This window comes from Mesorhizobium sp. M0664 (assembly GCF_040320565.1).
GTDB lineage: Bacteria > Pseudomonadota > Alphaproteobacteria > Rhizobiales > Rhizobiaceae > Mesorhizobium.
In genome coordinates this window covers 1-103,856 of sequence record NZ_JAMYPW010000019.1, presented here as the reverse complement: position 1 = coordinate 103,856, position 103,856 = coordinate 1, and the positions used below count along the sequence as shown (strand labels likewise).

The 103,856-nt window shown below is 62.8% G+C and carries 105 protein-coding genes and 1 pseudogene; 69 read left to right on the top strand and 37 right to left on the bottom strand.

The genetic code is table 11. From position 1 onward, the window contains the following. The 3 genes from NKI39_RS18665 to NKI39_RS18655 all read left to right on the top strand — a co-directional run. On the top strand, positions 1 to 259 hold a 259-nt coding region (locus NKI39_RS18665), incomplete at its 5' end, for a hypothetical protein (protein ID WP_352833494.1). Between the two features lie 142 nt (positions 260 to 401). Then, positions 402 to 2,018 carry a GMC family oxidoreductase gene (locus NKI39_RS18660; protein WP_352833491.1) on the top strand — a complete coding sequence of 539 codons (1,617 nt, stop codon included), beginning with the start codon at positions 402 to 404 and terminating at the stop codon, positions 2,016 to 2,018. Beyond that, positions 2,015 to 3,226: a mandelate racemase/muconate lactonizing enzyme family protein gene (locus NKI39_RS18655; RefSeq protein WP_352833488.1), complete on the top strand. Its 1,212-nt coding sequence runs from the start codon at positions 2,015 to 2,017 to the stop codon at positions 3,224 to 3,226. Before NKI39_RS18660 ends, NKI39_RS18655 begins: the two co-directional genes overlap by 4 nt. A 99-nt stretch (positions 3,227 to 3,325) precedes the next feature. Here NKI39_RS18655 and NKI39_RS18650 read toward each other — a convergent pair whose 3' ends face one another. Then, a complete protein-coding gene (locus NKI39_RS18650; RefSeq protein ID WP_352833485.1) occupies positions 3,326 to 4,264 on the bottom strand; it encodes a diacylglycerol/lipid kinase family protein in 939 nt (312 codons plus the stop codon). 737 nt (positions 4,265 to 5,001) lie between these two features. On the opposite strand from NKI39_RS18650, the gene NKI39_RS18645 reads away from it, so the two are divergent. The 3 genes from NKI39_RS18645 (at position 5,002) to NKI39_RS18635 (ending at position 7,249) form a co-directional block, all read left to right on the top strand. After that, positions 5,002 to 5,436 carry a hypothetical protein gene (locus NKI39_RS18645; protein WP_352833483.1) on the top strand — a complete coding sequence of 145 codons (435 nt, stop codon included), beginning with the start codon at positions 5,002 to 5,004 and terminating at the stop codon, positions 5,434 to 5,436. A 6-nt stretch (positions 5,437 to 5,442) separates the two neighbouring features. Then, entirely contained in the window at positions 5,443 to 6,573 is a 1,131-nt protein-coding gene (locus NKI39_RS18640) for a hypothetical protein (RefSeq protein WP_352833480.1), read from the top strand. Between the two features lie 160 nt (positions 6,574 to 6,733). Then, entirely contained in the window at positions 6,734 to 7,249 is a 516-nt protein-coding gene (locus tag NKI39_RS18635; protein WP_352833478.1) for a hypothetical protein, read from the top strand. Between the two features lie 8 nt (positions 7,250 to 7,257). On the opposite strand, the gene NKI39_RS18630 is transcribed toward NKI39_RS18635, so the two are convergent. Further along, positions 7,258 to 8,880, bottom strand: a complete 1,623-nt coding sequence (locus tag NKI39_RS18630; protein WP_352833476.1) for an FAD-binding protein — start codon at positions 8,878 to 8,880, stop codon at positions 7,258 to 7,260. A gap of 118 nt (positions 8,881 to 8,998) precedes the next feature. Here NKI39_RS18630 and NKI39_RS18625 point away from each other — a divergent pair, with 118 nt between their 5' ends. Continuing rightward, a complete protein-coding gene (locus NKI39_RS18625; RefSeq protein ID WP_352469768.1) occupies positions 8,999 to 9,493 on the top strand; it encodes a YegJ family protein in 495 nt (164 codons plus the stop codon). Between the two features lie 15 nt (positions 9,494 to 9,508). Here the strand turns inward: NKI39_RS18625 and NKI39_RS18620 are convergent, their stop codons facing one another. Both NKI39_RS18620 and NKI39_RS18615 read right to left on the bottom strand, forming a co-directional pair. Further along, positions 9,509 to 10,480, bottom strand: a complete 972-nt coding sequence (locus NKI39_RS18620) for a DUF3137 domain-containing protein (protein WP_352833474.1) — start codon at positions 10,478 to 10,480, stop codon at positions 9,509 to 9,511. Between the two features lie 72 nt (positions 10,481 to 10,552). Then, positions 10,553 to 11,593, bottom strand: coding sequence for a CapA family protein (locus NKI39_RS18615; RefSeq protein WP_352469766.1), 1,041 nt, complete (start codon positions 11,591 to 11,593; stop codon positions 10,553 to 10,555). 141 nt (positions 11,594 to 11,734) lie between these two features. On the opposite strand from NKI39_RS18615, the gene NKI39_RS18610 reads away from it, so the two are divergent. From NKI39_RS18610 to NKI39_RS18585, 6 genes are all read left to right on the top strand, one after another. Further along, positions 11,735 to 12,988, top strand: coding sequence for a hypothetical protein (locus NKI39_RS18610; protein WP_352469765.1), 1,254 nt, complete (start codon positions 11,735 to 11,737; stop codon positions 12,986 to 12,988). A gap of 114 nt (positions 12,989 to 13,102) precedes the next feature. Then, on the top strand, positions 13,103 to 16,387 hold the full coding sequence (gene uvrB, locus NKI39_RS18605) for an excinuclease ABC subunit UvrB (RefSeq protein WP_352833472.1): 3,285 nt from the start codon (positions 13,103 to 13,105) through the stop codon (positions 16,385 to 16,387). A gap of 432 nt (positions 16,388 to 16,819) precedes the next feature. Then, positions 16,820 to 18,349: an ABC-F family ATP-binding cassette domain-containing protein gene (locus tag NKI39_RS18600; RefSeq protein ID WP_352469763.1), complete on the top strand. Its 1,530-nt coding sequence runs from the start codon at positions 16,820 to 16,822 to the stop codon at positions 18,347 to 18,349. A 102-nt stretch (positions 18,350 to 18,451) separates the two neighbouring features. After that, a complete protein-coding gene (locus NKI39_RS18595) occupies positions 18,452 to 18,625 on the top strand; it encodes a hypothetical protein (protein WP_023719167.1) in 174 nt (57 codons plus the stop codon). A 128-nt stretch (positions 18,626 to 18,753) separates the two neighbouring features. Continuing rightward, positions 18,754 to 19,182: a VOC family protein gene (locus tag NKI39_RS18590; RefSeq protein ID WP_352469762.1), complete on the top strand. Its 429-nt coding sequence runs from the start codon at positions 18,754 to 18,756 to the stop codon at positions 19,180 to 19,182. A 77-nt stretch (positions 19,183 to 19,259) separates the two neighbouring features. Then, on the top strand, positions 19,260 to 19,613 hold the full coding sequence (locus NKI39_RS18585; protein WP_352683481.1) for a DUF1428 domain-containing protein: 354 nt from the start codon (positions 19,260 to 19,262) through the stop codon (positions 19,611 to 19,613). Here the strand turns inward: NKI39_RS18585 and NKI39_RS18580 are convergent. The 3 genes from NKI39_RS18580 to NKI39_RS18570 all read right to left on the bottom strand — a co-directional run bounded on the left by NKI39_RS18580 (position 19,600) and on the right by NKI39_RS18570 (position 21,896). After that, a complete protein-coding gene (locus NKI39_RS18580) occupies positions 19,600 to 21,255 on the bottom strand; it encodes a tetratricopeptide repeat-containing sulfotransferase family protein (protein ID WP_352833469.1) in 1,656 nt (551 codons plus the stop codon). The two genes, NKI39_RS18585 and NKI39_RS18580, sit on opposite strands and share 14 nt — an antisense overlap. Positions 21,256 to 21,436: 181 nt before the next feature. Further along, on the bottom strand, positions 21,437 to 21,703 hold the full coding sequence (locus tag NKI39_RS18575; protein ID WP_023678405.1) for a DUF1488 family protein: 267 nt from the start codon (positions 21,701 to 21,703) through the stop codon (positions 21,437 to 21,439). 10 nt (positions 21,704 to 21,713) lie between these two features. Continuing rightward, positions 21,714 to 21,896, bottom strand: coding sequence for a hypothetical protein (locus NKI39_RS18570; protein WP_023678406.1), 183 nt, complete (start codon positions 21,894 to 21,896; stop codon positions 21,714 to 21,716). 368 nt (positions 21,897 to 22,264) lie between these two features. Between NKI39_RS18570 and NKI39_RS18565 the strand changes: the two genes are divergently transcribed. Further along, complete coding sequence (locus NKI39_RS18565; RefSeq protein WP_352469759.1) at positions 22,265 to 22,531, top strand: hypothetical protein; 267 nt, start codon at positions 22,265 to 22,267, stop codon at positions 22,529 to 22,531. Next, on the top strand, positions 22,528 to 22,773 hold the full coding sequence (locus NKI39_RS18560; RefSeq protein WP_023678408.1) for a hypothetical protein: 246 nt from the start codon (positions 22,528 to 22,530) through the stop codon (positions 22,771 to 22,773). The genes NKI39_RS18565 and NKI39_RS18560 overlap by 4 nt, the downstream gene beginning before the upstream one ends. Positions 22,774 to 22,910: 137 nt before the next feature. Here the strand turns inward: NKI39_RS18560 and NKI39_RS18555 are convergent, their stop codons facing one another. Then, positions 22,911 to 23,303, bottom strand: a complete 393-nt coding sequence (locus NKI39_RS18555) for a Kazal-type serine protease inhibitor family protein (RefSeq protein ID WP_352833466.1) — start codon at positions 23,301 to 23,303, stop codon at positions 22,911 to 22,913. Positions 23,304 to 23,795: 492 nt separating this feature from the next. Between NKI39_RS18555 and NKI39_RS18550 the strand changes: the two genes are divergently transcribed. The 3 genes from NKI39_RS18550 (at position 23,796) to NKI39_RS18540 (ending at position 25,052) form a co-directional block, all read left to right on the top strand. Continuing rightward, positions 23,796 to 24,008, top strand: coding sequence for a cold-shock protein (locus NKI39_RS18550; RefSeq protein ID WP_006202520.1), 213 nt, complete (start codon positions 23,796 to 23,798; stop codon positions 24,006 to 24,008). A 229-nt stretch (positions 24,009 to 24,237) separates the two neighbouring features. Beyond that, complete coding sequence (locus NKI39_RS18545; protein ID WP_006202521.1) at positions 24,238 to 24,450, top strand: cold-shock protein; 213 nt, start codon at positions 24,238 to 24,240, stop codon at positions 24,448 to 24,450. Positions 24,451 to 24,641: 191 nt separating this feature from the next. After that, the gene (locus NKI39_RS18540; protein ID WP_023678410.1) at positions 24,642 to 25,052 is read left to right on the top strand and encodes a BA14K family protein; all 411 of its coding nucleotides are present in this window, start codon (positions 24,642 to 24,644) and stop codon (positions 25,050 to 25,052) included. A gap of 69 nt (positions 25,053 to 25,121) precedes the next feature. On the opposite strand, the gene NKI39_RS18535 is transcribed toward NKI39_RS18540, so the two are convergent. The 3 genes from NKI39_RS18535 to NKI39_RS18525 form a co-directional block, all read right to left on the bottom strand. Next, on the bottom strand, positions 25,122 to 25,763 hold the full coding sequence (locus NKI39_RS18535; RefSeq protein ID WP_352450491.1) for an MBL fold metallo-hydrolase: 642 nt from the start codon (positions 25,761 to 25,763) through the stop codon (positions 25,122 to 25,124). A gap of 176 nt (positions 25,764 to 25,939) precedes the next feature. Next, entirely contained in the window at positions 25,940 to 26,251 is a 312-nt protein-coding gene (locus NKI39_RS18530; protein ID WP_352450492.1) for a hypothetical protein, read from the bottom strand. Positions 26,252 to 26,395: 144 nt separating this feature from the next. Next, on the bottom strand, positions 26,396 to 27,289 hold the full coding sequence (locus NKI39_RS18525) for a branched-chain amino acid aminotransferase (RefSeq protein WP_352450493.1): 894 nt from the start codon (positions 27,287 to 27,289) through the stop codon (positions 26,396 to 26,398). Between the two features lie 249 nt (positions 27,290 to 27,538). Between NKI39_RS18525 and NKI39_RS18520 the strand changes: the two genes are divergently transcribed. From NKI39_RS18520 to NKI39_RS18505, 4 genes are all read left to right on the top strand, one after another. Continuing rightward, entirely contained in the window at positions 27,539 to 28,066 is a 528-nt protein-coding gene (locus NKI39_RS18520; RefSeq protein ID WP_352456926.1) for a MarR family winged helix-turn-helix transcriptional regulator, read from the top strand. Next, complete coding sequence (locus NKI39_RS18515; RefSeq protein WP_023678415.1) at positions 28,053 to 28,772, top strand: response regulator; 720 nt, start codon at positions 28,053 to 28,055, stop codon at positions 28,770 to 28,772. Before NKI39_RS18520 ends, NKI39_RS18515 begins: the two co-directional genes overlap by 14 nt. 50 nt (positions 28,773 to 28,822) lie before the next feature. After that, positions 28,823 to 30,238 carry an ATP-binding protein gene (locus NKI39_RS18510; protein ID WP_352833464.1) on the top strand — a complete coding sequence of 472 codons (1,416 nt, stop codon included), beginning with the start codon at positions 28,823 to 28,825 and terminating at the stop codon, positions 30,236 to 30,238. Positions 30,239 to 30,443: 205 nt separating this feature from the next. Continuing rightward, positions 30,444 to 31,466, top strand: coding sequence for a glycosyltransferase family 4 protein (locus NKI39_RS18505; RefSeq protein ID WP_352833462.1), 1,023 nt, complete (start codon positions 30,444 to 30,446; stop codon positions 31,464 to 31,466). A gap of 12 nt (positions 31,467 to 31,478) precedes the next feature. Here NKI39_RS18505 and NKI39_RS18500 read toward each other — a convergent pair whose 3' ends face one another. The 3 genes from NKI39_RS18500 to NKI39_RS18490 form a co-directional block, all read right to left on the bottom strand. Continuing rightward, on the bottom strand, positions 31,479 to 31,838 hold the full coding sequence (locus tag NKI39_RS18500; RefSeq protein ID WP_352833459.1) for a tRNA-binding protein: 360 nt from the start codon (positions 31,836 to 31,838) through the stop codon (positions 31,479 to 31,481). A 6-nt stretch (positions 31,839 to 31,844) separates the two neighbouring features. After that, the gene (locus NKI39_RS18495) at positions 31,845 to 32,345 is read right to left on the bottom strand and encodes a type III secretion system chaperone family protein (RefSeq protein ID WP_352833456.1); all 501 of its coding nucleotides are present in this window, start codon (positions 32,343 to 32,345) and stop codon (positions 31,845 to 31,847) included. 331 nt (positions 32,346 to 32,676) lie between these two features. Next, positions 32,677 to 32,979 carry an accessory factor UbiK family protein gene (locus NKI39_RS18490; RefSeq protein ID WP_352469829.1) on the bottom strand — a complete coding sequence of 101 codons (303 nt, stop codon included), beginning with the start codon at positions 32,977 to 32,979 and terminating at the stop codon, positions 32,677 to 32,679. 131 nt (positions 32,980 to 33,110) lie between these two features. Here NKI39_RS18490 and lgt point away from each other — a divergent pair, with 131 nt between their 5' ends. The 6 genes from lgt (at position 33,111) to NKI39_RS18460 (ending at position 39,005) form a co-directional block, all read left to right on the top strand. Next, positions 33,111 to 33,962 carry a prolipoprotein diacylglyceryl transferase gene (gene lgt / locus NKI39_RS18485; protein ID WP_352833453.1) on the top strand — a complete coding sequence of 284 codons (852 nt, stop codon included), beginning with the start codon at positions 33,111 to 33,113 and terminating at the stop codon, positions 33,960 to 33,962. Continuing rightward, a complete protein-coding gene (locus NKI39_RS18480; protein WP_352833451.1) occupies positions 33,959 to 35,047 on the top strand; it encodes a class I SAM-dependent methyltransferase in 1,089 nt (362 codons plus the stop codon). Before lgt ends, NKI39_RS18480 begins: the two co-directional genes overlap by 4 nt. 154 nt (positions 35,048 to 35,201) lie before the next feature. Then, a complete protein-coding gene (pgeF, locus tag NKI39_RS18475) occupies positions 35,202 to 35,990 on the top strand; it encodes a peptidoglycan editing factor PgeF (protein WP_352833448.1) in 789 nt (262 codons plus the stop codon). Next, the gene (locus NKI39_RS18470) at positions 35,990 to 37,141 is read left to right on the top strand and encodes a M24 family metallopeptidase (RefSeq protein WP_023678425.1); all 1,152 of its coding nucleotides are present in this window, start codon (positions 35,990 to 35,992) and stop codon (positions 37,139 to 37,141) included. The genes pgeF and NKI39_RS18470 overlap by 1 nt, the downstream gene beginning before the upstream one ends. 54 nt (positions 37,142 to 37,195) lie before the next feature. Then, a complete protein-coding gene (locus NKI39_RS18465) occupies positions 37,196 to 37,816 on the top strand; it encodes a hypothetical protein (RefSeq protein WP_023678426.1) in 621 nt (206 codons plus the stop codon). Between the two features lie 253 nt (positions 37,817 to 38,069). Next, positions 38,070 to 39,005 carry a ribose-phosphate pyrophosphokinase gene (locus NKI39_RS18460; protein WP_254819191.1) on the top strand — a complete coding sequence of 312 codons (936 nt, stop codon included), beginning with the start codon at positions 38,070 to 38,072 and terminating at the stop codon, positions 39,003 to 39,005. Positions 39,006 to 39,104: 99 nt separating this feature from the next. Here the strand turns inward: NKI39_RS18460 and NKI39_RS18455 are convergent, their stop codons facing one another. Further along, positions 39,105 to 39,986, bottom strand: a complete 882-nt coding sequence (locus NKI39_RS18455; RefSeq protein ID WP_352833445.1) for an AraC family transcriptional regulator — start codon at positions 39,984 to 39,986, stop codon at positions 39,105 to 39,107. Between the two features lie 128 nt (positions 39,987 to 40,114). Here NKI39_RS18455 and NKI39_RS18450 point away from each other — a divergent pair, with 128 nt between their 5' ends. Next, positions 40,115 to 41,365, top strand: coding sequence for an MFS transporter (locus NKI39_RS18450; RefSeq protein ID WP_352833442.1), 1,251 nt, complete (start codon positions 40,115 to 40,117; stop codon positions 41,363 to 41,365). Between the two features lie 142 nt (positions 41,366 to 41,507). Here the strand turns inward: NKI39_RS18450 and NKI39_RS18445 are convergent, their stop codons facing one another. Together NKI39_RS18445 and NKI39_RS18440 are read right to left on the bottom strand one after the other, a co-directional pair. Continuing rightward, positions 41,508 to 42,698 carry a glycerate kinase family protein gene (locus NKI39_RS18445; RefSeq protein WP_352772583.1) on the bottom strand — a complete coding sequence of 397 codons (1,191 nt, stop codon included), beginning with the start codon at positions 42,696 to 42,698 and terminating at the stop codon, positions 41,508 to 41,510. A gap of 1 nt (position 42,699) precedes the next feature. Further along, the gene (locus NKI39_RS18440) at positions 42,700 to 44,070 is read right to left on the bottom strand and encodes an SLC13 family permease (RefSeq protein WP_352833439.1); all 1,371 of its coding nucleotides are present in this window, start codon (positions 44,068 to 44,070) and stop codon (positions 42,700 to 42,702) included. A 262-nt stretch (positions 44,071 to 44,332) separates the two neighbouring features. Between NKI39_RS18440 and NKI39_RS18435 the strand changes: the two genes are divergently transcribed. The 10 genes from NKI39_RS18435 to NKI39_RS18390 all read left to right on the top strand — a co-directional run bounded on the left by NKI39_RS18435 (position 44,333) and on the right by NKI39_RS18390 (position 53,143). Beyond that, the gene (locus tag NKI39_RS18435; RefSeq protein WP_352833436.1) at positions 44,333 to 45,937 is read left to right on the top strand and encodes a sensor histidine kinase; all 1,605 of its coding nucleotides are present in this window, start codon (positions 44,333 to 44,335) and stop codon (positions 45,935 to 45,937) included. After that, complete coding sequence (locus tag NKI39_RS18430) at positions 45,915 to 46,595, top strand: response regulator transcription factor (protein ID WP_352450507.1); 681 nt, start codon at positions 45,915 to 45,917, stop codon at positions 46,593 to 46,595. Before NKI39_RS18435 ends, NKI39_RS18430 begins: the two co-directional genes overlap by 23 nt. A 421-nt stretch (positions 46,596 to 47,016) precedes the next feature. Continuing rightward, on the top strand, positions 47,017 to 47,523 hold the full coding sequence (locus NKI39_RS18425; protein ID WP_352833433.1) for a DUF2938 family protein: 507 nt from the start codon (positions 47,017 to 47,019) through the stop codon (positions 47,521 to 47,523). Positions 47,524 to 47,746: 223 nt separating this feature from the next. Next, entirely contained in the window at positions 47,747 to 48,391 is a 645-nt protein-coding gene (locus NKI39_RS18420; RefSeq protein WP_352469743.1) for a 50S ribosomal protein L25/general stress protein Ctc, read from the top strand. A 23-nt stretch (positions 48,392 to 48,414) separates the two neighbouring features. Further along, positions 48,415 to 49,140 carry an aminoacyl-tRNA hydrolase gene (pth, locus tag NKI39_RS18415; RefSeq protein ID WP_352833430.1) on the top strand — a complete coding sequence of 242 codons (726 nt, stop codon included), beginning with the start codon at positions 48,415 to 48,417 and terminating at the stop codon, positions 49,138 to 49,140. Between the two features lie 3 nt (positions 49,141 to 49,143). Further along, positions 49,144 to 49,707 carry a hypothetical protein gene (locus NKI39_RS18410; protein ID WP_352770921.1) on the top strand — a complete coding sequence of 188 codons (564 nt, stop codon included), beginning with the start codon at positions 49,144 to 49,146 and terminating at the stop codon, positions 49,705 to 49,707. 77 nt (positions 49,708 to 49,784) lie between these two features. Next, on the top strand, positions 49,785 to 50,888 hold the full coding sequence (gene ychF, locus NKI39_RS18405) for a redox-regulated ATPase YchF (RefSeq protein WP_352833427.1): 1,104 nt from the start codon (positions 49,785 to 49,787) through the stop codon (positions 50,886 to 50,888). A gap of 217 nt (positions 50,889 to 51,105) precedes the next feature. Further along, complete coding sequence (gene corA / locus NKI39_RS18400; RefSeq protein WP_352833425.1) at positions 51,106 to 52,080, top strand: magnesium/cobalt transporter CorA; 975 nt, start codon at positions 51,106 to 51,108, stop codon at positions 52,078 to 52,080. Positions 52,081 to 52,214: 134 nt separating this feature from the next. Then, positions 52,215 to 52,676 (top strand): MaoC family dehydratase, encoded by a 462-nt coding sequence (locus NKI39_RS18395; protein WP_352770919.1) that lies wholly within the window; start codon positions 52,215 to 52,217, stop codon positions 52,674 to 52,676. Then, positions 52,673 to 53,143 (top strand): MaoC family dehydratase, encoded by a 471-nt coding sequence (locus tag NKI39_RS18390; RefSeq protein ID WP_352772566.1) that lies wholly within the window; start codon positions 52,673 to 52,675, stop codon positions 53,141 to 53,143. The genes NKI39_RS18395 and NKI39_RS18390 overlap by 4 nt, the downstream gene beginning before the upstream one ends. A gap of 46 nt (positions 53,144 to 53,189) precedes the next feature. Here the strand turns inward: NKI39_RS18390 and NKI39_RS18385 are convergent, their stop codons facing one another. The 4 genes from NKI39_RS18385 to petA all read right to left on the bottom strand — a co-directional run bounded on the left by NKI39_RS18385 (position 53,190) and on the right by petA (position 56,789). Then, positions 53,190 to 53,735, bottom strand: coding sequence for an adenine phosphoribosyltransferase (locus NKI39_RS18385; RefSeq protein ID WP_352469734.1), 546 nt, complete (start codon positions 53,733 to 53,735; stop codon positions 53,190 to 53,192). A 213-nt stretch (positions 53,736 to 53,948) separates the two neighbouring features. Next, a complete protein-coding gene (locus tag NKI39_RS18380) occupies positions 53,949 to 54,821 on the bottom strand; it encodes a cytochrome c1 (protein WP_352469733.1) in 873 nt (290 codons plus the stop codon). A gap of 89 nt (positions 54,822 to 54,910) precedes the next feature. Next, complete coding sequence (locus NKI39_RS18375) at positions 54,911 to 56,212, bottom strand: cytochrome b (protein WP_352469732.1); 1,302 nt, start codon at positions 56,210 to 56,212, stop codon at positions 54,911 to 54,913. Between the two features lie 16 nt (positions 56,213 to 56,228). Beyond that, positions 56,229 to 56,789 carry a ubiquinol-cytochrome c reductase iron-sulfur subunit gene (gene petA / locus NKI39_RS18370; RefSeq protein ID WP_352541007.1) on the bottom strand — a complete coding sequence of 187 codons (561 nt, stop codon included), beginning with the start codon at positions 56,787 to 56,789 and terminating at the stop codon, positions 56,229 to 56,231. Positions 56,790 to 57,070: 281 nt separating this feature from the next. Here petA and NKI39_RS18365 point away from each other — a divergent pair. Beyond that, positions 57,071 to 57,426: pseudogene (locus NKI39_RS18365) on the top strand (cupin domain-containing protein). 27 nt (positions 57,427 to 57,453) lie between these two features. Here NKI39_RS18365 and NKI39_RS18360 read toward each other — a convergent pair. From NKI39_RS18360 to NKI39_RS18345, 4 genes are read right to left on the bottom strand one after another with little or no spacing between them, the layout of a single operon-like run. Next, positions 57,454 to 57,768: a DUF6665 family protein gene (locus tag NKI39_RS18360; protein ID WP_352819916.1), complete on the bottom strand. Its 315-nt coding sequence runs from the start codon at positions 57,766 to 57,768 to the stop codon at positions 57,454 to 57,456. 22 nt (positions 57,769 to 57,790) lie between these two features. Next, complete coding sequence (locus NKI39_RS18355) at positions 57,791 to 59,674, bottom strand: ABC transporter ATP-binding protein (RefSeq protein WP_352833420.1); 1,884 nt, start codon at positions 59,672 to 59,674, stop codon at positions 57,791 to 57,793. Further along, positions 59,671 to 61,566, bottom strand: a complete 1,896-nt coding sequence (locus NKI39_RS18350) for an ABC transporter ATP-binding protein (RefSeq protein WP_352833499.1) — start codon at positions 61,564 to 61,566, stop codon at positions 59,671 to 59,673. Before NKI39_RS18350 ends, NKI39_RS18355 begins: the two co-directional genes overlap by 4 nt. Positions 61,567 to 61,587: 21 nt before the next feature. Continuing rightward, entirely contained in the window at positions 61,588 to 62,130 is a 543-nt protein-coding gene (locus NKI39_RS18345) for a hypothetical protein (RefSeq protein WP_352833417.1), read from the bottom strand. Between the two features lie 283 nt (positions 62,131 to 62,413). On the opposite strand from NKI39_RS18345, the gene NKI39_RS18340 reads away from it, so the two are divergent. The 3 genes from NKI39_RS18340 to NKI39_RS18330 all read left to right on the top strand — a co-directional run bounded on the left by NKI39_RS18340 (position 62,414) and on the right by NKI39_RS18330 (position 63,695). After that, the gene (locus NKI39_RS18340) at positions 62,414 to 62,872 is read left to right on the top strand and encodes a tRNA (cytidine(34)-2'-O)-methyltransferase (RefSeq protein WP_352683922.1); all 459 of its coding nucleotides are present in this window, start codon (positions 62,414 to 62,416) and stop codon (positions 62,870 to 62,872) included. 132 nt (positions 62,873 to 63,004) lie between these two features. Beyond that, on the top strand, positions 63,005 to 63,451 hold the full coding sequence (gene soxR / locus NKI39_RS18335; RefSeq protein WP_352683921.1) for a redox-sensitive transcriptional activator SoxR: 447 nt from the start codon (positions 63,005 to 63,007) through the stop codon (positions 63,449 to 63,451). A 43-nt stretch (positions 63,452 to 63,494) separates the two neighbouring features. Then, positions 63,495 to 63,695 carry a hypothetical protein gene (locus NKI39_RS18330; protein WP_352819913.1) on the top strand — a complete coding sequence of 67 codons (201 nt, stop codon included), beginning with the start codon at positions 63,495 to 63,497 and terminating at the stop codon, positions 63,693 to 63,695. A gap of 6 nt (positions 63,696 to 63,701) precedes the next feature. Here NKI39_RS18330 and NKI39_RS18325 read toward each other — a convergent pair whose 3' ends face one another. Next, complete coding sequence (locus tag NKI39_RS18325; protein ID WP_023679487.1) at positions 63,702 to 63,959, bottom strand: hypothetical protein; 258 nt, start codon at positions 63,957 to 63,959, stop codon at positions 63,702 to 63,704. A 103-nt stretch (positions 63,960 to 64,062) separates the two neighbouring features. On the opposite strand from NKI39_RS18325, the gene hemF reads away from it, so the two are divergent. The 3 genes from hemF (at position 64,063) to NKI39_RS18310 (ending at position 65,961) form a co-directional block, all read left to right on the top strand. Further along, entirely contained in the window at positions 64,063 to 64,977 is a 915-nt protein-coding gene (gene hemF / locus NKI39_RS18320) for an oxygen-dependent coproporphyrinogen oxidase (RefSeq protein ID WP_352833414.1), read from the top strand. A 257-nt stretch (positions 64,978 to 65,234) separates the two neighbouring features. Continuing rightward, positions 65,235 to 65,495 (top strand): DUF1344 domain-containing protein, encoded by a 261-nt coding sequence (locus NKI39_RS18315; RefSeq protein WP_352541000.1) that lies wholly within the window; start codon positions 65,235 to 65,237, stop codon positions 65,493 to 65,495. A gap of 280 nt (positions 65,496 to 65,775) precedes the next feature. After that, on the top strand, positions 65,776 to 65,961 hold the full coding sequence (locus NKI39_RS18310; protein WP_023679490.1) for a DUF1059 domain-containing protein: 186 nt from the start codon (positions 65,776 to 65,778) through the stop codon (positions 65,959 to 65,961). 3 nt (positions 65,962 to 65,964) lie between these two features. On the opposite strand, the gene NKI39_RS18305 is transcribed toward NKI39_RS18310, so the two are convergent. Genes NKI39_RS18305 through NKI39_RS18295 form a run of 3 tightly spaced genes read right to left on the bottom strand, consistent with a single transcriptional unit; the run spans position 65,965 to position 68,505 of the window. Beyond that, a complete protein-coding gene (locus NKI39_RS18305) occupies positions 65,965 to 67,233 on the bottom strand; it encodes a CCA tRNA nucleotidyltransferase (RefSeq protein WP_352469725.1) in 1,269 nt (422 codons plus the stop codon). Beyond that, entirely contained in the window at positions 67,230 to 67,862 is a 633-nt protein-coding gene (locus tag NKI39_RS18300; protein ID WP_352469827.1) for a CoA pyrophosphatase, read from the bottom strand. Before NKI39_RS18300 ends, NKI39_RS18305 begins: the two co-directional genes overlap by 4 nt. Positions 67,863 to 67,875: 13 nt before the next feature. Then, entirely contained in the window at positions 67,876 to 68,505 is a 630-nt protein-coding gene (locus NKI39_RS18295) for a DUF1285 domain-containing protein (RefSeq protein ID WP_352469826.1), read from the bottom strand. Positions 68,506 to 68,649: 144 nt separating this feature from the next. Here NKI39_RS18295 and NKI39_RS18290 point away from each other — a divergent pair, with 144 nt between their 5' ends. Genes NKI39_RS18290 through NKI39_RS18275 form a run of 4 tightly spaced genes read left to right on the top strand, consistent with a single transcriptional unit; the run spans position 68,650 to position 75,478 of the window. Next, the gene (locus tag NKI39_RS18290; RefSeq protein ID WP_352450525.1) at positions 68,650 to 69,654 is read left to right on the top strand and encodes an AAA family ATPase; all 1,005 of its coding nucleotides are present in this window, start codon (positions 68,650 to 68,652) and stop codon (positions 69,652 to 69,654) included. Further along, positions 69,654 to 70,568 carry a DUF58 domain-containing protein gene (locus tag NKI39_RS18285; RefSeq protein ID WP_352833412.1) on the top strand — a complete coding sequence of 305 codons (915 nt, stop codon included), beginning with the start codon at positions 69,654 to 69,656 and terminating at the stop codon, positions 70,566 to 70,568. Before NKI39_RS18290 ends, NKI39_RS18285 begins: the two co-directional genes overlap by 1 nt. Then, positions 70,565 to 73,387, top strand: coding sequence for a DUF4159 domain-containing protein (locus NKI39_RS18280; RefSeq protein ID WP_352833409.1), 2,823 nt, complete (start codon positions 70,565 to 70,567; stop codon positions 73,385 to 73,387). Before NKI39_RS18285 ends, NKI39_RS18280 begins: the two co-directional genes overlap by 4 nt. Before the next feature lie 3 nt (positions 73,388 to 73,390). Further along, complete coding sequence (locus NKI39_RS18275) at positions 73,391 to 75,478, top strand: hypothetical protein (protein ID WP_352833406.1); 2,088 nt, start codon at positions 73,391 to 73,393, stop codon at positions 75,476 to 75,478. A gap of 172 nt (positions 75,479 to 75,650) precedes the next feature. Here NKI39_RS18275 and clpS read toward each other — a convergent pair whose 3' ends face one another. From clpS to NKI39_RS18260, 3 genes are all read right to left on the bottom strand, one after another. After that, positions 75,651 to 75,956 (bottom strand): ATP-dependent Clp protease adapter ClpS, encoded by a 306-nt coding sequence (clpS, locus tag NKI39_RS18270; protein ID WP_352540995.1) that lies wholly within the window; start codon positions 75,954 to 75,956, stop codon positions 75,651 to 75,653. Positions 75,957 to 76,212: 256 nt separating this feature from the next. Then, complete coding sequence (locus NKI39_RS18265; RefSeq protein WP_352450529.1) at positions 76,213 to 76,428, bottom strand: hypothetical protein; 216 nt, start codon at positions 76,426 to 76,428, stop codon at positions 76,213 to 76,215. A gap of 36 nt (positions 76,429 to 76,464) precedes the next feature. Next, a complete protein-coding gene (locus NKI39_RS18260; RefSeq protein ID WP_352833496.1) occupies positions 76,465 to 76,809 on the bottom strand; it encodes a hypothetical protein in 345 nt (114 codons plus the stop codon). A 237-nt stretch (positions 76,810 to 77,046) separates the two neighbouring features. Here NKI39_RS18260 and NKI39_RS18255 point away from each other — a divergent pair, with 237 nt between their 5' ends. After that, a complete protein-coding gene (locus tag NKI39_RS18255) occupies positions 77,047 to 77,763 on the top strand; it encodes a response regulator (protein WP_352469721.1) in 717 nt (238 codons plus the stop codon). Continuing rightward, on the top strand, positions 77,760 to 79,169 hold the full coding sequence (locus NKI39_RS18250; RefSeq protein WP_352540994.1) for an ATP-binding protein: 1,410 nt from the start codon (positions 77,760 to 77,762) through the stop codon (positions 79,167 to 79,169). The genes NKI39_RS18255 and NKI39_RS18250 overlap by 4 nt, the downstream gene beginning before the upstream one ends. Positions 79,170 to 79,405: 236 nt before the next feature. Here the strand turns inward: NKI39_RS18250 and choV are convergent, their stop codons facing one another. The 3 genes from choV to NKI39_RS18235 form a co-directional block, all read right to left on the bottom strand. Next, positions 79,406 to 80,587, bottom strand: a complete 1,182-nt coding sequence (gene choV / locus NKI39_RS18245) for a choline ABC transporter ATP-binding protein (RefSeq protein ID WP_352540993.1) — start codon at positions 80,585 to 80,587, stop codon at positions 79,406 to 79,408. Continuing rightward, positions 80,584 to 81,438 (bottom strand): choline ABC transporter permease subunit, encoded by an 855-nt coding sequence (gene choW / locus NKI39_RS18240; protein ID WP_254819158.1) that lies wholly within the window; start codon positions 81,436 to 81,438, stop codon positions 80,584 to 80,586. The genes choV and choW overlap by 4 nt, the downstream gene beginning before the upstream one ends. A 118-nt stretch (positions 81,439 to 81,556) precedes the next feature. After that, positions 81,557 to 82,492, bottom strand: a complete 936-nt coding sequence (locus NKI39_RS18235; RefSeq protein ID WP_292660734.1) for a choline ABC transporter substrate-binding protein — start codon at positions 82,490 to 82,492, stop codon at positions 81,557 to 81,559. 237 nt (positions 82,493 to 82,729) lie between these two features. Between NKI39_RS18235 and NKI39_RS18230 the strand changes: the two genes are divergently transcribed. From NKI39_RS18230 to NKI39_RS18190, 9 genes are all read left to right on the top strand, one after another. Continuing rightward, positions 82,730 to 83,341: a thymidine kinase gene (locus tag NKI39_RS18230; protein ID WP_023679506.1), complete on the top strand. Its 612-nt coding sequence runs from the start codon at positions 82,730 to 82,732 to the stop codon at positions 83,339 to 83,341. Between the two features lie 127 nt (positions 83,342 to 83,468). Further along, a complete protein-coding gene (locus tag NKI39_RS18225) occupies positions 83,469 to 83,858 on the top strand; it encodes a c-type cytochrome (protein ID WP_023679507.1) in 390 nt (129 codons plus the stop codon). Positions 83,859 to 84,074: 216 nt separating this feature from the next. Beyond that, positions 84,075 to 85,163: a hypothetical protein gene (locus NKI39_RS18220; protein ID WP_352450536.1), complete on the top strand. Its 1,089-nt coding sequence runs from the start codon at positions 84,075 to 84,077 to the stop codon at positions 85,161 to 85,163. 35 nt (positions 85,164 to 85,198) lie between these two features. After that, positions 85,199 to 86,344, top strand: coding sequence for a hypothetical protein (locus NKI39_RS18215; RefSeq protein WP_352833403.1), 1,146 nt, complete (start codon positions 85,199 to 85,201; stop codon positions 86,342 to 86,344). A gap of 24 nt (positions 86,345 to 86,368) precedes the next feature. Beyond that, positions 86,369 to 88,279, top strand: a complete 1,911-nt coding sequence (locus NKI39_RS18210; protein ID WP_352743314.1) for an AAA family ATPase — start codon at positions 86,369 to 86,371, stop codon at positions 88,277 to 88,279. Between the two features lie 117 nt (positions 88,280 to 88,396). Continuing rightward, complete coding sequence (locus NKI39_RS18205) at positions 88,397 to 88,813, top strand: endonuclease domain-containing protein (RefSeq protein WP_352743316.1); 417 nt, start codon at positions 88,397 to 88,399, stop codon at positions 88,811 to 88,813. Between the two features lie 109 nt (positions 88,814 to 88,922). Continuing rightward, positions 88,923 to 90,227 (top strand): DUF6638 family protein, encoded by a 1,305-nt coding sequence (locus NKI39_RS18200; protein ID WP_352833399.1) that lies wholly within the window; start codon positions 88,923 to 88,925, stop codon positions 90,225 to 90,227. Between the two features lie 14 nt (positions 90,228 to 90,241). Next, the gene (locus tag NKI39_RS18195) at positions 90,242 to 91,366 is read left to right on the top strand and encodes a DUF2333 family protein (protein WP_352450540.1); all 1,125 of its coding nucleotides are present in this window, start codon (positions 90,242 to 90,244) and stop codon (positions 91,364 to 91,366) included. Between the two features lie 307 nt (positions 91,367 to 91,673). Next, complete coding sequence (locus NKI39_RS18190) at positions 91,674 to 93,353, top strand: formate--tetrahydrofolate ligase (RefSeq protein ID WP_352833396.1); 1,680 nt, start codon at positions 91,674 to 91,676, stop codon at positions 93,351 to 93,353. 78 nt (positions 93,354 to 93,431) lie between these two features. Here the strand turns inward: NKI39_RS18190 and NKI39_RS18185 are convergent, their stop codons facing one another. Then, positions 93,432 to 94,079, bottom strand: a complete 648-nt coding sequence (locus NKI39_RS18185; RefSeq protein ID WP_352833393.1) for a cysteine hydrolase family protein — start codon at positions 94,077 to 94,079, stop codon at positions 93,432 to 93,434. 128 nt (positions 94,080 to 94,207) lie between these two features. On the opposite strand from NKI39_RS18185, the gene NKI39_RS18180 reads away from it, so the two are divergent. The 3 genes from NKI39_RS18180 (at position 94,208) to NKI39_RS18170 (ending at position 96,370) form a co-directional block, all read left to right on the top strand. Continuing rightward, on the top strand, positions 94,208 to 95,197 hold the full coding sequence (locus tag NKI39_RS18180; RefSeq protein WP_254819147.1) for a helix-turn-helix domain-containing protein: 990 nt from the start codon (positions 94,208 to 94,210) through the stop codon (positions 95,195 to 95,197). 187 nt (positions 95,198 to 95,384) lie between these two features. Beyond that, on the top strand, positions 95,385 to 95,864 hold the full coding sequence (gene parS, locus NKI39_RS18175) for a type II RES/Xre toxin-antitoxin system antitoxin (RefSeq protein WP_352849956.1): 480 nt from the start codon (positions 95,385 to 95,387) through the stop codon (positions 95,862 to 95,864). Further along, a complete protein-coding gene (locus NKI39_RS18170; RefSeq protein WP_352833387.1) occupies positions 95,861 to 96,370 on the top strand; it encodes an RES family NAD+ phosphorylase in 510 nt (169 codons plus the stop codon). Before parS ends, NKI39_RS18170 begins: the two co-directional genes overlap by 4 nt. 58 nt (positions 96,371 to 96,428) lie before the next feature. On the opposite strand, the gene NKI39_RS18165 is transcribed toward NKI39_RS18170, so the two are convergent. Continuing rightward, positions 96,429 to 96,986 (bottom strand): sugar O-acetyltransferase, encoded by a 558-nt coding sequence (locus tag NKI39_RS18165; RefSeq protein ID WP_352450544.1) that lies wholly within the window; start codon positions 96,984 to 96,986, stop codon positions 96,429 to 96,431. Between the two features lie 148 nt (positions 96,987 to 97,134). Between NKI39_RS18165 and NKI39_RS18160 the strand changes: the two genes are divergently transcribed. The 5 genes from NKI39_RS18160 to NKI39_RS18140 all read left to right on the top strand — a co-directional run bounded on the left by NKI39_RS18160 (position 97,135) and on the right by NKI39_RS18140 (position 103,708). Further along, the gene (locus NKI39_RS18160) at positions 97,135 to 97,596 is read left to right on the top strand and encodes a DUF4126 domain-containing protein (protein ID WP_352450545.1); all 462 of its coding nucleotides are present in this window, start codon (positions 97,135 to 97,137) and stop codon (positions 97,594 to 97,596) included. After that, a complete protein-coding gene (locus NKI39_RS18155; RefSeq protein ID WP_352833383.1) occupies positions 97,593 to 98,969 on the top strand; it encodes an FAD-containing oxidoreductase in 1,377 nt (458 codons plus the stop codon). The genes NKI39_RS18160 and NKI39_RS18155 overlap by 4 nt, the downstream gene beginning before the upstream one ends. Before the next feature lie 101 nt (positions 98,970 to 99,070). Beyond that, entirely contained in the window at positions 99,071 to 100,120 is a 1,050-nt protein-coding gene (locus NKI39_RS18150; protein ID WP_352744290.1) for a M14 family metallopeptidase, read from the top strand. A 436-nt stretch (positions 100,121 to 100,556) separates the two neighbouring features. After that, on the top strand, positions 100,557 to 102,746 hold the full coding sequence (locus tag NKI39_RS18145; RefSeq protein ID WP_352833380.1) for an anthranilate synthase: 2,190 nt from the start codon (positions 100,557 to 100,559) through the stop codon (positions 102,744 to 102,746). 32 nt (positions 102,747 to 102,778) lie between these two features. Next, entirely contained in the window at positions 102,779 to 103,708 is a 930-nt protein-coding gene (locus NKI39_RS18140; protein ID WP_502895031.1) for a cation diffusion facilitator family transporter, read from the top strand. Positions 103,709 to 103,856: the final 148 nt, after the last annotated feature.

The window sequence follows — 103,856 nt, the reverse complement described above, 5'->3', positions numbered from 1 at the left end:
TCGAGAACACCCATGGCTGCCTCCAAAAGACAGCCTTGAATCTGATTTGCTCAGCCTTGGGAATCCCAAGAGTCCACACGACCTAGGGGACAATGACGATTTAATTGGCATGAATCCGGACGGGGGGATCTTTCGCTGGGAGAGTGATGATCCTCTGTCCGGTTCGACCAAGTCCTACTCAAGCGTGTTCACCTTCCTGCTGGAAGAAGCCAATGAGGCGGCGGCCCTGTTCGACCCGGATGGGCGCGAACGCGACTGAACTCGGGCAGCAGGCGACAGGTTGACATTCAGACTGAATATCCCCGGTCGCTTTTTTCACAACGGATGCCGGAAGACCCGGCGACGCTGCGTCGCGCCCAAGCCTAGGTTAGAGCCGAATTCCGGAGCCAGCCGTATCCACCATGCAGACCTATGATTTCATCATCGTCGGCTCCGGTTCGGCCGGCTCGGTCCTGGCCGAAAGACTGTCGGCTTCCGGCCGCTTCTCGGTGCTGGTGCTCGAGGCCGGCGGCAGCGACCGTCGCTTCTACGTGCAGATGCCGCTCGGCTACGGCAAGACCTTCTTCGACCCGGCGGTCAACTGGAACTACAAGGCCGAGCCGGATCCCGGCCTGGCCGGCAATGCCGACCACTGGCCGCGCGGCAAGCTGCTCGGCGGCTCGAGTTCGATCAACGCCATGGTCTGGATCAGGGGCGCGCGTGAGGATTTCGACGCTTGGGCAGCGGCCGGCAATCCCGGCTGGGGCTTCGATGACCTGCTGCCCGCCTTCAAGGCGCTGGAGGATAATCAGGCCGGCGCCGACCAATGGCGCGGCGTCGGCGGGCCGCTGCATGTCACCGACTGCTCGACCTCCGTCCATCCGCTCACCAAGCGCTATCTCGCCGCCGCCAACCAGGCCGGCCTGCCGCTCAACCCGGATTTCAACGGCGCCTCGCAGGAAGGCCTCGGCGTCTACCAGATCACCACCAGGAACGGCCGCCGCATGTCGGCGGCGCGCGCCTTCCTGCGCCCGGCGATGAAGCGCAAAAATGTCCGCGTCGAGATCAACGCGCTGGCGACAAAGATCCTGTTCGAGGGCAAACGCGCCGTCGGCATCGAATATCTCCAGAATGGCGCGACGAAAACCGCCCGTGCCGGCCGCGAGGTCATCCTGTCGGGCGGCTCGGTCAATTCGCCCCAACTTCTCCAGCTCTCCGGTGTCGGCCCGTCGGCGCTTCTTGGCGCGCTCGGCATTCCCGTCGTTCACGCCAACGAGAATGTCGGGGCAAACCTGCAGGACCATGTCGGCATCAACTACACGTTCAAGGGCAGTCTGCCGACGCTCAACCAGATCCTGCGCCCGTGGTGGGGCAAGCTGCTGGTCGGCATGCAATACGTGTTTTTGCGCTCAGGCCCGCTGTCGCTGTCGATGAACAATGCCGGCGGCTTCTTTCGCACCGATCCGGCCACGGCACGGCCCAACATGCAGCTCTATTTCCAGGCGTTTTCGACCGTCGTTCCGAAGAGCGGCGAACGCCCGATCCTGACGCCCGATCCATGGCCGGGCTTTTCCATCGGACTGTCCAATTGCCGTCCGTCGAGCCGCGGCGAAATCATGATCCGTTCCGCCAATCCGCGCGATTATCCCAAAATCGTCGCCAATGCCTTTTCGACCGAGGCGGACGTCGCTGAAATGCTGGCGGCGGTAAAATTCGTCCGGAAGATCGCCTCGATGCCAGCGATGGCGGAGATCATAGAGGAAGAGGTTTTGCCCGGTCCCTCGATCACCTCCGACGCGGATCTCATTCAGGATTTCAGGAAGCGCTCGGGCACCGTCTATCACCCGGTCTCGACCTGCCGCATGGGGCCGGACCCGGCGCGCGCCGTCGTCGATCCGCGCCTCAAGGTACACGGCATCCAGGCGTTGCGCGTCATCGACGCCTCGATCTTTCCGGACAACATAACCGGCAACACCAACGCCGCCGCGATCATGACCGGATGGAAGGGCGCCGAACTGGTTCTGGAGGATCAAAAATGAAAATCACCGACGTCAAGACCTGGGTGGTCGGCAATCCGCCGCCCGGCATCGGCGGCAAGTATTTCATCTTCGTCAAGCTCACCACCGATGGCGGCGTCGTCGGCTATGGGGAGGCCTACAACGCCACCTTCTCGGCACATGTCACCGCAAAAATGGTCGAGGACATGGCAGAGCGCTATCTCGTCGGCCGCGATCCGCACGACGTCGAAAACTTCTTCCGCCGCGCCTATTCATCCGGCTTCACCCAGCGCCCCGACGTGTCGGGCATGGGCTGTTTCTCGGCGCTCGAAATCGCCTGCTGGGACATTATCGGCAAGGAGGCCGGCAAGCCGGTCTACAAGCTGCTTGGCGGCCAGGTGCACGAAACGCTGCGTTCCTATACCTACCTCTACCCGCACAGCGGCAGCGTCCATTCGGAGGACGCCCGCGGCAAGAACGTCTACAACGACCCCGATCTGGCCGCCGCCTGCGCGCTCGAATATGTCGAGCAGGGTTTCAATGCGGTCAAGCTTGACCCAGCCGGCCCCTACACCGCCTTCGACGGCCACCAGCCGCGCCTCGTCGACATCGACCTCTCCGCCCGCATGGTCAAGGCGATCCGCGAGGCGGTCGGCACAAGAGCCGACATCCTGTTCGGTACGCACGGCCAGTTCACCGCATCGGGCGCGCTGCGCCTCGCCCGCGCCATCGAGCCCTATGATCCGCTGTGGTTCGAGGAGCCGGTGCCGCCCGACATGCCCGAGGTGATGGCGCAGGTCGCCCGCGCGACCCCGATCCCGATTGCCACCGGCGAGCGGCTAACAACCAAATTTGAGTTCGCCCGCGTCATCGAGAACCGTGCGGCGACCATTCTTCAGCCCGACCTTGGCCGCTCCGGCGGCATTCTCGAAACCAAAAAGATCGCCGCCATGGCCGAAGCCTACCACATCCAGGTCGCGCCGCACTGCTATTGCGGGCCGATCGTCGGCGCCGCCAACATCCAGCTCGCGGTAACGCTGCCCAACTTCCTCATTCTGGAATCGCTGAAGCAGTGGAACGGCTTCCACGAAAAGCTGCTGAAGAAGAAAATCGAATGGCAGGACGGCAACGTCATCCCGTCGAAGGAGCCGGGCCTCGGCGTCGAGCTCGACGAAGCCGTCTGCGAGGCGCATCCCTGGACCGGCAAGGACCTGCATTTGCAGATGATGCAGACGCCGCTGATGCCGTGATCTGTCGAGCGGGCGACAATGTCACGCGATTTCAACGTGTTGGACGTAGGGCTGGAATCACCGCCGAAAGAACTTGAATCAATCCCTCAACGCCTTGATTCAATATCTCAGCGTCAATGCGCCGGGCAGGATTTCGAAGGTCGCCGGTATGCGACCCGGCGATTCGCCGTCTATGTCGATCAGCGCGGCGTTCTTTTGCACATCGCCGAGCGGCTCGACAACCACTTTCTTGCCGCGCAAAATGGTGATCGCCGGATGGTTGCGGTGCCGCCCGCCATAGAGCAGGCGGATGTCCCAGATCAGCTTCAGCTTGCCGGCGGCGCGCAGGATGACGATGTCGAACTCGCCGTCGTTAAGCTCGGCGTCGGGCGCGATCATCATGCCGCCGCCGAAGAATTTGCCGTTGGCCACCGCCACCAATGCCATGCGCGCCTCGACCGGGGCACCGTCGTCAATGGTGATCGCCACCTCCTGGAAGCGGTAGCGGAGGAATTCCCAGACCGTGCGCCAGTAGAACAGCGCCTTGGCCGAAACCTTGCCCTTGCGCTTGTCGGCATTGACGGCACGGTCGGTGGCGCCGGAAAGCCCGAGACTGGCGATGTTGATGAAATGGCGGCTGGCCAGCGCGCCATGGTCGTCGACATAGCTGATGCAGCCGGCATCGACCTTGCGCGGCTTGGCCTCGGCAATCCGCTTCAGCGTCAGATCGACATTGTTCGACAGGCCGAGCCCGCGGGCGAAGTCGATGCCGGTGCCGCACGGCAGCAGCCCGAGTTCGGCCGTCCGGCCGCTTTCCCGGAAAGCCTTCAGCAGCCCGTCGGCGACCTCGCTGGCGGTGCCGTCGCCGCCCGCCGCGATCACCAGCTCGAAGCCGATGGCGGCAAGGTCGAGCGCCAGCCGTTCGGCATCGCCCTCGGCCTGCGTTTCACGCAGCTCGAAATCGCCGAAATGTCTTTTCAGCGAAGCCGCAACCTCGGGCCAATGCCGCTTGAGCCTGCCGCCGCCGGCGATCGGATTGAGAACCACCGCGACCTTCAAGCCTGCCTCCCCAAGGCCATCGAACACGCCTTCCAATCATTTGCCGGCATTGAAGCCCGCGCCGGGCCGCGGGGCAAGGGTCGATTACCCGACAATGCGGCTTCGGCATCGAGGCGGCAAATCCCGACCGGCGGCGGCAGAGATCGGAAAGTCGCTATTTTGGCAGGGTCAGTCCCCGATAATCCCGCTATCCACAGGCTCGCGGCAGTTTCGCCAAACGCTTATCCGACGTACGTTAAAACCCATCTCAGGCGGCTACCGATCGCCACGCCGAAAGGCAAAGCGGAACGGCGGATTTCCTGAGGCCCGTACGGCCCTGAACGAGAACAGGCTTGCTTGTTGGAGGGATGGACGCCGAGACCTACGGGGCCGCGGAAAGCGTGCGAACGCCGACGGCGGACCGATGCTGCCATGAAGGACGGCAAAAACCTTCGATGGCGCGCTGGGCAAAGCTCGCAAGAGTGGAGACCGGCGTGGTCCGGAACGGACGCTGCCTTCGGGCGGCGACTGGCAGGACCGTCAAAATCAAGGCCGGCATGGCGCGACATCTTTCGGGAGTTGCTGCCGCGACCGTGTCCTGATCTGACAGGGAGGCGCTGGGAGAAATCCCGGCGCCGACTGTCTTTGTGGCCCCGCCTGACGATTTTGCCGGCGACGCTTCACGCTGCGCCAAAATCAGCTACTATCCATTTGTCGTCGGGGGCCGTTTAAAGGGGCTGACGGCAGGGGGACATTTCATGATGCTCATCCAGAAGCTTGCTGTTGCCTATGCTTTCCTGTTCTTCGGCGTTGTTGCCATCGGCTATGTGCCGGCTTTCAACGACGCCGGCGGCAATCTGTTCGGCCTGTTCTCGCTGCAATGGTACGACGATTTGCTGCACGCCTTCTCCGGCGTCTGGGCGCTGGCCGCCGCCTTCATCTCGCACCGCCAGGCGGTGTTCTATTTCAAGCTGTTCGGCTCGGTCTATCTGTTCGACGGCGTGCTCGGCCTGGTCACCGGTTCCGGCTGCCTCGATGGCGGCATCTTCATCAACGGCTTCCGCTCCCTGAACGATATCGAATTCCCGGCCCGCTTCTTCGCCAACCTGCCGCACATCTTCATCGGCGGCTTCGCCGTCTACGTCGGGTTCTGGCTGTCGAAACGTGTGTACGACCATTTCGCCACGGCCTGACCGGCCATGTTCCTGTTCCGCTGGCTGAAGCGCATCATCAAGGCGATCCTCTGGCTCGTCGTCATTGTCGTGTTGATCCCGATCGCCGGGCTTGCCTACGGCTTTCTCACGACGCCGTCGCTGGACACAACGCCATTGCCGGGCGTCGCCGAGGGTGCCCCGCCAAAGGCGCTGGCCGACAAGATCCGTGCCGAGATCCCCGGCTACCAGCGGCCGGAGGAATCGACCTTTCTTACCTATCCGGAATGGGCCATCGTCTACGCCGCCCGCGAATATGCCGGCTTCGTCGACAAGAAGCAGCCGAGCGGTTTTCCCTATCTCTCCTATATCGGCCGCTTCTGGCAGGACTATGCGATGGTCATCCGCGCCAGCTCCACCTACAAGTTCAACCTCGACAACCACCAGATGCTGGTGGTCATCGGCACCAGCCACACGATCGAGCACGCCATCCAGTGGGCCTATGAAAATACGATCGGCCGCGTCACCGAAGCGATAGCCGGCAAGCGCACCGCCGTCGACATCTACCAGGCCAAGGTGGCGGCCGATTATGCCGGTTTTCTCGACCAGGTGCCGTGGTACCAGTTTCCCTATGCCGAAAAGCGTGCCGGCCTGTTTGCCGTCCAGCCGGCAGCGGACGACAGCGCCGTCCGCACCAGCGAACGCAAGCTCGCTTTCGGCCTCGCCGACACGATCAAGCAGGGCTATGCCGATCTGATCAAGTCGGCGCTCGCCGCCACCACCGATCCCGCCTTGCTCGATATTCATGTCTGGGCCAAGGGTCCGGTCGGCGAGGTGACGCGCAACGAACCCGACACCTTGCTGGAGCGCGATCTCGGCGCCGACGGCGCGATCTTCGTCACCAGACGCTATCAGGTGTTCACCGACATGATCCCGCGCCTGATCGGCAAGGGCGTCTCCTTCGTCGAGATCGGCGGCAATGACGAGATCATGGTCACCATGCTTTCCAATGACGAGATCAATGTTCCCGAAGGTGCACGCACCTTGTTCAGCTACCCGCTTCCGGCGCAACCTTCGACGCGCCGCACCGGCCTGACCGTCGCCGTGCGCAAGCTGCACATCGTGCTGCCGGCGCTGATGACGGCGGGCGCCAGGCTCGAGCATGTCTACGATTACTGAGGCCTTTCGGTCACAGTCGGCCTCGGCAGGACGTTGCGTGATGCTCCGTCACGCTCATTCCACAATCGCGGCCAAATCCCGCCTTGTTCCGCAACGATTGATGATGCCGTAGACACGTTGTCTTGCGCACATGTGCCAGGCAACTCGGAGGGACACGACCGTGATCAAGACCGCCCTTGTCGCCATGACCATCGTCGGCTGCGATTGCGACGCCAGGCTTTGCGAATATATCGGCGAGACGCCCGCCAAATGGTCGACCATCGCCGAATGCGAAGCGGCGATGAAAAGCCAGATGCTGCACGAGCGCAATTTCGACTATCCGCTGGTCTCCGGCATCTGCCGGATACAGAACTCGTCTTCGTCATCGCAGCTCGCTGCGACCGCTTCCGAGCCTGAATTGACGACGGGCAGTACGGCCGCGACAGACCCGCTGCCACCGGAACTGAGCCATCGGCCCAGTGCTGCGGTCGGAACGCAGGCCACGGCGACGGAAACGGAAGCCGTCCGGCCGGTCGCCTATGAAGCGGCGGTCGATGGCGGCCGCGCCGTGCTCTACCGCACGAAGGCCGGCTACGCCGTGGTCAAGACCGATCTCGGCCGCGCCGCATCGGCAACGATCGGCATCGCCAGGCGTTCGGCGAACTGGCTGGCGGCGAAGCTGCCTGACGGTCTGTAGCCGCCGCTTCAGGCCGTGCCGATCAGTGCCTTGACGGCGCGATAAAAAATCGACGAAAACAGCTCGCCCGGATCGTATTGCAGCTTCTTCGCCAGGAAGGACGGCAGTTCCGGATAGGAGGCAAGCAGTTCCTTGCCTGTGTAGTGGAGCTGGTAGGGCAGGAAAAAACGCCCGCCCTGCTTGATCGTCACGTCGATCAGCGCCCTTGTCAGCGTCCGCATCCTGGCATTACCGTCGGTGTCTGTCGGCTGATTGATGTAGAGCACCAGCGAATAGGCCGGCTCCGGCGCATAATTCAGCGCCACATCCTCCTTGTGGACGATGCGTACCGACGCGTTGAGCACCGGCAGGGTCTGGTTGCGCAGGATCTCGCGCGCTTCCGCGATGAACGGGTTATAGGCCGCCCGCGGGATGAAATACTCGTGCAGGATGTCGGTCTCATCGAGCAGATCGTTGAACAGATAGGGCACTGAATCGTGCATCGGATTGTTGCGCGTGACGAGGCAGGCCTCGCCCTCGCCCATTGCCGTCGTCCGCGCCACCGTGCAGCTCTCGAATTGCGGCTCCAGCGTCTTTTCGGTGAACCATTTCAGCTCCTGGAACAGGCTGCCCCATTTCGCCAGGTTAATGATCACCCGCTTGAGCCCGACCGAACCCGGTTCACCGATTGCCGGCTGGTCGGCCGGCGGCTGGTCGGCGACCTTATCATAGCGGTAGACGATCATATCCTCGAGGAAATTGCCCGGCGCAGTCGACAGATGCCCATAAAACAGACCGATCGCCCTGTTTGGCGCCAGAACCTCGGCGAAGAACGTCGGGAAATCGTCCGATTTGATGATCTCGCGCGAGGTCCGGTAGACGGCGTTGTCGACGATGTCGAGTGTCGCCTCCAGCACCACGCCGAACAGGCCGTAGCCGCCGACGACGTGGCGGAACAGCTCGGTATTTTCGGCCGGTGAGCAGGTCGTCACCGAACCGTCCGCCAGCATCACCCGCATCGATCGGATCGAACCGGCGACCGAGCCGGCCTGGTGGTCCATGCCATGCGCGTTGACCGACAGCGATCCGCCGACCGAAAAGATGTCGGTCGACTGCATCGCCTTCACCGCGAAGCGCGGGTGCAAAAGGTTCTGGATGTCGTGCCAGCGCGCGCCCGGCTGCAAGGTCATCGTCTTTGCAGCCGGGTCGATACTGACCTTGTTGAATTTACGCATGTCGAGGACCAGCGCGTTGTCGTCGAAGGCGTGGCCGCCCATCGAATGGCGCACCGCCGCGACCGAGACCTTCAGGCCATTGGCGCGGGCAAAGGCCAGCGCGCTCGCGATGTGGTCTTCCTTGCTGACTTCGATAACGCCGTAGACCGGTGTCATCGACAGGCCGCTGGCATCGTTGATGTTGCCGCCCTTGGTCAGCCATGGCAGCGCCGGATCGTAGGCTGGCGGGCCCTCCAGCGGCTTCTGCGCCAGGTCGATTCCGTCAATGTCGGCGATGCGCCCGGAATTCTTCTGCCCCGACGGACCGCGCGCCAGCCGCGCCACGGTCGTGCCGCCCCAGAGCATCGCGCCGCCGACCACGGTCGTACCCAGCAGCAGCCGCCGCGACAGGCGAAACCCCTTGCGTTCTTCGACCATAGCCCCACCCCACTGCCCCAGGAATAGCGCCTGATGGAGACAAAAACCAGTTGCCAATCAGACGTTCGGCGAACGATGATCCGGTTTGTCTGGCGAAAATGTCGAAAGCAGTCGCATCATGAAGCTTGCAGCCCGTATCGCGCTTGCCCTGTTGCTTGCGTTTGCTCCGGCATCAGCCGACGCGCAGACTCCTGGTCAAGGCGACGACAAGGTCGTCAGCGTAGCTGGCGACGATCCGGAGATGGCGGCCGCTATCGAGCAGGCGCGTGCCAGCCTCGACGACTTCCTGGTATTGGCCGACGCACCGCCATCCGGAACGGCCGACTTCCAATTGAAAGTCGTGGTCAGGGACGGGGACGCCACTGAACATTTCTGGGTCTTTCCCTTCCACCGGACGGCGGCCGGATTTGCAGGAACCTTGGACAACGAGCCGCAGACCGTGCACAACGTCGTGGCAGGCCAGGAGATCGAATTCAGCCGGGACGATATTTCCGACTGGGGCTACATGAAGAACGGCCGCCGGGTGGGAAGTTTCACTGTCTGCGTTCTCTTCAAAAAAATGTCGAAGGAAGACGCCGACTATTATCGCCAGAACTATGGCTTCGATTGCTGACGGCTGAATTCTAGTTCAACCGGCTTCTACATCCTTCACGCCGATCTTGCGGACCAGTGCCGCGGTCGCCAGGATCGTGGCCATGTCGGCGATCATCGGCGCAACATGCTTGGCATAGTCGAGTGGCACAGAGATGTCCGGCAGTTCGAAGAAGTTCTTCGTCTGCGGAAGCAGCAGAAAGCCGTCGCTGCCGTTGAGCGCGACGCGTGCCGGTTCCTTCGGCCATGTTTCGCCAAGCCATTCGAGCGCCTGCGCCAGCCGGCCGGTCACCAGCGGCCGCGCCGCTTCGATGTTGTCGGTGTGGAACTCGTAGGCGGCGTCGAGTTCGGGTACGCCGCATGACAGTTGTTCCGTCTTGCTGCCGAACATGCCTCGGAAGAAACCTACCACCATATTGGCACGGCGCGCCGCCACCAAGATTCCCGGGAACGGCGCAATGGTGTCGAACGCGATAATGACGCCCTTGAACGCCTGAGATGTGGTCTTGCCGTTCCTCTCCAGCAGCGTCACCTCGTAGAGCTCGAACGCAAAGCCTTCATACCGACCGGAGACGACGTCCTCGAAATACGAACGGTTGAACACGCCAATCGTCTCGCGCGGCAGCCGATCGAAGGAGTTCGGCGTTACGCCATGCTGATAGCGCACGTCCTGGATGAAGCCGAAGACGATCGGCAGCAAACTGTTGCGGAACGTCTGCTGCAATTTGCGCGCTGGCCTGATCGCCTGGAGATAGAGCAGGATCGCCGCCAGGAACCCGCCGATATAGAGGAACACATGCGGGGTCGAGAACCACTGCTCGTTGGGGTCGGCAACCGCGTTGAAGAGCCAGGCCACCAGCGCCACGAAGACAACCACCGATCCGATGAAAAGTGGCACCCGCCAGCGCGTCCGGCGATAGGCCGAAGCCCTTTGCGCCTCGTAGGCCTCGATGTCCTTCCTGAGGCCGGCGATCACCGCTTTGCTCGGCATGAAATCCGCAGTTTCCATCACCCACCCGCCCCACAAGCCCGCCCGCGTTGGGCATGATAGCCGGTTTGGTGGACCGCGTCAGCGCAGCTGTCAGCGCCCGGCACCGAAGATCGCATCGAGGCGGGCCAGAACCCTTTGCCTGGATTTTCCCGCCAGCGTTTCAACCGGCATCAGCCGCTCGTGATCGCCGGCGCGCAGCCGCATGAAGGCATGCAGCCGGTAGGCGGCGATGGCCCCGCGCGTGCCGGGATCGTCGCTGATGTCGACGACGAGAATGGCGCCGATGCGGCCGGGCCATGGCTGGCGCGCGAAGGCGGTGCCGATGAAATCGCCGAGCCCATAGGCGACGAGCGTCTTGCCGATCCGCTCGATCGGCTGCACGACATGGGCATGATGCCCGGCGATCAGGCCGACGCCATGTTCGGCCAGAAGTCGCGCCATTGCCCGCGTCTTCGCACGTGGAAAATGCCGGAATTCCCAATCCCAATGCGGCACCGCGCAGAGGAGGTCGACACCCGAAGCGGCAGCGTGCGGCCATTGCGTCGGATCGGCTTGCATCGAGACTCGGCCCGCCAACTGAGCCTCGTCGGTATTGCGCCACAAGGTAAAGGCGGCAAGGCCTATGGTCAGCGAACCAACCGCAAACCGCTCGACCGGAGCCGCACTGCCGATCGTGCGGATGCCTAATTGCTCCAGCGCGGCGACGGTCTCGTCGAAGCCGGCAATACCCTGGTCGAGCACATGGTTGTTGGCCAGCGACAGCACCAGTTTTTCACGCGAAATGCCGGCGGCGGCCAGCGCCTCGGCAAGGAACCGCTCGCTCATCGCGTGGTGCGTGCCGAGCCTGGTGCCCCAAACAGCGCTCGGCCGCTCCACCACCGGGCTTTCGCAATTGCCGACCACCAGATCGGCCGAGGCAAGCAGTGCCGCAATCGCCGGATCGCAGTCTGGCGCGCGGCGATTGGCCACCGCCGAGATATCGCCGACGAAAGCCAACCGCACCGTCCGCGCCGGCAGTGGTTCGAGCAGGGCTGCGGCCGCCGGAGCAAAGCCGCGCGCGTCGCCATTGAGCGAAGGCCGGAGAAAACGCGGCAGCCACGACAGTTTGTAGGAAAGCGGATAGTTCGACACGCGACGCCCAATCGTTTGCCTTGTGTAGACCGTCCGCCGGATTGATTGAAGCGTCGACTGTTGTGGGTGAACCGCAGGCCACAGGCGCAGCGAACCAAATGCGTGTATGATCCACTGCGGAGCGACAAAGGGGCGATCACGATGACGCGTTTTTCCAGGCTGGTGGCGTGCGCCATCATTCTTCTCCTGCCGCTGGCTTCACCCAGCGCCGCGGCTCCCGAAGCGGCGGCCCTGTTCGAGGCAAAAATCGTAGCCGAACGCGACAGCGCTCTTGCCGCTCTGGAAGCCGCCGCGCCAGGCGATCCGGCAGCCGCCTACGCCGCCGGCGCCGGCGAATTCTTCACCGCGCTGGAGATCCTGGCCGGCGGCCTGCACCGCCACGGTTTCGACAGCCCGCAATCCTTCATGCTGCCGCTGATGCGGCTGCCGGTGCCGGACAATGCCAATCCCGAGCCGCTGACCTACGAACAATTCCGCGCCATTCTCGTCGCCTTCCGCGACAGGCTGGAGAAATCCGCGGCCACGCTGGGTTCGGTACCCGCCGACGCGGACATCGGCATGGTCATCGACCTCACCCGCCTCGGCATCGACCTCAACGAGGACGGCACGATCGCGCCGGACGAAAGCGCCGCGGCGATCATGGCGTCTCTGTCACGCGGCGGCGGTGCGCCAGACGCGGCCGCACCCGCCCTCATCTTCCGCTTCGACCGCGCCGACGGCTATTGGCTGCAGGGCTATGCCGAGTTCCTGATGGCGCAGGCCGACTTCTGGCTGGCGCATGATTTCAGAAACACGTTCGACGGCTCCTTCCACATGCTGTTCCCGCGCGCAAAACTGCCGCTGCAGGATACGCTCGTGCCGCTGGACGGTGGCACGAATGGCGGCATCCTGACGTCCGAATGGCGACTAGCCGACTTTATCTCCCTGGTGCATCTCATTAACTGGCAAGTGGTCGAGCCTGAGCGCCGGCAAGCGGCACGCCGCCATCTCATGGAAATGATCCGGCTGTCGCGCGAGGATTGGAAAGGCATCCGCGCCGAAACCGACAATGACCGCGAATGGCTGCCGGGGCCGCAGCAGAAAGGCACCAGCCCGCTGACCGGTCTCGAAGTTGGTGAGCAGCAGGTACAGGCCTGGCTCGCCGCCCTTGATATGGCCGAGGATCTTCTGGAAGGCCGCACCTTGCTGCCGCATTTCCGCATCGCCGACAAAGGCATCAACATGAAGCGCTTCTTTGATGAGCCAAAAACCTTCGACCTGGTGCTGTCGATCACCGGCCCGGCCATCGCGCCCTATCTCGAGCGCGGCAAGACTCTCACCAGCGAGGAGTTCAACCAGATCCAGCGCCAGTTCGGCGGCGCCGGGTTTCTGACGTTCGCGCTTTGGTTTAATTGAGCGGCGCACTTCGACGTTGCTCCTGACAGCCTGCTGTCAGCAGCCAAATTGCGCGCGGCACCCTTCACCACTCCGCTCTTTCCATTTTGGCCGATACCTCCCATATTCGGGGCCATGGCCAGACTCTCCGACAAGAAAACGCCGCCGCCGGCGAATGACGAGCGCGCTTCGCCGCACAAGCGGCGCAGTCCGCTGACCGATTTCCTCGATGCCTCGGAGCCGCTGCATGGCTTTGCCGAAGCGCCGCAGGCCGAATTCACCGGCGCGCCGCTGACCGGCTCGATTGCCGACTGGGCCGAGCAGATCGAGCAGGAAGCCGAGAAGGAAGGGCGTCAAATCTCCCCCCTCGAGGGGGAGATGTCGCCGAAGGCGACAGAGGGGGTCGGCAAAGGAAGCGCTCGGCATCAAGGGTCGCCGAGCACTGCCGCACCGACCCCACCCGGCGGCTCCGCCGCCACCCTCCCCTCGAGGGGGAGGGAAGGCGCCAAGTCTGCCAAGAAAATCCCGGAGCGCTCCTCTTCTCCCGGCCGTACGGCACGCGGCACCTCGATGGGCGGCGCGGCTTCGGCGCGGGAGCGTACCGCGGCCGGTCTCAATCCCGTCGCCGGCCTCGATGTCTCCCTGGAAGAGGCCGAGACCATGGCCTCGGGCGGCGTCACCGCGACCGTCGCGGCGCTGTCGGCGCTGATCGAATCCGGCAATCCGCTGCACAAGGACGGCGTGCTGTGGACGCCGCACCGCCCTGCCCGGCCTGAGAAATCCGAAGGCGGCATCGCCATCAGGATGGTCTCGGATTTCGAGCCGGCCGGCGACCAGCCGACGGCGATCAAGGATCTCGTCGAGGGGGTCACCAGCAACGACCGTACCCAGGTGCTGCTCGGCGTCACCGGCTCGGGCAAGACCTTCACCATGGCCAAGGTGATCGAGGAGACGCAGCGCCCCGCTCTGATCCTGGCGCCCAACAAGACGTTGGCCGCGCAGCTCTACTCCGAGTTCAAGAAATTCTTCCCGGAAAACGCCGTCGAGTATTTCGTCAGCTACTACGACTACTACCAGCCTGAGGCCTATGTGCCCCGGACCGACACCTACATCGAGAAGGAATCCTCGATCAACGAGCAGATCGACCGCATGCGCCATTCGGCGACGCGCTCACTGCTCGAGCGCGACGACGTCATCATCGTCGCCTCGGTGTCCTGCATCTACGGTATCGGCTCGGTCGAGACCTATACGGCGATGACCTTCCAGATGCAGATCGGCGACCGGCTCGACCAGCGCGCGTTGCTCGCCGACCTCGTCGCCCAGCAATACAAGCGCCAGGACATCAACTTCGTCCGCGGCTCGTTCCGGGTGCGCGGCGACACGATCGAGATCTTCCCGGCCCACCTCGAGGACCGCGCCTGGCGCATCTCGCTGTTCGGCGACGAGATCGAGGCGATCACCGAGTTCGATCCGCTGACCGGCCAGAAGACCGGCGAGCTGAAGAGCGTCAAGATCTACGCCAATTCGCACTATGTGACGCCGCGGCCGACCTTGAATCAAGCCATCAAGTCGATCAAGGAAGAACTGAAGTATCGCCTGCAAGAGCTTGAAAAGGCTGGCCGCCTGCTTGAGGCGCAGCGGCTTGAGCAGCGCACCCGCTTCGACCTGGAGATGCTGGAGGCGACCGGGTCCTGCGCCGGCATCGAGAACTATTCGCGCTATCTGACCGGCCGCCAGCCGGGCGATCCGCCTCCAACCTTGTTCGAATACATACCCGACAATGCGCTGGTCTTCGTCGACGAAAGTCACGTCACCATACCGCAGATCGGCGGCATGTATCGCAGCGACTTTCGTCGCAAGGCGACGCTGGCCGAGTATGGTTTCCGCCTGCCGTCCTGCATGGACAACCGGCCGCTGCGCTTCGAGGAATGGGACGCCATGCGCCCGCTCTCCGTCGCGGTTTCGGCGACGCCCGGCGCCTGGGAGATGGAGCAGTCCGGCGGCGTCTTCGCCGAGCAGGTCATCCGCCCGACCGGCCTCATCGACCCGCCGGTCGAAGTACGCCCGGCCAAGACGCAGGTCGACGACGTCGTCGGCGAAATCCGCGAAACCACGAAGGCCGGCTACCGCACGCTGGTGACCGTGCTGACCAAGCGCATGGCCGAGGATTTGACCGAATATCTGCATGAGCAAGGCATACGCGTGCGCTATATGCACTCCGACATCGACACGCTGGAGCGCATCGAGATCCTGCGCGACCTGCGCCTCGGCGCCTTCGACGTGCTCGTCGGCATCAACCTGTTGCGCGAAGGCCTCGACATTCCCGAATGCGGTTTCGTCGCCATTCTCGATGCCGACAAGGAAGGTTTCCTGCGCTCCGAGACATCGCTGATCCAGACGATCGGCCGCGCCGCCAGAAACGTCGACGGCAAGGTCATCCTCTATGCCGACCAGATCACCGGCTCGATGGAGCGGGCAATGGCCGAGACCAACCGCCGTCGCGAAAAGCAGATGGAGTGGAACGCGGCCAACGGCATCACCCCGGAATCGGTCAAGTCGCGCATTTCGGACATCCTGGACTCGGTCTACGAAAAAGATCATGTCCGCGCCGATATCTCGCAGTTCACCGACAGCGCCGGCGCGATGATGGGCAACAATCTGAAAGCGCATCTCGACGCCCTGGACAAGCAGATGCGCGATGCCGCCGCCAATCTCGATTTCGAGAAGGCAGCCCGTATCCGCGACGAGATCAAGCGGCTGCGCGAGATGGAGCTGTCCATCTCCGACGATCCGCTGGCCAAATATGCCGACATGGAAAGCCCGGTCTCGGGCCGCGAAAAGGGCAAGCACAACAAGGGCGTGGCCAAACACCGTACATCGGAGGAACAGGAGCGTTTCCGCAAGCTCGACGAGGCACGTTCGGCCGAAGAGGCGGCCCGGCCCAACCTCTTCCGCAAGCCGGCACTCGACGAGATGGGCGCCGACGGCGCCGTGCCGGTGAAGAAGCCGCTGTTTTCGAAGCCCTCGCTCGACGCCATGGGGCCGGGCACGGATATGCCGACCCCGGCCGGCGCAGTGTCGCGTTCGCTGTTCAAGAAGCAGTCGGCCGAAGAGGCGCACGGCTCCGACTTCGGCATCCCGGGCGAACCGACCAAGCCGCTATTCAAGAAGAACTCGCTCGACGAGATGACCGTGCGGCGGACGGAAAAGCCGGTCGAAGGAAAGGTGCCAGCGAAACCACAGCCGATCTCCCCCCGTGTGGGGGAGATGCGCGGCAGGGCAGAGGGGGGCGCAAAGGAACGCAACGATTCCGCCAAACCCATTGTCCGCCAGCGCAGTGGTATCGGCTCCTACGAAGACCCGGCCGACGCCCGCCGTGAAAAGCGCCGCCCCGGCAAGACGGGGCGCCCGGGACGCTAGCGAGCTTCCCTTCTCCCCTTGGGGGAGAAGGTGGATCGGCGCGCAGCGCCGAGACGGTTGAGGGGTGCTGGACGGATCGCCGTCGGTGCCAAGCTGGAGCACCCCTCATCCGACCGCTTCGCGGCCACCTTCTCCCACAAGTGGAGAAGGGGGAGCCTATCCACTTGCCATCGGCCCTAGCCTTGGTGTAGCCAGTTTCTACAACTCGAACGTCTTGAAAGGAGGGCTGCGTGTTATTTTCTCACCACCGTCAGCGCGGCCCTGTCTTTGCCCTGCGAGCTAGCTTGCAGGGCTGACCAGGGACGGTCCGGGTTTTTCCCCGCTTCGATTTTTTGGTCTGCCCTTCGTGGTGCGCAATGCCGAGCCTAATGGCTGGCACGTGCACCGTCAAAGTGCATTGAGCCGGGCTCCGGCAAGACCAGAGAAATCAAAATGGCCCTGATCAGCCTCAAATCCCTCGGCGTCACCCTGAATGCGCCGCTGTTTTCCAACCTCGACCTCACCATCGGCACCGGCGACCGGCTCGGCATCGTCGCCGCCAATGGGCGCGGCAAATCCACTTTGCTGAAGTGCCTGACCGGCGAGATGGAGCCGACATCAGGCGACATCACCCGTACGCGCGGCCTGCGCGTCGGCTATGTCGAGCAAGTCGTCCCGGCAGCGCTGGCCGGGCGCAGCTTCCAGCAGGTGGTCGCTGATGCCTTGCCGGCCGGACAGGTCGAAAGCGAACAATGGCGCGTCGATGTGGTTCTTGACTCGCTTGACGTGCCAGAACCGATGCGCGGGCGGCCAATGCAGGCGCTGAGCGGCGGCTGGCAAAGGCTGGCGCTGATCGCCCGCGTCTGGGTCACCGATCCCGACGTCCTGCTTCTCGACGAGCCGACCAACCATCTCGACCTCGGCAAGATCAGCCAGCTCGAGACCTGGCTGAACGCGCTGCCGCGCGAGGTGCCGGTGGTGATCGCCAGCCATGACAGGGCGTTCCTCGATGCCACGACCAACCGCACGCTGTTCCTGCGTCCCGAACAATCACCGGTGTTTTCGCTGCCCTATTCGCGGGCGAGGCTTGCGCTGGACGAGGTCGACGCCTCGACCGAACGCAAGTTCCAGCGCGACATGAAAGTGGCGCAGCAGCTGCGCCGGCAAGCGGCCAAGCTCAACAATATCGGCATCAATTCCGGCAGCGACCTTTTGACGGTCAAGACCAAGCAGCTCAACCAGCGGGCAGAGCGCCTGGAAGAAGCGGCAGCGCCGGCACACCGCGAAAAGTCGGCGGGCGCGATCAAGCTTGCCAACCGCGGCAGCCATGCCAAGGTGCTGATCACGCTCGACGAGTTGGTGGTCGGAACACCTGACGGCACGGTTCTGTTCAGCACCGGCAAGCGCCACATCTGCCAAGGCGACCGCATCGTCCTGCTCGGCCGTAACGGCGTCGGCAAATCACGGCTGATCGGCCTGATCCGGAACGCCATCGTCGAGCCGGAAACGGCGGCGCAAAGCCTGAAGGTGACACCGTCGACCGTGCTCGGTCATAGCGACCAGGCGCTGTCCGGCATCGACGGCGATGACACGCCGCTGGCGATGCTCTCGCGCAAATTCGACGTCGGCGAGCAGCGCGCCCGCTCGCTGCTCGCGGGCGCCGGCGTCAGCATCGACATGCAGGAGCGAAGGATCGGCGTGCTGTCCGGTGGGCAAAAGGCGCGGCTGATGATGCTGGCGCTGAGGCTCGCCAATCCCAACTTCTATTTGCTCGACGAGCCGACCAACCACCTCGATATTGATGGCCAGGAGGCGCTGGAAGCGGAATTGCTGGAACATCAGGCGAGCTGCCTGCTTGCCTCGCACGACCGCTCCTTCATCCGCGCGGTTGGCAACCGCTTCTGGCTGATCGAGAAACGGCGGCTGACCGAGGTCGACGACCCGGAAGCTTTCTTCCGGGAGGTAGCCGAAGCCGGCGGTTAAAAAATTGCGGAAAAAATCCGGCGCTCTGTCGGATGATGATCGCATGCCACGTCCTTAGGTTGCCGACACGGTGATGCCGGCGCCAATCGAGGAGAAAGCATCATGTCTATTCTGTCATCCATAGGTCACGCCGTGACGCGTTACTCGGCGGCTCGCGCCCGTTATCGCAGCGAACGCGCCATCCTTTCATTGCCGATCGAGCTGCGCAAAGATATTGGCTGGCCGGAAATCGTCGTCGACGCGCAAAACAGCCCGCGGATTCGCATCGAAGGTTGAAAGGTGGCAGTTGGCCGTCGCGGCAGGCGCCATTTCGAATCCAAAAAACCATCGGCCGTGTAGGATCGTCGCCGTTCCGTTCGTCCTGTGGTTCGCAAAGGCAAACCAGACGCAAAGAGGAGCATGACATGAATGACCAGCCGCAGACCCAGCCCGCCGCCAAGGTGCTTGGCGGATTGACGCCCTACCTTCAGTTGGATGGCGCTTTCAAAGCCGCCGAATTTTACCAAAAGGCCTTCGGTGCCGAGCAGGTCTTTGCCTATCCGCCGGACGAACAGGGCCGTACCATGCATATCCATCTCCACATCAACGGTTCGACCCTGATGCTTTCCGACTTCTATCCCGAGCATGGAATGGCCGCTGTGAAGCCGCAGGGCTACACCATGCAGCTCCATCTCGGCAGCGACGATATCGACGCCTGGTGGCAGCGGGCCATCGAGGCGGGGTGCGAGGAAGTCGTGCCGTTGCAAGTGATGTTCTGGGGTGATCGCTGGGGCAATATGCGTGATCCGTTCGGCGTCGAATGGGCAATGAACGCACCGGTGAAAGCAGCTTAGCATTCCACACAGGCTGTGTCTGAAATCACCTCTCCCGCTCCAGAGGGAGAGGAAAACGATCGCATGGAGGAAATCAGATGTCCTATGTCGACGGTTTCGTACTTGCCGTACCGAAAGCAAAGCTCGATGCTTACAAGAAGCTGGCGGAAACCGGCGGCGCCGTCTGGAAGGAGCACGGTGCTCTTGCCTACGTCGAATGCGTCGGCGACGACGTCCCTTATGGCGAGCTCACCTCGTTCCCGCGCGCCGTGCAGGCCAAGGACGACGAGGTCGTCATCTTCTCATGGGTGGTCTACGAATCGCGCCAGAGCCGCGACGCGGTGATGGCCAAGGTGATGGCCGATCCTCGTCTCAAGCAGGACTGGGAGACCATGCCGTTCGACGGCAAGCGCATGATCTTTGGCGGTTTTCAGCCCTTCATCGAGCTGTAGGCGCCCCTCGATCAAGTTTATTGAGCAGCGGCTTCAGCCGGTCGCCATAGCGCTTCCACAGGTCGACCGAGCCCTGATACATCGGCTGGCGCACTTGCGCAGCCGACGCCGTTCGCACCGGCCGGTCGGTCTGGTGGAACGACAGCACGGCGTCGTCCCACGGCAGGCCGAGATGGGCGATCAGCGCCCGCGACTGGCCTTCTTGGTCGGCGACGAAATCCTCGTAGCGAACGTCGTGCACGACATCAGGCAGCACGGCATGCCAGTGCGCCATGATGTCGGTGTACAGATTGTGGAAATCGGCGAGCTCGTCGAGATCGTAGCCGTAGCGATGGCTGTCGCCGCGGAAGTGCACCTTGTAGATCGACAGGCAGGTCGCCGCCGCATCGCGCGCGCAATGGATGATCTTGGCCCGCGGCAGCATCATGTGGATGAAACCGACCAACAGGAAATTGCCGGGCATCTTGTCGGTGACGTGTCGAGAACCCGGATAGCGGGCGTGCAGCATGTCGAGATAGGCCTGGCCGGCCTCGGCATAGGCCTTGTCGGGCATATCGGCGATGCCCCAGGGAAAGCCGCCCTTCATGCTGAGCGGAAACTGCTTGCCGACCGCCGTCTTCAATATGCTGAGCTCGCCGGCGCCATAGACCTGCGGATGGCTGGCGATGATCTGCTCGACCAGCGTGGTGCCGGAACGCGGCATGCCGACGACGAAGATCGGAGTGTCCTCGGCTATCTCGCTCGGCTTGTGCCTTTCAAAAAAGGCCTTGTCGAACACCGCCTTCATCGCCTCGAACTCGCCGCGCGTCTTGCCGGCGTCGTAGTCGATGCCCTGGCGGCGGATCGCGTTGCCTTCGGCGAAATAGTCGAAGGCGCGGCCATACTCCCTGAGGTCGTCATTGGCCTTGCCGAGACCGAAGGAAAGCTGCATGCGCGCCAGGCTGCCTTGCGGCGCCTTGGCGTGCTCCGCCTCCATGCGGGCAAGCTCGGCGTCGCGCTCCTTTTGGCGCTTGACCTGGGTAAGCATCAGCCAGGCCCTCGCCATGCCGGGGTCCACAGCCAGCGCCTGCCTGAAAAGATCCGCAGCCTCGTCGAGATTGCCCTTTTCCATCAGCCCGACACCCAGGCCGTGCAAAAGATCGGCATCCTTCGGCCGGATCGTCAGCGCCTCGCGAAAAACAGCCAGTGCCTCATCCAGCCGGCCCGCTTCCTGCAGCGTTTCGGCAAGCCCGACGCGGGCGCGGACATGGAACGGGTTACGGCCCATCGTGCCGCGATAAATATCCTCGGCGCCTTCGAATTGGCCGAGCTGCTTCAGCGACGAGCCGAGATTGTCACGCGCCGCCAACTGGTCCGGCCGAATCGCCACCACCTTGCGGAAGAGATCGGCGGCGGCCGCGACCCGGCCGAGGTCGCGCAGCACGGTGCCGAGATTGTTGAGGAAATCCGGATTGTTCGGTTGCAGACGCACCGATTGTTCGATCAGCGCCAGCCCCTCAGCGCTGCGCCCGGTCTGGTGCAGCAGAAGCCCGAGGAAATGCGCAGCAGCCGGGTGGTTGGCCTTTTGCGCCAGCACCTGTCGGTAAAGCGCCTCGGCTTCCTGCCGGCGCCCCGCCTGGTGCAACTGCAGCGCTTGCTGCACGTACTGGTCGAGCCCCAGTGGTGGCTGCCCGCCTGAGCCGTAACGTGCGCCTGCCGGTTGTCTCGGATCTCTGTTGATGGGAAACCTGCCGTGTTGTCCGCCTGCCGCGATCTAGGCCATCGCTGCGGCGCGTGCAAGAGCAGAGGCGGTCGCAAGGGAGCGAACCTCGGAACCCACCGAGCTAGCGGAAGTCGGCCGGCGTCAGCACATACATGTTCCTGCGGCCGTGCGAGTAGGCTTGGCGCGCAATCTCGTGGATCGACGAACGCTTGGCGTCGAAGGCGCTGAGAAATTCGGCCTCGGCTCCGCTTGCAGCCGGGTTTGCCGCCGAAAGTGCCGCGACCTCGACAAAGAACGGGACTTCGAGCATGCCGTCATGGCCGACGAAACGAATGCGCTTGGCCGCCGCGTCATAGGAGCGGCTGGGATTGGGAAAATTGAGCGTCATGGCTTGCGCGTCAAATCAGGCGGTTGCTTTCGGCAAGCTGGCGCGCCCGCCGCGCCGTGCCGTCGGTGTCGGCAATCCTTCGCCTTGCCGCCTCGTCGCTTCTTATCGTGAGACGCGGCGACAAGACCTTTATCGGCTTTGCGACAGGACTGACTGCAACTGTCGGGACATCCGGTGTTCTTGCGGAGTTCATGACTCTCTTCCTTCCATTGCTAGATAAATACAAATGCCGGAGGAATTTTTTCGGAAGTTCTTCAAATAATTTTCGAGGTGCTCCGGGACCGTATCATCGTTCTGCGGATAACTATAGAAAAGTAATTTGACGTTGGTAGGGGTAAGAGGCCGAAAACTTCTTGAATAAGTCGTATTTTCAGACTAGAGGTATGAAACCGTTTGGGTCATGCTTGGCCCCGCGGTGTCAGGGATTCTCGGCCCGCCAAACTTATCCAAATCGCCGACACCTGGTACCGCAATGCAGGCTCCGCTTCCGGGGCAGGCCGGAAAGAAACTTCAAGGCACGAGAACTTCAAGGCACAAGCGAGAACTTCGAGGCGCACAAGAATGTCTGCTCGCACCACCCATTCCATAGCGCATTTCGCGGCACCTTTCGTGCTTGGCGGGCTGGATGGCATGCAGCCGGCCGGCGACTATGACATCGACCACGACGAAGAACTGATCGACGGCATGTCCTGGCCTGCCTGGCGCCGCGTCGCCACTTTCATCCATCTGCCGGCAAGGACAGTGAAAAGCGCGACCAGCCAGCTTGTCGCCATTGACCATGCCGAGCTCGACGCAGCGCTTCGGCACGACCAGGAGAATGTCACATGATCCGCTTCCAGCAGAATGCGCGGCGCACGGACACGCCGGCGCATATCTTCACCGTCGGCCAGACCGTCCGCATGAAGAGCCGCACCGGCCTTGCCCAAAAGACCGCGGAGCTGTTCCAGATCAAGAGCCGGCTGCCGGTCAAGGACGGCTCGCCGCAATATCGCATCCGCAGCGATCAGGAGACCTATGAGCGGGTCACCACGGAAGACAATCTCGAACCGGTCGACAACCCCGCCAACTGAGCCGACGCGCCGCAACGCTGCTTCACATGCTGATGATGCCGCAGATCCGCGTCGCCTGCGCATCTCCAACGGGAACGGCGCTGAGCTCTACGCCGGGGCCCAGATGGTGCTTATCCGGCCAGGCTGAGGTCGGTGCGCTAGCAGGGCCCGTCATCGACGACGCGATAGTCCGCCGCGCGGGCTTCGCATTCGTTGGGGAATGTGCGCAGTTCGCCATGGCGACGGGCACAGACCGGGCGGTATTCGCGGGTGCAGAATGTCTGCTCGCCGCCGCCACCACCGCCGCGGCACTCGCCCTCGCGAATGATGCGGTATCCGGCCCGTTCGGCAAGGCAGGCATTGGCGAAGGTCTGGCGGTCGCCGCCGCGCCGGGCACAGACCGGGTCATATTGCCTAGTGCAGAATTGCGGCCCCGGCCGTGGCGGGCGCGGCCCCTCATCATCCACCACGACGGTGCAAGCTGCGAGAATTGCCGACAGGAACAGGATGGAAAAAACCTGCCGCGGAAAGATTGCCGCAAGAAACCGCATGAATGTTCCCTCCCTCGAAACTCCTGCCCGCACAAATGGTGCCTGGGTCAGGCCGATCCTCGTCATTCCGCTGCCAGATGCAACCCCTGTTTGCAACTGGCGAGCCAGGGCGGTATGCCGGCGCAAGCCAAGACAGCACCTGCCCCGCTTGCTGGACCATGCCTGGGTGAAGTCTGGCCGATGACCGCGCAGAGAACCGGGACTATCGGTGCGATGCGTCGGGATGCGCCTGTTGGGGCCGCCCGCGGCTGTGTCTTGCAAGCATCACGTTTCCGTGCGATAAATTTTGTGTTCGGGCATTTGCGACCCGGAGAGCGGAACGTTTTGGACGACCTTTCCCCGATACTGTGAATCTCTGACAGCCCCGTTTTTCGGCGGGGGGTTTTACCCATGCGCCAATGCATGACTGCCGAAGCAACCACCGGGACTTGCCCACGGCGCCAGGCGGCGGGCGGAACCACCAAGACTGACACGGGTGAAGGAGTTTCCCCAATGGCCCAGACCGGCACCGTTAAATTCTTCAACGCTACCAAAGGCTTCGGCTTCATCACGCCCGATGGCGGCGCCAAGGATGTGTTCGTCCACATCTCGGCGATCGAGGCTTCCGGGCTGCGCACGCTCGTCGACGGTCAGAAGGTCACCTTCGATGTCGAGCCCGACCGTATGGGCAAGGGTCCGAAAGCGGTCAATCTCCGCGCTGCCTGAAACCACAGCGTGCCGCGCGTCCTTTCGGGGTGTGAGGATGCTGCAAGGCTTTTGGAGTGAACTTGAATTCTGTAAAGGCGCGGCGGTTTTCGTCGCGCCTTTCGTGTTCCGGGATGCTTGCCCGCACCCGCAAAACTTTCTCTTGCCGATGGCACTAAAATAAAGGACAAATTTCCGTCCGGGCATTTGCCGGCCCGAGACTGGACTTGTGGGATCAAAGGAGCTTCCCATGCCGCAGACCGGCACCGTCAAATTCTTCAATCACGCCAAGGGCTTCGGCTTCATCACGCCGGACGACGGGGCAAAGGATGTCTTCGTCCATATTTCGGCCGTGCAGGCGTCGGGTCTTCCCGGTCTTGAGGATGGGCAGAAAGTGACATTCGACACCGAGCCGGACAAGCGCGGCAAGGGTCCGAAAGCCGTCAACCTGTCGATCGGCTGAACCACCCCCGGACAGAATGGACGTGGGCCGGTCTGGCCTGCGGTGTTTGCCGCACGCTTGAACCGCCCAGTTAGATGAACCGCCTGGTCAAATTTCGTTCAGCCCCCGTTCAGCCACGGTCGCATATTAATCTTCGTTAAAGCCGGACCGCATCCCCGAAAACGACCCGGGCCGGCACGAAGGAGACCGACATGAACCGAATTTTCAAGACTGCCATCCTGTCCGCCGCGGTCGTTGCGACCACGCTTGCGACCTTGCCCGCGGCCAATGCCGACGAATGGCGCCATCACCGCCGCCACCACGGCCACGGCGACGCCGTTGCGGCCGGCGTGCTCGGCCTTGCGGCCGGTGCCCTGATCGGCGGTGCGCTCGCCAGCCCGCAGCCCCGCTATTACGACCCGGCCTATGATGATGAATACTACAGGCCTGCCCCGGTGCGCCGTTATTACGTGCAGCCGCGAGTGGCCTATGCCGAAAGCTATGCGGAGCCGTGGACCCGCGGCTGGTACGAATACTGCTCGGACCGCTACCGGAGCTTCAACGCCCGAACCGGCACGTTCACCGGCTATGACGGCGAACAGCATTTCTGCACCGCCAATTAGCGGAGGCAGTTTCCCGTCGGAAAAAAGCGCGGTCGCACAGGCCGCGCTTTTTGTTTCCGGCAAGCGGTTTCAGACCAGAAAAGGATTGCTCCGCCGCTCCTCACCAAAACGGCCGCCGGGACCATGGCCGCAGATAAAGCCGATGTCGTCGCCCAACGGCAAAAGCTTCTCCTTGATCGAGGCGATCAGCGCGGCGTGGTTGCCGCCTGGCAGATCGGTGCGGCCGACCGAACCGCGGAACAGCACGTCGCCGACATGGGCGAACTTCGCCGCCCGGCTATAGTAGACGACGTGGCCGGGTGCATGGCCCGGACAATGGAGCACCTCAAACACGTGCGAGCCGAACGAAACGGTCTCGCCTTCGGCAAGGAACCGGTCGGGGACACAGTTGCGCACGGGATCGGTGATGCCGTAGCGCTTCGCCTGGTTCTCGAGATTGGCGAGCAGCGGCCGGTCGGCGGCATGCGGGCCGATGATCTCGATACCGAGCGCCTCCTTCAGTTCCATGGCCCCGCCGGCATGATCGATATGGCCATGCGTGATCCAGATCGCGCCGGCAGTGATCGCATTGTCCTCGAGCGCCGCCAGCACCTTGTCGATGTCGCCGCCCGGATCGACGACAACGCCTTGCCTGTCGTCCATGTCGAAGAGGATGGTGCAGTTCTGCTGGAACGGCGTGACCGGCACGATGCCGGCGTTGAGCTGACCCATATTCGTCCTTTCACGCTGTCGGAGCGCTGCGCGTCCCCTCGAACGCGTCAGGAGAGCTCCAACCTTGAACCAGGCCCTGATGTAGAGACACACGCGAACGGCGTCCACCGCTCCCACAAACGGCAAACGAAATGGGCGGCCGAAGCCGCCCATTTGAAAACCTGAAACGTCAAAGCTTATTTCTTCATCGCGTTCATGACCGCACCGATGATGCCGGTCAGGATGGCGCCGCCGCCGGCACCGCCAACGATATTTGAAATGTTCAACGCGCTGCCGGCCCCTGCCGCCGTGGCGGCGGCTGCCGGATCGACCGAGCCACCCAGCAGACTGTTGAGGATGGCCGCACCGCCGACGCCGCCGACAGCGCCGCCCAGGATTTTGGTAAGCTGCCCCATCGCCGCAGTCTTGATAGCCGCGCCAACCGCCTGACCACCGATGATACCCGTAATCACCTGAATAATGATCGGAAGAAGCGTGTTCATATCCATATTTCCAGTCCCTCCATAGCTGCCAGCCTCCCGGGCCGACCCCATCATGAGACGCCGAATTGTGTGAAAGTCAAATGCAGAAGCGCTTAAATAAAAGGGGCGGCCCGAAAACCGCCCTACTAGTTAAAAAAGCTGTGACTTTCGTTATTCTGCAGCGATTGCGTGCTTGGGCTGAACGGCCGCAGAATAGTCATTCATCAGCGTCTTGGCGATTTCGCCGACCTCGAATCGGTATGGACCGATCTCCGAAACCGGCGTCACCTCGGCTGCCGTCCCGGTGAGGAAGCACTGCTGGAAGCCTTCAAGCTCATCCGGCATGATGGCGCGCTCGATCACCTCCAAACCGCGGTCCTTGGCAAGGCCGATAACCGTGCGGCGGGTGATGCCGTCGAGGAAGCAATCAGGCTTGGGCGTATGGATCTTGCCGTCCTTGACGAAGAAGATGTTGGCGCCTGTCGCTTCCGCCACCTGGCCACGCCAGTCGAGCATCATGGCGTCGGCATAGCCCTTTGCCTCGGCGGCATGCTTGGACATGGTGCAGATCATGTAGAGGCCGGCCGCCTTCGATTTCGACGGTGCGGTGCGCGGGTCGGGGCGGCGCCATTCGGCCATGTCGAGGCGGATCCCCTTGAGCTTCTGCGCCGGGTCGAAATAGCTTGGCCACTGCCAGATGGCGATGGCGCAGTTGATCCGACTGTTCTGTGCGGAAACGCCCATCTGTTCGCTGCCGCGCCACGCGATCGGCCGGACATAGGCGTCCTGGAAACCTTGCTTCTTCAACAGCGTGCGGCAGGCGTCGTCGATCTCGGCGACCGAGTAGGGTATCTTGAAGCCAAGCAGGCGCGCCGATTCATGCAGGCGTTCGGTGTGGTCGGTCAGCTTGAAAATTTCGCCCCCATAAGCGCGCTCGCCCTCGAATACCGCGCTGGCGTAGTGCAGCCCGTGGGTCAAGACGTGGATCTTGGCGTCGGCCCATTTGACGAATTCGCCGTTCATCCAGATAAAGCCGTCCAGTTGGTCGAAGGGAACGGATGCCATGGTAACCTCCCGCGGGCGGCAGCCCGCACATCATTGTGTCGTTGCGTGTTTCGCCTCGGCCGCTGCGGGCGGCCATTGTCTCAAAGCGTAGGCGGATATTTAAGGTCTGGCAAACTCAGGAAGTTCCGGAAAAAACGGCTTCGCTTGCCTTTTCGTTCGCAATCCGCCGAAAAGCTTGCCAAAAATTACCATCGCGCGGAAAATACGTCAATAGTGCTGACATAATTTCCTGCTTCACACGGAGAAAAGATGACGAGCCACGCAGCCGCAGAGCCGATCAGGACGGCGATCACCGACGAGGACGGCATCGATTTCGCCATCATCGAGTTGTTCTTCTTCGCCTATCGCGACTTTACCTCCGATCCGGACCAGATCCTGGCCGATTACGGTTTTGGCCGCGCCCATCATCGGGTGTTGCATTTTGTCAATCGCCGGCCCGGCCTGACGGTCGCCGAGCTCCTCGATGTGCTCAAGATCACCAAGCAGAGCCTGGCGCGCGTGCTCAAGCAACTGATCGACACCGACCATATCGTGCAATTGCAGGGCCCCCGCGACCGCCGCCAGCGCGAGCTTTATCCGACGGCCAAGGGCCGTGCTCTGGCGCTGGCACTGGCGCGGCCACAGTCGCGCCGCATCCATGCTGCATTGGAAGATTCCGGAGCCACCGAACGCGCCGTTATCGAACGGTTCCTTGAAGCGATGGTAAATCCGGAACTAAGGGCGCAGATCGACATTGTGCCCGCAAAGATGTCAGGGAAAAACCATGGAGACCATTGAGAGGGTTGATCATCCGACAGCACCGGAAGACGACGCGCCGCATCTGCTGGTGGTCGACGACGACACCCGTATCCGCAATCTTCTGAAACAGTATCTGACCGAAAACGGTTTTCGCGTCACCGTCGCCGGAAATTCCGGCGAGGCGAGGCGCAAGCTCGCCGGCCTCGACTTCGATCTGATCGTGCTCGACGTCATGATGCCGGGTGAAAGCGGCGTCGATCTCACCAAGGCGCTGCGGGCCGAGAAAAACGTGCCGATCCTGATGCTCACCGCACTGTCCGAAACCGACAGCCGGATCACCGGGCTCGAGGCCGGTGCCGACGACTATCTGCCTAAACCGTTCGACCCGCGCGAGCTGATCCTGCGCATCAACAATATCCTGCGCCGCGGCGGCCCCGCGACGACGCCCAAGGTCGAACAGCTGGTCTTTGGCCCCTATACGTTCCAGATCGCCAGGCGTGAGCTGAAGCGCGGCGGCGAGGCGCTCAAGCTGACCGACCGCGAGCAGGAAATCCTGGCGATCTTCGCTGCGCGTGCCGGCGAGACGATACCGCGGCATGAGCTTGTCGGCGATGAATCCGAGGTCGGCGAGCGCACGATCGACGTCCAGATCAACCGGCTGCGCCGCAAGATCGAACGCGATCCGTCCAATCCGGTCTGGCTGCAGACCGTGCGCGGTATTGGGTATCGGCTCAGCGTGGAATAGAATGCCGCCGACAGCGGCCCTTTGCCGGGTCCCGGTGAGCGAAAGGACGAATGGCGACCACGCAACTCGAACGGCCGGGAGATGGCGGCTTCAGCGCCCGCGCGACGCGGGCGCTCAAGGCCGTGCCGCGCGCCTGGAACCGTTTCTGGCGCCTGGTGTCGCTTTACATGCCGAAGCGGCTCTATGCCCGCTCGCTGATCATCGTCATCGCGCCAATGATCATGCTGCAGTCGGTCGTCGCCTTTGTCTTCATGGAGCGCCACTGGCAAACCGTGACGCAACGCCTGTCGCAGGCCACGGTGCGCGACATCGCCGCCATCATCGACCTGATAGAGACCTATCCGCATGACGCCGACTACGCCAACGTCATCCGCATCGCCCAGGATCGCATGCAGCTGAAGGTCGACCTCCTCCCGCCCGACCCGCTGCCGCCACCCGGGCCAAAGCCGTTCTTCTCGATCCTCGACGAGATCCTTTCGTCCGAGATCACCCGCCAGATCAACCGTCCGTTCTGGATCGATACGGTCGGCAATTCCAATATCGTCGAGGTCCGCGTCCAGCTCGAGAACAAGGTGCTGCGCGTCTTCGTGCGCCGCAGCCAGGCCTATGCATCGAACACCCATATTTTCCTGATCTGGATGGTCGGCACCTCGCTGGTGCTGCTGATGATCGCCATTCCCTTCCTGCGCAACCAGATCCGGCCGATTCTGACGCTGGCCGAGGCGGCCGAGAGCTTCGGCAAGGGCCGGCCGATGCCGCGCGATTTTCGCCCGCGCGGCGCGGAGGAAGTCCGCCGCGCCGGCTTTGCCTTCATCCAGATGCGCGAACGCATCGAACGTCAGCTCGAGCAGCGCACCGCCATGCTGAGCGGCGTCAGCCACGATCTGAGGACCATCCTCACCCGCTTCAAGCTGCAATTGGCGCTTGCCGGGACCAAGGCGGCCGATACCCAGGCACTCGACCAGGACATCGACGACATGCAGTCGATGCTGGAAGGCTACCTTGCCTTTGCACGCGGCGAAGCTTCGGAAGATGCCGGTCAGTTCGATCTCGAAGCCTTCTTCGACAAGCTTCGCGAGGAAGCCGCGCTGCGCAAGCGCAAGCTGTCGACCGTGCTTGTCGGCGATCCGCATGTGCATGTGCGCCCCAATGCCTTTGCGCGGCTGCTGTCCAACGTCGTCGGCAATGCATTCCGCTATGCCAAGACGGTGGAGATCAATGCCAATCATGGGCGCGGTTCGCTGGTCGTCACCATCGACGATGACGGCCCGGGAATTCCGCCCGAAAAGCGAGAAGATGTATTCAAGCCGTTCGTGCGGCTGGACGAGGCCCGCAACCTCGACGCCAGCGGCACCGGCCTTGGCCTCTCCATCGCACGAGACATTGCCCGCAGCCATGGTGGCGACATTGTCCTCGAACGCAGCCCGCTCGGCGGCCTTCGGGCGGTGATCAAGGTCCCCGCTTGACGGCAGCGACACCCGGCCTTCATCGGCCCGTCATGAAACCATGGTGAAGAGCGCCAATGAAGCGCGCGATCCTGATTGATTCGGCCCTGCGGCCTCATTTCGACCCCGCGCCTGCCCGGGTGCGCTGGTGCGACGCCAGAGCTGCGGCGTGGTCGCCGCTCAGGCGTCGCGGCGAGGCAATCAAGCTTGCCGCCAAGGGACCGCCATGCGCATCCTGATGGTCACCGACGCCTGGCGCCCGCAAGTCAACGGCGTCGTCCACACGCTAGAGCGTCTCTCGGAGACCCTGAAATCCTTCGATATCGAGACGGACTTCCTGACGCCGAATATCTTTCGCACCCTGCCTCTGCCGACCTATCCCGATATCAGGCTGGCGCTGACGACGCCGCACCGCGTGGCGCAGCTGATCGAGGCACGCAAGGTGGACCACATCCATATCGTCACCGAAGGACCGCTCGGCATTATGGCCCGGCGCTACTGCCGCAACGCCGGCCGCCCGTTCACGACCAGCTATCACACACGTTTTCCGGAATATCTGAGCGCGCGCCTGCCGGTGCCTGAAGCATGGGCCTATCGCTGGCTGCGTGATTTCCACAATTCAGGACAGGGCACGCTGGTTGCCACCCAGTCGCTTGCCGACGATCTTGCGGCGCGCGGCTTCACCAAGCTCCGGCCGTGGACGCGCGGCGTCGACACCGACCATTTTCGGCCGGACAAAAGAAAGGACCTGGGATTTCCCGGACCGATCTTCCTCTGCGTTGGCCGCGTCGCGATCGAAAAGAACCTGCCGGCCTTCCTCGACCTCGACCTGCCTGGCAGCAAGTTGGTCGTAGGCGAAGGGCCGGAATTGGCGAAGCTGAAGGCCAGATATCACGATGCCCATTTCCTTGGCCATCGTCCGAACGACGAACTGGCCGAGATCTACGCCTCGGCCGATGCTTTCGTCTTCCCCAGCCGTACCGACACGTTCGGCAACGTCATCATCGAGGCGCTGGCCAGCGGCACGCCGGTCGCAGCCTATCCCGTCACCGGACCCATCGATATTGTGGGTGACGGCATCGGCGGCGCGGTGTCGGACGACCTGCGGCAAGCAGCGCTCGCCGCCCTTCACGTAGACCGCGCCGAGGCGCGGCAACGCGCAATGCGCTACAGCTGGAAGGCCTGCGCGGAAATGTTCATGGAAACGGTCGAAGAAGCGCGGGGTACCAGGCGTAAACTGGCTGCGTGAACAACAGCGCAGCTAGAACAACCTGCCGCCGTCCGGCACTTTGCGTTCGATTGCCCCAAGCACCACCGCGCCTTCTTCATCGGGAAAGCCGAGCGTCAGCACTTCCGACATGAATGGCCCGATCTGACGCGGCGGGAAATTGATCACAGCGAACACCTGCCGGCCGATCAGGGTTTCGGGCGTATAATATTTCGTGATCTGGGCCGAGGATTTCTTCACCCCGATCACGGGACCGAAGTTGATTTTCAATTTGATCGCCGGCTTGCGCGCCTCGGGAAAAGGCTCGGCCTCGACGATCGTGCCGGCGCGGATGTCGATGCGGTCGAAATCGGCAAAGCTGATCTCGGGTTTTCGCGCGTTGCTCGAACTCATCGACGATCAGGCGCTTCCGTAGGTTTCGAACAGCACGCCGGCCAACGCATCCTTGGCCGAAGTGCCTGACCAGACGACGAACTGGAACGCCTGGAAATAGCATTCGCAGGCCTCCAGCGCCGACGACAGCAGCACCTCGACCTGCTGGCTCGACGGCTCGACCCCACCGGCCAGCAGCAGCGACTGGCGGAACATGATGGCGCCTTCCTGCTCCCAGAGATCGAAATGGCCAAACAGCATCTGCTCGTTGATCAGCGAAAGCAGCCGCATCACCTCGAGCGCGCGCGCCTCCGGGACCTTGATGTCGAAGGCGCAGGCCAGGTGCAGCGCCTCGTAGTCCTCCATCCAGGAGAATGAAACGTGGTAGTCGGTCCAGCTTCCGGCAACAGAGATCGAGATCTCGTCGTCGCCGGCCCGCTCGAAGGACCAATCGTTGTTGTGCGCCACCTGCTCGATAACATCCACCGGATGGATTTCGCGGGAGAATTCGAGTTCGAGAAGTTCCATGAAATGCTTCCTGTCGTTCTGGGAGCGCCACCACACGCTCCGCGGGAGAGGCACACTCGAACAATTCTGCCTAGAACTCGGACGGCCAGGACTTCGTCAACGCAAAGACCCCGGACCGGACCCCACCGCCCGGCGCATGACCGTGCTCCGAATCATGCAACAAATTCAGTCTATTGATCGGGAGTCGCGTGACCAGCCAAATTTTTCGCACTGCGTCATTCGCATGTGGAAAGGCGCTGTCACAAAGATTCACGCAGTACCGGTAAGCGATTCACGACAAAGCGCTTTTTGCGATCCGGCTTTGTGGAAAAGTTTAACGATTTATTTCTTGTTATTTTTTTGCACGCGGCTTTGACGCAGCCGCAGGCGCTGGTTGACCGGTCAATTCGGCAAGCCTGGCCTCGAGCGCCTCGATGCGAGCGGCGAGGCGGGTGTTTTCTTCCCTGGCCTTCGCCGCCATGTCGCGAGCGGCCTCGAATTCCTCGCGCTGCACCACGTCCATGGAGTTGAGTATGCGCTCGGCCTGGCCCCTGAAGGCGGTCTCCACCTCGCGCCGCACGCCTTGCGCGGCACCGGCTGCATCGGTCATCAGCTTGGCGAATTCATCGAGAATGCGGTTCGGTCCGGTCGCCATGGCAAATCCTCGCTTGGTCGAATTGACGTAGTGGCGCGCGATTCGGAATGCAAGCATATGCTTGCCTTGACCCCGCCAAAAGCCTGCCGCATGGTCCGCGCCCGAACCTGATTGGGAACCCGGAGACCCTGTTGAGCGAATATTTGCTGCCGCTGGCCGCCCTGCCCTTTCCCAACATCGACCCGGTCATCGTCCGGATCGGACCGCTGGCGGTGCATTGGTACGGCGTCGGCTACATCGTCGGCATTCTGTTCGCCTGGTGGTATGCCAAGCGCCTCGTCACCAACCCAAAACTGTGGCCCGACGGCACCCTGCCGATGAAGCCCGTCGACCTCGACGACTTCATCGTCTGGGCAGCCATCGGTGTGGTGCTCGGCGGACGCACCGGCTACGTGCTGTTCTACGACCTGCCGCGCTACATCGCCAATCCGCTCGATATCGTCGCCGTCTGGCAGGGCGGCATGTCGTTTCATGGCGGCCTGATCGGCGTCATTCTCGCAATGACGCTGTTTTCCCGGTCTCGCGGCATCCGCACATGGTCGCTGTTCGACGTGGCTGCCGCCGGCGTGCCGGTGGGGCTTGGCCTCGTTCGCCTGGCAAACTTCATCAATTCCGAACTATGGGGCCGGCCGACCGACGTTCCATGGGCATTCGAATTCCCCAATGGCGGCCCATTTGCACGCCATCCGAGCCAGATCTACGAGGCGCTCCTCGAAGGGCTGGTGTTGTTCCTTGTCCTGCGCTTCCTCACCCATTCGCGGCTCAAGCTGAAGGCGCCGCGCTTCGTCGGCGGCGCCTTCATCGCCGGCTATGGCGCCTCGCGCATCTTCGTCGAATTCTTTCGCGAGCCCGACCAGCAGCTTGGCTACCTCCTTGGCACGAGCTGGCTGACCATGGGAATGGTGCTGTCACTGCCGATGGTGCTGGCCGGCATCTGGGCGATGGCTACAGCCAAGCCGGTGACAAAACCGCAGCCGGCATGACGCGGCTGAAGACCCGCATCGCCGAGCTGATCGGTGCGGTGGGACCGATCCCCATCAGCGAATACATGGCGCTCTGCCTGTTCGATCCGCTGGGAGGCTACTATACGACACGCGAGCCGTTCGGCGCCGCCGGCGACTTCGTCACCGCGCCGGAGATCAGCCAGATGTTTGGCGAGCTGGTCGCCATCTGGCTCTACCAGGCGTGGCTGGCGATCGACCGGCCGACGCCGGTCGCCATCGCCGAAATAGGCCCCGGCCGCGGCACGCTGATGAGAGATATGCTGCGCACGCTTTCGCGGCTCGATCCGACGCTTACCGCCAGCGCATCGTTCGCCTTGATCGAGACCAGTCCGCGGTTGACCGAGGTCCAGAAACGAACGCTTGCCGGGACGTCGGCCACCGTCGCCTGGCATGAGGCCGTGGACACACTACCGCAGGCGCCGCTTCTGATTGTTGGTAATGAGCTGTTTGACGCGGTGCCCATCCGCCAGTTCGTCCGCGCCGGAGCCGGCTGGCGCGAGCGGATGATCGGTCTCGACGATGCGAACCGGCTGCGCTTTTTCGTCGGCGCCGGCTCGCTCGACCCGATGCTGCTGCCGGAGGATGCCGAGAATGCGCCGGAAGGTGCGATCGTCGAGGTGGCGCCAGCCCGCGCCGCCCTGATGGCGGCCATCGCCGGGCGACTTGCCGGATTTGGCGGCGCCGGCCTGTTTCTCGACTACGGTCACCTCCAGCCCGGGATCGGCGACACCTTGCAGGCCTTGCGCAAGCACCGTCATGAGGACGTGCTGGCCAATCCGGGGCGGGCCGATCTCACAGCCCATGTCGATTTCGCTGCCCTCGCGGCAACCGTTCGGGCACACAGCCTCGATGCCCACCTCTCAACGCAAGGTGAATTCCTGCTCAAGATGGGGCTTCTCGAACGAGCTGGCCGGCTCGGCGCCAATGCCGATGAGGCAGCTCGCGAAAAGATCGCGGCCGACGTCGAGCGCCTCGCCGGCCCGCTGGCCATGGGCGAACTCTTCAAGGTGCTTGCCGTCCTCCCCGCCGGCATTGCCGTTCCGCCGTTTCCAAGCACGGATTGACTTTTCGCTGCCGCCTCTCCCACTCTCCCGTCTCCGACTAGCGCCCGACATCAACTGCGCCAGCCTTCAACTGACCAGCCTTCAACTGACCAGTCTTCAACTGCGCCCCTTCAACTCGCTTGACGAAATCGCCCATACGGACAACAAAGCCGCCATGCTGAATCAGACCAAACCGGATCCCGTTCGGTCGCCCTTGCTGGAAACGGCGCAAGGCATCCGCCACGGCTACTTCACGCGCGTCGGCGGCATTTCCAGCGGCATCTACCGGGGCCTCAACATCGGCACCGGCTCGAACGACGACCAGACGCTGGTGCGCGAGAATCGCCGCCGGGTCGCCGAATGGATGGGCGTGCCAGCAAACCATCTGCTGACCGCTCACCAAGTTCATTCGCCGGACGTCGTCATTGCCAGGGAGCCTTTTGCCGGCGAGCGGCCCAAGGCCGACGCCATTGTCACCGACCGGCCGGGCATTGCCGTCGGTGCCTCGACCGCCGACTGCGGACCGGTCCTCTTCGCCGACGCCGAGGCGCGCATTATCGGCGCCGCCCATGCCGGCTGGAAAGGCGCTTTCACCGGAGTGCTGGAAAACACCATCGCGGCAATGGAAAGCCTCGGCGCCCGGCGCGACCGCATCGTCGCAGTGCTCGGTCCTTCGATCGGCCCACGGAATTACGAAGTCGGACCGGAATTCGTCGCCCGTTTCGTCGACGCCGATGCCGGCAGTGCCCGCTATTTCGCGCCCTCCGCAAATGCCGGACACGCGATGTTCGATCTCAACCGCTACACGGTCGACCGGCTGACCAAGGCTGGCGTCAATGCCGAAGGACTTGGCCGCTGCACCTATGCCGAGGAAGAGCTTTTCTACTCCTATCGGCGCAGCACGCATCGCAACGAGCCCGACTACGGGCGGCAGGTTTCGGCAATCGTTTTGGAGGCTGACTGATGGCGCTGCATTTCGAACGCTCGGAATTCGACGCGCGGCGCGATCGACTGATGATCGAGATCGCCGAAAAGAAGCTCGACGCCGTCCTGCTGTTTGCCCAGGAAAGCATGTATTGGCTAACCGGCTACGACACCTTCGGCTTCTGCTTTTTCCAGTGCCTGGTGGTCAAGGCCGACGGCTCGATGGTGCTGCTGACGCGTTCGGCCGACTTGCGCCAGGCGCGCCACACCTCGATCATCGACAACATCGTTTTGTGGACGGACCGCAACGGCGCCAATCCGGCGGTAGATCTGCGCAATCTGCTCAACGAGCTTGACCTGCTCGGCGCCCGGATCGGCGTCGAATACGACACCCACGGCCTGACCGCCTATAATGGCCGGCGCCTCGACGAGCAGTTGCAGACCTTCGGGCAGATCGCGGATGCCTCCGGCATTGTCAGCCGGCTACGGCTATTCAAGAGCCCGGCAGAAATCGCCAAGGCGGAAAAAGCCGCAAATCTGGCCGACGACGCGCTGGACGCAGCACTGCCGCTGATCAAGCAGGGTGGCGATGAGGCGCTGATCCTCGCCGCCATGCAAGGTGCGATCTTTGCCGGCGGCGGCGATTATCCGGCCAACGAGTTCATCATCGGCTCCGGAGTCGACGCCCTGCTTTGCCGCTACAAGGCCGGTCGCCGCAAGCTCACCAAGAACGACCAGCTGACGCTCGAATGGGCCGGTGTCTTCCATCACTACCATGCGGCAATGATGCGCACGGTGTTGACCGGCAAGGTATCGAAACGCCACCAGGAATTGTTCGATGCCGCCCGCGCCGCGCTACTTGCAGTCGAGAAGGCGATGACGCCCGGTAATACGTTCGGCGACGTGTTCGACGCCCATGCCCGCACCCTCGAAGCCCACAACTTGACCAAGCACCGGCTCAATGCCTGCGGCTATTCGCTCGGCGCCCGCTTCACCCCGTCCTGGATGGATATGCCGATGTTCTATCAGGGTAATCCCGAACCGATTGCGCCGAACATGACGCTGTTCGCCCATATGATCATCATGGACTCCGAAACCGAAACCGCGATGACGCTTGGCCGCACCTATCTGACCACCGAATCCCAGCCGAAGCCGCTGTCCCGCCATGATCTCGACTTGATCGTGCAGTGAATCCATAATGGAGAGAGTGTGAGGGGCGTTCGTCGCCAAGGAGTTTTCAGGCTAATGAGACGATCGCATGTGACGACCGTGTCATTGCTCGTGGCGCTGGCACTGGCGGCCTGCACCAATGCGAAGGACGTTCTCGAACCCTCGGCCATTGCCCCGCAATCGACGCAATCCCTCTCCGGAGCCGGAGGTGCCGCGACGCCCCCCGCAACTCCGGCTCAGCCTGCCGGCACCGCGCAAACTGCAGATACGGCGCAGCCTTCCGCTGCAGCAGCCGTGCCGCCCGCCAAAAGCGCGGCTGCCATTGCGCGGACCCGGCTGCAGGTGGCGCCGATCGTCGGCGCCTCGGTAGAAGCCGCGACACCGCTGACCGCCGAGCTTCAGACACGCGCCAGGCAGCGCGGCATCACCTTGGCCGGCAGCACCGACCAGACCCCAACACATGTGCTCAAGGGCTATTTCTCGACCATGACGGAAGGCAAGGACACTACCGTCATCTATGTCTGGGACATCTATGACCCGGCCGGCAACCGGCTGCATCGCATCAACGGCCAGCAGAAGGCGCCCTCTGTTGGCGGCGGCGAAGGCTGGACGGCGGTCGCCCCGGCGACCATGCAGGCAATTGCCGACCAGACAATCGACCAGTTCGCCACCTGGCTTGGCGGCGGCGCCGGCTGACCTGGAGTATGATTTCCGAAAAGTGAATCCGGTTTTCGGAAAAGACCATCCTCAGACTGAAAGATAGAGCTATCCCCGATTCCGTCGGCATCGAAGTGGACCTATCGCGGCATCGTCAAGCCGTAAGCGTTTATTGAGATTAGCCGGCGGATTCCCATTCACGACGCTTGCAATACCGGCGCGGGCCGCTAAAAGCCCGACTAAGAGGCTGGAGTGCTATCGGAGTCTCTCAATCCTTCGCCAGGAACGGTGCATGAAGCTCTTCGCGGGCAATTCCAACAGGGTGCTGGCCGAATCAGTCGCCCGCTACCTCAACATTCCGCTGGGCAAGGCCAGCGTCAGGCGCTTCGCCGACCAGGAAATCTTCGTCGAGATCCAGGAGAATGTGCGCGGCGAGGACGTCTTCATCCTGCAGTCCACCTCGTTCCCGACCAACGATCATCTGATGGAACTGCTCATCATGATCGACGCCTTCATGCGCTCTTCGGCCAAGCGCATCACTGCGGTTATTCCTTATTTCGGCTATGCCAGGCAGGATCGCCGTGCCTCGGGCCGCACACCGATCTCGGCCAAACTGGTCGCCAACATGATCACGAGGGCGGGCGTCGACCGGGTGCTGACCCTGGATCTCCATGCCGGCCAGATTCAAGGCTTCTTCGACATCCCGACCGACAATCTGTTTTCCGTGCCGGTCATGGCCCGCGACGTAAAGGCGAAATACAAGCAGCTTGCCAATGTCATGGTGGTGTCGCCGGATGTCGGCGGCGTGGTCCGCGCCCGCGCGCTCGCCAAGCGCATCGACGCCCAGCTTGCCATCGTCGACAAGCGCCGCGAGCGCCCCGGCGAATCGGAAGTCATGAACGTCATCGGTGACGTGCGCGGCAAGGATTGCCTGTTGATCGACGACATCATCGATTCGGGCGGCACGCTGTGCAATGCGGCCGATGCGCTGCTTGCCGATGGCGCCACCAGTGTGACCGCCTATACTACCCATGGCGTTTTGTCCGGCGGCGCCATCGCCCGCATCGGCGCCTCGAAACTGCAGGAACTGGTCATCACCGATTCCATCCAGCCGACCCAGGCAGTGCTGGACGCCGCCAATATCCGCGTCATCTCCATCGCCGAACTGATGGGCGAGGCGATCTCGCGCACGGCGACCGAGGAATCGGTGTCGAGCCTGTTCGATTAATGCGTGTCGCGCAAAACTGTGCAGCGGTTTTGCGATAACGACATGCATACAACAAGAACCCAAAGCGCGTCGCATGAGGCCGGTCGAACGCGACGCCCTTCAGGGCTGCGCCTCAGGCCGAGCCGGACCACTTGTTCGTCGCACACCTTCGCCAGCATCACGGGCGCCCCGCATGTAACCGCGTGGCGAGGCTCCCAGCATGCGCTTGAACATGGTGATGAACGCCGGCACGCTGTCATAGCCGAGATCGAGCGCCACCCTCGTGATCGGCTCGCCGTCGGCCAGCCGTGGCAGCGCCGCGAACAGACAGGCCTGCTGACGCCAGGTCGACAGCGACAATCCGGTCTGGCGGTGGAACGCGCGGGTGAAAGAGCGGCGGCTCATGCCGACGATAGCGGCCCACTCGTCGATCGTCGCATGCGGTGACGGTGCCGAGACGAAGCGCCGGCACAGCGTCGCCAACCTTGCATCGGACGGGAACGGAAGGCCGAGCGGCCGTTCCGGCAGGTTCGGGATTTCGTGCAGCAGGAGCTTCATGATCAGTCTGCCCCGCCCCTTCAGCTCGGCGCCTTGCGGCAGCTTTTCCGATTCCACGATCAGGCTGTGCATCAGGTCGGTGATGCCGACGACACGCAACCCGTCCGGCAGGCCGGGAATGGCCTCCGGCATCACATAGACGGACCGCATGCTGACGTCGCCCAGCATCTCGACGGAATGTTCGGTGCCGGCGGGGATCCACATCGCGTGGTCCGGAGGCACCATCCAGCGCCCATGCCGCGTCGTCACCAGCACGACACCGACCAGCGCGTGCAGCAACTGGCTGCGGCTATGATGGTGCCGTGGCACATGGTAGCCGTCCGGATATTCGGTCGGCAGCGCCACTGCCGGCCCGACGGCCTCTTCCAGCCATTGCCAGCGACGCTCATGCAACAGCCCGAGATCGGTGTCGCCCGCTCTGAACATTTCCCTGCCATGCGGCATCAGCTATGGCCCACTTGCGAAACTATTGGACCAAACCACGAAAGAAGTCGCGTGACAAGCAACGTATAAGGCTGCGCCCTATAAGACCGCCTGCGGGAGCGCCCGCCAAAAAGACCACGGAGCCTGCCTTGACCGATACCACAGCAACCGCCGACGCCAAGCCGGCAGCGGCCAGCCACATTTCAGCTCAGGCGACGGCCTTCACCGTCATCCTGGCGGTGAGCTTCTGTCATTGCATCAACGACATCATGCAGTCGCTGCTGTCGGCGATCTATCCGCTGCTGAAGGACAATTATGGTCTCGATTTCTGGCAGATCGGCCTTTTGACTTTTACCTTCCAGGTGACGGCATCCTTGCTGCAGCCGGTGATCGGCATGATTATCGACAAGCGGCCGATGCCTTATTCGCTGCCCTACGGCATGGCTTCTTCGCTGATCGGGCTGGTCGTGCTGGCCTATGCCGGACATTACTCGCTGCTCCTCATCGGCGCCTCGCTGATCGGCATCGGCTCGGCGATCTTCCACCCGGAATCCTCGCGCATCGCCCGCTTCGCCTCCGGTGGCCGGTTCGGTCTTGCGCAGTCGCTGTTCCAGGTCGGCGGCAATTTCGGCCAGGCGATGGGGCCGCTGCTGGCAGCATTCATCGTCGTGCCCTTCGGCCAGACCAGCATCGCCTGGTTTGCCGGCGGCTCGCTGATCGGCATCATCGTGCTGTGGCAGGTTGGCGGCTGGTACAGCCGCCTGCGCGCCGCACAGGGCACCCGCAAAGCGGCAGGCTTCGTTTCGCCTTTCCCGCGCCGCAAGGTCCTGGGCGCGCTGGCGGTGCTGACCTTGCTGGTATTGACCAAGAACGCCTACATCGCCAGCCTGTCCAGCTACTACACCTTCTATGCCATCCATAAATTCGGCGTTTCGGTGCAGATGTCGCAGGTCATGCTGTTCCTGTTCCTCGGCGCCTCGGCCCTGGGCATCCTGCTCGGCGGCCCGTTCGGCGACCGCTACGGACAGAAGGCGATGATCTGGTTCTCGATCGTCGGCGTGCTGCCCTTCACCCTGGCCCTGCCCTACGCCAATTTCGAGTGGACAATGGTTCTCACCGTGCTGATCGGCCTGATCCTGTCCTCGGCCTTCTCGAACATCGTCGTATTCGCGCAGGAACTGGTGCCCGGCCGGGTCGGCATGATCGCCGGCATCTTTTTCGGCTTCGCCTTCGGCATGGGCGGCATCGCGGCCGCCGTGCTTGGCGTCGTCGCCGACATGAAGGGCATCGATTTCGTCTTCCAGGTCTGCTCGTATTTGCCGCTGCTCGGGCTGCTGACGGTTTTTCTTCCCAACATGAAGGAGGCGAGGAAGCTCAAGGCGGGGACCACGATCGGGTGAAGTTTGGGTTGGACTTCGGCTTCCCCGCCCACCGGGCAGCGCGAAATTCGGTTCTCGACATAGACTTCGAGCCGGTCAGGGCCGCCGCTTAGCGACATCGCGGCCATTGGCTGACACGCTCCGTCATCTGAAACACGCTCCGTCATCTGAGCTTGAAAGCACGCGTCGCCCGCATCAGCCGGAATGCCTGCTCGGCAGCGTTCGCCAGCAGCGTGTCGGCGTCACGGATCGCGTCTTCGAGGGAACACGGTCGGCACAGAATGCTGAAGAAGGCATCGATGCCGATGTCGTGGGTCGCCTCTGCACCTGCTCCGATCGTTCCTGCCAAGGCGATGACGGGCAGATTGTGACGTTTCGCGCGCCGGGCAATCTCGGCTGGTATCTTTCCAAAGCTCGTCTGACCATCCAGGCCACCCTCGGCTGTCATGACGATGTCGGCGTTTGACAGCCGATGATCGAGATCCATATACCGCAGGATCAGGTCGAAGCGCGGATGCAGCCGGGCTCCAACAAAGGCGTGAAGTCCGGCGCCGAGTCCCCCGGAAGCTCCTCCGCCGACAAGCGGCGTCACGTCGACGCCGAGGTCGCGGCGAACGACGTGAGCGACATTTTCCATGCCCTGCTCGAGCAAAACCACCTGATCAGGTGTTGCACCCTTTTGCGGGCCGAACACCCGAGCGACGCCTCTCTCGCCGAGCAGCATGTTGTAGGGATTTACCGCGACGTCGACACGAACATTCGAAAGGCGATGATCACGACTGGAAAGATCGACACGAGCTAGCGATGAGAGGGCCGAGCCGCTCCCCGAAATGGGACGGCCGCCGCCATCGAGCAGACGCACGCCTAATGCTTGGGCCATGCCGGTTCCTGCATCGTTGACACCCGAGTCACCGCAGCCGATCAGAATTCTTTCCGCGCCAAGATCGAGCGCAAAACGAATCAACTCACCAACCCCATAACTTGTAGTGCGGGTCGGGTCACGCATGTCCGTGGGGACGAGCCGGAGCCCGGCAGCCGCCGCGATTTCCAGAACTGCTGTCCGTTTCTTTCTTCGCCCGAGAAAACCGACATTGGCCGCCACGGGTTGTCCCACCGGTCCCGTCACTGTGACGGAATGCAGCTCGCCATCAGACAATTCAACAAGGGTCCGCGTAAAATCCTCGCCGCCATCCACCATTGGAAGGCCCAGGATCTTTGCTGTCGGAACGGCATTGCGAACGCCGCGCGCCAATGCAGCGATGACATCACGAACGCCGAGGCTCTCCTTAAAGCCGGAGGGTGCGACCAATACTCGAAGCCGTCTTCGTTTCGTCAATCCTTTCTTTTTCGACATTCTACGGCTCTCCAACAAGTTGCAGATGGAGCGTGTTGAGCAGGGCTCCGGTGGCTGGCCACACGGCGACCGCGAACACGACGATGAGGATGAACTGCATCGGCAGCAGGATTGAGCTGAGCAAGGCGAGGTCTTTCGGGCCGTAGCCTTCCTCGTCGACCCCCGCGAAAAGCGCCACCGGTTTCGCGCAGATCGCGAGGGTTTGGCAAAAGCCGGTCGCCGAGACGAGGACAAACATTGCCAGGAGAGGGTCGAGCCGCGCTGTCGATGCGAGCATCAGCGCCGGGGGCAGCAGCACCGAGACACGCGCCGTGCGACTGTGGATCACGAGATGACTGAAAAGCCCAAGCAAGGCTAATAAGGAGATAAGCGCCAACGGGCCCAAGCCGGCGCCGCGCAGCGGATCGACAGTCGTCTCGATCAACCACCGATTGAGGCCTGATGCCGTCAGGCCGTCTGCCAAGCAGATCGTCGCCGCCAGAAACAAGAGCAGCTTCCACTCCGCACCCTTGATTGCATCGCCAAACGCCACGGAGCCTACTCTAGGAAGTGTGGCCAAGAGAGCGCCGCCAAGAGCGACAACGGTGGCATCAAGTCCGTGGACAGGTTCGGTCAGCCACGCGATGACAACCCCGCCGGCGATCCAGAGTATCGGCTGCCGTGCCAATCCGGCACCGCCACTAGTCACCGTCGTTGGCTGCAAAAGGGTCATCCGCCGTTCGACCGGCGACAGGAAAAGCCGGAGCAGGCATTCGACCGAAAGGAAGGTGCTTACGGCCGCAAACGGCAGGCCGAAAGCGATCCATTCCAGATAGCTTACTTTCACACCCGAGAGGCGGCCGACCATTTCGATCGCCAGCAGATGGGCACCGGCGCCGACGGGCGATGCAATGGCCGAGAGCAGGATAACAGTGGGGAACAGCAGCGCGAAGGCCCTTCGCAACCGGGCGCTTCCACAGCGTCCCGCGATCGCCTGAAAGGCGGGGATCATCAAAGCTGCGCGACCTGAGGTCGACGGAATGACGAAGGCTGTGGCGATCATGACGGCCGTCAAGGAATAGGCGATTGCGCGAACCGATCGCATGCGCCCCGTCACGAGGCCGAGAACGCGATCTGCGACCCCACTCGCCTTGAAGGTGGCCGCCAACATGAAGGAGGCAAGCAATAGCCAGATCAACTCATCGCCGAGCGCATGAAACAGCGCGCCTGGATCACGGTTGACCAGCAGCGCCATTGCCAGCCCGGCGGCGATCGCAACGAAGGTGTCGTCGAACGGCGTCAGGGTCCACCCGATGATCGCGACAAGCAGGATCTCGAGCGCTCGCCGGGCGTCGGACGGGAGCGCGGAGAGGCCGAATTCAATGATGGCCACACACAGGGATACACAGGTTCCGATCAGTGCGGCTCGCCATATCGGCCAGAGCACCGGCGGTGTCCTTTCCCGAAGGGTGGCGTCACTGTCGGTCCGAAAATCTACTTGTGCCAACCGAAACCTCGTCTAGTTCGCCGCCAACGTGGCGATGAGGGCGTCGCACACCCTCCGCTCGAACTTAGGAGGTTCCGATTAGACGCTTGCGAGGGCTCCGGTTAGAATTTGGTGAGAGGCATTATCCGATCGCCGGCAGGATTACCGCATGACCGTTCGAGGCCGCATCTTCCTATTTCAAATCGTCATTCTCGCCCTTGTCGGACTGATTTCAGGACTGGCATTCGCAACACTCCAGCTGACAGAGGAATTCGTCCGCCGAATCGACAGCGTCCACGGGCGGTTCGAGGCGCTCGCCGAACTCAATGGGCAAGCCAACAATTACACCGAGCAACTCGCTGAAGTCTTGCTGCTTGGGCCCGAGCAAATGCCGGATTTCGAAGCGGCGCGAGAAGCAGTGAAATCCGGATTCTACAAGCTGGAGGGCGCCACTCGCGAGGAACTCGGTGCTCTCGGATATTGGAGCGATAGACGCCAGGAGGAGGCCGAACTCAGATTCGTCGGTCGCGTCAAGGCGCTGTTTGAGGCGATCGATCGGGCCGCCCAGCGACTGTTCAGCCAGCGAACAAAGGGGGATCCAAAGGGCATCGTAGACGCCTTCCGCAACGATGTGGAGCACCGATTAGAGAACGATCTTGAAGAAATGATTGAAGCCGCTTTGCACGATGAGCGCAGGGAGGTTGGAGAGGAACTCGCCGGCGTCCGTGGCGCACAATGGCGGCTGCTGCTGCTGACCGGCGGCTTCGCTGCGTTGCTCATGCTGGGCAGTCTGGGGTTCGGCCTGGTCCTGCGACGATCAATCGCCACACCTGTGCGTGAACTGAACGAAAGCGCCAAAGCCATCGCTGCAGGCAAGCTCGACCATCGCGTTTCCGCGACCGGACGCGACGAGTTCGCTTCCCTCTCGCGAAGTTTCAACAGCATGGCCGAGGCTCTCGAGATCGAACGTGCTGCTCTGATTTCGGTACAGGACCGCTTGGAGGCGGAGGTTCAGTTGCGCACCCGTGAACTGCGGAAAGCCAATGAGCAACTGAGAGCGATCGATAGCCGACGCACACAATTTTTTGCGGAGGCAAGCCACGAACTCCGCACGCCGTTGACGATTCTCCGCGGAGAGGCCGACGTTGCCCTCCGCGGCCAACCGCGTGTTCGATCTTACCGCGAAGCTCTGAGCCGAATCCGCAATTGCGCTGAAGATATGGCTCGCAACCTGGGGGACCTTCTGGCATTCGCCCGCTCCGAAGCTGAAAATTTCAGGTTCTCCTTGCGCAACATCGATACCGGCGAGGTTGTGAAGGCGGCCGTTCAGGAGGCTTCCGTACTCGCAGGTCCCAAGCAGATATCCATTGATCTGTCGCTCAACCCAGACCATTGCCTCATTCGGGGTGACGCCCAGCGCCTAAAGCAAGCGCTGCTGATCGGCTTCGACAACGCCATAAAGTACTCAAAGCCATATCAGACGATAGCAGTCGAGATGGCTGAGCGTCATGGAATGCTTGAGATCGCCATCCGCGACAACGGTTCAGGGATCGATGCCAACGATCTCCCGTTCGTGTTTGACCGATATTATCGCGGGCGTGTCGGAGGGAGGTCCGCAGCCGACGGCCTTGGTGTTGGCCTCGCGATCGCCAAGGAGATTATAGACGGGCACAATGGCACAATCGGCCTTGAAGGAATTGAGCCTTCGGGAACCCTCCTCAGAATCAGACTGCCGCTGGTACATCGCACCCATGATTCGAATCCTGATCGTTGAAGACGACCGGCGTGTCTCCGACTTTCTCCGCCGGGGGTTGGAGGCCGAAGGCTTCCACGTGAGTGTCGCGGAGGACGGTCGCGAGGGACTAGCCATTATTCGTACGGATCCATTCGATCTCGTGATCCTGGACCGTCTGCTTCCCTACCTGGACGGCCTTGAGCTGTGCCGGATCGTGCGATTGGAGCAGTGGCCGGTTCTCATCCTGATGCTGACCGCGAAGGAGACAATTCAGGATCGCGTAGATGGGCTCAAGGGCGGTGCCGACGATTACCTGACGAAACCGTTTGCGTTTGATGAACTGGTGGCCAGGATTGACGCGCTGCGCCGACGCCGTCAGGGTGCAGTGGATCGACAATTGCTTCGAGTGAGCCGCCTCAATCTCGACACGAGCGCTCGTCGTTTTGCGGACGGCGACCGGGAAATCAGCCTTACCCGACGTGAATTCGACCTTCTGCATTTTCTCATGCTCAACGCGGGGAAAGTGGTTAGCCGCGAGCGCATCCTCAACAATGTCTGGTCATACAGCTTCGAACCCGGGACGAAGATCGTGGAGGTATACATTCGCTATCTGCGTGCGAAGCTCGGGCCGGATGCATCGGCCAGCATTCAGACAGTTCGTGGGATCGGCTACATGCTGGTCGAGCGGAAGCCATAGAAGGTAGAGCGAAACTCTTTATCGCACCGTTCTCGCCACTCGCTGGAAACCTCCCCTTTCCGCAACGCCGCTTCCACCGCTTGTTTCCGAATAGGTGTTCATCGGCTCCCTTCCATGCTGCCGGCGCGCGCCGTCCACCCGCCGTGGGCATTGCCCCGCCGCGGTTCCCCTTTCCACCCGCCGCGGTTCCCCTTTCCATTTGTGTTCGGGCTTGGGCGGCGACACCGATTTTGGCGGCCGTTAACCGCTTTCGTAATTCACGGCCTCTACCCCCAGGCCTGCAGCCACCCAGTCGGGGAAGCCGCCTTCGAACCGGCGCGGGGCCCAGCCTCGTGCCCTGAGGATTGCCAAGGCGTCGGGCGAAAGAACGCACTGGACTCCACGACAATAGGCGACAACGGGTGAAACAAGAGATGCCAAAATGTTGGAGTTCGTTGTTCGTGCGGCCGTCGTTGGAATCGGCGCGACAGCCCTGATGGACCTCTGGGGATGGTTTCTGAAGCGAATGTTCGCGATTCCACCGCTTGATTACGCCTGGGTCGGCCGCTGGATCGGGCACTTTCCACATGGACGTTTTGCACATGCGAATATCGCACAAGCTGCCCGCGTTCGCGGCGAAACCGCCATTGGATACCGCCATTGGATGGAGTGCGCATTACGCGACCGGCATCGTATTTGCCGCAGCGCTGATTGGAGTGTGGGGCCTCGACTGGGCACGGCACCCGACAGTGCTTCCGGCCCTGTTGGTCGGCGTCTGCATCATCGTCGCCCGTTCTTCGTGATGCAACCGGCTTTTGGGATCGGCATCGCGGCTTCGAAAGTTCCCAACCCGCGCACTGCGCGCCTGCGCAGCCTTATGGCCCATCTGTCTTTCGGGATTGGGCTGTACGTTGCAGCATCGCTTTCGGCATTGCTACTTCCGGCCTGATGGGCCGCCCGCTTGCACCTCGCGCCGCCTTCCGCTATAGAGCCGCCACCCGCGTAGACACCCTTGGAGGCAACGCGGCGGAAGGCCGCCTTCCCGCATGATCCCGAAAAGTGGATTCCGGTTTTCGGACCAGGTCATGCGTCAGCTATGTCGGCTTTCGACGTTTACGGCCCCGGCACGTTGCCGGCCGCGAACGCTCCAGAACAACGCGAAAGGAAATGCCATGAGCCACGATACTTACGAGCTCAAGGCCGAAGCGCGCGAACAGGTCGGTAAGGGGTCCGCCCGTGCAGTTCGCCGCAACGGTAAAGTGCCTGCAGTGATTTACGGCGACAAGCAGCCTCCCCTGGCGATTGCGCTGACCTACAAGGACATCTACTACAAGATCCATGGCGGCGGGTTTCTGACCACGGTCGCCACGATCGATGTCGACGGCAACAAGATCCAGGTTCTGCCCAAGGATTTTCAGCTCGACCCGGTCAAGGATTTCCCTGTCCATGTCGATTTCCTGCGCATCGGCAAGGATACCGAAGTCAACGTCGATGTGCCCGTGCACTTCATCAATGAAGACAAGTCGCCCGGCATCAAACGCGGCGGCGTGCTCAACATCGTGCGCCACGAGGTCGAGTTCCACTGCCCGGCCAATGCGATCCCGGATTTCATCACCGTCGATCTCACCGGTACCGATATCGGCGATTCGATCCACATTTCGGCCGTCACCTTGCCGGCCGGCGTCAAGCCGGTGATCTCCGACCGCGACTTCACCATCGCGACCATTGCCGGCTCCTCGGCGATGAAGCCGGAGGCTGCGGAAGAGACGACTGAAGCGGCTGCGCCCGAAGCGGCTCCTGCCGCCGAAGAGAAGTAACCCCTTCCCGCCCGGAGGCGACGATGCTTGTCTTTGCAGGCCTCGGCAATCCGGGCGCGAAATACGCCAACAACCGGCACAATGTCGGCTTCATGGCGGCGGACGCGATGGCCCGCCGCCATTCCTTTTCGCCTTGGTCGAAGAAATTCCAGGGTCTGATTGCCGAAGGCACGCTTGCCGGCGAAAAGGTGATCCTGATCAAGCCGCAGACCTTCATGAACCTGTCCGGCCAGGCGGTCGGCGAAGCCTTGCGCTTCTACAAGCTCGGCCCTTCGGCGCTGACTGTCTTTTATGACGAGATCGACCTTGCCGCCGGCAAGGTGCGGGTCAAAGTCGGTGGCGGTTCCGGCGGCCACAACGGCATCCGCTCCCTCGACCAGCACGTCGGCAAGGATTTTCGCCGTGTGCGCATCGGCGTCGGCCATCCCGGCGTCAAGGAAATGGTGCACGGCCATGTGCTTGGCGATTTCGCCAAGGGCGACCGCGAATGGCTGGACGTGCTGCTCGACGCAATCGCCGATGGTGCCGGATTGCTTGCCAAGGGCGACGACAATTCGTTCATGAACCGCGTGACGCTGGCGCTGCGCGACAAGCTCACGCCGACGGACGACGACGATCGCCCGCCGCCCAAGGCGCCAAAGGCGCAAAGCCACGTCCGCCAGGCGCGGCCGCAGCAGCCGGCGGCCAAGCTGCCCGAAACCGGCCCGATGGCGGCCATGCTGAAGAAGCTTTTTGGCGGCAAGGACTGAGCCATGGATCTGGATGACATTCAGGAATTGGTCCGTCTCATCAGACAGAAGTATGTTGATTATTTCGTCACCGCTGCCGGCGAACTTGCTCGCAACAGCCAAGGATCGCATGCGACCGAAATCAAGTTTTCGAACGTCGATTCCTTCTATCGAAATTTCATCGCGGTTGATTTCGTCAGTAATGACGGACAGCCAAATCCGCAATTCATCAACAGCGATTCCTATGTGAAATTCTCTCCGGATATTCACGCCGGGATGGGTGGAATGGATGTCCTCATCTCACCTTTCAGGTGGGATGAGGTTCATTTTAAATTCCCTATAAATGAGCTCGACGGCGATCTCTTCGACGAATGGTTTCGCGGCTGGTTCGATATCGATAGCGAGCGTGAAACATCGGAGACCGTCGGAAACGTCATTCACAGTGCGCAATTGCTCGAGGGGCAACTGACCATCGATTTCGGAACCGCTGAGGTCGACGCGTTCTGGCATCTTCTGCAAATACTGAGCAGGTCCGGCGTTCGTTCGTTGGCGATAGGCACCGATGACATCGCGCAGCGTCTGAATTGAATTGCGCCTTGACGATCATCGGGGCTTTCGCCCATAGCCCTGATTAAATTTCGATTTCCCGATAGGACCAGACAAAAATGGGTTTCAAATGCGGCATCGTTGGCTTGCCCAATGTCGGCAAGTCGACGCTCTTCAATGCGTTGACCAGGACGGCGGCCGCGCAGGCCGCCAATTATCCGTTCTGCACCATCGAACCGAATACCGGCGAGGTGGCGGTGCCCGACCCGCGCCTGCAGAAGATCGCCGCGATCGGCAAGTCGAAGGAGATCATCCCGACCCGCATCTCGTTCGTCGACATTGCCGGCCTGGTGCGTGGCGCCTCCAAAGGCGAAGGGCTTGGCAACCAATTCCTCGCCAACATCCGTGAGGTCGACGCCATCGTCCATGTGCTGCGCTGCTTCGAGGATGACGACGTCACCCATGTCGAGGGCCGCATCGATCCTGTCGCTGATGCCGAGACCGTCGAAACCGAATTGATGCTTGCCGACCTCGACAGCCTTGAGCGCCGCATCGTGCAGATCCGCAAGCGTGCCGCCGGCAAGGACAAGGAAGCAGCGACCGCACTTCCGATGATGGAAGCGGCGCTTGAACTGCTGCAGGCCGGCAAGCCCGCCCGCATCCTGCTCAACGGCATCTCGGCTGAGGATCTACGCATCCTGCAGGGGCTGAGTCTCTTGACCTCACACCCGGTGCTTTACGTCTGCAACGTCGCGGAAGCCGATGCCGCCACCGGCAACGCGCATACCAGGGCGGTCGAGAAGATGGCCGCCGCGCAAGGTGCCCGCACCGTTGTGATTTCCGCGGCGATCGAGGCCGAGGTCGCCCAGCTCTCGGACGAAGAGGAAATGGAATTCCTGGCAACGCTCGGTCTGGACGAACCCGGCCTGAACAAGGTCATCCGCGCCGGCTACGAGCTGCTCCAGCTCATCACCTACTTTACCGTTGGCCCCAAGGAGACACGCGCCTGGACCGTGCACAAGGGCGCCAAGGCGCCGCAGGCAGCAGGCGTCATCCACACCGATTTCGAGCGCGGCTTCATCCGCGCCCAGACCATCGCCTATGAGGACTTCGTCAGGCTAGGCGGCGAAGTCGCGGCCAAGGAGGCCGGCAAGGCGCGCGACGAAGGCAAGGAGTATGTCGTCCAGGACGGCGACATCATGCTGTTCAAGTTCAACACCTGACCTGGCGAGGGAGCCCAATGGTCACCATTGCCGTCGCTCGATGACAAACTTCAAAGCAGGGCGTCGCAGTGGCTCTTGCGCTGCTTGACGGGCCATCGTGCGGGGTCTAAGGGGCCTCTGCACCGGCCTCGCGCCTCGCCTGCCCGTGTCCGTGCGATGTGACTGACGCGCCCCCTCCAAACGAACGCTCTTTGGCAACAGCAAGGGAGACCCGGCGATGATCAAGGCCTTCGTCGTCGACAATGATCGCCTGCGCCTGGTCGACGATCTCGTGCAAAACAGCGACACTGTCGTCTGGGTCGACCTCTTCAACCCGACAAAGGAGGAAGAGACGACAATCGAGACCTGGCTCGGCATCGCCGTTCCGACGCGGGAAGAGATGGAGGAGATCGAGATCTCGAGCCGTCTCTACGTCGAGGACGGCGCCTACTTCATGACCGCCATTCTGCCTGCGCAGACCGAGGTGAACGATCCCTTGATGTCGCCGGTCACCTTCGTGCTCGCCGGAAGCAGGCTGATCACCGTGCGTTACCACGAGCCGAAGGCGTTCAAGACCTTTCCGCTGCGCGCCGAGAAGGTGGCGACCGGCTGCACCAGCGGCGACACCATCCTGATCGGACTGCTGGAGGCGATCGTCGACCGCCTCGCCGACATTCTGGAGCGCGCCGGCCGCGACGTCGAGGCGATCTCGCGCGACATCTTCGAGGCACGCTCGACCAAGGTTTCCAAGCGCAACCGCGACTTCCAGGAGCTGTTGAAAGGCATTGGCCGCAAGGAGGACCTCGCCTCCTCGATCCGCGACAGCCTAATCTCGCTGCAGCGCCTTGCCGGCTTTCTCGCCCATGCCTCCACGCAAAGCAGGATGAGCAAGGATATCCGCGCTCGCATCAAGACCTTGTCGCGCGACGTGCTGTCGCTCGCCGACCACGCCACGTTCCTGTCGCAGAAGATCAGCTTCCTGCTCGACGCGACGCTCGGCATGATCTCGATCGAGCAGAACGCCATCATCAAGATCTTCTCCGTCGCCGCTGTCATCTTCCTGCCGCCGACGCTTGTCGCTTCGATCTACGGCATGAATTTCGACATCATCCCTGAGCTCAAATGGCACTTTGGCTATCCCTTCGCCATCGGCATGATGGTGCTTTCGGCAATCCTGCCCTTCTGGTATTTCCGCCGCCGCGGCTGGCTATAGGGTCGTCAATACCGCGCTGCGGCTTGGGCGCAGCGGGCTGGCGCAATAGAAATTGCTTGACCAAATGCCGCCCTGCCTGCATCCGGGACCCGGACCCGTAGCGATCGTACAATCCTGAACAGGATTTCCAGACCATGACCGCAAAGACCTGGGCTTATGAGGATTTTGTCGAGGGCGCTTCGCTCGACCTGGGCACCAAGCTGGTAAGCGCCGCCGAAATCATAGAATTCGCCAACGAGTTCGATGCCCAGCCGATGCATCTCGACGAGGCCGCGGGCAAGGCCAGCATCCTCGGCGGGCTGGCGGCTTCAGGCTGGCACACCTGCGCCATGTTCATGCGCATGCTGTGCGATGCCTTCCTGCTCGACTCGACCTCCCAGGGCGCGCCGGGCGTCGACCAGGTCAAATGGAAACGGCCTGTCCTGGCCGGCGACCTGTTGACCGGCAGCACCACCGTCCTTGCCAAGCGACTGTCCAGATCGAAACCCCGCCTTGGCCTGGTGACCATGCGCAGCGAGTTGTTCAACCAGCGCGGCGAAGGTGTTTTCGAGCTCGAAAACACCGTCATGTTCCTCACCCGCGAGGGCAGTGCGTGAGCCTCGACGAATTCTTCTGCATCGGTATCACCGTCACGCTCGGTTCACATCGATTCGAACCGGAGGCGGTCAAGGCGTTCGCCCGCAAATACGACCCGCAGATATTCCATATCGACGAAGAGGCGGCGAGGAACAGCATATTCGGCGGGCTCTGCGCCTCGGGCTGGCACACCGCCGCCACCTGGATGAAATTGAACCTCCAGGCTGGCATAGAGGCAGAGGTCGCCCGCTGGCCCGGTCCCGGGCCGGTGCCGGAATTCGGTCCCTCGCCCGGCTTCAAGAACCTCAAATGGCCCAAACCTGTCTATGCCGGGGAAACCGTGACTTTCACCCGCACCGCGCTGGCCCATCGCCCCATCGCCTCGCGACCGGGCTGGCGGCTGCTGACGCTCCGCTCGGAGGCCTTCGATTCGACCGGCGACAAGGTCATCGAATTCGAAAGTGCCGTGCTGGTGAAGGTGGAGTGAGCGGAGTTCTTCCCTTCTCCACAAGAAGGGGAGAAGGAAGAAACGCTCAATGCCCCTCAAACCCGATCAGCGTCCTCACCGGTACGCCGAGCGCCTCTAACCTCTCGCGGCCGCCAAGGTCCGGCAGGTCGATGACGAAGCAGGCGGCGAGGATGTCGGCGCCGATCTGCCGCAATAGCTTGACGGCCGCCTCGGCCGTGCCGCCAGTGGCGATCAAATCGTCGACGAGGATTACCTTCTCGCCTGGAGAAACACCGTCTTTGTGCATCTCCATCTCGTCCAGCCCGTATTCCAGGCTGTAGGCGACGCGCACCGTCTCGGAAGGCAACTTGCCCTTCTTGCGGATCGGCACGAAGCCGGCCGAGAGCTGGTGGGCGATGGCGCCGCCGAGAATGAAGCCGCGCGCCTCGATGCCGGCGATCTTGTCGATCTTGAGGCCGGCATAGGGATGCACCAGTTCGTCGATGGCGCGGCGGAAGGCCCGCGCATTGCCGAGCAGCGTGGTGATGTCGCGAAACAGGATGCCCGGCTTGGGATAATCCGGAATGGTGCGGATCGCGGCAAGCAGCGTCTCTTCGAGCGAGGATTTCATCAAGCGGCTCTCCGGGCCTTTCAGATTCGGCTGAAGACGTGAAGGGAATTGGCCAATCGTAACCCGGTGCAGCTAAGTCCGGCTACGGCCATGTGACGCCTGACGGAAAATTGTCCGGCAAAGGGGCCACTCTGCGCCGGCAGCGATGAATCGACATGCCTGCAATGAGAAGGGCGTCTTTCGACGCCCTCGCATTCTCGTAGATCGCAGGGCTCAGTGCGCCACGCCGGCCCACACCTTGCGCTTGGTCAGGTAGACCAGTGCGCCGAACAGCAGCAGGAAGACCAGTACGCGAAAGCCGGTCTTCTTGCGGTCCTCGAGGTGTGGCTCGGCCGCCCACATCAGGAAGGCCGACACGTCACGCGAATACTGGTCGACCGTCTGCGGCGCGCCGTCATCATAGGTTACCTGGCCGTCAGAGAGCGGCTTCGGCATCTTCAGCGACACGCCGGACAGGAAGTACGGATTGTAGTACGTGCCTTCTGGTATGACCATGCCCGCCGGCGGCTGCTGGTCGTAGCCGGTCAGCAGCGAGTGGATGTAGTCGGGGCCGCCCTGGGCATACTGGGTAAAGATATCGAAGACGAAGCGCGGGAAGCCGCGTTCGACCCCGCGCGCCTTTGCCAGCAGCGACATGTCGGGCGGTGCTGCGCCGCCATTTGCCGCCGCCGCCGCTTCCACATTGGGGAACGGCGCCGGGAAATGGTCGGACGGCTTGCCGGGACGATCGAACATGTCGCCGGCATCGTTCGGTCCGTCATGGATCGTATATTCGGCCGCCAGCGTCTTGATCTGCGCATCCGAATAGCCAAGGCCCTCCAGTGTACGGAACGCCACCAAATTCATCGAATGGCAGGCCGAGCAGACTTCCTTGTAGACCTTCAGCCCGCGCTGCAGCTGGGCCTTGTCGTAGGTGCCGAATGGCCCGGCGAAGCTCCAATCCATTTCCTTCGGTTCGTGTATCGGGAAATGCGTCGGCGCCGCCTCATTGTGCGCCTCTTCCTGGGCGCTGGCTCCAGTGCTTGCGGCACCCATGCCCGCGGCCACAAGGCCAAGCAGCGCCAGCGAGGAGAGAATCTTCTTCATGCCAAATCCCCTTGAGATTCTCTGACGCGCCGTCACCGTCTCGAGCATGACCTTGTCCGAGTACCGGTTTCCACTTTTCGGAATCATGCTCAGCCCTTGGTTTCCGGCGCGGTCGTGGCGCCGGCAGGATGTCCACCGCCGCCCTTGTTCTTCTCGAGCACCGCCTCGGTGATCGAGTTCGGCAGCCGCCGCGGCTTTTCGATCAGCCCGAGCACCGGCAGCGCTACCAGGAAGAAGGCGAAGTAGAACAGCGTCGCCATCTGCGCCATGAATACATAGCTGCCCTCGGCCGGCTGCGAGCCCAGCCAGCCGAGCAGGATGGAGTCGGCCACGAACAGCCAGAAGAACAGCTTGTACCAGGGCCGGTAGACTGCCGAGCGCACCTTCGAGGTGTCGAGCCACGGCACCAGGAACAGCATGACAATCGCGCCGAACATGCAGAGCACGCCGCCGAGCTTGGAGTTGATGGGCCCGATATTGAAGGTGATAGCGCGCAGGATCGCGTAGAACGGCAGGAAATACCATTCCGGCACAATGTGGGCCGGCGTCTTCAGGGGGTTGGCAACGGTGTAATTGTCCGGATGGCCGAGATAGTTCGGCAGATAAAAGACGAAATAGGCGAAGACGAACAGGAACACGATCATGCCGAACCCATCCTTGATGGTCGCGTAAGGCGTGAAGGCGAGCGTGTCGGTCTTCGATTTGACCTCGATGCCGGTCGGATTGTTCTGGCCGACGACGTGAAGCGCCCAGATGTGCAGCACGACAACGCCGGCGATCATGAACGGCAGAAGGTAATGCAGCGCAAAGAAGCGGTTCAGCGTCGGATTGTCGACCGCGAAGCCGCCGAGCAAAAGCTGCTGGATCCAGTCGCCGACCAGAGGTATGGCGGTGAAGAAACCGGTGATGACGGTGGCGCCCCAGAAGCTCATCTGGCCCCAGGGCAGCACGTAGCCCATGAATCCGGTCGCCATCATCAGCAGGTAGATGATACAGCCGAGGATCCACAGCAGCTCGCGCGGCGCCTTGTAGGAGCCGTAGTAGAGCCCGCGGAAGATATGGATGTAGACGGCGACGAAGAAGAACGACGCGCCGTTCGAATGCAGGTAGCGCAGCAGCCAGCCCGAATTCACGTCGCGCATGATCTTTTCGACCGAATCGAAGGCGAGAGTGCTGTCGGCCGCATAGTGCATGGCCAGCACGATACCGGTCAGGATCTGCGCCGCCAACATAAGCGCAAGGATGCCGCCGAAGGTCCAGGCATAGTTCAGGTTGCGCGGCACCGGATAGGCGATGAAGCTGTCATAGACCAGCCGCGGGAGCGGCATGCGGGAATCGAACCAGCGTCCGATACCGGTCTTGGGCGTATAGGTCGAGTGTCCCTCGCTCATCGAAATATCCCTTGCCTCAGCCGATACGGATCTTGGTGTCGGAAACGAATTGAAACACCGGCACCGCCATGTTCTCCGGCGCCGGTCCCTTTCGGATGCGGCCGGCCGTATCGTATTGCGAACCGTGGCATGGGCAGAACCAGCCGCCGAAATCGCCTTCCTGGCCGAGCGGGATGCAGCCGAGATGGGTGCAGACCTGGACCATCACCATCCAGGCTTCCTTGCCCGGCGTGGTCCGGTTGGCGTCGGTTGCCGGCGCGTCGGCCGGCAGGTTGGCATTGCGGGCAATTGGATCCTTGAGTTCGGCGAGATTGACCGCCTCGGCGTCCTTCATCTCTTTTTCGGTGCGGTTGCGCACGACAACCGGCTTGCCGCGCCACTTCACGACGAGCGACATTCCCGGCGTCAGCGAGGAGACGTCGACCTCGACCGAGGCGAGCGCCAGCGTCGAGGCATCCGGGCGCATCTGGTCGATGAATGGCCAGGCAACGGCGCCCGCGCCGACCACTGCGGCCATGCCGGTGGCGACGTAGAGAAAATCACGACGGTTGGGATCCTGGGTGTCGGTTGCGCTCACGGGTGCCTGATCCTTTCGCCTCTTCCGTGCCGGCGGCCGAGCCTTGTTCCCCGCTCAATCGCGCCGGCCCGACAGCGCATGGCGAACAGGCTAGCGAATTCCTCCGGCATTTGGGACTTGGGTTTATGCGTGAAGCCTGTTTTTGTCCAGACGGGTGAAGGCACAAGGGCAGATTGTCGCGGGGGCGTAATTCGCACGGCGGAACGATTGGAAAACAGCAGCAAAACCAAATGGCTGCGTTCGCCTCGACAGCTGGCGCTGGCCCGGTTTATCCTCGGCCTATGGCGCATGTCATAGACCGCGGCAAATGGGCCGAAGCGCCCGACCGCTGGCCCGACCACTGGCAGGGCGAGCTGCAAGGCGGAGCTTACGGCTCCCGCAGCTGCCTGATCTTCACTACCTGCCCGAGATCGGCGGCGGCCCCAGGCTGCACAGCCATCCCTATTGCGAGATTTTTATTATCCGGACCGGCACCGGCCTGTTCACCGTCGGCGACCGGCAGATCGAGGCCACCGCCGGCCAGATCCTGGTCGTACCGCCGAACACGCCGCACAAATTCACCAATGTCGGGCCAGGCCCGCTGGAAACCACCGACATACACGAGAACGGCAGCTTCATCACCGAGTGGCTGGAATAACGCTTCTCAAACCAGTTCCGGTTCGGATCATGCGCTGGCGCCGAGCCTGGCCAGCACGGCGTTGGGAATGTTGTATTCCCGGATCACCGCGTCGTGCTTGCGAAGGCCGCAGAGTTCGCGCTGGATGAAATACCCGTGCACCGCTTCGGCTGCATCCCTGAGCAGCCGGGCGCGGTCGACATCGTCGCAATTCTCGCGCAGCCTCGTCAATGTTTCCTCGACGCGCCGGCCGGCGCGGCCGAGCGCGGCCGCCTTCTCGCCGAGGATTTCATGGCCAAGCAGGTCCAACGCGCTCTCCTGCGCGCCGGACCGTCCGAAATTCGATGGCATTCTCACCGCCATGGTCTACTCCGGTCTTTAGAAACTACTCCGCCGGCCGGGTCTCGGCCAGCGCGCTCTCCTCGTTGAACAGGAAACCTCCGGACTGCCGCTTCCACAGCCTGGCATAGAGCCCGTCGAGCCCGACCAGCTCGTCATGCGTGCCTTGCTCGACGATGCGGCCCTCGTCGAGCACCACCAGCCGGTCGAGTGCCGCAATGGTCGACAGCCGATGCGCGATGGCGATGACCGTCTTGCCTTCCATCAGCCTTGCCAGATTTTCCTGGATCGCCGCCTCGATGTCGGAATCGAGCGCCGAGGTCGCCTCATCGAGCACCAGGATCGGCGCATCCTTGAGGAAGACGCGGGCGATCGCCACGCGCTGGCGCTGGCCGCCGGAGAGCTTGACGCCGCGCTCGCCGACATAGGCCTCGTAGCCGATACGATCGCGATTGTCGCGCAGACCGAGGATGAACTCGTGCGCCTCGGCCTTCTTCGCTGCCGCGACCACCTCGGCGTCGGTCGCTTCCGGCATGCCGAGCTTGATGTTGTCGCGCAGCGAGCGGTGGAAAAGTGCCGTATCCTGGCTGACGACGCCGATATTGGCGCGCAGCGAATTCTGCGTGACCCTGGAGACGTCCTGCCCGTCAATGGTGATCTTGCCGCTCTCGAGGTCGTAGAGGCGCAGGATCAGATTGACCAAGGTCGTCTTGCCGGCGCCGGACGGGCCGACCAGGCCGACCTTTTCGCCCTGCCGCACGACGAGGTCGATGCCGTTGAGCACGCCGGACCCCTTGCCGTAGTGGAACTCCACATTGCTGACGTTGATGCGCCCGCCGCCGACGACAAGCTCTTTCGCGTCCGGCGCATCGGTCAGGCCGAGCGGCTGTGAGATCAGCGCCTTGGAATTCTCCAGCACGCCGAGGTTCCGCAAGATGCCGTTGAGCTGCATCATCAGCCGGCCGAGCAGCATGTTCAGCCGCAGCACCAAAGACAGCGTGAAAGCCACGGCGCCGACTGTGATCGAACCCTCGACCCAGAGATAAACGGCAAAGCAGGCGATCGCCGTGATCATAATGCCCGACAGCATCGTCAGCGCCATGCGCACGCCGGTCAGCCTGCGGGTGAACGGGCGCAGCGCGTCGAGATAGATGTCGAAGCCGTTCCTGATGTAGCGGTCGTCGCCATCGGCCGAGAACAGTTTCAACGTCTGCACGTTCGAATAGGAATCGACAAGGCGGCCGGTGATCATCGAGCCGGCTTCGGCGGTGGCTTCGGCATGTTTGCGGATTGCCGGCAAATAGCGCCTGGCCAGAAAGCCGAAGGCGGTAATCCAGATCACCACCAGCACCGCCAGCCGGAGATCGAGCCCGGCGACCAGCGCCAGCGTCGTCACCGTATAGACGACCATGAACCAGACCACCTCGATGAAGCTTTCCATCAGATCGCCGGTCGCCTGTCCCGCCTGCCAGACCTTGGTCGCGATACGCCCGGCAAAGTCGTTCTGGAAGAAGGCGTAGGATTGGCGCGAGACATGGCGATGCGCCTGCCAGCGCACCAGATTATAGAAACCCGGCGTGATCGTCTGCTCGTCGACCAGCGCCGACAGGCCGACGACAATGGTGCGGATGACCAGCACCACCGCGATCATGAAGACAAGTTCCGGGCCGGCGGCAGTCCACAGAGCGTGCCAGCTGCGTTCACCGGGAAGCTGGTCGAGGATGTCGACCAGCCGCCCGACGAAATAGAACAGTCCGGCTTCGACCAGCGGCGCGATGCCGCCGATCACCAGCATGGCGAAGAAGGCGATCTTCGCCTGCCCGACATAATGCCAGAGGAAACCCCTGACGCCGGCAGGTGGGCGAAGGTCCGCAGGCTCGCGGAATGGATAGACCCAGTTCTCGAACCAGCGGTAGATGGCAGTCATCATTCGGCGGCTTCACCCTTGGCGATTGCATCGTTGGCGGCTGCATCGTTGGCGGAGGGGCCGTCGTCGAGCAGGAAGCCGCCCGACTGGCGTTGCCAGAGCTGGGCGTAGAGCCCGCCGCTGGCAACCAGTTCCTCATGCGAACCTTCCTCGATGACGCGGCCCTTGTCCATAACGACGAGCCGGTCCATGGCGGCGATCGTCGACAGCCGGTGCGCAATGGCGATGACGGTCTTGCCTTGCATCAGTCTGTAGAGGTTCTCCTGGATGGCCGCCTCGGCCTCGGAATCGAGGGCGGAGGTCGCTTCGTCGAGGATAAGGATTGGTGCGTCCTTCAGCATGACACGGGCTATGGCGATGCGTTGCCGCTGGCCGCCGGACAATTTGACGCCGCGATCACCGACATGCGCGTCGAAACCCTTTCGACCGTTAGAATCCGACAATCCGGCGATGAAATCCAGCGCCTCGGCGCGCCGCGCCGCCTCGATCAGCATCTGGTCGCTGGCGTCCGGCCGGCCATAGAGGATATTCTCGCGCACCGAGCGATGCAGCAGCGAGGTGTCCTGCGTGACCATGCCGATCTGGGCGCGCAGCGAGTCCTGCGTCACCGCCGCAATGTCCTGGCCGTCGATCAGGACCTTGCCGCTTTCGAGGTCATAGAAGCGCAACAGAAGATTGACCAGCGTCGACTTGCCGGCACCCGAACGGCCGACGATGCCGACCTTCTCGCCCGGCTTCACCGTCAGCGACAGGCTTTCGATCACGCCCTTCTGCTTGCCATAGTGGAAGCGGATGTCCTCAAAACGGATCTCCCCCTTGGTCACGGCAATATCCTTGGCGCCAGGCCGGTCTTCGACGAGGCGCGGCAGCGAGATCGAGGCGATGCCGTCCTGCACCGTGCCGATATTCTCGAACAGCGTGGACATCTCCCACATGATCCATTGCGACATGCCCCAGAGCCGAAGCACGAGGCCGATGACCAGGGCGACGGCGCCGATCGTCACGGCTTGGCCGAGCCACAGCCATAGCGAGATTGCGGTGACCGAAAACAACAGCAGCGAATTCAGGACGTAGAGCAGGCCGTAGAGCTGAGTCACCAACCGCATCGACCGGTAAACGGTGTCGAGAAAGCCGGCCATACCGTCCTTGGCGAAGGATGCCTCGCGCCGCGCATGCGAGAACAGCTTGACCGTCTGGATGTTGGAGTAGCTGTCGACGACACGGCCGGTCATGGTCGAGCGCGCATTGGCCTGCTCCTCGCCGACCTTGCCCAGCCGCGGGATGAAATAGCGCAACAGCAGGACATATCCGGCAAGCCAGACGGCAAGCGGCGCAGCCAGCCGCCAGTCTGCCGAGCCGACGATGAACAGCATGCCGAGAAAATAGACGACGATATAGTTGAGCACATCGATGAGCTTGATGACGCACTCGCGCACCGCGAGCGCGGTCTGCATCAGCTTGGTCGCGATGCGCCCGGCAAACTCGTCCTGATAGAAGCTCATCGACTGCTTGAGCAGGTAACGATGCACCTGCCAGCGGATACGCATCGGATAATTACCCATCAGCGTCTGCTGGTTGAGCAGCGAATGGAACCAGACCGTCGCCGGCAGCGCGAAAACCACGATGAAGGCCATCCCGGCCAGCTTCAAGCCTTCGGTCTGCAGGAATGTCTCGCGATTCTGTCCGGACAGCCAGTCGACGATCCGGCCCATGAAGCCGAACATCCACACCTCGGCAAGGGCGATGGCCGTCACCAGTACCGCATCGAGAGCGATGTAGGGCCACGCGCCGCGCGTATAATGCACGCAGAAGGCGATCAGTGTCCGCGGCGGCTCGACCGGCTCCTTGGCAGGGAACGGATCGAGCCTTTTTTCAAACCAGCTAAACGTAGAGATGCTCACAATACCTGTTTCCGCTCACGCGGCACGCGAACGGACGGGGTGCCCAGACCGCATGGCGTCAAGGACCGGCGATACGGAATCGTCCGCCTCGCCGGTCCTGCTTCGCGCTATATAGGTTGTCGCGGGCCTTTCGCCGACAGTCTCGTTTGACGATGCTGACGACGTTTTGACGATCCGGATTTTCGCGCTGGTTTTTGCACCAGGCCGGATCAGCCTGATGATCCGGCGCACCAGCGACGGCCGGCTATAGTCCGGAACGGCGCGCGAGAAATCGACGTCCGGCAGCATACCGCGATGCGGACGCCGGCGGGTCTCGGCGTGAACCGCCGACGAGTAGGTCTCGCCGATCAAAAGCGCCCAGGTCGCAGTCTTCCGCTCGTGCAGGCTTCTTGAGCCGGGTATTCTACAGGGATCGAACATCGGTCCGTCCTCCAGTTGAAGATGCAGGTAGAAGGGTGAACCAACCCAGGCCGCGGGCACGCGCGGCGCGGCAATGGTGGCATCGGTCGAAGCGTGTTCAGGTGGGGCGTTCAGCCCCTTCCACAGCTTGAAAAACATCGCAGGATTCCTTCAAAGGCCGAAAAAGGTTTCGGCGGGAATCGGTGCGATTGAAGTCTAGAAGGTCAGGAGAATCGTCGTACCGAAACCGCCGTCGGGCTGGTAAGCCCACGAGAGGGGTGGTGGATGTGCATGGCCATCATGAATTACCCCTCCGTCGGTTCGGGTTGACAATGCTGGCCGTATAACCGACTTCGCAGAAAATGACCACCCGCCAGTCCAGGAATTTCCAAAACCGCGAGAGCTCTGTGGCTGATCTGCCACTTATTAGAAAGACGCGGAAATGAACGACCGTCTCCGCATCGCGCTCTACCAGCCTGATATCGCCGGCAACACCGGGACAATCCTGCGCTTCGCCGCTTGCCTCGGTCTCGGCGTCGACATCATCGAACCGGCGGGCTTCCCGCTCGGTGACCGGGCGCTGAAACGGGCCGGCATGGACTACCTCGAAATGGCGGCGCTCACCCGGCACGTCGACTGGCACGCCTTCGAGGACTGGCGCAAGCTTGCCAAGCGGCGGCTGGTGCTGCTGTCGACCAAAGCCACGACCCCTTACACCAGCTTCGCCTTCGGCGATGACGACATTCTTCTGTTCGGCCGCGAATCCGCAGGCGTTCCGGATCTTGTCCATCAAGCGGCGGATGCCCAATTGACCATTCCCATGCAAGACGCTGCGCGCAGCATCAACGTCGCGCTTTCCGTCGCCATGGTGGCGGGTGAAGCCATCCGGCAACTCGGATAACGGCACTCCGTCTCCCGTCATCCTGGCCCAGGCGCACATCACCATCTCCTTGGTTTGCAGATCCCGGGTTTCTTCGCTACAAGCTCAACTTAACTTTAGGTCAAGCGAAAAAATCGGAACGGAAAAAGAGGGATGGCACCGGTAACGGAATTGACGGTCGGCCAAGTGGCCATGCGCAGCGGTGTGGCGGTGTCGGCGCTACATTTCTATGAGGCCCGCGGGCTGATCCGCAGCCACCGGACGTCAGGCAACCAGCGGCGCTACGGCCGCGACGTGCTGCGCCGTGTCGCGATCATCAAGGTAGCGCAGGAGGTCGGTATCTCACTGGCCGAGATCGGCACGGCCCTTGCGTCACTGCCCGAGGGCCGCACGCCGACGCGCGATGACTGGAACCTGCTATCGACCGCCTGGCGCGACGGGCTCGACCACAAGATCGCCCAGCTGAAGAAACTGCGCGACGGGCTGACCGACTGCATCGGCTGCGGCTGCATGTCGATCGACAAGTGCCCGTTGAGGAACAAGGGCGACCGGCTGGCAAGGGAGGGGACCGGGGCGCGGCGGCTGATTGTTGCATCCTAAATGGAAGCAGTGCGATTATGGTGCGATACGGAAGGGAACCTCAGTGCTGGGACATCTAATCCAAGCAGAAGAAGAGACACAGCTCATCGTGATCTATCGGATCGATTCCGGCGGCATGCCAACGCCCTATACGTCCTTGAGCTTCGATGAGGCGCAGAAAATGGGCTTCGAAAAATTCGGCAAGCTACTTGGTGAGAACCTAATTCTAGATTCTCCAAAATTGCGCGATCTATTTTTGTCGTGACATCCCTTAATCTGCTGCCGGCAACCGTCGTATCGTGAACTCGATCACGTCGCCCGGCCGCTCGAACCAGCTTTCGATCTCGGTCCAATAGGCCTGCTTGGGAAAGCGCTCGAACCATTCCTTCGCCTTGAGACGAGCGTCGGAGCGCGGCAGCACGAAGGTCTCGCGCAGGAAGCCGTCGCGCGGCATGCGCGCGTTCTCGGCGCGCGAACGGTCGAGCCTCTTCTTCAGGCCATCCAGCGGCGGTCTTGCCGGGGTGCGCACGAAAGAACTCCATTCACACTTGACCCTTGCACCCAAGAGATTAGGGATCGCGGCCGGAAAAGACGAGTCATTTGTCGGGCGCGCCCGCAACCGGAGACAGGATTTGCAACGACCCGAGATACCGGCGGGGCTGCCAGCCGACATCGAACAGAAGAAGACGAAGGCACGGCTGTGGTTCGAGACGTTGTGCGAGCGCATCTGTGCCAGCTTCGAGCAGATCGAGCAGGACCTGCAGGGGCCGCAGGCTAGCTGGTCGCCCGGCCGCTTCGAAAAGACGCCGTGGCAACGCGATGCCGGCAAGGGCGGCGGCGGTATCATGTCGATGATGCACGGCCGCGTCTTCGAGAAGGTCGGCGTCCACACCTCGACCGTCCACGGCGAGTTCTCGCCCGAATTCAGGAAGCAGATGCCGGGCGCCGAAGAGGACCCCTCCTTCTGGGCAAGCGGCATTTCGCTGATCGCCCATCCGTGGAACCCCAACGTGCCGGCCGTGCATATGAACACGCGCATGGTCGTCACCTCGCGCCAGTGGTTCGGCGGCGGCGCCGATCTGACACCGGTGCTCGACCGCCGCCGCAGCCAGGACGACCCCGACACGATCGCCTTCCACAGAGCGATGCAATTTGCGTGCGAGAAGAACGCGGCGATCGCCGACTACGTGAAATTCAAAGCCTGGTGCGACGAGTACTTCTACCTGCCGCACCGTGACGAGCCACGCGGTACCGGCGGTATCTTCTTCGACTGGCTGCATTCGGATGAGGACAAAGGCGGCTGGGACGCCGATTTCAACTTCGTCCAGGACGTCGGGCGATCTTTTCTCGTCGTCTACGAACATCTGGTGCGCGCCAACTTCAATGACAACTGGACCGATGGCGACCGTGACGAGCAGCTCATCCGCCGCGGCCGTTATGTCGAATTCAACTTGCTTCACGATCGCGGCACCATCTTCGGGCTGAAGACCGGCGGCAATGTCGCCTCGATCCTGTCCAGCCTGCCGCCAGAAGCGAAATGGCCGTAAAATCTCGGTGAGCACGACGTGAGCCGCAATCGGGTCCAAATCCCCAGAATTTGACGGCGAATGTGGCGCAAGGCGCGCCAGAAAATATCTTTTTCGTCTAATGTATCATTGTAAAGATTGGGCTATTTGTCGCGTCGGGCCGGGAAACGCCGGCGGTTCTTTACTCCCGAGAGCCGCGACCCGACGTGACCGGACGGCCCATGATTGAATCGGGCACCTTTCCCAAGCGGTGCCCGTATTTTCCAGGAGAGCATGCCATGCGCAAGCTTATTATGACCGCAGCCGCCACTGCCGTTCTCGCCTCTGGTACTGCCGCATTCGCTGCGGTCAAGCACACCACCGGCACGATCAAAAGCTTTGATGGAACGGCGATGAGCCTAGTTCTGGATAACGGAGCCACCTTTACGTTGCCCCAGACCTTCAAGGATCCTGGCCTGAAGGTCGGCGAAAAGGTCCGCGTCACGTGGGATATGAGCGGCAAGGATAAAATTGCCGAGGCAGTCAAGATCGTGAAGTGATGTCCTGCCCGCTGGAGCAAGACGAGGTCTTACTCCTGGGTGGCGTAAGAGGGCGGAGCAGCGATGCTCCGCCTTTTCGCAACCCGATCACCAGAGGGCCGCGTGTCGGCTTGGACGCACGGCACTCTAAGGCAACCAAAACCGTTCGATCGTGTTATGCTTAGCTGGCCAGCGTGTAGCCCGGATACCGTACGCGGTTTCCGGATCGCGCAATCAAAGGTCTGGAGCTTCCGTGTCAGTGCGCTGCGCGGCGCTCCAAGGAGGAGATGAGGAGAAGCCGATGAAGGAATTCCATTGCGGGTCGCTCGTACCCGGCTGCGAGTGGCACACACGCGCCGAGGAGGAGGCTGAGGTCATGCGCCGTGCCGTCGAGCATCTGCGCGAGACGCACGGCGAGACGGTGATCCGCGAGACGATGATCGAGGCGATCCGCTCGCGCATCGAAAAGGTCCGCGACGCAGCGTGACGGTCAGGATTCGAGTGCCTCCGCGGCGCGCTTGAGCAGCGCGCCGCGATCAAGCGCAAAACCGGACTCGACCCATTCCTTTTCGAGATTCTTCAACGTTGCACCAAGCTTCGGCCCCGGTGATGCGCCAAGCGTCGTCAGATCGGCGCCCTTGACCGGAAAAACAGGATTTTGCCATTTTGCAGCGAAGGCAAGCAGGCGCGAGAAGCCGCCGGCTTCGAGCAGTGCGTCATTGTCTTCGACCGCGCGGGATCGAGCGGAAGCGAGCAACAGCCGCAACCGGTCGACAAAGCCTTGGCGGTCGCCAAAATAAAGCCTTTTCGCCAACTCTCCTTCAGTCGTTTTCGGATCGACGGCAGCCGTGATCGCCCAATTCCGCAGCCGGCTTGCTTCGCTCACGGAAAGCCTCAATCTCTCGGCAAGCGTTTTCATGCGCGCGGCATCCGGCGGCACGATGGATTCCAGCCTGAGCAGCGGGTCCGGCGCCCAGGCCAGGTCCTTCTCGGTCTTGGTCAGCCCGTGGATGGCATCGATGCCCCATTTCTCGCTTTCCGGCAAAACGGCGGTCAGAACGCCGGCCTGGCGCATCCACAGCAGCGCCCGCGACGGATCTGGCGCCGACAGCAATTTCTTCAATTCCCACCAGACGCGCTCGACCGAAAGCTGGTCGAGCCCCTGCTTCAGCCGAGCACAAGCCTTCAACCCTTCGGCATCCGGCCTACCGTCGCCATACCATGCGAAGAAACGGAAGAAACGCAGGATGCGCAGATAATCCTCGCGGATACGGGCTTCCGGATCGCCGATGAATCGCAGCCTCCGCGCTTCGATATCGGCGATACCGCCGACCAGATCGACGACCGTTCCATCGGCCTCGGCATAGAGTGCATTGATGGTGAAATCACGCCGCTCAGCGTCGGCTTTCCAGTCGCGGCCGAACGACACTTTGGCGCGCCGGCCGTCGGTTTCGATATCGGCACGCAGCGTGGTGACCTCATAGGCCTTGCCGTGGCCGACCGCGGTGACTGTGCCATGCTCGATGCCGGTCGGTACCGTCTTGAAGCCTGCCGCCTCGGCGCGCCGGATGGTTTCCTCGGGCACCGTGGTGGTGGCGATGTCGATGTCGGCGACCGGCTGGCCGATGAGCGCGTTGCGCACCGCACCGCCGGCGACACGCGCCTCCTCGCCGCCATCAGTCAGCGCGGCGAGCAGGCGCTGCAGGTGGCGTTCGCCGAGCCACCCGGCCTTGTCCGCGATCGACACTGGATCGCTCACGAATAGAGCCTTTCATAAAGCGTACGGATGATGCCCGCGGTGACGCCCCAGATGCGCTGGTCGCCATAGGGCATCTCGTAATAGAACCATTCGAGGTCGTTCCACATGCGACTGTCTCTGGTGTGGTTGGCGGGGTCCATCAGAAAGCCCAGCGGCACCTCGAAGACGGCATCGACTTCGTCGGAATTCAGCGTCAGGCTGAAACCGGGCCGCACAATCCCGAGCACCGGGGCGATGCGATAGCCGCTGCCGGAAACGTAGTCCGGCAGACGGCCGACGATCTCGATGTAATCCCTATCGAGACCGATCTCCTCGAATGTCTCGCGCAACGCCGCCGCTTCCGGGCTCGCATCGGTTTGATCGATGGTACCACCGGGGAAAGCCACCTGCCCCGAATGGTTGCGCAGCTTTTCCGCCCGCCTGGTCAAAAGGACCGTGGCTTCATGGCCATGATCGACCACCGGGATCAGCACGGCGGCATCGCGCAGCGCCTTGGCCAGCTTCAGCCTGGGATGGCCCGGATTGAAGCGGTGGTCGCCAAAATCGTCGCCGGCATGCGCCAGCGGCTGCGCCGCGACGCGCTGGCGAAACCCGGCAACGGAAAACGGCAACGGCATCACCTGATCCATCATAGGCGGTCCATCATGCGCTCAGCCGTTTCAGTTTCTCAGCCGGCATGATTGGATAGACCTCGCCTTTGGAACGGACGGCAAACATCCTCTTGCCACCGATGTCGATCTCTTCGCCGTGCTCGACCAGCTCGTACATCACCGGCCGTGCCACCAGCGCCTCCAGCCGCCCGCGCACCAGCACATAAGGCTTCAGGCCACCTGTCTCGTCCTCATCGACGAAGCGCAGCGGGTGTCCCGCCCCAGCCTCGACCACGTCGCCGACATTGGTGCGAAAGGTGATGATTTGTCCGTCGCCGACGCCCGACACGTCCATCTCGACGGCAATGAAGGGCGCGTCGGCGACGCGGATGCCGACCTTTTCCACCGGCGTCACCAGGTAAGTCCTGCCGTCCGCGTCCTTGCGCAGCACTGAGGAAAAAAGCTGCACCAGCGGCATCCGGCCGATCGGCGTTCCCAGATAGAACCAGGTGCCGTCCTGCTTGATTTCCATGTCGAGATCGCCGCAAAATGCCGGATTCCAGCGTTCCACCGGCGCCGGCCCCTTACCGGCGCGCGTCGCGCGCGAGACCAGCGCTTCCAGCCCGCGCGCCTCGGTCGCGGCCGTCAGGCTCTCTTCACGATGGTCGGCGGCTTCCGTCATGGTCACGAAATAGTCACTGTTGTTCCGCTTGTCAGCCTAAGTCTGTGATTTAAGTTCATTGCAGGCGCATGCGAAGCCGAATCGCGGCATTCTCTGCGGCACCAAGGTGCCAAGCGGTGTTTCCAACAGAAGGATCGATGCTGCATGAGCGTTATGATCAAGGAAAGCCCAATCAGCGAAAAGGACATGGTGGCGCAGGCCGAGAAAGCGCTGGCCGACATTTCGAGGGTCCGTGACGGCGTCGGCCGGGTCATTTTCGGCCAGGAAAGCGTCGTCGAGCGCACGCTCGTCGCATTGCTGGCCGGCGGCCATGCACTGCTGGTCGGCGTGCCCGGCCTCGCCAAGACCAAGCTGGTCGAAACGCTGGGCATCGTGCTCGGCCTCGATTCGCGCCGCATCCAGTTCACGCCCGACCTGATGCCATCCGACATTCTCGGCTCGGAAGTGATGGAGCAGGATGAATTCGGCAAGCGCTCCTTCCGCTTCATTTCCGGGCCGATCTTTGCGCAACTGCTGATGGCAGACGAGATCAACCGCGCCTCGCCACGCACCCAGTCGGCGCTGCTGCAGTCGATGCAGGAATACCACGTCACCATTGCCGGCGTGCGCCATGATCTGCCGTCACCGTTCCACGTTCTGGCGACGCAGAACCCGCTGGAGCAGGAAGGCACCTATCCGCTGCCGGAAGCGCAGCTCGACCGCTTCCTGATGCAGGTCGATATCCTCTACCCCGAGATCGAGGCGGAGCGCCGCATCCTGCTGGAGACCACCGGTATCGAGGATGCCAAGGCTGAAAACGTGCTGCAGCCGGCGCGGCTGAAGGACATCCAGACGCTCATCCGCCGTATGCCGGTGCCGGAAAGCGTCGTCGAGGCGATCCTCAAGCTGGTGCGCTCAGCGCGCCCCGGCCAGGGCAACGCCGATACCGACAAGCACGTCGCCTGGGGCCCAGGCCCGCGCGCCAGTCAGGCGCTGACGCTGTGCACCCGCGCCCGCGCCCTCTACGATGGCCGGCTGGCGCCGTCGGTCGACGACGTCCGCGCGCTCGCCGAGCCGGTGCTGCAGCACCGCATGGCGCTGACCTTCGCCGCCCGCGCCGAGGGCACCACGGTTCGCGATGTTGTGGCGAAGCTCGCGAAAGGGATTTGATGGCGCGCATCGGTGAAGCGCAGGCACCGGCAGCGACGCGCGATGCGCTCGCCAGAGGCCGGTTGCGGGCTTCGTTGGTGCCGGACCTGCTGGTCGAGGCGCGCCGCATCGTCAACACGGTAATTGCCGGCTGGCATGGCCGCCGCAAGCGCGGTATCGGCGAGAATTTCTGGCAGTTCCGGCCCTACGTCGAAGGCGATTCCTCGCGCATTGACTGGCGCCGTTCCGCTCGCGACGACCACACCTATGTCCGCGACCGTGAATGGGAGGCTGCCCACACGGTGTGGCTTTGGGCCGATCCCTCGCCTTCCATGCTCTACAAATCGACCGGGGCCAGCGTTTCCAAGGAATCGCGCGCCCTGGTGCTGGCGCTGGCCATGGCCGAGCTTTTGTCGCGCAGCGGCGAGCGCATTGCCTGGCCGGGCCTGACCGACCCGTTCACCGCCCGCAATGGCGCCGAGCGCATCGCGGCGCAACTAATGCACGCCGGCGACCTGCCGGCAAAGCCCGACCTATCCGGCATTCGTCGGTTCTGCGACATCGTCCTCGTCAGCGATTTCCTCGACCCCGTCGAGGACACTATTGCGTGGCTGGACGTTCCCGCCCGCCACGGCGTGCGCGCCCATCTTGTCGAGGTCGCCGATCCGGCCGAGGAAAGCTTCCCCTATGCCGGGCGCACCGAATTCACCGATCCTGAGACCGGCGACAAGCTGACCGCCGGCCGCGCCGAAATGCTGGGCGAGGAATATCGCCTGCTTTATGCCGCCCGCCGCCAGGAACTCGCCGCCTGGTGCAAACGGCGTGGCTGGAGCTTTACCGTCAATCATACCGATCGCCTTGCCTCCGAGGCGCTGGTGCGCATCCACATGGCGATGACCGCCGAAGGCAGCTTTGCCGGGAGGGCCCGCGCATGAGTTGGCTGCCGCTCTCCTTCGGGGCGCCGATGGTGCTGTGGGGCCTGCTGGCGCTGCCGGTGATCTGGTGGCTTCTGCGGCTGACCCCGCCCAGGCCGCAAGCCGAGGTGTTTCCGCCGCTCAGGATTCTCGCCCGCGTGCTGAGGCGCGAAGAAACGCCGCAGCAGAGCCCTTGGTGGCTGACGCTGCTCAGGCTGCTGATGGCCGCGCTTGTCGTGGCAGCACTTGCCGAACCCGTCTTCAACCCGCGCGAAAAGCTGCCGGCCGAAGGCGCCGCCCTGGCGCTGGTGATCGACAATGACTGGGCAAGTGCCGCCGACTGGGGCAAGCGGGTCGCCACCGCCGAGCGGCTGATCGCCGATGCCAATTCGAACGGCGTGCCGGTGCTCATCGCTTTCACCGCCGAGAAGCCGAATGCCGAGATCGGTCCCTTCGATGCCGCTGCCGCGCTCGACCGGCTGCGCGCGGCAAAGCCGCGGCCGATCCCGACCGACCGCCCCGCCGTCTACGCCCGCGTCGCGTCAGCCCTGGAGTCGCTGCCGGGCGCAAGCGTCGCAGTGCTCGCCGATGGCTTGGCGGCGCAAGGCGACGAAGCCGCCTTCAACACGTTGTTGTCAAAGAACGCGGCACGTGTCGTCTGGGCCGTCTCCGACCGGCTGTCGCTGACCGGCCTGACCGGCGCCGACAACCAGGTCGACGGCTTCGCCCTGACCGCCATCCGCGCACCGGGCGATCCGGCACCTGCACAGGTGACGGCCGGCGCGTTCGACGACAAGGGGCGCCGCATTGCCGACGCGACGCTGACCTTTGCCCCGGGCGGAACCACCGCAACCGGCACGATGGCGGTGCCGTTCGAACTGCGCAACGACTTCGCCTACATCGCGCTCGATGGCGAGCGCCAGGCCGGTGCCGTCCGCGTGCTCGATGAGAGCTCAAAACGCCGCCGCGTCGGGCTGCTGTCGCAGTCCGAGGCTGATCAGGCGCAACCGCTGCTGTCGCCGCTCTACTACATTCGCCGCGCCCTGCAGCCCTTCGCCGATCTCGTCGAGCCGTCGAGCGTCGATCTCGCCGACGCCATCCCGCAACTGCTCGACCAGAAACCGGCGATGATCGTCATGGCTGATGTCGGCACCATTCCGGAACAGGCGCGGCAGAGGCTGGTCGACTGGGTCGACAAGGGCGGCACGCTGGTGCGTTTTGCCGGTTCGCGGCTGGCCGCTGCCGGCAATGACGACGATCTGCTGCCGGTCCGGCTGCGCACCGGCGAGCGATCGCTTGGCGGCGCGCTGTCATGGACGGCGCCGCAGCCGGTCACCGAATTCCCGAAAACCGGTCCCTTCGCCGACCTCGCGCCGCCGACCGAGGTCACCGTTACCAGGCAGGTGCTGGCCGAGCCGACGCCCGACATTGTCGAGCGCACCTGGGCCACGCTTGCCGACGGTACGCCGCTGGTGACCGGGATGAAGAAGGACAAGGGCACCCTCGTACTGTTCCACGTCACCCCCGAGGCGACGTGGTCCAACCTGCCGATCTCCGGCAGCTTCGTCGAGATGCTGCGGCGCATCGTGCAATTGTCGCGCAACCAGGGCTCGGCGGTCGCCAATGCCGAGGCAGCCGCCACGTCGCTGGCACCCTATCGCATGATCGCTGCCGACGGCACGCTGGTGCCGCCGACGCCGGATGCCAGGCCGCTGGTGCCCGGCGCCGGCCCGCTGCCGGTGACGCTGGAAAACCCGCCCGGCCTCTACGGCTCGGAGACGGGAGTGTTCGCTCACAATCTGCTCGGTGGCGACAGCGCATTCACGCCGCTGGCCCGGCCTGAAATCACGGTGCCGGTCACCACCATCCAGTATGCCTTCGACGAGCAGCGCAACCTCAAAGGTCCGCTTGTCACGGCCGCCCTGGTGCTGATGGTGCTCGACACGCTTGCCGTATTCTGGATGGGCGGCCTGTTGTCGCGCCGGCCGCGCCGTGCCGGCGCTGCGGCGACGGCAGCCGTCCTGCTGATTGCGCTCGGCGCTTTGATTGGCCACGCGGACGTCGCGCGTGCCGACGACGCCAAACCGGGAGATACGGAGGCGATCGGGGACATTTCAAAGACCCGGATCGCCTATGTGCTGACCGGCGAGCCGGGTGTCGATTCGATCAGCCGCGCCGGGCTCGAAGGCCTGACCCGCTTTCTTATCGAAAAAACCGCGCTCGAACCCGGAGCACCGGCCGGCGTCGACATCTCGAAGGACGAACTTTCCTTCTATCCGCTGATCTACTGGCCGATCGATCCCTCGGCCCCGATGCCCAGCGAGGCCGCCATCGCCCGCATCGACGCCTACATGCAGCAGGGCGGAACGGTCTTGTTCGACACCCGCGACCAGTTCGCCAATGGCATTGGTGCGGATTCGACCAGCCCGGCGACGGAGCGGCTGCGCGACATCCTCGGCAACCTCAACGTGCCACCGCTGGAGCCGGTGCCGTCGGACCACGTGCTGACCAAATCCTTCTATATCCTTCCGGAGTTTCCTGGCCGTTTTGCCGGCAGCCCGCTTTGGGTCGAGGCATCGCTCGAAGCCAGCAACACCGAGAACCGCCCGGTGCGCACCGGCGACGGCGTTTCGCCAATCATGATCACCGCCAATGATTTCGCCGGCGCTTGGGCCGTCGACGAGAATGGCGACCCGCTATTGCCGACGGTGCCTTCGGATCCGATGCAGCGCATCTATGCGCTGCGTGCCGGCGTCAACATCATGATGTACATGCTGACCGGCAACTACAAATCCGATCAGGTGCACGTCCCGGTGCTGCTCGAACGGCTGGGGCAGTAGACTATGAACTGGTCGCTCTCCTTCGAACCGCTCATCACCTGGCCACTGCTCGCAGTGGTTCTGGTGCCGCTGCTGCTGCTGGCGCTGGTCGGCCTTTGGTTTCGCCAGCGCGGCGCGGTCTTCCGCCTGGCAGCCCTGATTGCCCTGGCTGCGGCGCTGCTCAATCCGGTGTTCCTCGACGAAGAACGTGAGCCGCTGAAAAGCATCGTCGCCGTCGTCGTCGATCGCAGTCAGAGCCAGGATATCGGCGACCGCACCAAGCAGACTGACGCGGCGTTGGCCGGGCTTCAGCAGCGTCTCGGCCGCTTCAAGCAGTTCGACGTCCGTGTCGTCGAAGCCGGCAAGTCCGAAGCCGCTGACGAGCGCACCGAGACGCGGTTGTTTTCCTCGCTCGAAAATGCTTTCCGCGACGTGCCGCCATCGCGCATCGGCGGCGCCATCATGATCACCGATGGCGAGGTGCATGACGCGCCGTCCGGCGCACCCGACTTCAATGCCCCGCTGCACGCGCTGATTACCGGCAACGAGCATGAAAAGGACCGTCGCATTCGCTTCGAGAATGCGCCGCGCTTCGGCCTCGTCGGCAAGCCGCTCGACATGACCTATCGCGTCATCGCCACCAACAACGAAACCGGCCCGGTCGATGTCCGCGTATCGGTCAATGGCGAGCAGGTATCGGTCGAGCACGCCAACATCGGCCAGGCGATGCCGCTGCAGGTGACCATTCCCAGTGCCGGGCGCAACATTGTCGAACTCGCCATCAACCACGAGCCGGGCGAACTCACCGACACCAACAACCGCGCCATCGCGCTGATCGACGGCATTCGCGAAAATCTGCGCGTATTGCTCGTTTCCGGCGAACCGCATGCGGGCGAGCGCACCTGGCGCAATTTGCTGAAATCCGACGCTTCGGTGGACCTCGTGCACTTCACCATCCTGCGCCCGCCGGAAAAGCAGGACGGCACGCCGATAAACGAATTGTCGCTGATCGCCTTCCCGACGCGCGAGCTGTTCGTCGAGAAGATCAAGGATTTCGACCTGATCATCTTCGACCGCTATCAGCACCGCGACGTACTGCCGATCCTCTATTACGACTATATCTCCGAATATGTCGAAAAGGGCGGCGCGCTGCTGATCGCGGCAGGCCCCGAATATGCCGGCGAAAGCTCGATCGCTCGCACGCCGCTGATGTCGGCGCTGCCGGCAATGCCGACCGGCGAGGTCATCGACAAGGCCTTCTATCCGCGCCTCACCGATACCGGCCAGCGTCATCCGGTAACGCGCGGGCTCGACGGCTCCGCGACCGAGCCGCCGCACTGGAGCCGCTGGTTCCGCACCATCGGCGTCGAGAACCCCGAGGGCGAGGTGGTGATGAAGGGCGCCGACAACCGGCCGCTGCTGCTGCTCGATCGCAAGGGCGAAGGCCGCGTCGGCATGCTTCTGTCCGACCAGGGCTGGCTGTGGGCGCGCGGCTTCGAGGGCGGCGGCCCCCATGTCCAGCTCTACCGGCGCATCGCCCACTGGCTGATGAAGGAGCCCGAACTCGAGGAAGAGCGGCTGACCGCCGACGGCCGCGGCATGGTGCTTGAAATCCGCCGCCAGACGATGAGCGACGACCCCGGCCCGGCGCAAGTCATCACGCCGTCCGGCAAGGCACTGATCGTCAGGCTCGAGAAATCCGAACCAGGCGTCTTCCTCGGCAGCGTCGAGACCAACGAAATCGGTCTCTATCAGGTCGGCAATGGCGACCTGACGGCATTGGCCCATGTCGGGCCGGTCAACGCCCCGGAATTCACCGACGTCGTCTCCACCGAGAACCGGCTGAAACCACCGGCTGAGGCAACCGGCGGCAGCGTTCGCCGGCTGGCGCCGGCCTCAGCACTTGGCACTCTCACCAGCACCGTCACGCTGCCATCCGTAGTCCCGGTCCGTTCCTCGGGCGCTGCCTCCGGCGATGACTGGATCGGCCTGCGCACCACCGACGACAGCGTACTCAAGGCCGTCTCGCGCGTGCCGCTGTTCGGCGGCTTCCTCGGCCTCGGCCTGCTGCTTCTGGCGATGGGCTCGATGTGGTACCGCGAAGGGCGGTAACGCGGTTTATCCTTCTCCCCTTGTGGGAGAAGGTGGATTGGCGCGCAGCGCCAAGACGGTTGAGGGGTGCTGGACGGAGTGCCGTCCTTGCCAAGCTGGAACACCCCTCATCCGACCGAGCTTCGCTCGGCCACCTTCTCCCACAAGAGGAGAAGGAAGAAAGCGAACCGCCCTACTCCTCCGGCTCCGTCGTGAACATCAGCGGGTAGCCCTTGGCCTTGCCGGCATCGGTTGCCCGCGCCGCCTTGGTCTCGGCGACATCCCTGGTGAAGACGGCGACAACGCAGACGCCGCGCCGGTGCGCGGTGATCATTATCCTATGCGCCTGGTCTTCGCTGAGCTTGAACTCGGACTTCAGCACCGTCACGACGAACTCGCGCGGCGTGAAATCGTCATTGACCAGGATGACCTTGTAGAGCTTCGGCCGTTCGACCTTCGGCTTCGTGCTGGTACGGGGTTTTGTCGTGATTTCAGGCATTGGACCGGCAATTGCGTACGACAGCTTTGCGGTCATTTTGACATGGGCAAAAGCGGTCGTCCATTCAACCGCGCGCGATCGGCTTCCCGGCAGGCGCAGTTCAAAGTCCGCGCCTATGTGGGAACTGCCGTCTGGCGTTCAACCGGGGGTGTGGGCCGGGCCTGGCCCTATTGTATGCACGCAACAAAAAAGACGACCGCTCCAGGCAAATCGCAACTGGAGCGGTCTTCTCATAGGGTAGAAAGATGTCGCTTGATCAGGCCTTCGGGGCTGCCTTGACCGCGTGCTTCTTGTGCTTCTTGACGGTCTTCTTGGCAGCGACCTTCTTCACGGCCTTGGCCGGCGCAGCGGTCGTCGTTGTCGTCGCAGCCGGGGTGGTGGTCGCGGCATTGGCGCTGCTGGCGCCGAGAACCGGCATCGAGACGGCCAGCGCGATGGCGAGACCGAGGGCGGAGAGGAGGGACTTTTTCATGGCTTCACTTCCTTTTTGTGCAGATCGGATTGAGTGTCACTGAACGGGATCGATCGGTGTCACTCCAAGCAGCTTCAAAGCGTTCGCGAGCATCCGGATTCCCTGTGCCTGTTTCTTGTTGGCGCAGAACCGGTTTCCCTTTCTTTGAAGTGCTTTCGCCGCGGTGACCTGCGTTGCCGCGGCATGGGTTTCGAGGGCTTCGTCAAACTGGCGGTTCAGATCGATGCAACGCTCGCTGCGGGTGGTCGCCACCTTTGCATCGGCCGCCTGTGCATTGGCCACCTTCGCATCGGCCAGTTTTGCATCGGCATGTTCGACCGCGACCGTGACGAGCGAAATGGAAAGCAACGCACCCATCAGACTGATCGAGAACCTTTGCATTGGTCTGTCCGTAATCCCGTAACGCGTGTCGCAGCCGATGACCTGACCGCCACGGCACCACTTATGCCTTTGATTTTTTTCGGCAGTTTTTCCGGATTGTAGAATTTTGTTTCTGGATTGTTTCTGGGCAGCCCGGATCGGGCCGCCGATCTCCACTGGCCAACTTATGGCCTGAATTCTATCGTCTGGCTGACAGCCGAAGCAGCGCTTGGGCGATCCACAAATGACAGGTTCCCTGTGAAATCCGACCCCCACATACTGATCGTCGACGACGACAAGGGCATTCGCGACCTGCTTCAGGAATTTTTCCAGAAGCGAGGGCTGCATACATCGGTCGCCGCCGACGGCACCGAGATGGAGACCATCCTACGCCGCGCCCAGGTCGACCTGATCGTCCTGGACGTCATGCTGCCCGGCAAGAGCGGGCTGGAGCTCTGCCGCGAGTTGCGCGCCAATTATTCGACGCCGATCATCATGCTGACCGCGGTTACCGAAACTACCGACCGCGTGGTTGGGCTGGAGATGGGTGCCGACGACTACGTGCCGAAACCCTTCGATCCGCGCGAGCTGCTCGCACGCATTCGTGCCGTCTTGAGACGCAATGGCGCCGCCGAACCGCGACGCGCGGCCTCGCGGCAGATCTACCATTTCGCCGGCTGGACGATGGACTGTTCGCGCCGCCGGCTGATGGCGCCCGGCGACGTCAGGATCGAGCTGACGATGGCCGAATTCAATCTACTGCAGACCTTCGTCAAGAGCGCGCAACGCGTACTGAGCCGCGAGCAGCTGATCGAGCTGTCCGGCGGCGACAGCGGCTACAGCTTCGACCGCAGCGTGGACATTCTGGTCAGCCGGCTGCGGCGCAAGATGGAGGATGACCCGAAAACGCCGAAGCTGATCTTAACTGTGCGCAGCGGCGGCTACCAGTTCCTGCCTGAGACGACCGCCGAATGAGACGCATTCTGCCGCAAACACTGCCGGTCTGGGTGCTGCTCATCGTCATCGCCGGCCTGCTGATCAGCCAGATCGCGACGCTCTACATCGTTTCGCGGGACCGTGCCGCCGCCAATGACGTCGTCGATCTCTATCGGCTGAACGACCGCGCCTTCTCGCTGGTACAGCTGATGCATGACGCCACCCCCGAACAGCGCAAGGCGACGGCCTCCGGCCTGTTCAACGCCACTTATGCGCTCACCGTTTCCAACACGCCCGCCGTTACTTCCTCGATAGCCGGCGACGACGAGCTGGCCGAATTGGAGGACATATTGGTCGGCCGGCTATCGAAGTTCGGCATCACCGACGCGCGGGTCCGTCGCGACCCGGCAACGCACGAAGCCGACGCTCCCGGCGGGACGGTCGCCGGTCCCGATATTGGCCAGGTCGAGCGCGACCTGCTGGTGCTGGCGGCCGATTTCGCCCAGAGCGACAAGCTGACCGCTTCGCTTCGCTTTGCCGACGGCCAATGGCTGAACTTCACCGAGCCGAACACGCCGGCCGGGCCGATACTGAGCTTCGATAGCCTGCCACTCTATGCCTTGATCGCCGGGCTGGTGGTGGCTTCCTCGATCTGGTCGCTGCGCCGGCTGACGGCGCCCTACCGGATGATGGAGACCGCGGTGAAGCGGATCGGCGAGGACCTGAAGAGCCCGCCGATCGCCGAGAGCGGCAGCCGCGAGGTGCGTACCGCGGCAAAGGCGGTCAATGCCATGCAGGCAAGACTGCGCGCCTACGTCGAGGACCGCGAGCATCTTGCCGCCGCGCTGGCGCACGACCTACGCACGCCGTTGACCAGGATGCGGCTGCGCCTCGAACTGCTGAGGAATTCGTCCGTGCGCGCCGCACTGGCGCACGACCTCGCCGACATCGAAGGCATTGCCAGCTCGGTCATCGACTTCGCCACTTTCGAGGTGACCGAGGAGAAGAGCGAGAGGATCGATTTCTGGTCGCTGGTAGAATCGATCGCCGACGGCTTCGACGAGGTCTCCTTCGACAATGAGGACGCGCGCTCGCGCGGCCTGATCTGCGTCGCGCAGCCGGTCGCGCTACGGCGCTGTGTCACCAACCTCGTCCAGAACGCGGTGACCTATGGCAAGAGGGCGCATCTCAGCCTGCGTCAATCAGGCAAGACAATCACGCTGGCGATCCATGACGAGGGTCCGGGCATCCCGCAAGCCGAGCTCGACGCCGTGTTCGGCTCGTTCGTGCGCCTGGAACAGTCGCGCAGCCGTCAGACCGGCGGCCTCGGCCTCGGCTTGACCATCGCCCGCAACATCGCCCGTAGCGCCGGCGGCGAAGTCAGCCTGTCCAACCATCCCGATGGCGGCCTGATGACGGAGCTGCGCCTGCCGCTGGCGGTTTAGCTTGCGTATCGGGCTAAGCCGGCGTTCCTTCGCGCCCCCTCTGTTCTGCTGGACACCTCCTCCACAGGTGGGGAGATTGGCCGTCATCGCCGATTTCGCCAATTACAAACGTTGGAATGTGAGAGCCGTCCGCGAAGCCGCCGATCTCCCCCCAAGTGGGAGAGATGTCCGACAGGACAGAGGGGGGCGCGACAGAACTCGGCGTTTGGTCTTGGTTCTCTCCCCAAGGAGAAAAACTATCTTCGCAGCACCGCGCTCAACACATCCCTGACGCCGATGGCGCCGACGAAGCGCGACTGCTCGTCGAATAGCGCGACGGGTGCGGTCTGCGAGCGATGCATGGCCAGCATCACGGTCTTCAGCGAGGTGCCGGGATTGGCCCAGAATACCTGAGCCGTCTCCTCCGGCTGGGCTTCGACATCGGCGCAGGACACCCAGACCGCCGGCTTGCCGTCGCGCTCGGCCGCCGCCACCAGCCCATGCTCGTCGATCTTGAAACGCGTCGTCCTGCGCCGGTCGAGCCACACCCAGCCGTTCTCGCCATGTTCGAGGTCGCGTCGGTCGCGCATGACGTTCCACGCGGTCAGCACCGAGAGCGGGTTCACATTGGCGATGAAGTCGCGGACATAGTCGTTGGCGGGCCGCAGCACGATGTCTTCCGGCGCGCCTGTTTGCACGATGCGCCCGCCTTCCATGATGGTGATATGGGTGCCGATCTTCAGCGCCTCCTCGAGGTCGTGGCTGACGAAGATGATGGTCTTCTTCAGCTCGGCCTGGAGCTGCAGCAACTCGTCCTGCAGCTTGGTCCGGATCAGCGGATCGAGCGCCGAGAACGGCTCGTCCATGAGCAGGATCGGCGCCTCGGTGGCAAAGGCGCGCGCCAGGCCGACGCGCTGCTGCATGCCGCCGGACAGCTCATGCGCATATTTCTTCGACCACTGGTCGAGATGAACCAGCTTCAGTTGCCTGTTCACCCGCTCCTTGCGCTCGGCTTCGGGTACGCCGGCGAGCTCGAGGCCAAGGCCGACATTCTCCTCCACCGTGCGCCACGGCAGCAGGCCGAACTGCTGGAACACCATCGCCACCTGTTTCTGCCGCAGCCGCCGAAGCGTCGCCTCGTCGCAGGTGACGACGTCGACCGTGCCGTCGCCATCCTTGACCAGCACCTGGCCGCGCGAGACGACGTTCAGCCGGTTGACGGCTCTGAGCAGCGTCGATTTGCCGGAGCCGGAAAGCCCCATCAGCACCGAGATCTCGCCCTCGTTCACGGTGAGGCTGGCGCCGGCGCAGCCCAGTACGTTGCCGGTTTTTTCGAGGATCTCGGCTCGGGTGGCACCACTGTCGATCAGCGCCAGCGAGCCTGCCTGGTCGGCGCCGAAGACGATGTCGACATTCCTGAAATCGACGGCGACGGTCATTTCTTGCCTCCCACGCCGATGCGCGTCATCCGGTCGAGCACGATGGCGAGCACGACGATGGCGAGCCCTGCCTCAAGCCCGAGGTCGATCCTGCGCGAACCGAGCGCCCGGTTGATTTCCGTACCGAGGCCGCCGGCGCCGATCAGGGCGGCGAACACCACCATCGACAGCGACAGCATGATCGACTGGGTCAGCCCAGCCATGATGGTCGGCAGCGCTGAAGGCAGCTCGACCTTCCACAGCAGCTGGCGCTTGGTGGCGCCGAATGCCTCGCCCGCCTCGACGATCGATTTCGGCACCGAGGTGACGCCGAGATGGGTGAGCCGAACCGAGGTCGGGATGACGAAGATGATGGTGACGATCAGGCCGGGCGCGTTGCCGAGGCCGAACAGGGTCAGCACCGGGATCAGGTAGACGAAGGTCGGCAATGTCTGCATCAGGTCGAGCACCGGCAGCATGACGCGATACACCTTCGGCTTGTGCGCGGCCCAGATGCCGAGCGGCACGCCGATGGCCATCGACACGGCGGCGGCGGCGACCACCAGCACCAGCGTCTCCACCGTCTGCTTCCACAGGTTCTGGTTGAGGATGAACAGCAATCCGATGAATACCGCCAAAGCCAGGCCTTTCGAGCGCTGCAGGAAATAGGCGAGCAGAGCGATCAGCGCGATCAGCAGAACCGGCGGCAGCAACAGCAGCCCGTCGACGATGCCGTCGAGCAGGAAGTTGAGGCTGTTGGAAAAGGCCCTGAAGATGGTGTCGAAATTGTCGGTGAGAAAGCCGAAAAACGCCTTCCCCCATGCCCCGATGGGAATCTTGTAACTGACCAGGAATTTGGAGATCGGATCCATCTAGCCCCTCTTCTGCCGGCGCCGTCCTTCGCCGGACGGTCATCTTGTCACAGGATATGAAAAAGGGCAGCCATTTCTACCGTGGCTGCCCCTTGTCTCGTCATGCCAGATGGTCGGGTCAGCTTCCGAGCGCCGTTTTCACCGCAGCCGCCGCATCGCCGCCGTCGAAGGTGGTGACGCCGGCGATCCAGGGAGCGACCGCGTCCGGGTGCTTCTTCAGCCAGTCGGTCGCGACCGTATTGGCATCGCCGCCCTTCAGGATCGCGTCCATCATCTCGCCTTCCATGTCGAGGTTGAACTTCAGATTGGCGATGAACTTGCCGGCGTTCGGGCATTCGCTCATGTAGCCCTTGCGTACATTGGTATGCACGGTGGCAGCACCAAAGCCGCTATCTCCCATCCCCTCGAGGTAGGTGATCTTCATGGCGCCCATCACCGGATGCGGCGTCCAGCCGAGGAAGGCGATCCATTCATTGTTCTTCATCGACTGCTCGGCCTGGGTGAGCATGCCGGCCTCGGAAGATTCGACCAGTTCGAAGCCTTCGAGATTGGTCTTCGGATCCTTGATCATGTCGAGGATGATGCGGTTGCCGTCATTGCCGGCCTCGATGCCGTAGATCTTGCCGTCGAACTTGTCCTTGAACTTGCCGAGATCGGTCAGCGTCTTGACACCGGCATCGGCGACATAGGTCGGAACGACGATGCCGTAGCCGGCACCGCTGAGATTTTCGCTGACGGTCTCGACCGAGCCTTCGGCGGCATAGTCCTTGATGTCGTTGGTCATCGACGGCATCCAGTTTCCGAGGAACACGTCGAGGTCTTTGTTCTTCAGCGACGCATAGGTCACCGGCACCGAAAGCTGGATCACCTGCGGCTCGTAGCCGAGCGCCGTGAGCAGCACCGAAGCGACGCCGGTGGTCGCCTGGATGTCGGTCCAGCCGACATCGGACAGCCGCACCGTCTTGCAGCTTTCCGGATCGCCGGCGAAGGCCCCAGTCGTGGATAGAAAAGCCGCCAGGCCGAGGCCGGCGACGAATGAACTCATACGCGACATGAAAATTCTCCCATTTCAGTTCTCGGTGAAGCGAAGCGACGGTTTTATCTCCGCCTTTGTTCCGTCAGCCAAACATCATTCTGCTGCGGTTTCAAGCACTAAGGCAATCACGAACAACGGCGCAGGCTGGCCGATCAGCGACACGCCCGCCGCTTTCCGGATGGAAGTCGCCTTTTCCCGGTGGAATGTAGGCGCTCCCCCTCCCCGCTTTGTTGCAACTCGGCTTAAAAGGACGGCATGGCCAAGCTGTACTTCCATTATGCGACGATGAATGCCGGCAAGACGACGATGCTGTTGCAGGCCTCGTATAATTACCGCGAGCGCGGCATGACGACGATGTTGTTCATCGCCGGCCACTACCGCAAGGGCGATACCGGGCTGATCTCGTCGCGCATCGGCCTGGAGACGGAAGCCGAGATGTTCCGCGACGGCGACGACCTGTTCGCCCGGGTCGCCGAGCATCACGACCACGCCACGGTCCATTGCGTCTTCGTCGATGAGGCGCAGTTCCTCGAAGAGGAGCAAGTCTGGCAACTCGCCCGCATCGCCGACCGGCTGAACATCCCGGTCATGTGCTACGGCCTGCGCACCGATTTCCAGGGCAAGCTGTTTTCCGGATCGCGCACCCTGCTGGCAATCGCCGACGACCTGCGCGAGGTGCGCACCATCTGCCGTTGCGGCCGCAAGGCGACGATGGTGGTGCGCCTCGGTGCCGACGGCAAGGTGGCGAAACAGGGCGAACAGGTGGCGATCGGCAAGGATGTCTATGTCTCGCTCTGCCGCCGCCATTGGGAAGAAGAAATGGGCCGCGCCGTGCCCGACGATTTCATCGGCTTCACCAAAACCTGACCAGCGCTATTGCTTTCATCCGACCTCCCGGCCGACATTCGTTCGCCAATCGCGCCATCGTGCGGCGCTTGTTTAAGGCCTGCTTCCTATTTCAGAACCTCTCAGCCAGAGCCGTCGGGGAGTTCCCATGCTTCGAGCCATTTCGTCTGCCGCTGCTTTCCTCATCGCCGGCGCTCTTGCCGCGCATGCCGACGGCGATGCCGCTCTCGGCAAGAAAGTCTTCAACAGATGCATGGCCTGTCATGAGGCAACGAGCGACCACGACAAGGTCGGCCCGCATCTGCTGGGTGTCGTCGGCCGCACCGCCGGCACCGCGGACAGTTATCTCAGCCGCTACTCGCAGGGGATGAAGGACGCCGGCGCCGCCGGCCTGGTCTGGGACGAAGCAAACCTCGCCGAATACCTGCGCGCGCCGCGGCAGAAGGTCCCCGGCAACAAAATGGCCTTCTCCGGCCTGACCAGCGACGACGACATCGCCAATGTCATCGCCTACCTCAAGGCCGATCCCAAGCCCTGAGCGTCGCTCCCGACCTGAAAGTCCAGCCGCGGTTGAAGCGGTGTCTGACCGGACGGCAGTTACACCGTAATCATTGCCTGACTATCCTGCGGTCGGCCTTCTGAAATTCTTTTGTTTTCCTGTAATCCCATGTCTTCCGTCTTTCATTCGCCAAACCCGGCACATATATTCGCGGCGGTTTGCGAAACGAAACCGATGCCGAAGCGGGAGGCCCCAATGGCGACATTGCAGAATTTCGACGCCGAGATTGCCAAGACCAAGCAGGTCGTTGAGGACATGCGCACCAAGATCGAGCAGTCCGGTACTGTGCTCGACACGCTCGCCACCGCCGACAAGAAGATCGGCGACGCCAATTTCGACATCGAGAATGCCCGCATCGAGGACGTGCTGAAGCAGCAGAAGGTGATGGAAGGCAATATCGCCGACCTGATTATCGGCCTCGAGGACGCCACCAACGTCTTCGGCGCCGAATTCGAGAGCATGAAGAACTACACCGGCTGGGAAAATTTCGTCGGTGTCTTCTCCAGCCAGCGCAAGCAGCGCCTGCGCACCGACCGCGTCCGCAACATGTCGCTGGCCGGCAATCTGCAGGAGCTGCTGGCGAAATCCGACACCATCGTCGGCATCCTCAAGGCGCAGAAGCAGGTTCTCGACACGCGCTACAAGACCTCCGAGGCCAGCCTGTCGCAGGTGATCGAGCGCCGCAAGACCACCATGTCCAATCTCGAGACCGTGCAGAAACGCATCGAAGAACTCAACCCGATGCTGCTCGACATCGAGAACAAGATCGCCGCCTCGACCAGCCAGAAGGAGCGCACCCAGCTGGAAGGCGAACGCTCGAAACTAGCCACGGAATACAACGAGAAGCAGGCCAAGGAGCAGGAATTGCTGGCCGAAAGCCAGACGCTGGAGCGCTACACCTCGATGTTCCAGACCTTCGTCGATTCGCTCAACAACCAGATCGCGGCGCAATCGACGCTGATCAACAAGCTGACCATCGATACCGAGCAGCGCATCGTGCTGTACAAGGCGCTGGAAGATTCGCTGAAGACCGCCGCCCAGCAGGATGTCGCCCACAAGATCAACACGCTGGGCAGCCAGGTCGACAACACCGCCGAAGAGACCATGGCCGGCATTGGTGCCGCCTCGCAAAAGCACATCGGCGATCTGCTTGAAATGCACGAGAAAAACATGGTTGCCACCGCCGACATCCAGCGCCGCAAGAAGCTCGCCGACGATGCCTTCGCCCGCCGCTTCGACGATGTGATGAAGAAGCACAATTCGGCAAATTACGTGCAGTCGTAATTGCTGCACGTGCACTGCTCCCAAGGGCTGGCAGCATGACCCCCGAAAACGAAGCTGCGGCGCGCTATTTCTCGGCGATCACGGCGGCACTTGGCGGCCTCGAAGTGTTCATGCGCGACGATCGCTCGCCGCTCTATCGGCACGGCATCGTCGCCAAGGTCGTCGCCGAATATATTGCGCGGCTCGACAAGTCGTTCTCGTGCTGGCGCAACCGGCTGGGCTTCACCGAGACATTCCGCATCTCGCGCGCCGAAAGCGGTTTTCCGGTCTTCCAGAACCTGCTCGAACTGGAAAACGACCGGCTCCAGGCCGACGGCCGTCTCGCCGTCATCCCTTCGGCCAGCGAGCTGCGCGAGGAAATGGCCGACTTCATCCTGCGCCACAAGGAATTCCCCGAAGCGCTGCGGAAGTCGATGGCCGAGCGGCTTTACCTCGAGGACGTCAAGAGCGAGACCACCTTCGGCCCGTTCACGCTGGCCCAGACGGTCAAGGTGTCGGTCAATCCGAAGACGTTGCGCCCGTATTATCTGGTCCACTGGGCGTGCTTCGACGGCAGCGCCAACCTGCCGCTTGTGTATATGGTGACGGTTGAGGATTCCTCGGACGACATGATCCGGCAGCTTGTCGACTCCAGCGGCAAGCTTAATGAGAGGGTCGACATTCCGCTGCCGGTCGACGGCTTGCTCAATCCCGAGCTTGCCCACCGTTTCGACGATTTCACCGAGAAGAATTCCGCCTACGCGCTGTCGCCGGCGACCATCGCGGTCAACCTCGACAAGGATTTCGAGCCGCTGCATCCCAAGCAGCTGCGTCGCGTCGTGCTCGGCCCGTTCTATTCTGCAGGGATTACCGACAACAATTCGACGGTGAGCGAAGTGCTGGCCAAGGTGCGCAAGCCGGAAAACGCCTGGCTGCTGACCTGGACCATCCAGGAGGTCTTTTCCAAGGCCGAAAAGCCAGGCCGCAAGGGGCTGTTTTCGAGCGAAAAGACGACGCAGGAATTCTTCATCAATACCGACGATCTCGAGGCCGCGCGGCAAGGCGTGTCGAGCTATGAGAACCATGCGCTGATTCCGCACGAGGCCTATCAGGCGCTCTATGCCGCCGGCGAGGCGCAGAAGATCTTTTCGGGCTACAAGGTCCACATCCTGTCCAAAGGGCAGGTCATCAGCGACGTCTGACCGTCAAATCGCGGAGCATCCTCCATGGACACCGGCCTGACCACCATCCCGGAAGCGGCAATTGAAAAGCACCGTGCCACTGCGCAAAGTTTCATCACTCGCATCGTCGTGCTGGAGGACCCATCGCGCGAGTCCGGCACCGCGCTTGCCGGCACCAACCGCCGCTTCGTCTCTACCGTCTCGGTCGGCTCGGTGCGCCGCACGCGCGAGGTCGAGCTCTCCAAAACCGTCGCCGCCGTCCATTCCGACGACCAGTTGCTGACCATCCCGCAGCACACGCTGTTGTTTCGCGCCCGGCGCGGCACAGCGATAGCGCTGGCCATATCGGATGTCTTCGCCGAGGGCTCGGACCTCGAAAGTCTGCAGGCGAAAAACGCCCGTGCGCCGCTCGAAGGCGATGAAGCTGCCACCTTCAAGAAGCTGCTGTCGGCCTCTGCCTACATCTCCGCCTTCAGCCTTGCCTCCTATTTGTTCCAGCTGATCGACAGCGACGGCGAGGCGCCGAACGACACGCCCGAGCCGGACTTTCTGTTCGACACGCCACAGGATGCGGTGAAGTCGATCGTAGCCGGGCTCGACAGGGCGATAGCAGGTTCGAAGGACGATGCCGACCTGATGACCCGCGCCCGCGCCTTTGCCCGCGTCGCCATCGACGGGCTGCTGGCGCGAAAGGGCCGCTTCGACGGCATCGGTCCGTTCGAGAACGCGCATATCCGCATCGACGTCGACGATTTTACCCTTGACGGCTTCGACGTCGCGCCGGGTAAGCGGGCAAAGCCGCTGGTGATGACCTTCAAAAAACCGGAAGAGGTCGTCGGCAACCACATCGCCAAATACCAGTCAGTCAAGCTTGCCAAGATGCTGATGGCCTACGACTTCGAGCGCGAGCTGAACCCGTTCGTCGAGCTCGGCGGCTTCCTGTTCACCTTTATCGGCGATGGCGCGCCCGGCACCGGCAAGACAACCTTGATCCAGATGATCGCCGGTCTTCTCAATGGTTATTGCCAGGTCGCCGGCTATCCCTTCGCTTACGAGAATTTCGGCGTCGACCAGATCTCCTCCTACCAGGGCAAGTCGGGCCAGAACTGCCGCCAGTTCATCAACAATGTGCTGAACCCGCGCGTCATCGGCTTCGGCACCATCGACGATATCGACCAGGTGGCGGCACGCCGGTCCGACGACCGCGCCTCGGCCGGCCAGCAGGAAATCACCGGCGTCCTGATGGACGCCTTTGGAGGTGCGGCGACCGTGGTGCGCGGCAATTGCTCTTTCGGCATGTTTTCCAACTATCCCGAGAACGTCGACGACGCATTGCGCCAGCGCGCCGGCGCGCGCTGGCTGGTCGATGGCCCGCAGAGCCGCGACGACTACATCGACATCTTCGTTCTGCTCGCCGGCAAGAACCACAAGATCCCGCTCGGCGAGCACAAGCTCTACGCTGCCCAGGAAATCCAGCGCGCGGTGATGGAAGCCTACGAGGAGCATGAAAAGCCGCAGGAAGACGGGCTGATGAAGGTCTATGAGCGCTACATGAAGGAGAATGGCGCGCCAAAGACGATGGCCGACATCGGCACCTATCTGCACTTGATCAAGGATGCCGAGCCGCGCTTTACCGGCCGCGCCATCAAGAACGTTACCGATGCCATCAAGATGCGCGCCATGGACATCGAATTGCCGGACGAGTGGTTCGAAAAGCCGGAAGCCTTCATGCACAAGGGTTACGACGACAAGAAAGCGATGATCGAGGAGCTGCGCGGGCCATTCTCGATGGACATGGTCATGCAGGAGATCAACCGCTACGCGGATTCCGAATTCCGCTATTCCGACAAGTCCGATGATGCGGCGGTGACCAAGATGATCCGCGACACCCGTCTGCGGGAGCGTGCCGTCCGCGAGATCGAGGAGATGAAGAAAAAGGGGCTGTGGAATGCGTGAGGTTTCTTCTGGTGCGCTGCATAAGCTCCCACAGCAACGCTGAAAGACGTGGCTCAAAAGCTGACGCCCCCCTCTCCCCGTTCTTCACGGGGAGAGGGTAAGGGTGAGGGGCAGCGCATGCGTGGACCAGAAATAGACATAACCAGGCGCGCAAGGCGCCTGCGTCAATCCGACAACGATGCAGAAGCCGCGCTCTGGATGGAGTTGCGCGACTGCAGACTGAACGGCCATAAATTCGTACGGCAGTTGCCGATAGGCTCTTACTTCGCCGATTTGGCCTGCAGAGACTGCCAGCTCGTCGTCGAAGTCGATGGCAGTCAGCATGTCGGCAGCCAATATGATCGAATCCGGGATCGCTTCATCGGCTCGAATGGCTGGTCCATGCTGCGCTTTTGGAACGTCGACGTATTGAAGGACCGGGAAGCAGTCCTTGAGACAATATTGGCTGCGATCGAAGGACGCCTCGAACGCCATATCGAAACGCATGATCTTCGATTTGTCACCGCCAAAGGGTATGGAGAGACATGTCCTTGACCGTTCGCGCCGCCCCTCACCCTTACCCTCTCCCCGTGAAGAACGGGGAGAGGGGGGCGTCACCGCTGGAGCTCGATCCTCCAGCGCAAGATCCATTGGTATCGCGCACATGAGCCCCGCCAAGAAACCCGATCTGTTGCGCGACAACGAGCTGATCTACGGCCGGCTGCTGACGATCGACGAGCCGCACCTGATCCAGCGCTACAACAAGGCGATGGTCGCGTTCGGCTTGAAGCCGACCAAGTTGAAAAGCTTCGAGATCGACCGCACTGGCTTCTCGCCGCAGGTCGCCGAGGAATGCGGCGACTACAGCTACCTCGATCCGAACGAGGTCAACCGCCGCTTCATCATCCTGACGCCGTCGCAGATCGACCTGCCGGTGGTGCACACGGCGTTCTCCAACACCTCGCTGCTGATGTACGAGTTCATGTCCAAGAACCAGCGCGCCATCGATGCGCTGACGATCAAGGACGTCATCTACGGCGAGATCGAGGATTCGGTCCCCAAGGTCGACGACATCGAGGACCTGCTGTCGATCAACCAGGTCGAGTTCAAGGTGCTGTCGGCCGAGGATGTGCTCGGCAAGGCCGCCGAGCTCGGCAAGCTGGTCGACCGGCTGAAGCAGGAGCCGGATGCCTGGCGCGACAACGCCATGCTGGCCCACATGGTCGAGCTGGCGAAGGTCTGCGGCGACATCCGCGAGAATGCGCTGGTGCCGGACCAGGTGATCTTCCGTCACAATGCCTATTGGACCAGCCATTTCGGCGGGCTCTATGTGTTCGTCGATCCCGACGTGACGACGGTGATCAGCGACCCGGCAGCGCCCGGTTTCCGCCGCTCGCGGCCGTGGCAGGTGAGTCACCTTTCGATCCACGATGCCGACAAGGTGTTCAAGTTCCTCGCCTCGACCGGCCGCATCGAGCTGCCGCGCGCCTCATGGATCGAAACCTCCGGTTATCTCGAGCATCGCGCCGAAATGGTGGTGCGCGCGCTGATCCGCGACGCCGATCCCGACCGCAATCTGACCGACGTCGACAAGGTCTGGCTGCAGACCTGGATCCACGGCCATACCGATCTGATCACCAGGGACGGCAATTTTCCCTTCCTCAACGCCGCCAAGCGCGAGATCGCCCAGCTCGGCCATCTCAAGATCGAGGACGTGTTCCCGCAGCAGCGCTTCCTGGTCATCCGCGCCAAGCCGGACCATGCCGACGCCTGGCTGACCAACCAGCTGATCTCGGACTTCGTGCCGCAGGACTTCGTTTCGCGTTACGTCTTCAACAAGCCGGGCTTCTACAGGGACTATGAGGGCTTCAGCGACGCCTGGCGATCGCATGTTGTGGACGTTCTGAAAACCACATATCTGAAGGACAAGGTGGCGTTTCGCACGCGCCTCTACGGCTTGACTGACTGAGGGGTGACATCGCCATGCTTGATCCGATCGTGAGTTTCTTCACCCGGATTTTCCAGTGGATTGGCCGCGGCATCGGCCTGCTCATCGGCGCGATCCTGTGGCCGTTCCTGTGGGCGGGGCGCTGGTACACGCAACGCGGCTGGATCCTGAAGGCGGTGCTCGGCCTGGCTGTGCTCGTGCTGATCGGTCTCTATGTCAACTTCTTCTACGCCACCCAGTGGTGGAACAATTTCGACCCGAATTACGTCGACAAATACACGTTCGAAAAACGCAACAGCTCCGCCGGTGAACAGGTTTCCGCCGGCGCCGGCACCGACACGGCCAAGACCTGCGGAAATTCAGCCATTGCCCAGGTTGCGGCCGACCTGACCGACTTCAACGTCAACCAGAATGCCTGGGTGTCGTCGATGATTCTTTACAAGCTCGGCCTGTTCGGCATCGACTGGGATCACACGCCGTTCATGGACAACAAGGCTTCGTTCCAGCGCGGCATCAACCAGGCGGTGCGGCGCACGGCGACCGAGCTTGCCGATAATCTCGGCCGCGTCCGCACCACCTCGCAGATCGACGCCGACCTGCAGGATGCCCGCGGCAATCTGCAGTTCGACGAGGAAACCTGGTATTTCGGCTTGAACCCGTTCGGCCCCAAGACGCCGACGCCGAGCTACTATCGTGACGCGGTGCGCAAGCTGCGTTCCTTCAACGCCCGCCTCGCAGCCTGCCAGGCGACGTTCGATGCCCGCGCTGACAATCTCAAGCAGTATATCGACCGCATCTCGTCCGACATCGGTTCGACCTCGGCGATCCTCAAGGAGCGTGCCGAAAACCACAATAATGGCTGGTTCGACACTCGCGCCGACGACCGCTTCTGGTTCGCCTATGGCCAGCTCTATGCCTATTACGGGCTGATGAAGGGCGCACAGGCCGACTTCGAGGACGTCATCAAGGAAAAGCACCTGCAGAACCTGTGGGATACGATGGACGCGCAGTTCGTCTCGGCACTGCGCATCCAGCCCTTCATCATCGCCAATGGCCGCGAGGACGGCTGGCTGTTGCCGACACATCTGACGACGATGGGTTTTTACATACTCAGGGTGCGCTCGAACATGGTTGAGATCAGCAACGTGCTGACGCAGTAGCGGATCGTCCCGCACAGCCGGCGCTGGTGAATTTGCGCCGTTGCTTCTGTCGCTTTTCGCGTATTACGCGGCTGTTTTGAGACGGCGGAACCGCGCCTGCTCTGGCTTCTATACGGCGCGGCAACCGGCGCGAAAAGAACCTGTGGCAGGGCAGCCGGCCGCAGAGGCATTTTCTTCGTAGGAAACATAGTTGCATGAAAGTTGACGCCGCGGCAGCGACAGGGGTAGAACATGCCCGCGCCTGCAATGCCGGGCTATTCTTGCGACCACACTAGTCAAATCCGTCCAATTCAGAGGGAAGTCGTCCATGGCCGAAGTGAAGTCCGACATCGAGATCGCGCGCGGCGCCAGGAAGAAGCAGATCCAGGAGATCGGCCAGAAGATCGGCATTCCGAGCGAACATCTTCTGCCCTACGGCCACGACAAGGCGAAGATCTCGGCCGAGTTCATCAAGTCGGTGAAGGGCAACAAGGATGGCAAGCTGATCCTCGTCACCGCCATCAACCCGACACCGGCCGGCGAAGGCAAGACGACGACGACGGTGGGCTTGGGCGATGGCCTCAACCGCCTCGGCAAGAAGGCCATCGTCTGCATCCGTGAGGCTTCGCTCGGACCGAATTTCGGCGTCAAGGGCGGTGCCGCCGGCGGTGGCTACGCGCAGGTCGTGCCGATGGAGGACATGAACCTCCACTTCACCGGCGATTTCCACGCCATCACCACCGCCCATAACTTGCTGTCGGCGCTGATCGACAACCACATCTACTGGGGCAACGAGCTCGGCATCGATACCCGCCGCGTCGTCTGGCGCCGCGTCATGGACATGAACGACCGGTCGCTGCGCGAGATCATCTGTTCGCTCGGCGGCGTCGCCAACGGTTTCCCGCGCGAGGCCGGTTTCGACATCACAGTCGCCTCGGAAGTCATGGCCATCCTGTGCCTGTCGAACGACCTGAAGGACCTGGAAAAGCGCCTCGGCGACATCATCGTCGCCTATCGCCGCGACAAGTCGGCCGTCTATGCCCGCGACCTCAAGGCCGACGGCGCCATGGCCGTACTCTTGAAGGATGCCATGCAGCCCAATCTCGTGCAGACGCTGGAGAACAACCCGGCTTTCGTCCATGGCGGCCCCTTCGCCAACATCGCGCATGGCTGCAACTCCGTCGTTGCCACGACGACGGCGCTGAAGCTTGCCGACTACGTCGTCACCGAAGCCGGTTTCGGCGCCGATCTCGGTGCCGAAAAGTTCTTCGACATCAAATGCCGCAAGGCCGGCCTGAGGCCCGCCGCGGCGGTCATCGTCGCCACGGTTCGCGCCATGAAGATGAATGGCGGCGTCAAGAAGGAGGACCTCGGCAAGGAGAACGTCGAGGCGGTCAAGAAGGGATGTGCGAATCTCGGCCGCCACATCGAGAACATCCGCCAGTTCGGTGTGCCGGCTGTGGTCGCCATCAACCATTTCTACTCCGACACAGAGGCCGAGATCCAGGCGATGAAGGACTACGTCGCCTCGATGGGCGAAGAGGCGATCCTGTGCAAGCACTGGGCCCAGGGATCGGCCGGTAGCGAGGAACTGGCCAAAAGAGTCGTGGCGTTGGCCGAATCCGGCGCGTCGCAATTTGCCCCGCTGTATCCCGACGCCATGCCGCTGTTCGAGAAGATCAACACCATCGTCCAGCGCATCTATCGCGGTTCGGAAGCGATCGCCGACAAATCGGTGCGCGACCAGCTCCACGCCTGGGAGCACGCCGGCTACGGTCATTTGCCGGTCTGCATGGCCAAGACGCAATATTCCTTCTCCACCGATCCGAATCTGCGCGGCGCGCCGACCGGCCACACCGTACCGGTGCGCGAGGTCAGACTGTCTGCCGGCGCCGGCTTCGTCGTCATCATCTGCGGCGAGGTGATGACCATGCCCGGCCTGCCCAAAGCGCCATCCTCGGAAAAGATTTTCCTGAACGAAATGGGCCAGATCGAAGGCCTGTTTTAGGGATAATCAACGCTTGAACGGCAAAGGGCGCCGCAACGCTGCGGCGCCCTTTTTGGCGACTTCGCGACGAGCTCGTCCCTAAGCCGCGCTTCGCGCCAGCGCGCGCTGGTTGGAGGCATAGGGTGTGTCGTGCTGGGGTACCACGCCGGTCTTCAGGCAATCGATCCACTCGGCGGTCTTGAGAACGGCCGCGAAGCGCGACTGCAATACGATCGTCACCACGCGATGGATTTCCTCCCCCGAAGCGTAGCCGGCGCTGTTGGCGTACGGCAACGACCCCGTTGCGTCCGACAGGAACTCCACCTCGAAGCCCATATGCACGGCGTGGATGACCGTCGACAGATCGCAATTGTGCGTCATGTAGCCGATGACTGTGACCGTATCGATAGAGTTGGCGCGCAGCCACTCCTCGAGGTCCGTGCCGGTGAAGGCGCTGGGCAAGTTCTTTTCGATGTAGTGGTCGCGGTTTCGCCTAGCGATTTCCGGGTGCAACTCGGCGCCATGGCTGCCCTTGGCGAAGACCGGTGAGGTTTCCGACGCCAACTGTTTGATGACCACCACCTTGACGCCTGCCTCGGTGGCCGCATCCATCGCTCGCGCCACATTGACGACGCTGTCGCGGAACGGCGGATGCTGGATGGCGAGGTTGCCGCCGTCATAGTCGTTTTGAACATCGATGACGATGAGGGCGCGGCGCGGAGCTTTGCCTTTGGCTGGTTGCGACATGGGGTTTTCCTTTCCCGTTGGACATTGATGGGCGGACGATAAGCTCGGCACCGGATTGCAAAAAGTGTCCCGATTGACATTATTCGAAAGAATTGGGACAATCGGCCTCACCCGTTGCTGGAGCTCCCATGACCGATCCTGCCGTTGCCGCCATCGCCTTCGATGGCATCAGCCCGTTTCATCTCTCCGTGCCGTGTCTCGTGTTCGGCGCGGATCGCACGGAGCTCGGCCTGCCGCGCTTCGACTTCCGGGTCTGCGCGATTGAGGACGGGCCGATCCGCACCGATGCCGGTCTGACCATCAGCGTCCCGCACGGGCTTTCCGCGCTCGATGACGCCGACATCGTCATCGTGCCAAGCTGGAAAGATCTCGGGAGCTCGCCTCCAGCGGCATTGATCGACGCGTTGCTTGGCGCGCACGAGCGCGGCGCGCTGATCGTCGGACTGTGCTTGGGAACGTTCGCTGTTGCGGCGACCGGACTGCTTTCGGGGCGGCGAGCGGCGACGCACTGGGCCTACGCGGATCAGCTGCAGGAACTCTATCCCGACATTCTCGTCGAACCGGAAGTGCTCTACATCGACAATGGCGATGTCGTGACATCCGCCGGCGTCGCCGCCGGGCTCGACTGCTGCCTGCACGTCGTACGGGCTCGTTACGGCGCGGAGGCGGCACTTCGCCTTGCCCGGCAGATTGTGCTTTCTCCGCACAGGCAGGGCGGGCAGGCGCAATTCATCGAACGTCCCATCGCCAGGACCGGCAATGCGGACCGCTTTACCCAGGCTCTCGAAGCGGTGCGCAAAACCCTGGGTGAGCCGCACAGTCTGGACAGCGTTGCCGGTCACGCCGGCCTCACCCGCCGGACGTTCACGCGCCGTTTCCAGAAAACGATCGGCACCAGTTTCGGCGACTGGCTGACCGACCAGCGCGTCCAGCTGGCGCAACGGCTGCTGGAAGCAACGGAAAAATCGATGGACACGGTTGCCTTCGAGGCCGGCTTCGGCAGCGCTACCTCGCTGCGCCAGCATTTCGCAGCGCGCCTCAGAACCTCGCCGGCGCAGTACCGGCGCGAATTCTCGAAGAGTGCTCAGGAGGAGCGCGTGGCGCACATGCCGAGGTGAAATTCGGCTCGCGCTCGATTCCAGGGCAATCGCTTCAGTGCCGACGTTGGACTGCCATCTGGCCCGAGTAGGCTATCTTTTCTCTCGAAGCGATTGCCCTGCTCTCGATCCTGTCGTGCTTGAAAGGCCTTGCGTCATCTGTCATATATTAAAGCGACAGATGACGCGAAGAGGGCTCGCCGTGGCGATGGCATTGGAAAAGGCTGCGCCAGCAGCAAAAAACAATGAACTTCAGAAGGTGGCGAGATTGCTAGGCGGCAGCCGCATTCTGGCAAGGCGCCTCAGCAGCGCTTTGGATGCTCACGAGTTGCTTCTGCACGGCCTGCCGGCTTCAGCGCTGGACCATCTTATCGGGCAACTCGTCTTCATCCAGAAGACCGATTCGCTGGAGAAGGCCGTCGGCATGAGCCTGCGCACCTACCAGCGCCGCAAGGATGCTCCGTCCAAGCCTCTCAATCAGGACCAGAGCGGACGAACCTGGAAGTTCGCGGAGATCCTGTCGAAAGCTACCGACGTGTTCGGTTCGCAGGCGGAGGCAGAGCAATGGCTGGAGCGCCCGGCGATTGGGCTAGACCAGCGTCGTCCAATCGACCTTCTGGCGACGCCGGCGGGGATCGAGCTTGTAGAAGACTATCTGGAACGGCTTGAATATGGCGTTTATGCATGACGCCGCTGCCGGCGGCGCTTGGTGGCTCCGACCTCATCGGATGGCGCCTCGATCAAGCCGCGTTTGCGCCTACATGGGATAGTGGCGAGGGCGCATACAGGGTGGGCGGACGCTGGAACAGCAAGGGCGTGCGCGCCGTCTACTGCTCGATCGATCCGTCGACTGCGATCCTCGAGGTTGCGGTCCATAAGGGCTTCAGGGCGCTCGACACGATTGCGCATGTCATGACGGCAGCAATCGTCAGCGATGTCGCGGATGTGCATATCGTCGACCCCGCCGCCGTGCCCAACCCCAAGTGGTTGCGCCCTGGCATTCCGAGCTCCGGACAACAGGCGTTTGGCGACGATCTTCTGCAACGGCACCGGTTCGTGGTGATTCCGAGCGCCGTATCGCAGCGTAGCTGGAACCTGATCTTCGACGCGAGCCTCGCCAGAGGGGCATACGCCATGAAGACCCAGGAGGCGTTTGCGCTCGACACACGGTTGCATCCACCTCCGGCCAAGTGACATAGCCGCCCCCATGTCCATCAGAACGAGGACGTGACCGGCAACAGAAGCACGGTGCTCAGTTGTTGCTGATTACCCGTGCCGGATTGCCGACCACCGTGGTGTTCGCCGCGACGTCGCGCGTCACCACAGCACCGGCGCCGACGATGGCGCCATCGCCGATCCTGACTCCGCCGAGGATGACGGCACTGCCGCCGATCCAGGCATTGTCGCCGATCTCGACCGGCTTGGCGATCTCCAGCCCTGCCCGTCGCCCGGCAGCCTCCTTGTGGTGCTCGGCGCAATAGATCTGCACATTCGGGCCGAGCAGCGTTCCCTTACCGATGCGCACTGGCGCCGTGTCGAGAATGATGCAGCCGGCATTGAGAAAAACGCGGTCGCCGAGAAAGATGTTGAAGCCATAAGCGCAGTGGAACTGCGCCTCGATCCGGGCGCCCTCGCCCGCAGCGCCGAGCAGCGTCCGCAATCCAGGCCCGATGTCGCGACGCTGCCGGGGCGGCAGGCTGTTGTGCTCGAACACCGCGTCTCGCGCCGTGATGCGCAACGCCTCCAGTTCCGGATCGAGGCAGCAATACCACTCGCCCGCCGCCATTTTCATGCGTTCGCTTTCGGCCATGGCCGCAACTCCAGTCTCAATCTTTGCCAAAGCACAAGTGCTGCAAATGCGGAAGCGCCGGCGGCGACACCACCTCTGGTCAAATACCGGACCTATGGTAGCTTGCTCTCTCGGACCTGTCCCAAGCCGGCCATCGAGGGGATCAATCATGCTGTACATTTTTGCACTCCTGATTGGCATCGTTGCCGGGCTTCGCGCGATGACCGCGCCCGCCGCCGTCGCCTGGGGCGCCTGGCTTGGCTGGTTGCCGGTCGCGGACACCTGGGCCAGCTTCATGGGCCACTGGATCGCCGTCGGCATCTTCACCATCCTGGCCATCGCCGAACTGGTCACCGACCAGCTGCCCTCGGCGCCGAGCCGCAAGGTGCCGCAGCAATTCGGCACGCGTATCGTCTTGGGCGCTTTCACCGGCGCGGTGATCGGCGCCACCGGCGGCGCCACCATCGGCGGCCTGATCGCCGGCGCCATCGGCGCGGTGATCGGCACGCTGGGCGGCGCCGAGGCGCGTAAACGCCTGGCCGCCGCCTTCGGCAAGGACCCGCCGGCCGCCTTCATCGAGGACGCGGTGGCGATCGTCGGCGGGCTTCTGATCGCGGCGGCGGCGGCATGACGGCAAAGACATTCGACGCCATCATCGTCGGTGCCGGGCAGGCCGGCCCACCGCTCGCCGGCCGGCTGAATGCGGCCGGCATGAGCGTGGCGCTGATCGAGCGAAAGCTGGTCGGCGGCACTTGCGTCAACACCGGCTGCACGCCGACCAAAACGATGGTGGCAAGCGCCTATGCCGCGCATCTCGCCCGCTCGGCCGCGGATTACGGGGTGACGCTGTCCGGTCCCGTCGGCGTAAACTACAAGGCGATCAAGGCGCGCAAGGACAAGGTCTCCAACGGCGCCCGCGGCAATCTCGAAGACTGGATTGCCGGCATGGACAAATGCACGCTCTATCGCGGCCATGCGCGCTTCGTAAGCGCCAACACGGTGCGCGTCGGCGACGATCTGCTGAGCGCCGAAAAGATATTCCTCAACACCGGCGGGCGCGCCTCGGTGCCCGACCTGCCTGGCATCGACGGCATTTCTTACCTGACCAATTCCTCGATGATGGATCTCGACGTGCTGCCGCGCCATCTCATCGTTGTCGGCGGCAGCTATGTCTCGCTCGAATTCGCGCAGATGTTCCGCCGCTTCGGTTCCGAAGTCACGGTCATCGAAAAAAGCCCGCGCCTGATCGGTCGCGAGGACGAGGATGTCTCGGACGCCATTTTGTCGATCCTCGAAAACGAAGCCATTGCCGTCCATCTCGGCGACGACGACATCCGCTTCGCCAGGCGAGGCAACGAAATCGCCGTGACCTTCTCGCCAGGCAAGGCGGCTGCGGTCGGCTCGCATGTGCTGCTGGCGCTCGGCCGCACGCCAAACACCGACGATCTCGGCCTCGACAAAGCCGGCGTCGAGGTCGACAAACGCGGCTTCATCGTCGTCGACGACCAGTTGCGCACCAGCGTGCCCGGCATCTGGGCGATGGGCGACTGCAACGGCAAGGGCGCCTTCACCCACACCTCGTACAACGATTACGAGATCGTCGCCGCCAACCTGCTCGACAACGATCCGCGCAAGGTCAGCGACCGCATCGAGGCCTATGCGCTCTATATCGACCCACCGCTCGGCCGCTGCGGCATGACCGAAGCCGCGGTAAGGAAATCCGGCCGCCGCGCCCTGGTCGGCCAGCGGCCAATGACCCGCGTCAGCCGTGCCGTCGAAAAAGGTGAGACGCAAGGCTTCATGAAGATCCTGGTCGATGCCGACACCAAGGAGATCCTCGGCTGTTCGGTGCTCGGCCCGGGCGGCGACGAGGCGGTGCACTGCGTGCTCGACCTGATGTATGCCAAGGCGCCGGTCAGCACGCTGGCGCGCGCCGTGCACATCCACCCGAACGTCTCGGAGCTTCTGCCGACCATCGCCCAGGAACTCAAGCCGCTGGTGTGACGGCCGGGTAGAATCGTGCGCCCATAGCGGCAGCGACTGGACCAATCGACAGCCCAGCGGCAAAAGGGCATGTGTTCCGCCTCTTCTCCCGGAGCCATCCCATGCAGAAGTCCATCGAACGCGTCGCCGGCGACAGCGAAGGCGTTTCCTACGAATTCCCCGTCTTCCGCTTCGCCGGAACGGACAAGACGGCGCCTTCCGCCTATCTGCAGGCGGCACTTCATGCCGGCGAATTGCCGGGCGTCGTCGCCATCGACACGCTGATGCCGATGCTCAGCAAGGCGGAAGCCGAAGGCCGCATCACCGGCAATATGACCATCGTGCCCTGGGCTAATCCGATCGGCCGCGCGCAATATCTTTACGGCGACCATCAGGGCCGCTTTCATCTGGGCACGCGCACCAATTTCAATCGCGGCTTTCCGCGGCTCGCCGCGCCCGACCTCACGCTGCTGCCGGCGCACGGCACGGTCGACCAGCGGCTGAAAACGCGGCTGCTGCAGCTCTCCATTGGCCACGACATCGTGCTCGACCTGCATTGCGACGATGAGGGCCTCGCCTATCTTTACGTCCACACCAGCCTGTGGCCGGCCATGGCGGATTGTGCAGCGGCCATGGGCGTCGACGCGGTGATGCTGTGGGACGAAGACCCCGACGGCACCTTCGAAGGCGCCTCGATCATGCCGTATCAGAACGTTCCCGCCGACGTCGCGTGCCTCGACCGGCGCGTCGCCACCACGGTCGAATATCGCGGCATACTCGATGTCGACGGCGCCCTCGCCGGCGCCGATGCCGAAGGGCTCTACCGGCTGCTGGTGGCGCGCGACGTCATCCAGGATCAGGCGCTGCCCGCGCCTGGCAGCTTCGTTGGGCTCGTCGCGCCGCTCGAAAACATCGAGATGATGCCGGCGCCCCGCTCGGGCGCGATCCTCTACGACGTGAAGCCGGGCGACCGCGTCACCAAGGGTGCGCGCCTTGCCACCATCGTCCACGCGCCCGGCGAGCCCGACGGCCGCACGGAAGTGTTGGCGCCGCAGGCGGGCCTCATCCTGACGCGGCGTTCCCGCCGCATCATCCGCGCCGGCGAAGACCTCTTGAAGCTGGTCGGCGACGGGACGAGCGCCGATGCAAGGTCGGGAACGCTGGAGGACTGACGCACCCCGCCAGGTTATCCCGAAATCGCCTTTCGCGCCTTGGCCTCCAGCCATTCGGCCATCTGCCGGTACGGCACCGGACCATGGCTCACGCGGGCGACGCCGAGTTCGGCAAGCCTCTGGCGCGGCGGCACATGCGCCAGGGCAACGCAGAGTCTAGGCAGGACAGCCGGTCTTGGCCATGTGCTGGGTTGCGAAAGCGGCAGCCACCCCACAGACTTTCAAACCTGTTGCGCATACCGCTTTTCGCGGCTATGGATTTCGCCATGAATATGCGTTCGATCAAGACCATTTGGTGGTGGGCTCGCTGACAGCGGCCTGTTCGAACGCGTTCGCGTGACAATAGAGGGTGGCCGCAGCGGAATGTCCGGGCGGCCATTTGTTTTTTCAAGCCATTCCCGGGTCCGTTGCCCCAAAGACGCTGATGGAGACGGCAATGACGACGAAAATTCTGGAGAATGGCGCCGAGCGCTTTGTCACGGCGGGTGGCGTGGCGATTACCCGCCAGCGCCATGACCGGCCTTACGAGGGGGCGATCGACGGCTATGTCGATGGCCTGAATTCGCGCCGCGGCGCCGTGTTTTCCTCGAATTACGAATATCCCGGCCGCTATACGCGCTGGGACACCGCCATCATCGATCCGCCGGTGGTGATCTCGGCACACGGCCGCGCCATGCGCATCGAGGCGCTGAACCGCCGCGGCGACGTGCTTTTGCCGGTGATCGGCACGGTGCTTGCCGGCCTTGACGATGTCACGATCGCCGAGACGTCCAACAAACTCATCCGCCTCGAGGTCGCCAAGCCCGATCGTATCTTCACTGAAGAGGAACGCAGCCGAGTTCCCTCCGTCTTCACCGTGCTGCGCGCCATCACGGCTTTGTTCAAGACCGAGGAAGACGCCAATCTCGGCCTCTATGGCGCCTTCGGCTACGACCTCGCCTTCCAGTTCGATCCGGTCGACTACAAGCTCGAGCGCAAGCCAAGCCAGCGCGATCTCGTGCTGTTCCTGCCCGACGAGATCCTCGTCGTCGACCACTATTCGACCAAGGCCTGGACCGACCGCTACGACTATTCCGGCGATGGCTTCTCGACCGAAGGCCTGCCGCGCGACGAAATCGTCGAGCCGTTCAGGACCGCCGACCGCATCCCGCCGCGCGGCGACCACGAGCCCGGCGAATATGCCAAGCTGGTGCGCAAGGCGATGAAGAGCTTCGAGCGCGGCGACCTGTTCGAAGTGGTGCCGGGGCAGATGTTCTACGAACGCTGCGAAACCCAGCCCTCCGAGATTTCCCGCAAGCTGAAGAGCATCAACCCTTCGCCCTATTCCTTCTTCATCAATCTCGGCGAGGGCGAATATCTGATCGGCGCCTCGCCGGAAATGTTCGTGCGCGTCAACGGCCGCCGCGTCGAGACCTGCCCGATCTCCGGTACCATCAAGCGCGGCGACGACGCCATCTCCGACAGCGAGCAGATCCTGAAGCTGCTCAATTCGAAGAAGGACGAATCCGAACTCACCATGTGCTCGGACGTCGACCGCAACGACAAGTCGAGGGTCTGCGAGCCGGGCTCGGTGCGCGTCATCGGCCGCCGCCAGATCGAAATGTACTCCCGCCTGATCCACACCGTCGACCACATCGAGGGGCGGCTGCGCGAAGGCATGGACCCCTTCGACGCCTTTCTGTCGCATGCCTGGGCGGTCACCGTCACCGGCGCGCCGAAATTATGGGCCATGCGGTTCATTGAGCAGAACGAGAAGAGCCCGCGCGCCTGGTATGGCGGGGCGATAGGCATGGTCAATTTCAACGGTGACATGAACACCGGCCTGACGCTTCGCACCATTCGGATCAAGGACGGCATCGCCGAGGTGCGCGCCGGCGCCACGCTGCTCTTCGACAGCATTCCCGAGGAAGAAGAAGCCGAAACCGAACTGAAGGCATCCGCCATGCTCTCCGCCATCCGCGACGCCAAATCAGGCAATGCCGCCAGCACCGAACGCAGCACCGCGCGTGTCGGCGACGGCGTCAACATCCTGCTGGTCGACCACGAGGACAGTTTCGTCCATACGCTCGCCAACTATTTCCGCCAGACCGGCGCCAACGTCTCGACGGTGCGCACGCCGGTGCCGGACGAGATCTTCGACCGGCTGAAGCCAAACCTGGTCGTGCTGTCGCCCGGCCCCGGCACGCCGAAGGACTTCGACTGCGCCGCCACCATCAAGCGGGCCCGTGCGCGCGACCTGCCGATCTTCGGCGTCTGCCTCGGGCTGCAGGCGCTGGCCGAGGCCTATGGCGGCGAGCTGCGCCAACTGCACATCCCGATGCATGGCAAGCCGTCGCGCATCCGCGTGTCGAAGCCGGGCATCATCTTCTCCGGCCTGCCCAAGGAGGTGACGGTCGGCCGCTATCATTCGATCTTTGCAGATCCGGTGCGGCTGCCCGATGGTTTTGTCGTCACCGCCGAGACCGAGGACGGCATCATCATGGCCTTCGAGCACCGCAAGGAGCCGATCGCCGCAGTGCAGTTCCACCCGGAGTCGATCATGACGCTCGGCCACAATGCCGGCATGCGCATCATCGAGAACATCGTCGCGCACCTGCCACGCAAGGCCAAGGAAAAGGCCGCTTAATTCGAGGGCTCAGTGTTGGGATCTTTTCCCCAGTGACCGCGGCGGAAATCAAAGCCGCCGCCAGGCAGAAGGTCGCCAGCCTCGCCTTCTGGTCGATCGTCGTCGCCTGCGTCGTGCTCGGCCTGAAGCTGGTGGCCTGGTACGTCACCGGTTCGGTCGCGCTTTATTCGGACGCGCTGGAATCGATCGTCAACGTCATTGCCTCTGCCGCCGCCTATTGGGCGATCCAGGTCAGCTACAAGCCAGCCGACCAGGACCATCCGTTCGGCCACCACAAGGCCGAGTATTTCTCGGCCGTCCTCGAAGGCGTGCTGATCGTGCTTGCCGCCTTGCTGATCCTCAATGAGGTCTGGTGGTCCTGGCAGCATCCCGCCCTGCTGGAACAGCCATGGACCGGCCTTGCCGTCAATGGCGTCGCAACGGTCATCAACGCTGTCTGGGCCTTGACGCTGATCCGCACCGGCCGAAGCGAAAAATCGCCGGCTCTCGTTGCCGACGGCAGGCACATCATGACCGACGTGGCGACCTCGGTCGGTGTGTTCATCGGCCTGGTCGGCGCCGTGCTGACCGGCTGGCAGGTTCTCGATCCGGCTCTTGCCGTGATCGTGGCGCTGAACATCCTGTGGCAGGGCTGGCACGTCATCGGCTCGTCGATGAACGGGCTGATGGACCGCGCCGTCGACACCCAGGAACATATCCGCATACGCGACATCATCTCGGCCAATTGCAAGGGCGCGCTCGAGGTCCACGACCTGAAGACGCGCATCGCCGGCCGCGCCACCTTCATAGAGTTCCACCTGGTCGTCGACGCCGACATGTCGGTCGGCGCCAGCCACGTCATCTGCGACCGCATCGAGGACGCGCTGCAGGCCGAAATCCCTTCCGTGCGGGTCATCATCCATGTCGAACCCGACGATGAAGCGAAACTGCCCAAAGGCACGACCGCCGTGCCCTTCGCGTGAGGTGGCGTCGCGGAGAAAAATCGCTCAGTCGTGATCCTTCGCGCCCCCCTCTGTCCTGCCGGACATCTCCCCCTCAAGGGGGTGTTTGGACCGGAGACATCGCGAACAGGTGTGCGAGGACATCGCGAACAGTGCTCCATGCTATCTC

What these genes read in the sequence shown, in the direction of transcription:
- NKI39_RS18660 (WP_352833491.1), top strand. Translation starts at nt 402, where the DNA reads ATGCAGACCTATGATTTCATCATCGTCGGCTCCGGTTCGGCCGGCTCG.
- NKI39_RS18655 (WP_352833488.1), top strand. Translation starts at nt 2,015, where the DNA reads ATGAAAATCACCGACGTCAAGACCTGGGTGGTCGGCAATCCGCCGCCC.
- NKI39_RS18645 (WP_352833483.1), top strand. Translation starts at nt 5,002, where the DNA reads ATGATGCTCATCCAGAAGCTTGCTGTTGCCTATGCTTTCCTGTTCTTC.
- NKI39_RS18640 (WP_352833480.1), top strand. Translation starts at nt 5,443, where the DNA reads ATGTTCCTGTTCCGCTGGCTGAAGCGCATCATCAAGGCGATCCTCTGG.
- NKI39_RS18630 (WP_352833476.1), bottom strand. Translation starts at nt 8,880, where the DNA reads ATGGTCGAAGAACGCAAGGGGTTTCGCCTGTCGCGGCGGCTGCTGCTG.
- NKI39_RS18625 (WP_352469768.1), top strand. Translation starts at nt 8,999, where the DNA reads ATGAAGCTTGCAGCCCGTATCGCGCTTGCCCTGTTGCTTGCGTTTGCT.
- NKI39_RS18620 (WP_352833474.1), bottom strand. Translation starts at nt 10,480, where the DNA reads ATGGAAACTGCGGATTTCATGCCGAGCAAAGCGGTGATCGCCGGCCTC.
- NKI39_RS18610 (WP_352469765.1), top strand. Translation starts at nt 11,735, where the DNA reads ATGACGCGTTTTTCCAGGCTGGTGGCGTGCGCCATCATTCTTCTCCTG.
- uvrB (WP_352833472.1), top strand. Translation starts at nt 13,103, where the DNA reads ATGGCCAGACTCTCCGACAAGAAAACGCCGCCGCCGGCGAATGACGAG.
- NKI39_RS18600 (WP_352469763.1), top strand. Translation starts at nt 16,820, where the DNA reads ATGGCCCTGATCAGCCTCAAATCCCTCGGCGTCACCCTGAATGCGCCG.
- NKI39_RS18595 (WP_023719167.1), top strand. Translation starts at nt 18,452, where the DNA reads ATGTCTATTCTGTCATCCATAGGTCACGCCGTGACGCGTTACTCGGCG.
- NKI39_RS18590 (WP_352469762.1), top strand. Translation starts at nt 18,754, where the DNA reads ATGAATGACCAGCCGCAGACCCAGCCCGCCGCCAAGGTGCTTGGCGGA.
- NKI39_RS18585 (WP_352683481.1), top strand. Translation starts at nt 19,260, where the DNA reads ATGTCCTATGTCGACGGTTTCGTACTTGCCGTACCGAAAGCAAAGCTC.
- NKI39_RS18575 (WP_023678405.1), bottom strand. Translation starts at nt 21,703, where the DNA reads ATGACGCTCAATTTTCCCAATCCCAGCCGCTCCTATGACGCGGCGGCC.
- NKI39_RS18570 (WP_023678406.1), bottom strand. Translation starts at nt 21,896, where the DNA reads ATGAACTCCGCAAGAACACCGGATGTCCCGACAGTTGCAGTCAGTCCT.
- NKI39_RS18565 (WP_352469759.1), top strand. Translation starts at nt 22,265, where the DNA reads ATGTCTGCTCGCACCACCCATTCCATAGCGCATTTCGCGGCACCTTTC.
- NKI39_RS18560 (WP_023678408.1), top strand. Translation starts at nt 22,528, where the DNA reads ATGATCCGCTTCCAGCAGAATGCGCGGCGCACGGACACGCCGGCGCAT.
- NKI39_RS18555 (WP_352833466.1), bottom strand. Translation starts at nt 23,303, where the DNA reads ATGCGGTTTCTTGCGGCAATCTTTCCGCGGCAGGTTTTTTCCATCCTG.
- NKI39_RS18550 (WP_006202520.1), top strand. Translation starts at nt 23,796, where the DNA reads ATGGCCCAGACCGGCACCGTTAAATTCTTCAACGCTACCAAAGGCTTC.
- NKI39_RS18545 (WP_006202521.1), top strand. Translation starts at nt 24,238, where the DNA reads ATGCCGCAGACCGGCACCGTCAAATTCTTCAATCACGCCAAGGGCTTC.
- NKI39_RS18540 (WP_023678410.1), top strand. Translation starts at nt 24,642, where the DNA reads ATGAACCGAATTTTCAAGACTGCCATCCTGTCCGCCGCGGTCGTTGCG.
- NKI39_RS18535 (WP_352450491.1), bottom strand. Translation starts at nt 25,763, where the DNA reads ATGGGTCAGCTCAACGCCGGCATCGTGCCGGTCACGCCGTTCCAGCAG.
- NKI39_RS18530 (WP_352450492.1), bottom strand. Translation starts at nt 26,251, where the DNA reads ATGGATATGAACACGCTTCTTCCGATCATTATTCAGGTGATTACGGGT.
- NKI39_RS18525 (WP_352450493.1), bottom strand. Translation starts at nt 27,289, where the DNA reads ATGGCATCCGTTCCCTTCGACCAACTGGACGGCTTTATCTGGATGAAC.
- NKI39_RS18520 (WP_352456926.1), top strand. Translation starts at nt 27,539, where the DNA reads ATGACGAGCCACGCAGCCGCAGAGCCGATCAGGACGGCGATCACCGAC.
- NKI39_RS18515 (WP_023678415.1), top strand. Translation starts at nt 28,053, where the DNA reads ATGGAGACCATTGAGAGGGTTGATCATCCGACAGCACCGGAAGACGAC.
- NKI39_RS18510 (WP_352833464.1), top strand. Translation starts at nt 28,823, where the DNA reads ATGGCGACCACGCAACTCGAACGGCCGGGAGATGGCGGCTTCAGCGCC.
- NKI39_RS18505 (WP_352833462.1), top strand. Translation starts at nt 30,444, where the DNA reads ATGCGCATCCTGATGGTCACCGACGCCTGGCGCCCGCAAGTCAACGGC.
- NKI39_RS18500 (WP_352833459.1), bottom strand. Translation starts at nt 31,838, where the DNA reads ATGAGTTCGAGCAACGCGCGAAAACCCGAGATCAGCTTTGCCGATTTC.
- NKI39_RS18495 (WP_352833456.1), bottom strand. Translation starts at nt 32,345, where the DNA reads ATGGAACTTCTCGAACTCGAATTCTCCCGCGAAATCCATCCGGTGGAT.
- NKI39_RS18490 (WP_352469829.1), bottom strand. Translation starts at nt 32,979, where the DNA reads ATGGCGACCGGACCGAACCGCATTCTCGATGAATTCGCCAAGCTGATG.
- NKI39_RS18480 (WP_352833451.1), top strand. Translation starts at nt 33,959, where the DNA reads ATGACGCGGCTGAAGACCCGCATCGCCGAGCTGATCGGTGCGGTGGGA.
- pgeF (WP_352833448.1), top strand. Translation starts at nt 35,202, where the DNA reads ATGCTGAATCAGACCAAACCGGATCCCGTTCGGTCGCCCTTGCTGGAA.
- NKI39_RS18470 (WP_023678425.1), top strand. Translation starts at nt 35,990, where the DNA reads ATGGCGCTGCATTTCGAACGCTCGGAATTCGACGCGCGGCGCGATCGA.
- NKI39_RS18465 (WP_023678426.1), top strand. Translation starts at nt 37,196, where the DNA reads ATGAGACGATCGCATGTGACGACCGTGTCATTGCTCGTGGCGCTGGCA.
- NKI39_RS18460 (WP_254819191.1), top strand. Translation starts at nt 38,070, where the DNA reads ATGAAGCTCTTCGCGGGCAATTCCAACAGGGTGCTGGCCGAATCAGTC.
- NKI39_RS18455 (WP_352833445.1), bottom strand. Translation starts at nt 39,986, where the DNA reads ATGCCGCATGGCAGGGAAATGTTCAGAGCGGGCGACACCGATCTCGGG.
- NKI39_RS18445 (WP_352772583.1), bottom strand. Translation starts at nt 42,698, where the DNA reads ATGTCGAAAAAGAAAGGATTGACGAAACGAAGACGGCTTCGAGTATTG.
- NKI39_RS18435 (WP_352833436.1), top strand. Translation starts at nt 44,333, where the DNA reads ATGACCGTTCGAGGCCGCATCTTCCTATTTCAAATCGTCATTCTCGCC.
- NKI39_RS18430 (WP_352450507.1), top strand. Translation starts at nt 45,915, where the DNA reads ATGATTCGAATCCTGATCGTTGAAGACGACCGGCGTGTCTCCGACTTT.
- NKI39_RS18425 (WP_352833433.1), top strand. Translation starts at nt 47,017, where the DNA reads ATGTTGGAGTTCGTTGTTCGTGCGGCCGTCGTTGGAATCGGCGCGACA.
- NKI39_RS18420 (WP_352469743.1), top strand. Translation starts at nt 47,747, where the DNA reads ATGAGCCACGATACTTACGAGCTCAAGGCCGAAGCGCGCGAACAGGTC.
- pth (WP_352833430.1), top strand. Translation starts at nt 48,415, where the DNA reads ATGCTTGTCTTTGCAGGCCTCGGCAATCCGGGCGCGAAATACGCCAAC.
- NKI39_RS18410 (WP_352770921.1), top strand. Translation starts at nt 49,144, where the DNA reads ATGGATCTGGATGACATTCAGGAATTGGTCCGTCTCATCAGACAGAAG.
- ychF (WP_352833427.1), top strand. Translation starts at nt 49,785, where the DNA reads ATGGGTTTCAAATGCGGCATCGTTGGCTTGCCCAATGTCGGCAAGTCG.
- corA (WP_352833425.1), top strand. Translation starts at nt 51,106, where the DNA reads ATGATCAAGGCCTTCGTCGTCGACAATGATCGCCTGCGCCTGGTCGAC.
- NKI39_RS18395 (WP_352770919.1), top strand. Translation starts at nt 52,215, where the DNA reads ATGACCGCAAAGACCTGGGCTTATGAGGATTTTGTCGAGGGCGCTTCG.
- NKI39_RS18385 (WP_352469734.1), bottom strand. Translation starts at nt 53,735, where the DNA reads ATGAAATCCTCGCTCGAAGAGACGCTGCTTGCCGCGATCCGCACCATT.
- NKI39_RS18380 (WP_352469733.1), bottom strand. Translation starts at nt 54,821, where the DNA reads ATGAAGAAGATTCTCTCCTCGCTGGCGCTGCTTGGCCTTGTGGCCGCG.
- NKI39_RS18375 (WP_352469732.1), bottom strand. Translation starts at nt 56,212, where the DNA reads ATGAGCGAGGGACACTCGACCTATACGCCCAAGACCGGTATCGGACGC.
- NKI39_RS18360 (WP_352819916.1), bottom strand. Translation starts at nt 57,768, where the DNA reads ATGGCGGTGAGAATGCCATCGAATTTCGGACGGTCCGGCGCGCAGGAG.
- NKI39_RS18355 (WP_352833420.1), bottom strand. Translation starts at nt 59,674, where the DNA reads ATGATGACTGCCATCTACCGCTGGTTCGAGAACTGGGTCTATCCATTC.
- NKI39_RS18345 (WP_352833417.1), bottom strand. Translation starts at nt 62,130, where the DNA reads ATGTTTTTCAAGCTGTGGAAGGGGCTGAACGCCCCACCTGAACACGCT.
- NKI39_RS18340 (WP_352683922.1), top strand. Translation starts at nt 62,414, where the DNA reads ATGAACGACCGTCTCCGCATCGCGCTCTACCAGCCTGATATCGCCGGC.
- soxR (WP_352683921.1), top strand. Translation starts at nt 63,005, where the DNA reads ATGGCACCGGTAACGGAATTGACGGTCGGCCAAGTGGCCATGCGCAGC.
- NKI39_RS18315 (WP_352541000.1), top strand. Translation starts at nt 65,235, where the DNA reads ATGCGCAAGCTTATTATGACCGCAGCCGCCACTGCCGTTCTCGCCTCT.
- NKI39_RS18310 (WP_023679490.1), top strand. Translation starts at nt 65,776, where the DNA reads ATGAAGGAATTCCATTGCGGGTCGCTCGTACCCGGCTGCGAGTGGCAC.
- NKI39_RS18300 (WP_352469827.1), bottom strand. Translation starts at nt 67,862, where the DNA reads ATGGATCAGGTGATGCCGTTGCCGTTTTCCGTTGCCGGGTTTCGCCAG.
- NKI39_RS18295 (WP_352469826.1), bottom strand. Translation starts at nt 68,505, where the DNA reads ATGACGGAAGCCGCCGACCATCGTGAAGAGAGCCTGACGGCCGCGACC.
- NKI39_RS18290 (WP_352450525.1), top strand. Translation starts at nt 68,650, where the DNA reads ATGAGCGTTATGATCAAGGAAAGCCCAATCAGCGAAAAGGACATGGTG.
- NKI39_RS18285 (WP_352833412.1), top strand. Translation starts at nt 69,654, where the DNA reads ATGGCGCGCATCGGTGAAGCGCAGGCACCGGCAGCGACGCGCGATGCG.
- NKI39_RS18280 (WP_352833409.1), top strand. Translation starts at nt 70,565, where the DNA reads ATGAGTTGGCTGCCGCTCTCCTTCGGGGCGCCGATGGTGCTGTGGGGC.
- NKI39_RS18275 (WP_352833406.1), top strand. Translation starts at nt 73,391, where the DNA reads ATGAACTGGTCGCTCTCCTTCGAACCGCTCATCACCTGGCCACTGCTC.
- clpS (WP_352540995.1), bottom strand. Translation starts at nt 75,956, where the DNA reads ATGCCTGAAATCACGACAAAACCCCGTACCAGCACGAAGCCGAAGGTC.
- NKI39_RS18265 (WP_352450529.1), bottom strand. Translation starts at nt 76,428, where the DNA reads ATGAAAAAGTCCCTCCTCTCCGCCCTCGGTCTCGCCATCGCGCTGGCC.
- NKI39_RS18260 (WP_352833496.1), bottom strand. Translation starts at nt 76,809, where the DNA reads ATGCAAAGGTTCTCGATCAGTCTGATGGGTGCGTTGCTTTCCATTTCG.
- NKI39_RS18250 (WP_352540994.1), top strand. Translation starts at nt 77,760, where the DNA reads ATGAGACGCATTCTGCCGCAAACACTGCCGGTCTGGGTGCTGCTCATC.
- choV (WP_352540993.1), bottom strand. Translation starts at nt 80,587, where the DNA reads ATGACCGTCGCCGTCGATTTCAGGAATGTCGACATCGTCTTCGGCGCC.
- choW (WP_254819158.1), bottom strand. Translation starts at nt 81,438, where the DNA reads ATGGATCCGATCTCCAAATTCCTGGTCAGTTACAAGATTCCCATCGGG.
- NKI39_RS18235 (WP_292660734.1), bottom strand. Translation starts at nt 82,492, where the DNA reads ATGTCGCGTATGAGTTCATTCGTCGCCGGCCTCGGCCTGGCGGCTTTT.
- NKI39_RS18230 (WP_023679506.1), top strand. Translation starts at nt 82,730, where the DNA reads ATGGCCAAGCTGTACTTCCATTATGCGACGATGAATGCCGGCAAGACG.
- NKI39_RS18225 (WP_023679507.1), top strand. Translation starts at nt 83,469, where the DNA reads ATGCTTCGAGCCATTTCGTCTGCCGCTGCTTTCCTCATCGCCGGCGCT.
- NKI39_RS18220 (WP_352450536.1), top strand. Translation starts at nt 84,075, where the DNA reads ATGGCGACATTGCAGAATTTCGACGCCGAGATTGCCAAGACCAAGCAG.
- NKI39_RS18215 (WP_352833403.1), top strand. Translation starts at nt 85,199, where the DNA reads ATGACCCCCGAAAACGAAGCTGCGGCGCGCTATTTCTCGGCGATCACG.
- NKI39_RS18210 (WP_352743314.1), top strand. Translation starts at nt 86,369, where the DNA reads ATGGACACCGGCCTGACCACCATCCCGGAAGCGGCAATTGAAAAGCAC.
- NKI39_RS18205 (WP_352743316.1), top strand. Translation starts at nt 88,397, where the DNA reads ATGCGTGGACCAGAAATAGACATAACCAGGCGCGCAAGGCGCCTGCGT.
- NKI39_RS18200 (WP_352833399.1), top strand. Translation starts at nt 88,923, where the DNA reads ATGAGCCCCGCCAAGAAACCCGATCTGTTGCGCGACAACGAGCTGATC.
- NKI39_RS18195 (WP_352450540.1), top strand. Translation starts at nt 90,242, where the DNA reads ATGCTTGATCCGATCGTGAGTTTCTTCACCCGGATTTTCCAGTGGATT.
- NKI39_RS18190 (WP_352833396.1), top strand. Translation starts at nt 91,674, where the DNA reads ATGGCCGAAGTGAAGTCCGACATCGAGATCGCGCGCGGCGCCAGGAAG.
- NKI39_RS18185 (WP_352833393.1), bottom strand. Translation starts at nt 94,079, where the DNA reads ATGTCGCAACCAGCCAAAGGCAAAGCTCCGCGCCGCGCCCTCATCGTC.
- NKI39_RS18180 (WP_254819147.1), top strand. Translation starts at nt 94,208, where the DNA reads ATGACCGATCCTGCCGTTGCCGCCATCGCCTTCGATGGCATCAGCCCG.
- parS (WP_352849956.1), top strand. Translation starts at nt 95,385, where the DNA reads ATGGCATTGGAAAAGGCTGCGCCAGCAGCAAAAAACAATGAACTTCAG.
- NKI39_RS18170 (WP_352833387.1), top strand. Translation starts at nt 95,861, where the DNA reads ATGACGCCGCTGCCGGCGGCGCTTGGTGGCTCCGACCTCATCGGATGG.
- NKI39_RS18165 (WP_352450544.1), bottom strand. Translation starts at nt 96,986, where the DNA reads ATGGCCGAAAGCGAACGCATGAAAATGGCGGCGGGCGAGTGGTATTGC.
- NKI39_RS18160 (WP_352450545.1), top strand. Translation starts at nt 97,135, where the DNA reads ATGCTGTACATTTTTGCACTCCTGATTGGCATCGTTGCCGGGCTTCGC.
- NKI39_RS18155 (WP_352833383.1), top strand. Translation starts at nt 97,593, where the DNA reads ATGACGGCAAAGACATTCGACGCCATCATCGTCGGTGCCGGGCAGGCC.
- NKI39_RS18150 (WP_352744290.1), top strand. Translation starts at nt 99,071, where the DNA reads ATGCAGAAGTCCATCGAACGCGTCGCCGGCGACAGCGAAGGCGTTTCC.
- NKI39_RS18145 (WP_352833380.1), top strand. Translation starts at nt 100,557, where the DNA reads ATGACGACGAAAATTCTGGAGAATGGCGCCGAGCGCTTTGTCACGGCG.